Annotated in this window: 108 protein-coding genes, 1 tRNA gene, 4 pseudogenes and 1 riboswitch (2 of these 114 running past the window's edge); of the genes and pseudogenes, 54 read left to right on the top strand and 59 right to left on the bottom strand. The window is 71.5% G+C overall.

Annotated elements, in window-relative coordinates; translation table 11 throughout:
* The 4 genes from disA to AB0M54_RS04340 form a co-directional block, all read right to left on the bottom strand.
* Window positions 1-200, bottom strand: partial view of a DNA integrity scanning diadenylate cyclase DisA gene (gene disA, locus AB0M54_RS04355; RefSeq protein WP_364316994.1) — the 5' end (the start) only. The gene continues 883 nt to the left of window position 1, outside the view; only the first 200 of its 1,083 coding nucleotides appear in the window; its start codon is at window positions 198-200; its stop codon lies off the left edge, out of view.
* Window positions 201-370: 170 nt separating this feature from the next.
* Window positions 371-1,771 carry a DNA repair protein RadA gene (gene radA, locus AB0M54_RS04350; protein ID WP_364313223.1) on the bottom strand — a complete coding sequence of 467 codons (1,401 nt, stop codon included), beginning with the start codon at window positions 1,769-1,771 and terminating at the stop codon, window positions 371-373.
* Window positions 1,772-1,802: 31 nt separating this feature from the next.
* Complete coding sequence (locus tag AB0M54_RS04345; RefSeq protein WP_364469024.1) at window positions 1,803-2,546, bottom strand: hypothetical protein; 744 nt, start codon at window positions 2,544-2,546, stop codon at window positions 1,803-1,805.
* A gap of 122 nt (window positions 2,547-2,668) precedes the next feature.
* A complete protein-coding gene (locus tag AB0M54_RS04340; RefSeq protein ID WP_364469022.1) occupies window positions 2,669-3,496 on the bottom strand; it encodes a UbiA family prenyltransferase in 828 nt (275 codons plus the stop codon).
* A gap of 46 nt (window positions 3,497-3,542) precedes the next feature.
* Between AB0M54_RS04340 and AB0M54_RS04335 the strand changes: the two genes are divergently transcribed.
* From AB0M54_RS04335 to AB0M54_RS04320, 4 genes are read left to right on the top strand one after another with little or no spacing between them, the layout of a single operon-like run.
* Complete coding sequence (locus AB0M54_RS04335) at window positions 3,543-4,250, top strand: methyltransferase domain-containing protein (RefSeq protein ID WP_364469019.1); 708 nt, start codon at window positions 3,543-3,545, stop codon at window positions 4,248-4,250.
* Window positions 4,247-5,401 carry an acyl-CoA dehydrogenase family protein gene (locus AB0M54_RS04330; protein WP_364469017.1) on the top strand — a complete coding sequence of 385 codons (1,155 nt, stop codon included), beginning with the start codon at window positions 4,247-4,249 and terminating at the stop codon, window positions 5,399-5,401. Before AB0M54_RS04335 ends, AB0M54_RS04330 begins: the two co-directional genes overlap by 4 nt.
* A gap of 9 nt (window positions 5,402-5,410) precedes the next feature.
* Window positions 5,411-6,448, top strand: a complete 1,038-nt coding sequence (locus tag AB0M54_RS04325) for a type III polyketide synthase (RefSeq protein ID WP_364469015.1) — start codon at window positions 5,411-5,413, stop codon at window positions 6,446-6,448.
* A complete protein-coding gene (locus AB0M54_RS04320; RefSeq protein WP_364313238.1) occupies window positions 6,445-6,900 on the top strand; it encodes a DUF6023 family protein in 456 nt (151 codons plus the stop codon). The genes AB0M54_RS04325 and AB0M54_RS04320 overlap by 4 nt, the downstream gene beginning before the upstream one ends.
* A gap of 59 nt (window positions 6,901-6,959) precedes the next feature.
* On the opposite strand, the gene AB0M54_RS04315 is transcribed toward AB0M54_RS04320, so the two are convergent.
* Entirely contained in the window at window positions 6,960-7,727 is a 768-nt protein-coding gene (locus tag AB0M54_RS04315; protein ID WP_364313241.1) for a hypothetical protein, read from the bottom strand.
* 331 nt (window positions 7,728-8,058) lie between these two features.
* Between AB0M54_RS04315 and AB0M54_RS04310 the strand changes: the two genes are divergently transcribed.
* The 4 genes from AB0M54_RS04310 to AB0M54_RS04295 are packed head-to-tail and all read left to right on the top strand — an operon-like array spanning window position 8,059 to window position 10,985.
* Complete coding sequence (locus AB0M54_RS04310) at window positions 8,059-8,544, top strand: CarD family transcriptional regulator (protein WP_184988251.1); 486 nt, start codon at window positions 8,059-8,061, stop codon at window positions 8,542-8,544.
* 42 nt (window positions 8,545-8,586) lie between these two features.
* Complete coding sequence (ispD, locus tag AB0M54_RS04305) at window positions 8,587-9,288, top strand: 2-C-methyl-D-erythritol 4-phosphate cytidylyltransferase (protein WP_364313245.1); 702 nt, start codon at window positions 8,587-8,589, stop codon at window positions 9,286-9,288.
* On the top strand, window positions 9,285-9,764 hold the full coding sequence (gene ispF, locus AB0M54_RS04300) for a 2-C-methyl-D-erythritol 2,4-cyclodiphosphate synthase (protein WP_364313248.1): 480 nt from the start codon (window positions 9,285-9,287) through the stop codon (window positions 9,762-9,764). Before ispD ends, ispF begins: the two co-directional genes overlap by 4 nt.
* A 48-nt stretch (window positions 9,765-9,812) precedes the next feature.
* Window positions 9,813-10,985, top strand: coding sequence for a hypothetical protein (locus tag AB0M54_RS04295; RefSeq protein WP_364313250.1), 1,173 nt, complete (start codon window positions 9,813-9,815; stop codon window positions 10,983-10,985).
* A 393-nt stretch (window positions 10,986-11,378) separates the two neighbouring features.
* Here the strand turns inward: AB0M54_RS04295 and AB0M54_RS04290 are convergent, their stop codons facing one another.
* The 4 genes from AB0M54_RS04290 to AB0M54_RS04275 all read right to left on the bottom strand — a co-directional run bounded on the left by AB0M54_RS04290 (window position 11,379) and on the right by AB0M54_RS04275 (window position 14,952).
* A complete protein-coding gene (locus AB0M54_RS04290; protein ID WP_364313253.1) occupies window positions 11,379-12,341 on the bottom strand; it encodes a PQQ-binding-like beta-propeller repeat protein in 963 nt (320 codons plus the stop codon).
* Window positions 12,338-12,796 (bottom strand): SRPBCC family protein, encoded by a 459-nt coding sequence (locus AB0M54_RS04285; protein WP_364313256.1) that lies wholly within the window; start codon window positions 12,794-12,796, stop codon window positions 12,338-12,340. The genes AB0M54_RS04290 and AB0M54_RS04285 overlap by 4 nt, the downstream gene beginning before the upstream one ends.
* 53 nt (window positions 12,797-12,849) lie before the next feature.
* The gene (locus AB0M54_RS04280; RefSeq protein WP_364469013.1) at window positions 12,850-13,695 is read right to left on the bottom strand and encodes a hypothetical protein; all 846 of its coding nucleotides are present in this window, start codon (window positions 13,693-13,695) and stop codon (window positions 12,850-12,852) included.
* A 69-nt stretch (window positions 13,696-13,764) separates the two neighbouring features.
* Window positions 13,765-14,952, bottom strand: a complete 1,188-nt coding sequence (locus AB0M54_RS04275; protein WP_364469012.1) for a chitosanase — start codon at window positions 14,950-14,952, stop codon at window positions 13,765-13,767.
* Between the two features lie 211 nt (window positions 14,953-15,163).
* Here AB0M54_RS04275 and AB0M54_RS04270 point away from each other — a divergent pair, with 211 nt between their 5' ends.
* Together AB0M54_RS04270 and AB0M54_RS04265 are read left to right on the top strand one after the other, a co-directional pair.
* Window positions 15,164-16,306: an ROK family transcriptional regulator gene (locus AB0M54_RS04270; protein ID WP_364469010.1), complete on the top strand. Its 1,143-nt coding sequence runs from the start codon at window positions 15,164-15,166 to the stop codon at window positions 16,304-16,306.
* Between the two features lie 179 nt (window positions 16,307-16,485).
* Window positions 16,486-17,301 (top strand): SMP-30/gluconolactonase/LRE family protein, encoded by an 816-nt coding sequence (locus AB0M54_RS04265; protein ID WP_364469008.1) that lies wholly within the window; start codon window positions 16,486-16,488, stop codon window positions 17,299-17,301.
* Window positions 17,302-17,323: 22 nt separating this feature from the next.
* On the opposite strand, the gene hisC is transcribed toward AB0M54_RS04265, so the two are convergent.
* Genes hisC through hppD form a run of 4 tightly spaced genes read right to left on the bottom strand, consistent with a single transcriptional unit; the run spans window position 17,324 to window position 21,081 of the window.
* Window positions 17,324-18,406 (bottom strand): histidinol-phosphate transaminase, encoded by a 1,083-nt coding sequence (gene hisC, locus AB0M54_RS04260; RefSeq protein ID WP_364469006.1) that lies wholly within the window; start codon window positions 18,404-18,406, stop codon window positions 17,324-17,326.
* A complete protein-coding gene (locus tag AB0M54_RS04255) occupies window positions 18,403-19,344 on the bottom strand; it encodes an RDD family protein (RefSeq protein ID WP_364313269.1) in 942 nt (313 codons plus the stop codon). The genes hisC and AB0M54_RS04255 overlap by 4 nt, the downstream gene beginning before the upstream one ends.
* Entirely contained in the window at window positions 19,341-19,916 is a 576-nt protein-coding gene (locus AB0M54_RS04250; protein WP_364313272.1) for an RDD family protein, read from the bottom strand. The genes AB0M54_RS04255 and AB0M54_RS04250 overlap by 4 nt, the downstream gene beginning before the upstream one ends.
* A 10-nt stretch (window positions 19,917-19,926) precedes the next feature.
* Window positions 19,927-21,081: a 4-hydroxyphenylpyruvate dioxygenase gene (hppD, locus tag AB0M54_RS04245; RefSeq protein WP_364469004.1), complete on the bottom strand. Its 1,155-nt coding sequence runs from the start codon at window positions 21,079-21,081 to the stop codon at window positions 19,927-19,929.
* A gap of 86 nt (window positions 21,082-21,167) precedes the next feature.
* On the opposite strand from hppD, the pseudogene AB0M54_RS04240 reads away from it, so the two are divergent.
* The 4 genes and pseudogenes from AB0M54_RS04240 to AB0M54_RS04225 form a co-directional block, all read left to right on the top strand.
* Window positions 21,168-21,635 (top strand): annotated as a pseudogene (locus AB0M54_RS04240) (Lrp/AsnC family transcriptional regulator); the annotation flags it as partial.
* A gap of 176 nt (window positions 21,636-21,811) precedes the next feature.
* Window positions 21,812-23,113, top strand: coding sequence for a hypothetical protein (locus tag AB0M54_RS04235; RefSeq protein ID WP_364313276.1), 1,302 nt, complete (start codon window positions 21,812-21,814; stop codon window positions 23,111-23,113).
* Window positions 23,114-23,173: 60 nt separating this feature from the next.
* A complete protein-coding gene (locus AB0M54_RS04230) occupies window positions 23,174-24,841 on the top strand; it encodes a fumarate hydratase (RefSeq protein WP_364469002.1) in 1,668 nt (555 codons plus the stop codon).
* A gap of 137 nt (window positions 24,842-24,978) precedes the next feature.
* A complete protein-coding gene (locus AB0M54_RS04225; protein ID WP_364469000.1) occupies window positions 24,979-26,154 on the top strand; it encodes a Fic/DOC family N-terminal domain-containing protein in 1,176 nt (391 codons plus the stop codon).
* Between the two features lie 128 nt (window positions 26,155-26,282).
* Here the strand turns inward: AB0M54_RS04225 and AB0M54_RS04220 are convergent, their stop codons facing one another.
* Window positions 26,283-26,759 (bottom strand): hypothetical protein, encoded by a 477-nt coding sequence (locus tag AB0M54_RS04220; protein ID WP_364468998.1) that lies wholly within the window; start codon window positions 26,757-26,759, stop codon window positions 26,283-26,285.
* Window positions 26,760-26,890: 131 nt separating this feature from the next.
* Between AB0M54_RS04220 and AB0M54_RS04215 the strand changes: the two genes are divergently transcribed.
* The 3 genes from AB0M54_RS04215 (at window position 26,891) to rlmB (ending at window position 30,889) form a co-directional block, all read left to right on the top strand.
* Entirely contained in the window at window positions 26,891-28,288 is a 1,398-nt protein-coding gene (locus AB0M54_RS04215; protein ID WP_364468996.1) for a class II fumarate hydratase, read from the top strand.
* A gap of 61 nt (window positions 28,289-28,349) precedes the next feature.
* Window positions 28,350-29,765, top strand: coding sequence for a cysteine--tRNA ligase (gene cysS, locus AB0M54_RS04210; RefSeq protein ID WP_364313286.1), 1,416 nt, complete (start codon window positions 28,350-28,352; stop codon window positions 29,763-29,765).
* Window positions 29,765-30,889, top strand: coding sequence for a 23S rRNA (guanosine(2251)-2'-O)-methyltransferase RlmB (gene rlmB / locus AB0M54_RS04205; protein ID WP_364313289.1), 1,125 nt, complete (start codon window positions 29,765-29,767; stop codon window positions 30,887-30,889). The genes cysS and rlmB overlap by 1 nt, the downstream gene beginning before the upstream one ends.
* Window positions 30,890-30,908: 19 nt before the next feature.
* On the opposite strand, the gene AB0M54_RS04200 is transcribed toward rlmB, so the two are convergent.
* Window positions 30,909-31,535, bottom strand: coding sequence for a helix-turn-helix domain-containing protein (locus AB0M54_RS04200; protein ID WP_364313291.1), 627 nt, complete (start codon window positions 31,533-31,535; stop codon window positions 30,909-30,911).
* A 49-nt stretch (window positions 31,536-31,584) separates the two neighbouring features.
* Here AB0M54_RS04200 and AB0M54_RS04195 point away from each other — a divergent pair, with 49 nt between their 5' ends.
* Both AB0M54_RS04195 and AB0M54_RS04190 read left to right on the top strand, forming a co-directional pair.
* Complete coding sequence (locus AB0M54_RS04195) at window positions 31,585-32,529, top strand: NADP-dependent oxidoreductase (protein WP_364313293.1); 945 nt, start codon at window positions 31,585-31,587, stop codon at window positions 32,527-32,529.
* 125 nt (window positions 32,530-32,654) lie between these two features.
* Window positions 32,655-35,711, top strand: coding sequence for an Hsp70 family protein (locus AB0M54_RS04190; protein ID WP_364468994.1), 3,057 nt, complete (start codon window positions 32,655-32,657; stop codon window positions 35,709-35,711).
* Window positions 35,712-35,763: 52 nt separating this feature from the next.
* Here AB0M54_RS04190 and ugpC read toward each other — a convergent pair whose 3' ends face one another.
* Window positions 35,764-36,849 carry a sn-glycerol-3-phosphate ABC transporter ATP-binding protein UgpC gene (ugpC, locus tag AB0M54_RS04185; RefSeq protein ID WP_364313298.1) on the bottom strand — a complete coding sequence of 362 codons (1,086 nt, stop codon included), beginning with the start codon at window positions 36,847-36,849 and terminating at the stop codon, window positions 35,764-35,766.
* A gap of 158 nt (window positions 36,850-37,007) precedes the next feature.
* On the opposite strand from ugpC, the gene AB0M54_RS04180 reads away from it, so the two are divergent.
* From AB0M54_RS04180 to AB0M54_RS04170, 3 genes are all read left to right on the top strand, one after another.
* Window positions 37,008-37,081 (top strand) — tRNA-Thr (locus tag AB0M54_RS04180).
* Between the two features lie 2 nt (window positions 37,082-37,083).
* Window positions 37,084-38,085, top strand: coding sequence for a helix-turn-helix domain-containing protein (locus AB0M54_RS04175; protein WP_364468992.1), 1,002 nt, complete (start codon window positions 37,084-37,086; stop codon window positions 38,083-38,085).
* 25 nt (window positions 38,086-38,110) lie between these two features.
* Entirely contained in the window at window positions 38,111-38,650 is a 540-nt protein-coding gene (locus AB0M54_RS04170) for a hypothetical protein (RefSeq protein ID WP_364468990.1), read from the top strand.
* A 77-nt stretch (window positions 38,651-38,727) separates the two neighbouring features.
* On the opposite strand, the gene AB0M54_RS04165 is transcribed toward AB0M54_RS04170, so the two are convergent.
* The 6 genes from AB0M54_RS04165 to AB0M54_RS04140 form a co-directional block, all read right to left on the bottom strand.
* Entirely contained in the window at window positions 38,728-38,940 is a 213-nt protein-coding gene (locus AB0M54_RS04165) for a hypothetical protein (RefSeq protein ID WP_364313307.1), read from the bottom strand.
* Window positions 38,933-39,277 carry a metalloregulator ArsR/SmtB family transcription factor gene (locus AB0M54_RS04160; RefSeq protein ID WP_364468988.1) on the bottom strand — a complete coding sequence of 115 codons (345 nt, stop codon included), beginning with the start codon at window positions 39,275-39,277 and terminating at the stop codon, window positions 38,933-38,935. Before AB0M54_RS04160 ends, AB0M54_RS04165 begins: the two co-directional genes overlap by 8 nt.
* Window positions 39,264-39,698 (bottom strand): SRPBCC domain-containing protein, encoded by a 435-nt coding sequence (locus AB0M54_RS04155; protein ID WP_364468986.1) that lies wholly within the window; start codon window positions 39,696-39,698, stop codon window positions 39,264-39,266. The genes AB0M54_RS04160 and AB0M54_RS04155 overlap by 14 nt, the downstream gene beginning before the upstream one ends.
* A gap of 61 nt (window positions 39,699-39,759) precedes the next feature.
* Window positions 39,760-40,326 (bottom strand): dihydrofolate reductase family protein, encoded by a 567-nt coding sequence (locus tag AB0M54_RS04150; protein ID WP_364313314.1) that lies wholly within the window; start codon window positions 40,324-40,326, stop codon window positions 39,760-39,762.
* A gap of 11 nt (window positions 40,327-40,337) precedes the next feature.
* On the bottom strand, window positions 40,338-41,129 hold the full coding sequence (locus tag AB0M54_RS04145; protein ID WP_364468984.1) for a DUF488 domain-containing protein: 792 nt from the start codon (window positions 41,127-41,129) through the stop codon (window positions 40,338-40,340).
* Window positions 41,130-41,160: 31 nt separating this feature from the next.
* Window positions 41,161-42,951, bottom strand: a complete 1,791-nt coding sequence (locus AB0M54_RS04140; RefSeq protein ID WP_364468982.1) for an NAD-binding protein — start codon at window positions 42,949-42,951, stop codon at window positions 41,161-41,163.
* Between the two features lie 102 nt (window positions 42,952-43,053).
* Between AB0M54_RS04140 and AB0M54_RS04135 the strand changes: the two genes are divergently transcribed.
* Window positions 43,054-43,863 carry a hypothetical protein gene (locus AB0M54_RS04135; RefSeq protein ID WP_364468980.1) on the top strand — a complete coding sequence of 270 codons (810 nt, stop codon included), beginning with the start codon at window positions 43,054-43,056 and terminating at the stop codon, window positions 43,861-43,863.
* 70 nt (window positions 43,864-43,933) lie between these two features.
* Here AB0M54_RS04135 and AB0M54_RS04130 read toward each other — a convergent pair whose 3' ends face one another.
* The 3 genes from AB0M54_RS04130 to AB0M54_RS04120 form a co-directional block, all read right to left on the bottom strand.
* Entirely contained in the window at window positions 43,934-47,182 is a 3,249-nt protein-coding gene (locus tag AB0M54_RS04130; protein WP_364468978.1) for a S8 family serine peptidase, read from the bottom strand.
* Window positions 47,183-47,378: 196 nt separating this feature from the next.
* Complete coding sequence (locus AB0M54_RS04125) at window positions 47,379-47,792, bottom strand: GNAT family N-acetyltransferase (RefSeq protein ID WP_364313326.1); 414 nt, start codon at window positions 47,790-47,792, stop codon at window positions 47,379-47,381.
* Window positions 47,793-47,823: 31 nt separating this feature from the next.
* A complete protein-coding gene (locus AB0M54_RS04120) occupies window positions 47,824-49,050 on the bottom strand; it encodes a DUF4032 domain-containing protein (protein WP_364313329.1) in 1,227 nt (408 codons plus the stop codon).
* A gap of 113 nt (window positions 49,051-49,163) precedes the next feature.
* On the opposite strand from AB0M54_RS04120, the gene AB0M54_RS04115 reads away from it, so the two are divergent.
* Window positions 49,164-50,555, top strand: a complete 1,392-nt coding sequence (locus tag AB0M54_RS04115) for a serine protease (RefSeq protein WP_364468976.1) — start codon at window positions 49,164-49,166, stop codon at window positions 50,553-50,555.
* Between the two features lie 13 nt (window positions 50,556-50,568).
* The gene (locus AB0M54_RS04110) at window positions 50,569-51,270 is read left to right on the top strand and encodes a phosphatase PAP2 family protein (RefSeq protein WP_364468974.1); all 702 of its coding nucleotides are present in this window, start codon (window positions 50,569-50,571) and stop codon (window positions 51,268-51,270) included.
* Here the strand turns inward: AB0M54_RS04110 and AB0M54_RS04105 are convergent.
* The 5 genes from AB0M54_RS04105 to AB0M54_RS04085 are packed head-to-tail and all read right to left on the bottom strand — an operon-like array spanning window position 51,251 to window position 54,519.
* Window positions 51,251-51,379 (bottom strand): hypothetical protein, encoded by a 129-nt coding sequence (locus AB0M54_RS04105; RefSeq protein ID WP_364468972.1) that lies wholly within the window; start codon window positions 51,377-51,379, stop codon window positions 51,251-51,253. The genes AB0M54_RS04110 and AB0M54_RS04105 overlap by 20 nt on opposite strands.
* On the bottom strand, window positions 51,361-51,618 hold the full coding sequence (locus AB0M54_RS04100) for a hypothetical protein (protein WP_364468970.1): 258 nt from the start codon (window positions 51,616-51,618) through the stop codon (window positions 51,361-51,363). Before AB0M54_RS04100 ends, AB0M54_RS04105 begins: the two co-directional genes overlap by 19 nt.
* Entirely contained in the window at window positions 51,609-52,694 is a 1,086-nt protein-coding gene (gene nagA, locus AB0M54_RS04095) for an N-acetylglucosamine-6-phosphate deacetylase (RefSeq protein WP_364468968.1), read from the bottom strand. Before nagA ends, AB0M54_RS04100 begins: the two co-directional genes overlap by 10 nt.
* Window positions 52,691-53,605: an ROK family protein gene (locus tag AB0M54_RS04090; RefSeq protein WP_364313340.1), complete on the bottom strand. Its 915-nt coding sequence runs from the start codon at window positions 53,603-53,605 to the stop codon at window positions 52,691-52,693. The genes nagA and AB0M54_RS04090 overlap by 4 nt, the downstream gene beginning before the upstream one ends.
* Window positions 53,602-54,519 (bottom strand): sugar isomerase, encoded by a 918-nt coding sequence (locus tag AB0M54_RS04085; protein WP_364468966.1) that lies wholly within the window; start codon window positions 54,517-54,519, stop codon window positions 53,602-53,604. The genes AB0M54_RS04090 and AB0M54_RS04085 overlap by 4 nt, the downstream gene beginning before the upstream one ends.
* A gap of 189 nt (window positions 54,520-54,708) precedes the next feature.
* Here AB0M54_RS04085 and AB0M54_RS04080 point away from each other — a divergent pair, with 189 nt between their 5' ends.
* The 4 genes and pseudogenes from AB0M54_RS04080 to AB0M54_RS04065 form a co-directional block, all read left to right on the top strand.
* Window positions 54,709-55,494, top strand: coding sequence for a DeoR/GlpR family DNA-binding transcription regulator (locus AB0M54_RS04080; protein ID WP_364313345.1), 786 nt, complete (start codon window positions 54,709-54,711; stop codon window positions 55,492-55,494).
* 74 nt (window positions 55,495-55,568) lie between these two features.
* The gene (locus AB0M54_RS04075; protein ID WP_364468964.1) at window positions 55,569-56,561 is read left to right on the top strand and encodes an ATP-binding cassette domain-containing protein; all 993 of its coding nucleotides are present in this window, start codon (window positions 55,569-55,571) and stop codon (window positions 56,559-56,561) included.
* Complete coding sequence (locus AB0M54_RS04070) at window positions 56,558-57,559, top strand: ABC transporter permease subunit (protein WP_364469188.1); 1,002 nt, start codon at window positions 56,558-56,560, stop codon at window positions 57,557-57,559. Before AB0M54_RS04075 ends, AB0M54_RS04070 begins: the two co-directional genes overlap by 4 nt.
* 158 nt (window positions 57,560-57,717) lie before the next feature.
* Window positions 57,718-57,942: pseudogene (locus AB0M54_RS04065) on the top strand (DUF3263 domain-containing protein); the annotation flags it as partial.
* Here AB0M54_RS04065 and AB0M54_RS04060 read toward each other — a convergent pair.
* Window positions 57,939-60,143: an AAA family ATPase gene (locus AB0M54_RS04060; RefSeq protein WP_364313349.1), complete on the bottom strand. Its 2,205-nt coding sequence runs from the start codon at window positions 60,141-60,143 to the stop codon at window positions 57,939-57,941. The pseudogene AB0M54_RS04065 and the gene AB0M54_RS04060 sit on opposite strands and share 4 nt — an antisense overlap.
* A gap of 86 nt (window positions 60,144-60,229) precedes the next feature.
* Between AB0M54_RS04060 and AB0M54_RS04055 the strand changes: the two genes are divergently transcribed.
* The 4 genes from AB0M54_RS04055 (at window position 60,230) to AB0M54_RS04040 (ending at window position 66,641) form a co-directional block, all read left to right on the top strand.
* Window positions 60,230-62,992 (top strand): alpha/beta fold hydrolase, encoded by a 2,763-nt coding sequence (locus tag AB0M54_RS04055; RefSeq protein WP_364468962.1) that lies wholly within the window; start codon window positions 60,230-60,232, stop codon window positions 62,990-62,992.
* Between the two features lie 104 nt (window positions 62,993-63,096).
* Window positions 63,097-63,912, top strand: coding sequence for an ABC transporter permease subunit (locus tag AB0M54_RS04050; RefSeq protein ID WP_364468960.1), 816 nt, complete (start codon window positions 63,097-63,099; stop codon window positions 63,910-63,912).
* A gap of 55 nt (window positions 63,913-63,967) precedes the next feature.
* Window positions 63,968-64,097, top strand: a riboswitch (SAM riboswitch).
* Between the two features lie 8 nt (window positions 64,098-64,105).
* Window positions 64,106-65,389 (top strand): threonine synthase, encoded by a 1,284-nt coding sequence (gene thrC / locus AB0M54_RS04045; RefSeq protein WP_364313357.1) that lies wholly within the window; start codon window positions 64,106-64,108, stop codon window positions 65,387-65,389.
* A 253-nt stretch (window positions 65,390-65,642) separates the two neighbouring features.
* Window positions 65,643-66,641, top strand: coding sequence for a GNAT family N-acetyltransferase (locus tag AB0M54_RS04040; RefSeq protein ID WP_364313360.1), 999 nt, complete (start codon window positions 65,643-65,645; stop codon window positions 66,639-66,641).
* On the opposite strand, the gene AB0M54_RS04035 is transcribed toward AB0M54_RS04040, so the two are convergent.
* On the bottom strand, window positions 66,638-67,084 hold the full coding sequence (locus tag AB0M54_RS04035) for a hypothetical protein (protein WP_364468958.1): 447 nt from the start codon (window positions 67,082-67,084) through the stop codon (window positions 66,638-66,640). The genes AB0M54_RS04040 and AB0M54_RS04035 overlap by 4 nt on opposite strands.
* A gap of 1 nt (window position 67,085) precedes the next feature.
* Window positions 67,086-67,613, bottom strand: coding sequence for a GNAT family N-acetyltransferase (locus AB0M54_RS04030; protein WP_364313363.1), 528 nt, complete (start codon window positions 67,611-67,613; stop codon window positions 67,086-67,088).
* 329 nt (window positions 67,614-67,942) lie between these two features.
* Between AB0M54_RS04030 and groL the strand changes: the two genes are divergently transcribed.
* Window positions 67,943-69,565: a chaperonin GroEL gene (gene groL, locus AB0M54_RS04025; RefSeq protein ID WP_364313366.1), complete on the top strand. Its 1,623-nt coding sequence runs from the start codon at window positions 67,943-67,945 to the stop codon at window positions 69,563-69,565.
* Here groL and AB0M54_RS04020 read toward each other — a convergent pair.
* Both AB0M54_RS04020 and AB0M54_RS04015 read right to left on the bottom strand, forming a co-directional pair.
* Window positions 69,480-69,749, bottom strand: coding sequence for an Ig-like domain-containing protein (locus tag AB0M54_RS04020; protein ID WP_364468956.1), 270 nt, complete (start codon window positions 69,747-69,749; stop codon window positions 69,480-69,482). The two genes, groL and AB0M54_RS04020, sit on opposite strands and share 86 nt — an antisense overlap.
* 16 nt (window positions 69,750-69,765) lie before the next feature.
* On the bottom strand, window positions 69,766-70,716 hold the full coding sequence (locus AB0M54_RS04015) for a GNAT family N-acetyltransferase (protein WP_364468954.1): 951 nt from the start codon (window positions 70,714-70,716) through the stop codon (window positions 69,766-69,768).
* 67 nt (window positions 70,717-70,783) lie between these two features.
* Here AB0M54_RS04015 and AB0M54_RS04010 point away from each other — a divergent pair, with 67 nt between their 5' ends.
* Window positions 70,784-72,559 carry a glycerol-3-phosphate dehydrogenase/oxidase gene (locus AB0M54_RS04010; protein WP_364468952.1) on the top strand — a complete coding sequence of 592 codons (1,776 nt, stop codon included), beginning with the start codon at window positions 70,784-70,786 and terminating at the stop codon, window positions 72,557-72,559.
* On the top strand, window positions 72,556-72,837 hold the full coding sequence (locus AB0M54_RS04005) for a DUF4031 domain-containing protein (protein WP_364313374.1): 282 nt from the start codon (window positions 72,556-72,558) through the stop codon (window positions 72,835-72,837). The genes AB0M54_RS04010 and AB0M54_RS04005 overlap by 4 nt, the downstream gene beginning before the upstream one ends.
* A gap of 164 nt (window positions 72,838-73,001) precedes the next feature.
* Here AB0M54_RS04005 and AB0M54_RS04000 read toward each other — a convergent pair whose 3' ends face one another.
* The gene (locus AB0M54_RS04000; RefSeq protein ID WP_364468950.1) at window positions 73,002-73,634 is read right to left on the bottom strand and encodes a metal-dependent phosphohydrolase; all 633 of its coding nucleotides are present in this window, start codon (window positions 73,632-73,634) and stop codon (window positions 73,002-73,004) included.
* 16 nt (window positions 73,635-73,650) lie between these two features.
* On the opposite strand from AB0M54_RS04000, the gene AB0M54_RS03995 reads away from it, so the two are divergent.
* On the top strand, window positions 73,651-74,865 hold the full coding sequence (locus AB0M54_RS03995; protein WP_364313380.1) for an FUSC family protein: 1,215 nt from the start codon (window positions 73,651-73,653) through the stop codon (window positions 74,863-74,865).
* A gap of 316 nt (window positions 74,866-75,181) precedes the next feature.
* Window positions 75,182-76,636, top strand: a pseudogene (locus AB0M54_RS03990) (PrsW family intramembrane metalloprotease); the annotation flags it as partial.
* A 1,609-nt stretch (window positions 76,637-78,245) separates the two neighbouring features.
* Here AB0M54_RS03990 and AB0M54_RS03985 read toward each other — a convergent pair.
* Window positions 78,246-78,542, bottom strand: coding sequence for a co-chaperone GroES (locus tag AB0M54_RS03985; protein WP_364317002.1), 297 nt, complete (start codon window positions 78,540-78,542; stop codon window positions 78,246-78,248).
* Window positions 78,543-78,703: 161 nt separating this feature from the next.
* On the opposite strand from AB0M54_RS03985, the gene AB0M54_RS03980 reads away from it, so the two are divergent.
* Window positions 78,704-79,969, top strand: a complete 1,266-nt coding sequence (locus tag AB0M54_RS03980) for an AI-2E family transporter (RefSeq protein ID WP_364313382.1) — start codon at window positions 78,704-78,706, stop codon at window positions 79,967-79,969.
* Window positions 79,970-79,998: 29 nt separating this feature from the next.
* On the opposite strand, the gene AB0M54_RS03975 is transcribed toward AB0M54_RS03980, so the two are convergent.
* Window positions 79,999-82,017: an ATP-dependent DNA helicase gene (locus AB0M54_RS03975; RefSeq protein WP_364313384.1), complete on the bottom strand. Its 2,019-nt coding sequence runs from the start codon at window positions 82,015-82,017 to the stop codon at window positions 79,999-80,001.
* A 146-nt stretch (window positions 82,018-82,163) separates the two neighbouring features.
* On the opposite strand from AB0M54_RS03975, the gene AB0M54_RS03970 reads away from it, so the two are divergent.
* Entirely contained in the window at window positions 82,164-82,670 is a 507-nt protein-coding gene (locus tag AB0M54_RS03970) for a DUF402 domain-containing protein (protein ID WP_364313386.1), read from the top strand.
* Here the strand turns inward: AB0M54_RS03970 and sigJ are convergent.
* A complete protein-coding gene (sigJ, locus tag AB0M54_RS03965; RefSeq protein ID WP_364313388.1) occupies window positions 82,653-83,558 on the bottom strand; it encodes an RNA polymerase sigma factor SigJ in 906 nt (301 codons plus the stop codon). The two genes, AB0M54_RS03970 and sigJ, sit on opposite strands and share 18 nt — an antisense overlap.
* A 94-nt stretch (window positions 83,559-83,652) precedes the next feature.
* On the opposite strand from sigJ, the gene AB0M54_RS03960 reads away from it, so the two are divergent.
* The 4 genes from AB0M54_RS03960 to AB0M54_RS03945 all read left to right on the top strand — a co-directional run bounded on the left by AB0M54_RS03960 (window position 83,653) and on the right by AB0M54_RS03945 (window position 86,876).
* Entirely contained in the window at window positions 83,653-84,633 is a 981-nt protein-coding gene (locus tag AB0M54_RS03960; protein ID WP_364313391.1) for a hypothetical protein, read from the top strand.
* A 108-nt stretch (window positions 84,634-84,741) separates the two neighbouring features.
* A complete protein-coding gene (locus AB0M54_RS03955; protein WP_364313393.1) occupies window positions 84,742-85,368 on the top strand; it encodes a DUF47 family protein in 627 nt (208 codons plus the stop codon).
* Complete coding sequence (locus tag AB0M54_RS03950; RefSeq protein WP_364313396.1) at window positions 85,369-86,376, top strand: inorganic phosphate transporter; 1,008 nt, start codon at window positions 85,369-85,371, stop codon at window positions 86,374-86,376.
* A 182-nt stretch (window positions 86,377-86,558) separates the two neighbouring features.
* Window positions 86,559-86,876: an NIPSNAP family protein gene (locus AB0M54_RS03945; protein ID WP_364313398.1), complete on the top strand. Its 318-nt coding sequence runs from the start codon at window positions 86,559-86,561 to the stop codon at window positions 86,874-86,876.
* Here the strand turns inward: AB0M54_RS03945 and AB0M54_RS03940 are convergent.
* Window positions 86,870-87,835 (bottom strand): Gfo/Idh/MocA family oxidoreductase, encoded by a 966-nt coding sequence (locus AB0M54_RS03940; protein ID WP_364313401.1) that lies wholly within the window; start codon window positions 87,833-87,835, stop codon window positions 86,870-86,872. The genes AB0M54_RS03945 and AB0M54_RS03940 overlap by 7 nt on opposite strands.
* A gap of 47 nt (window positions 87,836-87,882) precedes the next feature.
* On the opposite strand from AB0M54_RS03940, the gene AB0M54_RS03935 reads away from it, so the two are divergent.
* Window positions 87,883-88,695, top strand: coding sequence for an NUDIX hydrolase (locus AB0M54_RS03935; protein WP_364313403.1), 813 nt, complete (start codon window positions 87,883-87,885; stop codon window positions 88,693-88,695).
* 78 nt (window positions 88,696-88,773) lie between these two features.
* Here the strand turns inward: AB0M54_RS03935 and pstB are convergent, their stop codons facing one another.
* The 6 genes from pstB to AB0M54_RS03905 all read right to left on the bottom strand — a co-directional run bounded on the left by pstB (window position 88,774) and on the right by AB0M54_RS03905 (window position 94,634).
* Window positions 88,774-89,550: a phosphate ABC transporter ATP-binding protein PstB gene (pstB, locus tag AB0M54_RS03930; protein ID WP_364313405.1), complete on the bottom strand. Its 777-nt coding sequence runs from the start codon at window positions 89,548-89,550 to the stop codon at window positions 88,774-88,776.
* 14 nt (window positions 89,551-89,564) lie between these two features.
* The gene (gene pstA / locus AB0M54_RS03925) at window positions 89,565-90,632 is read right to left on the bottom strand and encodes a phosphate ABC transporter permease PstA (RefSeq protein ID WP_364313408.1); all 1,068 of its coding nucleotides are present in this window, start codon (window positions 90,630-90,632) and stop codon (window positions 89,565-89,567) included.
* The gene (gene pstC, locus AB0M54_RS03920; RefSeq protein WP_364468948.1) at window positions 90,629-91,699 is read right to left on the bottom strand and encodes a phosphate ABC transporter permease subunit PstC; all 1,071 of its coding nucleotides are present in this window, start codon (window positions 91,697-91,699) and stop codon (window positions 90,629-90,631) included. Before pstC ends, pstA begins: the two co-directional genes overlap by 4 nt.
* 43 nt (window positions 91,700-91,742) lie before the next feature.
* Entirely contained in the window at window positions 91,743-92,837 is a 1,095-nt protein-coding gene (gene pstS, locus AB0M54_RS03915; protein ID WP_364468946.1) for a phosphate ABC transporter substrate-binding protein PstS, read from the bottom strand.
* Window positions 92,838-93,020: 183 nt separating this feature from the next.
* On the bottom strand, window positions 93,021-93,902 hold the full coding sequence (gene mshD, locus AB0M54_RS03910) for a mycothiol synthase (RefSeq protein ID WP_364468944.1): 882 nt from the start codon (window positions 93,900-93,902) through the stop codon (window positions 93,021-93,023).
* Between the two features lie 9 nt (window positions 93,903-93,911).
* A complete protein-coding gene (locus AB0M54_RS03905) occupies window positions 93,912-94,634 on the bottom strand; it encodes a response regulator transcription factor (RefSeq protein WP_364313419.1) in 723 nt (240 codons plus the stop codon).
* Between the two features lie 267 nt (window positions 94,635-94,901).
* Between AB0M54_RS03905 and AB0M54_RS03900 the strand changes: the two genes are divergently transcribed.
* The 7 genes from AB0M54_RS03900 to AB0M54_RS03870 all read left to right on the top strand — a co-directional run bounded on the left by AB0M54_RS03900 (window position 94,902) and on the right by AB0M54_RS03870 (window position 102,011).
* Window positions 94,902-95,900 carry a hypothetical protein gene (locus tag AB0M54_RS03900; protein ID WP_364313422.1) on the top strand — a complete coding sequence of 333 codons (999 nt, stop codon included), beginning with the start codon at window positions 94,902-94,904 and terminating at the stop codon, window positions 95,898-95,900.
* Window positions 95,901-95,986: 86 nt separating this feature from the next.
* Window positions 95,987-96,775, top strand: a complete 789-nt coding sequence (locus tag AB0M54_RS03895) for a DUF2993 domain-containing protein (protein WP_364313425.1) — start codon at window positions 95,987-95,989, stop codon at window positions 96,773-96,775.
* A 20-nt stretch (window positions 96,776-96,795) separates the two neighbouring features.
* Window positions 96,796-96,924 carry an Ms5788A family Cys-rich leader peptide gene (locus tag AB0M54_RS03890; protein ID WP_364468942.1) on the top strand — a complete coding sequence of 43 codons (129 nt, stop codon included), beginning with the start codon at window positions 96,796-96,798 and terminating at the stop codon, window positions 96,922-96,924.
* A gap of 128 nt (window positions 96,925-97,052) precedes the next feature.
* The gene (locus AB0M54_RS03885) at window positions 97,053-97,901 is read left to right on the top strand and encodes a sulfurtransferase (protein ID WP_364313428.1); all 849 of its coding nucleotides are present in this window, start codon (window positions 97,053-97,055) and stop codon (window positions 97,899-97,901) included.
* A 3-nt stretch (window positions 97,902-97,904) separates the two neighbouring features.
* The gene (locus AB0M54_RS03880) at window positions 97,905-98,228 is read left to right on the top strand and encodes a DUF1416 domain-containing protein (protein ID WP_364313434.1); all 324 of its coding nucleotides are present in this window, start codon (window positions 97,905-97,907) and stop codon (window positions 98,226-98,228) included.
* A 75-nt stretch (window positions 98,229-98,303) separates the two neighbouring features.
* On the top strand, window positions 98,304-99,140 hold the full coding sequence (locus AB0M54_RS03875; protein WP_364468940.1) for a hypothetical protein: 837 nt from the start codon (window positions 98,304-98,306) through the stop codon (window positions 99,138-99,140).
* A gap of 75 nt (window positions 99,141-99,215) precedes the next feature.
* Window positions 99,216-102,011, top strand: coding sequence for an RICIN domain-containing protein (locus AB0M54_RS03870; protein ID WP_364468938.1), 2,796 nt, complete (start codon window positions 99,216-99,218; stop codon window positions 102,009-102,011).
* 153 nt (window positions 102,012-102,164) lie between these two features.
* Here AB0M54_RS03870 and AB0M54_RS03865 read toward each other — a convergent pair whose 3' ends face one another.
* The 11 genes and pseudogenes from AB0M54_RS03865 to AB0M54_RS03815 form a co-directional block, all read right to left on the bottom strand.
* Window positions 102,165-103,619: a tetratricopeptide repeat protein gene (locus tag AB0M54_RS03865; protein WP_364468936.1), complete on the bottom strand. Its 1,455-nt coding sequence runs from the start codon at window positions 103,617-103,619 to the stop codon at window positions 102,165-102,167.
* The gene (locus AB0M54_RS03860) at window positions 103,616-104,383 is read right to left on the bottom strand and encodes an EI24 domain-containing protein (RefSeq protein WP_364317005.1); all 768 of its coding nucleotides are present in this window, start codon (window positions 104,381-104,383) and stop codon (window positions 103,616-103,618) included. The genes AB0M54_RS03865 and AB0M54_RS03860 overlap by 4 nt, the downstream gene beginning before the upstream one ends.
* 26 nt (window positions 104,384-104,409) lie before the next feature.
* The gene (locus AB0M54_RS03855) at window positions 104,410-104,889 is read right to left on the bottom strand and encodes a hypothetical protein (protein WP_364313444.1); all 480 of its coding nucleotides are present in this window, start codon (window positions 104,887-104,889) and stop codon (window positions 104,410-104,412) included.
* Between the two features lie 31 nt (window positions 104,890-104,920).
* Window positions 104,921-105,817, bottom strand: coding sequence for an alpha/beta hydrolase (locus tag AB0M54_RS03850; RefSeq protein ID WP_364468934.1), 897 nt, complete (start codon window positions 105,815-105,817; stop codon window positions 104,921-104,923).
* Window positions 105,814-106,137 (bottom strand): DUF2516 family protein, encoded by a 324-nt coding sequence (locus AB0M54_RS03845; RefSeq protein ID WP_364313450.1) that lies wholly within the window; start codon window positions 106,135-106,137, stop codon window positions 105,814-105,816. The genes AB0M54_RS03850 and AB0M54_RS03845 overlap by 4 nt, the downstream gene beginning before the upstream one ends.
* 51 nt (window positions 106,138-106,188) lie before the next feature.
* Window positions 106,189-106,641, bottom strand: coding sequence for a hypothetical protein (locus AB0M54_RS03840; RefSeq protein WP_364313453.1), 453 nt, complete (start codon window positions 106,639-106,641; stop codon window positions 106,189-106,191).
* A gap of 122 nt (window positions 106,642-106,763) precedes the next feature.
* Window positions 106,764-107,108, bottom strand: a pseudogene (locus AB0M54_RS03835) (helix-turn-helix domain-containing protein); the annotation flags it as partial.
* Between the two features lie 182 nt (window positions 107,109-107,290).
* Window positions 107,291-108,202, bottom strand: coding sequence for an asparaginase (locus AB0M54_RS03830; protein WP_364313456.1), 912 nt, complete (start codon window positions 108,200-108,202; stop codon window positions 107,291-107,293).
* Window positions 108,199-109,029, bottom strand: a complete 831-nt coding sequence (locus AB0M54_RS03825; protein WP_364468932.1) for a 3-keto-5-aminohexanoate cleavage protein — start codon at window positions 109,027-109,029, stop codon at window positions 108,199-108,201. The genes AB0M54_RS03830 and AB0M54_RS03825 overlap by 4 nt, the downstream gene beginning before the upstream one ends.
* A 12-nt stretch (window positions 109,030-109,041) precedes the next feature.
* Entirely contained in the window at window positions 109,042-110,070 is a 1,029-nt protein-coding gene (locus AB0M54_RS03820) for a folate-binding protein (RefSeq protein WP_364468930.1), read from the bottom strand.
* A complete protein-coding gene (locus tag AB0M54_RS03815) occupies window positions 110,067-110,465 on the bottom strand; it encodes a transcriptional repressor (protein WP_364317007.1) in 399 nt (132 codons plus the stop codon). The genes AB0M54_RS03820 and AB0M54_RS03815 overlap by 4 nt, the downstream gene beginning before the upstream one ends.
* Before the next feature lie 99 nt (window positions 110,466-110,564).
* Between AB0M54_RS03815 and AB0M54_RS03810 the strand changes: the two genes are divergently transcribed.
* Entirely contained in the window at window positions 110,565-111,305 is a 741-nt protein-coding gene (locus tag AB0M54_RS03810) for an aminotransferase class IV (protein ID WP_364469186.1), read from the top strand.
* Here the strand turns inward: AB0M54_RS03810 and AB0M54_RS03805 are convergent.
* The gene (locus AB0M54_RS03805; RefSeq protein WP_364317012.1) at window positions 111,286-111,843 is read right to left on the bottom strand and encodes an FABP family protein; all 558 of its coding nucleotides are present in this window, start codon (window positions 111,841-111,843) and stop codon (window positions 111,286-111,288) included. The genes AB0M54_RS03810 and AB0M54_RS03805 overlap by 20 nt on opposite strands.
* 38 nt (window positions 111,844-111,881) lie before the next feature.
* On the bottom strand, window positions 111,882-111,986 hold the full coding sequence (gene mtfM, locus AB0M54_RS03800; RefSeq protein ID WP_364313465.1) for a small membrane protein MtfM: 105 nt from the start codon (window positions 111,984-111,986) through the stop codon (window positions 111,882-111,884).
* Window positions 111,987-111,999: 13 nt separating this feature from the next.
* Between mtfM and AB0M54_RS03795 the strand changes: the two genes are divergently transcribed.
* A protein-coding gene (locus tag AB0M54_RS03795; RefSeq protein WP_364313468.1) for a DsrE family protein crosses the window boundary here: on the top strand, window positions 112,000-112,232 show its 5' portion. The gene runs 142 nt beyond the window's last position; the window shows 233 of its 375 coding nt (coding positions 1-233); its start codon is at window positions 112,000-112,002; its stop codon lies beyond the right edge, outside the window.

The following is a 112,232-nucleotide window of genomic DNA, read 5'->3' as shown; positions in this document are numbered from 1 at the left end:
AGGCGGGTCGCGGAGAACTCGACGTCGAGCGGGAAACCGCCGGTGCAGATGCTTTCGACGACGGCGTCATGTCCGAGAACGATCAGGGCGCCGGTACGCCCGCGGAGGATCCGTTCGAGCCCGTCGCGGAGGGCGGTGCCGGGCGCCATCAACGCGAGATTCGCTCGCAACGGGTCGGCGGTGACGCCGCCGCCGGTCAGACCGGGCGCCGACGTGGGAACGACCCCACGGGAAGTCGACCCGTTGACAGACACGGGCTTCGAAGGATCGCGGTCGAGCGGCACCGGTACATTCTACGGACTGTCAACCAGGTCAACGAGGCGCGGTGCGAGGAATGCTCCGTAGCGTGATGATCGGTGACCTTGCGTGATCACTTGGCCGAGAGGCTGGCCGCCGAACGCAACGCCGAGCGCAGGTCACCGACCTCGATGACCTCCATGCCGCGGGGCGACTCGCCGCCACAACCGGGCGGGACCAGCGCCGACTTGAAGCCGAGCCGCGCCGCCTCGGCCAGCCGCCGGCCGACCGCGCCCACGCGCCGGATCTCGCCGGTCAGCCCGACCTCACCGATCGCCAGCAGGTGAGGGGCCATGGCCAGGTCAAGGCCGCCGGAGGCGACCGCGAGCGCGATGGCCAGGTCGGCCGAGGGCTCGACCAGGCGGATGCCGCCGACGGTGGCCGCGAACACCTCGCGGTTGTAGAGCTTCAACTGCTTGGTGCGGCGTTCCAGGACGGCCAGCACCATGGCCAGCCGGGCGCTGTCCAGCCCGGACACGGTCCGGCGGGGCGAACCCTGCACCTCGGCGCCGATCAGTGCCTGCACCTCGGTGACCAGCGCGCGCCGGCCTTCCATGGCGACCGTCACACAGGTGCCGGGGACGGGTTCCTGATAGCGGGTCAGGAACAGCCCGGACGGGTCGGGCAGGCTGCTTATACCGCCCTCGTGCATCTCGAAGCAGCCGACCTCGTCGGCGGCGCCGTACCGGTTCTTCACCCCGCGCACCAGCCGTAGCGAGGAATGCTTGTCGCCCTCGAAGTGGAGCACCACGTCGACCAGGTGTTCCAGCACTCGGGGACCGGCCACCTGTCCGTCTTTGGTCACGTGGCCGACGAGCACGGTGGCGATGCCGCGTTCCTTGGCCACGGCCACGACGGCCGCGGTGACCGCTCGGACCTGGGTGACGCCGCCGGCCACGCCCTCGGTGCCGGGGGTGGAGATGGTCTGCACCGAGTCGAGCACCAGCAGGCCGGGCTTGACCGCGTCGAGGTGGCCGAGCACCGCGTCGAGTGCGCTCTCGGACGCCAGGTAGAGCCGCTCGTGCAGCGCGCCCATCCGCTCGGCGCGCAGCCGCACCTGGCTCACCGACTCTTCACCGCTGACCACGAGGGACGGTGTGCCCGCGCCGGCCGCCCACTGCTTGGCCACGTCGAGCAGAAGGGTGGACTTGCCGACCCCGGGCTCACCGGCCAGCAGCACCACCGCGCCGGGCACCAGGCCGCCGCCGAGCACCCGGTCGAGCTCGCTGACCCCGGACGGCACCGCCTTGGCCGGGGCGGCGCTGATCTCGGAGATCGGGCGGGCCGGCTCGGACGGCAACCGGGAGCTGACCACCCGCCCGGAGACCAGTGGACCGGTCACGGTGGACTCGATCACCGAGCCCCACTCGTTGCACTCGGGGCAGCGGCCGAGCCACTTGGGCGGCTGGTGCCCGCAGGCGTCACAGACGTAGGCCGGTCTGGGCGCCTTGGTGGCAGCGCGGGAAGTCGTCACCGGATCACGCTATCCGGCGGGTACGACAGAACTATTCGCCCTCGTGGTTCTCGCCGGGCGCGGCCGAGCCGCGCGGGGCCGGCGACTGCGGCACACCGACCGAGGCCTGGAGCTCCAGCGGCTCGGCGCCGTTGCTGAAATCGAAGACCAGGTTGATCGACTGACCGGGCAGCAGCCTGCCCGGGATGCCGGTCGCCACCAGCTGTTGCTGGTCACCCGGCAGGAAGGAGGCCGAGCCCATCGGCTCGATGGTGATCCGCGCCGGCTGCAACTGCGCCCCGTTGTCAGGTGGCGGAGGCGGGAGGGCAGGGGCGGAGGGGTCGCCCGAGGGCACGTTCTCGGGCGTCTCGGTGTCGGGGGTGGCCGGCGGCCGGCTGCCCGAGGGCTCCATCGCGGGGCTGGGCGGCGTGGCGGAAGCGGACCCGCCGCCGAGGAGGCCGATCTGCCCGGCCGCGACGACACCCTGGTTCGCCGGCGCGCCGGTCAGCGGCCGGCTGCCGATCGTCACCACGACCGGTTCGGTGGTCTGGTTGAACAGACCGACCTCGATCGGCACCCGGGCGCTCGCGTCGTACCCCTCGACGCCGTTGTACAGCACCTGGAGGTTGCGCACGACGACGCTGTTGTTCGAGTTGTTGGCGTTCACGCCCGAGTTGGACGGCTTCTTCAGCGCGGTCTCGGCGACCTGACCGGCACTGCACCCGGTCAGCGCGAGAGCGGTGACCGCGGCGGTACCCGCGACGAGCGCGGCGGCACGGTGACCAGTGAAGCGCATCGTTCAGCCTCCAACGAAAAGGACAGTGGCTCAGGTCAGCCTAGAGGCACGTGATCCGGGCCGTGCGGCGACCCAAGCAAACACGCCTTCAGACGGGTCATAGGGCGGCGGTGGGGCAGGCCTTAGGCCACCGGCCCGCTGAAGATCAGCAGGAGCACGTCGATCAGGGCCACCAGGATCACCGCCCGGAACATCGCGACCGCACGGCCATGAGCGCGCCTGGCCGCGTACCAACCAAGGGGCAGGACCACGACGGCGGCCGCGCCGGCGACCCAGCCGGACCACGACGGCGGCCCCGGTGGCCCGAGGACCAGCGCGAGCGTCGCACCCAGCAGAAGCACCGCGGCGGCGATCTGCGAACCGGTGGCGCCGAGCCGGTGGGGCAGCCCGCGCACCCCGGTCGCCGCGTCGTCGGCCAGGTCGGGCAGCACGTTGGCGAAGTGCGCGCCCCCGCCGAGCAGGGCGCCCGCCGCGACCAGCCACACCGGCGGCGTGGGATGGCCGGGCAGCGCCACCACCACGAACGCCGGCAGCAGCCCGAAGGCCACCAGGTACGGCACGATCGAGAACGCGGTCGACTTCAGCGGCCAGTCGTAGAGCAGCGCGAACACCCCGACCAGCGCGATGCACAGCGTCGCCGCCCACCCGAACGGCAGCCCCAGCAGCGGGATCACCAGCGAGGAGAGCAGACCCGCGATCCCGACGGTACGGCGGGAGACCGCGCCCCGGGCCACCGGCTTGTCGGTCCGGCCGGCCGCGCGATCACGGTCGGCGTCCAGCCAGTCGTTGACCCAGCCCACCGAGAGCTGGGTCGCGCCGACCGCGGCGGCCACCCCGAGGATGGCCCAGCCCCGATGTCCCGCTCCGACGCCGAGCAGGGTCATGGCCAGCGTCACCGCCCCGCCCGGTTCGGGATGGGCGGATCGGAGCAGAGCGAGAGCGCGCGACATGAGAGCAGTGTGGTGGTTGTCCCGGTCCCGTGCCACGCTCGATCACATGCGGCCACGAAACGACCCCGGGCAGTACGACGAGCTGGCCGGCGAGTGGTGGCGGCCGGGCGGCACCTTCGAGTTGCTCCACTGGCTGGCGGCGTCGCGGGCCGCGCTCGTACCCCCGGCTCGAAGAAAGCAGGCCGTGCTGGTCGACGCCGGTTGCGGCGGTGGGCTGCTCGCGCCGCACGTCGCCCATCTCGGCTACCGGCACGTCGGCGTGGACGTGCGCCGGGCCGGCCTCGAGCAGTCGGTGACGCGCGGCCTGTCCCCGGTCGGCGGCGACGTCACGGCCCTGCCCCTGGCCACGTCCTGTGCCGACGTGGTGGTGGCCGGCGAGATCCTGGAACACGTCACCGACCTGCCCGGCACCGTCGCCGAGCTGTGCCGGGTGCTGCGCCCGGGCGGCCTGGTCGTGCTCGACACCGTGAACGACACCGCGGTCGGCCGGTTCATCACGGTCACCGCGGGCGAGGGGCTGGGCTTCGCCCCACGCGGCCTGCACGACCCGGCGCTGTTCGTCCGGCCCCGGCGGTTGATCGATGAGTTCCGTCACCATGGGGTTGATCTGCGCGTGCGGGGTATCCGTCCGACCATGACCGGGCTGATGCGCTGGCTGACGCGGCGGCCGCCGCCGGGTGGCGGGCCATTGGGCCGCATCGTGCCCACCGTCACGACGGCGGTGCTCTATCAGGGGCGGGGACACAAATCATGATCGACGAGGCCCGGCGGCTGGCGCCCCGGTTCGCCGCCCGCGCCGCCGACCACGACCGGGACGGCAGCTTCCCGGCCGACGACTTCGCCGACCTGGGCCGGGCCGGCCTGTTCGGGCTGATGGTCCCGGCCCGGCTGGGCGGCGCCGGCGCCGGGTTCGCCGAGTACGCCGCGATCGCGTACGAGCTGGCCCGGGGCAACGGCGCCACCGCGTTGATCTTCAACATGCACGCCTCGGTCACCGGCGCCCTGGCCGGCGTCACCGACGAACTGGCCGACGCGCTCGGCCTCCCGCCGGACGCCCTGGCCGCCCGGGACAGCTACCTGCGGGCGGCCGCCGAGGGCCGGTGGTACGCGGTCGCGATGAGCGAGCGCGGCGCCGGCTCCCGGCTGTCCCAGCTCACCACCAGCTATGAGAAGGCCGGCGACGGCTACCGCATCACCGGCAGCAAGACCTTCTGCTCCGGCGCCGGGCACGCCGGCGGCTACCTGGTTGCCGCCCGCAGCGCCGACGACCCGACGCAGGTCAGCCAGTTCGTCGTGCCGCCCGGCGACGGCGTACGGGTGGAGGAGACCTGGGACGCGCTGGGCATGCGCGCCACCGGATCGCACGACCTGCACCTGGACGTGACCGTGCCGGCCGGCGCGCTGCTCGGCGGCGTGGAGGGTCTGGCGCTGGTGGTGGCCCAGCTCGCCCCGCACTGGATGGTGGCCAGCTACGCGGCCGTCTACACCGGGGTGGCCCGGGCCGCCGTGGACGCCGCGGTCGACCACGTGAACCAGCGCAAGCTGGGGCATCTGCCGGCCGTACGCGCGCGGTTGGGCCGGGCCGACGCCCAGGTCGCCGCCGCCCACCTGGCCGTCATGGAGGCCGCCCGCCGGGTCGACGCCGAACCCGGCGACGCCGAGACCAACCGCTGGGTCTGGCGGGCCAAGCTGCTGGCCGGCACCACCGCGGCCGAGGTGGCGGCATCGATGCTCGAGGCGGCCGGCACCTCGGCGATGCGCCGCGGGCACCCGCTCGAACGGCTCTATCGCGACGCCCGGGCCGGCTCCCTGCAGCCGGCCACCTCGGACGTGTGCGCGGACTGGCTGGGCGTGGACGCGCTCGGCGGCGATCCTGACTCGGAGGGGTCGGCGCCACGCTGGTAGGAGGCCTTCTTGTCCACGATCGCCGGAATCGGCATCTCGCTCCCCCCGTCCGTCGACCAGGACGACCTGTGGTCCGGTTTCTTCGCCCGCCACTACGACTCCCGCCGCCGCGCGCTGGCCCAGCGGATCTTCCAGAATTCCGGGGTACGCAGCCGGCAGACCGCGGTCAGCCCGCTGGTCGAGGATGTCTCCGAGTGGTCCACCGGGCGCCGGATGGACCGCTACCGCGTCGAGGCGATGCCGATGGGCAAGGAGGCGATCGACCGCGCGCTGGCCGACGCCGGGGTCCGCGCCGACGAGATCGGCCTGTTCGCGGTCTGCTCCTGCACCGGCTACGCCACCCCCGGCCTGGACATCCTGCTCGCCCGCGACCTCGGCATGGCGCCGACCGTGCAGCGCCTCTTCATCGGCCACATGGGCTGTTACGCCGCGCTGCCCGCGATGGGCGCCGTCGCCGACTTCGTGGCCACCCACAATCGCCCCGCGCTGCTGCTCTGCATCGAGCTGACCAGCCTCCACCTGCAGCCCGCGGCCGCTCGCGTGGACATCCAGCAGATCGTGTCGCACGCGCTCTTCGCGGATGCGGCGGCCGCCGTCGTGCTCACTCCCGGCGACGACTCCGACGCGTACGCCTTCCGTCAGCTGTCCGCCCTGACCGACGTCACCGCGGTCGACCACATGACCTGGGACATCACCGACACCGGTTTCCGCATGGGCCTGTCTCCGCAGGTCCCGGCCGTGCTGGCCAAGCATGTTCAGGGCTTCGCGTCGACGCTCGGCGCCACGCCGGCCGACGGCTGGGCGGTGCACCCCGGCGGCCCCAAGATCCTGGATGTCATCGAGGAGCGGCTGGAGCTGCCGCCGGACGCGCTCGAGGCGTCGCGCAGCGTGCTGGCGGCGTACGGAAACTGCTCCTCGCCGACCGTGCTCATGGTCCTCGACGCGCTCCGCCGCCGTGACCAGCGACCCGATCGCGTGGTCCTGATGGCCTTCGGGCCCGGACTCACTCTGTACGGCGCGGTTCTGGGACCTAATCTTGCGGGGTGACCGAGGAACGCACCCGAGGCGTGCTGCTGTACGCGTTGACCGCCGTGGTGCTTCTCGGCGGCGGGCTGTGGTTCGTGCGGGCGGCGCCGCGAACCGGCGAGGACCCACGCATGCGCGTGTGGCAGGACAAGGTCGAGGAGGTCGTGCCCGACCGGCCGCTGGCGATCGCCGAGACGGTCCGCCTCGAGGGCAACAACGCCACCGAACGCACCAGCTCGGTCGACGGCGGCTCCTACAGCCTGACCATGGCGTGCGCGGGGACCGGGCAGGTGCGAGTGCGGGTGAGCACCAACCGGCGCGATTCGGGCCGGGCGGTGCCGTGCTCGGACATCCCGCGGATCGGCCGCCTCGACGTGGCGCTGGCCGACGAGTTCTACATCCAGGTCTCGGGCGAGGACGAGCAGGGCGGCGCCGTCTTCCGCTGGCGCCTGGAGCGCAACCTGGGCTATTAGCCTCTTCGCCGGCGTCTGGGGCGCAACCTGGGCGCAGCCTCTCGCCGGCGGCTGTCAGCTCAGAGCCGGGCCAGGTCGGCTTTCAACACCTCGACCGATTTGGTACGCGCCTCGGTGCGGATGATCTCGCCGCCCCGGTTGACCAGCACCGCGGCCGCGGTGCCGTCGGGCGCCGTCAGCCGGAGGTGCCGGCGCAGCCCGTCGGTCGGGTCGCGCAGCTCACGCACCGTCTTGCCCTGCGCCTGCGGCGTCGCCCCGGTCGGCGGCGTGGTGCCCTGGCTGGGGCGGATGGCGCTCACCGTGACCACCGCGATCTCGGGACGCACCGCGGCGATGGTGTCGGTGACCAGGTCTGTGCAGTCGCAACCATCGGTCAGCAGGATCACCGCCGGTAGCTGACCACGGAGCGCGACCGTCTTGCCGTCGGGGCCGAGCAGCTCGAGGGCGGGCAGCGTGTCGCCGCGATCGTCGGTGCTGTTGGCCGTGCGCTGGGTGGCCGGCGACCGGCCGGGCCCGGGCCACGCCGACGCGAACAGGCTCGCCACCGTGACGAGCATGGCCATCGAGATGATCAGCACGGGCGCGCGAAGGCCGGCGTTGGCTATTCGGCGCAGCCGCCGCACCCCCGGCCGGACCTTGAACCGTTCCCAGCGGGAATAGGGCGCGGAGATCGCCAGCTCGGCCCGCACCGCCCTGACCTCGTCGGCAAGCTCGGAGAGATCGTCGGGGATGACGATGACGCCCCACTCTTCGGGGAGCTCGGGAAGGTCGTCCGGGGAGCCGCCGTCGCGCGCGAAATCGCCGCCGCTGTCATTGAAGCTGCCCATGGTTCACCCTCCCCCCAGATCGACCACATGCGCCGTTCGAGGACTTGTTGCAAGCCTCTCTCAAGCGGAGCCGGGACGCCAGTAGTGTGCGGTTCCGGACCCCAGCGATAAGCTTGACCTCGCAAAGCCACCGGTTCCGACATTTACGACTCCATCTATGGAGTCGTAACCCTCCCCTCACGCTGAGTGACGCAGGCAGCTCAACGCCCGCATGTCAAGCGGTAGAAAGGCCCGTCACAGGGCCTCTGAGCTGCACTAACAGTCACGGGCAGGGTGAGACATCGCCGCCTGGGCGTGTTACCCTAGACACAGCGAAAGGGGTTTCGAACCTATGGTTTTCAGTGTCGGCGAGACCGTTGTTTACCCCCACCACGGGGCCGCACTCATCGAGGCAATCGAGACTAGAACTATCAAGGGCGTGGAAAAGCTGTACCTCGTCCTTCGGGTTGCCCAGGGCGACCTGACGGTCCGCGTGCCCGCTGAGAATGCCGAGATCGTCGGCGTGCGTGAGGTGGTTGGCGAGGAAGGCCTGGGCAAGGTCTTCGACGTCCTCCGCGCACCGCACACCGAGGAGCCGACCAACTGGTCGCGGCGTTACAAGGCCAATCTCGAGAAGCTCGCCTCCGGCAACCCGCTCAAGGTGGCCGAAGTCGTTCGTGACCTCTGGCGTCGTGAGCGCGAGCGTGGCCTGTCGGCTGGGGAGAAGCGCATGCTCGCCAAGGCCCGCGACATCCTCGTCGGCGAGGTGGCCCTCGCCGAGAAGAGCACCAAGGACGAGGCGGAAGTTCTCCTCGACAAGGTCCTCACCGAGGCCTGATCCGCACACCGCCCACAAGCTCCACCTGAGAAGGACCGCGACGTGACCGCGCAGCTCAATGCTCGGGGTGACGTCGCGGTCCTCGTTCCCGCGGCGGGCGCCGGCGTTCGCCTTGGTCCGGGCGGGCCCAAGGCGCTGCGGTTGCTCGCCGGGGAACCTCTGCTGGTCCATGCGGTGCGCCGGGTCGCGGCCGCGCCGAGCGTACGCATGATCGTGGTCGCCGCCCCCGCGGCCGACGTCGACGCGGTGACGGAGTTGCTCGCTCCGATCGCGCCGGTGACGGTCGTGGCCGGCGGCGCCGAGCGCCAGGAATCGGTCGGGCGCGCGCTGGCCGCCGTGCCGGCGAGCGTCCCGATCGTCCTGGTCCACGACGCGGCGCGCGCCCTCACCCCGCCCGACCTGGTCGAGTCGGTGGCCGCCGCGGTGCGTTCCGGCCACCCCGCGGTCATCCCGGTGCTCGCGGTCGTCGACACCATCAAAGAAGTGTCGCCCGACGCCGTCGTCCTCGGCACGGTCGACCGCTCGGTGCTGCGCAGCGTGCAGACGCCACAGGGGTTCGCCCACGAGGTGCTGGCGGCGGCGCATGCGGCCGCCCGCGACCCGCTGACCGACGACGCCGGGCTGGCCGAGAAGGCCGGCATCCCGGTCGCCTGCATCCCGGGCTCGGAGCTGGCCCTCAAGGTCACCCGGCCGATCGACCTGATCATCGCCGAGGCGCTGCTGGCCCATAGGGTGTCGGGGTGATCTATCCCCGGGTGGGACTCGGCACCGACGTGCACGCCTTCCAGGCCGGCGAGGAGTGCTGGGTGGCCGGGCTGCACTGGCCCGGCGAGGTCGGCCTGGCCGGCCACTCCGACGGCGACGTGGCGGCGCACGCGGCCTGCGACGCGTTGTTCAGCGCGGCCGGGCTGGGCGACCTGGGCAGCAACTTCGGCATCTCCCGCCCCGAGTGGGCCGGCGCCGCGGGCGTCACGCTGCTCACCGAGGCGGCCCGGCGGCTGGTGGCGGCCGGCTTCACCGTGCTGAACATCTCGATCCAGGTGATCGGCAACCACCCCAAGATCGGCCCGCGCCGCGACGAGGCCCAACGGGTGCTCTCCGATGCGGCGGGCGCCCCGGTCACCGTGTCGGGCACGACCACCGACGGGCTCGGCCTGACCGGCCGCGGTGAAGGGCTCGCGGCGACCGCGGCGGCCCTGGTCCTCCCACCCGCCTCCTGACTCCCGGGCGGGTCGGTGGCATTCAGGTTGGTCGCATACCCTCGGGGCGTGACCGCCAGTCCGTCGGAGCCCGAGACCACGCCCGAGGAATATCGGCAGCGGGCGCTGCTCTTCGCTGATCTGGGGCGATACGACGATGCGGCGGCCGAGGTCGCGGCCGGGCTGATCGACGCGCCGGACGACGCCGACCTGCTGGCCACCCTGGCCCGGGTGCACCTGGTGGCCGACCAGCCGGCCGAGGCGCTGGTCGCGGCCGACCGGGCCGTGGCGGCGACCACCGAGACGTTGCCCGGCCTGGTGGTGCGGGCCATGGCGCTCACCGACAACCGGCGGTACGGCGAGGCCGCCCGCGTCGCGTCCGAGATCCTCACCCGCTGGCCGACCGACGCCTACGCCCAGCGCACCGGGGCGGCGCTGCTCAGCGAGTCACGCAACGGGCAGGACGCGCTCAACGCCGCCTGGAACGGGGTGCGGGCCGCCCCCACCGAGGCCGAGGCACATCTGGTGCTCGCGGTGGTGGCCGCCCGGCTCCGGCTCTTCGATCTGGCCCAGCGGGCGTACGCGGAAGCCCTCGATCTTGATGACGCGATCGGGGACGCCCAGCGCGACGTCGGGATCGTGCGGCTGGAACGCCGCCGGTGGGCGCAGGCACTGGAAGGGCTGGCCGACGAGGTCGCGATCGACCCGCCGGCGCCGTCGTCGTCACCGCCGGCCCCGACCGAGTTGCCGCGGCCCTACCCGGCGCCCGACCGCCCCGAGCCCGAGCCGACCGCATACGACCCCACGGCCGGCCTGAAGGGCGAGGCCTTCCAAGAGCCGGTGAGCCGGCCGAGCCGTCCGGTGCTCGACCCGTCCGCCGACTCACGCGACGCGGTGCGCCAGACCATCCTGTACGGCAGCAACGGCGTCCTGGTGTCGGCTCTGCTGACCGCGCTGATGGCCCAGGCCAGCCCCGGCGCGTCCCGGGTGTGGGCCGGCCTGATCAGCGTGATCCTGTTCGTCGCCCTGCTGGTCTGGCTGACCCGCCGCCTCACCGAGCCGGCCGCCGCCGCCCTGACCCGCCTGCGCCGCAACGAGCCGCCCCTGGCCGTCGCCGCCTACGCCGCCCTCGTGGCACCGTTGATCATCCTGGGGTACGCGCTGGTCGGCGGCCTGATTCCGCTGGTGGCCGCGATGGTCGTGGCGGCGGTCGCCGAAGCGATCACGCTGATCCGGCGCTGACGCTCGCCCGGTTCTCGACCTGCCTCTGACCGAGCCGGCCACGGTTGTGCTCGCCGTATGCGCCGCAACGAGGCCCTGCCGGCCGGCGCCCAGACATCACGCTGCCCGGCGCGCTGACGCTCGCATCGCTCGCTGACATCCCCCGGACCCGGGCCCACCTGGGTGGTGGGTGGGTTGCGCTGCGCGACGAGCCGCCGCCTCCCCCACCCCGGCACTGGGTGGGCCGCAAATGTACCGCCCGCGACGGTCAATTCGGGTGGTTGTCCACAGGCACTGGAGAGCCTTCCGGGTCGAGGTCTGCACCGACGCTCGTCCAGCCGGCATCGCTCGCGCTGGTCACGGGTGGAGGACCAGGCGACCAGGCGGGTGCCGGCGCCGATGGCCTGAAGGTGTCTAGGGGAGCTTGGCGATCAGGATCTGGTCTCGGGTGAAGGTGGGGCCTCGGTCGATGGCCAGGTAGCCGGCCGCGAGCTGCCAGCCGCGCGGGGTCCAGGTGGTCGGGTCGTTCGGGAAGGCGAGAGCGAAATCACCACGGAGAGCGCCCGTGGTCAGGTCGCGGGCGAGCAGGTGGCGAGCAGGGGTGAGTTCGTAGGAGACGCCCGCGGCGGTGCCCAGCAGGATGTTGCCGGGTGGGGGCGGCGGATAGGAGATGGGGCGGCCGGCCCGCCAGACGTGGCCCGTGGCGTCGCGTGCGGCCAGGCAACCCACGTGGCACTCGACGCCGGTGAACGGGCCCGTCGCCACGGGAGTGCCGGTTGAGGCGGCGAGCAGGGTGGGGCCGCAGGCGATCTCGAAGGGGGTCGCGAACGCGGGGGCGGGGCACGATGCGGTCCAGGCGAGCGCGCCGGTGGTGAGGGACAAGGCCCGGACCTGGCCGTCGGCGCGGAACATGGCCACGTCGGTGGCGGCGAACATGTCCGGTGGCGACCACAGGACCGTCCGGGCGTCGGAGAAGGCGGGGGCCGACGGGACCGAGGCGCGCCACAGGTGCCGGCCGGTCCGCCCGTCGACCGCGATCACCACGCCGTCGGACCAGCGGCTCACCACGGTCGGGCCGGAGGTGACCACGCCGCTGACCGACGCCGGCCAGCGGCGGAGGGACCAGAACGGGGTGCGTGCGGTCTTGGCCGAGACCGGTCCGTCCGCGCGGACCTGCCGTCGCGACACGAAGACCCGGAACTGGCCGTCGAGCAGCAGCGGGACCACCGACATGCGCCCGGTCAGGCCGGGCTGGGCGGGGACGGCGGCCGGGACGGCGCCGGCGGAGGAGAGTTCGGCGGGACGCAGCACCCGCCACCCGATCAGTCCCGTGACCCCCACCAGCACCACGGCCACCAGCGACCGCGCCAGCGTCAAGCGGCGGCCGCCAGGTCGTCCAGGTCGCGGCGCAGCGCGCCCTCGAGCGTGCGGGCGGCCAGGCCGCCGAAGACCAGCGCCAGCAAGCGGCCGGCCGGCGCCGTCGGATTGCCGTCCTGCACCACGGTGACCATCGTGCCACCGCGGTGTTTGCCCTCCAGCACGGGGACGAACGTGTACGTCATGCGGTAGTCGGCGCCGATGCCGGGCGACTCGACCACGAACTCGCGTTGCGCGGCACACGAGCGTACGAAGAAATCTTCGGTGATCTCGCCACCGTCGGGCATTGTGCGGGTCTCACGCCAGACCGTGCCCTGCCCGAACGGCGCCGGGGTCTGCACCTCGACCGCGGTGACCGTGGACAGCCAGGCCGCGCGGCCGGGCAGATCCGTGAAGACGCGCCAGACCTCTGCTATTGGCGCCTCGATGAGGCGCGTCACCGCGACTGTCGACATTGCGTGACCTCCCGAGTACAAAATACGGGCAACCGCAAGGTATCGAACAGGGGTTACTGGTAGCCGCCGTTGATGAGGCCCAGCCGGACCAGTTCGGTCAGGGGCTCGACGATGGTGGCGACGCCGAAGCCGGCCCACAGCGGCCGGGTCTCGTCGCGGCGGGCGCGGGCCGGCTCGACCAGCGGCACGGGATGGGTCGCGCCCAGCGCCTCGGCCACCTCGGCGACCTCTTGACCGTCGCCGGCCAGCAGCACCGCCACCAGCACGTTGAGGAAGCCGTGGTGGGTGAAGCCGGTCTCCGGGTCGGTGTGCCGGAGGGCGTGGCGGATGCCGGTGGCCAGCTTGAACGGCAGGTCACGGTCGCGGCAGGCGCAGATCACCGCGGCCAGCTCGACCGGGGTGGGGAACAGCTCGGCGGCCAGCCCGCCGACCCGGAACTTCGGCGCGATCCGCAGGCCGTCGGCGCGCATCGCGGCCACCGCGTCCAGCGCCCCGAGCAGGCCCCAGCTCAGCGGGATCTCGGCGTACACCTCGAGGTCTTTGTCTCCGGCGGCCAAGGTGCGCAGCTCAGCCAGGCCGGGTTGGGGATCTTCGCCGCGCCGCGCGACCGCCGACTCGATCGAGCGAACCGCCGCGCCGCCGGCCCGCAGCTTGGCCACCGCGGTCGGCAGGGCGGTGACGGCGGCGTCGTTGATCACGCCGACCGGCAGGCCGGGTGGGTCAACGTCAAGATCCAGAAGCGATGAGGGTACGAGCAGAGAGCCGACCAGTTCGCCGTACCAGGCGGCGTGGTGTTCGCGGAACCCGGCGGTGGTGTCGGCGACGGTGGCCGGCCCGGGCTGGAGCAGTGCGGAGTCATCGACCAGCCCGGCCAAGAGCGGAGGCACCATCGACGACACGAACCGAACCTAACGGACGCTGTGAGCCCTGTTCAACAGCGTCCGTCAGGACGGTTGACTGGTGCGAGATCAGTCGATCCGGAACTGCTCGCCGTAGACCGCGAACACCAGTGGCGTGTTCAGGTCGAAGTTGCCGTTGTTGAGGAAGACGCGCTGCGCGGTGTCCACCCGGGACGTGTCCGAGTGCGCCTCCTCCTTCTTCATCTCGGCCACCCGCGCGTCGAGGAACGCGTTCAGCCAGGTGGTCTCGTTGCCGCCCTGGGACGGCGGGGTGGCCCGGCGCAGCGCGTCCTGCCGGATCGACCGCATGCCCTCGTAACCGTGCATGACCGCGGCGTCGTAGTAGGCGAACTGGCCGAGGGCGCGGACGCCGTCGTTCTTGGCGTCGCGTACCGACGGGTTGAAGTAGACCCGGTCGCGTTCGGCTTCCTGCGCGGCCTGGAAGACGGAGTCGTTGGCGGCGCTGCGCCAGTCGGCCGGGTAGTTCGGGTCGAGCCCGGCGTGCGAGTCGGTGCCGTCCACCTGGCGCAGGGCCGGCAGGTACTTGGCCAGCACGTTGTTCGGCTTGGTGGACGTGTAGCGCTCGACCAGTTCGAGCATGTCGCCGGTGCCGGAGCAGAAGCCGATGATCCCGGCGGTGTAGCCGCGCCCGTCGCCGATGTCCTCGATGTACTTGAACTGGGCCCGCCAGTCGAGCGACGAGTTCTCGGCCGCGCTGACGAGCTTCATCGCGACCTCCTTCTTGGCCGGGTCGTCGAGCGGGCTGCCGGCCGGTGGCGGGTTCTGGCCGCCACCGGGCAGTGTCCACTGCTGGTTGGCGCTGGTGCCGCAGGTCCAGATCTGCAGGCGGGTGCCGTCGGCCGAGTTGCCGCCGGTGACGTCCAGGCACTTGCCGGAGCCGGTGTTGCGCAGCCGGCCGCTCTCGGCGGTCCACGCCTGCGCGGCGGTGCCGTTGCAGTCGTACAGCTGGATCTTGCTGCCGTTGGTCGTGCCCGCGGCCGTCACGTCGAGGCATTTGCCCAGCGCCCGGATGTCGCTGCCGACGGTCCAGGTCTGCGCGGTGGTGCCGTTGCACGTGTAGAGGTTGATCGCGGTGCCGTTGGCGCTGGAGGCGCCGGCCACGTCGACGCACTTGCCGGCGAGCCCGGTGATCGGCCCGGCGCCGGCCGCGCTGGCCGGGAGGACGCCGATGACGACGCCACCGGCACTGATGAGCACACCTGCTGCGGCCGCGAACGCGGCCCTGGGGATGGACATGAGCGCTCCTCATGTTGATGGGGAGGGTAACGCTATGTCAGTTAATCTGTTTTATCAATTCCCAGTTGTCAATGTCTTGGAAGAACCGACATCGCTTGACACTGATGCGTCCCGCGCCTACGTTCCGTGACAACTGTTCAGGTGTCTTCGCAGTGCACAGGGGAGCATTCGGTTGTCGCGACCAGCGGGTTCGTCGAAACTCCTGCGTGCCATGAATGAGAGCGCGGCCTTCGCGTATCTGCTGGACCCGGGCATGTTGACCCGGGCCGACCTGCGCAAGTTGACCGCGCTGTCCACCCCCACGATCTCCGAGGTGCTGCGCCGGCTGGTCGGCTCCGGACTGGTCTCGGTGGTCGGGCACAACAGCGGACGGCCGGGCCCGAACGCCGAGGTCTACTCGGCCAACCCGGACGCCGCGTGGACGGTCGCCATCTCTGTGCGTGACATCGGCGCCAGTGGCGCCCCGTCGCTGGCCGCCGCGGTGTGCGACCTGACCGGCGTGGTCCGGGGCCGGGTCGAGTCGCGGGTCGACTTCCTCGAGACCGACCCGGTCGACGCGCTGGCCGCCGTGGTGTCCCGGCTGCGGGCCGAGACCGGGGCGCCGGCCTCCTGGATCCGGCAGATCCAGCTCGGTGTGGCCGGCTCCTACGATCCGCGCACCGAGACCATCCACCACGTGGAGGTGCCCGGCTTCGGGCGCAGCGGGCTGGTGCCCGAGATCGCCGCCCGGTTCGGCACCCGGGTCGACGTGGACAACGACGTGAACCTGGCCGCGGTGGCCGAGCGCCGGCGCGGGGTCGGGCAGGGCGCGGACGGTTTCGCGCTGCTCTGGCTCGGCCAGGACGGCCTCGGTCTCGCGATCGACATCGGGGGCGCGCTCATGCGGGGCGCGCGCGGCGGCGCCGGTGAGATCGGCTACATGCCGCTGTACGCGCCGGACTCGGCGCACAGCAAGATCGCCCTGCAGGACCTGGTCGGCGGCGCCGCGGTGCTCGACCTGGCCCGCGAGCACGGCATCCCCGGCGCGACCCCGCCCGAGGTGGTGTCCTACGCCGCCGCGCGGCGGGCCGACCACACCCAGTTCTTCAGCCAGCTCGCCGACCGGGTGTCGGTCGGGCTCGCCGCGGTGATCGCGGTGCTGGACCCGCCGCTGGTGGTGCTGGCCGGCGAGGTGGCGCAGGCCGGCGGCGAGGCGCTGTGCGACGCGGTCGCCGGCGCGATGCAGCGCAACGAGCCGCTGCAGGCGCAGATCGCGGTGACCACCATCGACGACGACGCCGTCCTGCTCGGCGCCCTCGACGCGGGCCTCCACTCGATCCGTGAGGCGCTGCTGTCCGCCATATCCGACGCTTGAGCCGCCCTTCTCAGCGTGTCACGGTTTCTGCGCCCAAACCAAGATCGATTTGGGTACGCCCACACCAGAGCTCTGTCCCCGCTCCGCGGGCTGAGCGATCCGTCCCGGCCGTGCCGCGAGCGCCGGTCGTGACCGATCCGTCCAGGTCGAAGCCGCAGCCGCCGCATAGGCTTCTGAGCATGTCGGTTGACGTGGTTCTGGACGGGATCGTGCTCGGGGAGTCGGTTCGGTGGCACGGCGGCAGAGTGTGGTTCGCCGACTGGGTAGCCGGTGAGGTTGTTGAGGTTGTCGACGGGAAACCGCGGGTCGCCGCCCGGGTCGAGGGCCTGCCGTTCTGCTTCGACTGGCTGCCGGACGGGCGCATGGTCAGCACCAACGGCCCGCACCAGCGCCTGCTCGCGATCGCGCCGGACGGCGAGCAGACCACCCACGCCGACCTGACCGGGGCGGTCGCGCCGCACGCCTGGAACGACATCGCGGTCGACCCGCGCGGCCATGTCTTCGCCAACAACATCGGGTACGACTTTCCCGGCGGCGAGCCGGCGCCCGGCCTGATCGCGGTGATCACGCCGGCCGGTGAGGTCCGCCGGGTGGCCGGTGACCTGCTCTTCCCCAACGGCATGGCGGTCAGCCCGGACGGCGGCACGCTGGTCGTCGCCGAGTCGCACGGCGAGCGCCTGACCGCCTTCGACATCACCACCGAGGGCAACCTGACCGACCGCCGGGTCTGGGCCGAGCTGCCCGGCGACGCCCCGGACGGCCTCTGCTTCGACGCCGAGGGCGCCATCTGGTACGCCTCGGTGCCCGGCCGGCACTGCCGCCGCGTCCTCGAGGGCGGCGAGATCGCCCAGACGGTCACCTTCGACCGTGGCGCCTTCGACTGCGTGCTCAGCCCGGACGGCGTTCTCCACACCGTGACCGCCGACTTCTCCGACCCCGAGGCCATGTTCCGCGGCGCCCGGACCGGCCGGCTCACGGCCACGAAGGCCGGGTAGCGAGGCGCAGCCGCCGGCGCAATCAGCTGGCCAGGGCGGCCTCGGCGGCCGTGAGGAAGGCGTCGTTCTCCTCGGGGGTGCCGATGGTGACCCGGACGCCGTCGCCCTGGAAGGCCCGCACGATCACGCCGCGGCTCTCGCAGGCGGCGGCGAACGCGGCCGCACCCGAGCCCAGCGGCAGCCAGATGAAGTTCGACTGTGACGACGGCACGTCCACGCCGAGCTTGCGGGTCGCCTCGGTGACCCGGTCGCGCTCGGCGATCACCAGCGCACAGCGGCGGCGTACCTCGTCCTCCTGGTCCAGCGCGGCCATCGCCGCGGCCTGCGCCACCAGGCTGGTCGAGAACGGCGTCACCACCTTGCGGACGGCCGCGGCGACCTCGGGCTGGGCCACCAGGAAGCCGATCCGCAGCCCGGCCAGACCCCAGGCCTTCGAGAGGGTACGCAGCACGACCACGTTCGGCCGATCGGCGTAGGTGGTCAGCGCGTCCGGCACCTGCTCGTCGGTGACGAACTCGCGGTACGCCTCGTCGAGCACCACGACCACGTCCGACGGCACGTCGTCGAGGAAGCGGTCGAGGTCGGGCTTGCGTACCGAGGTGCCGGTCGGGTTGTTCGGGTTGCACACGATCACCACCCGGGTGCGGTCGGTGATCGCCGCGCTCAACCCGGCCAGGTCGTGGCCGTGGTCGGCGGTGTTCGGCACCCGGATCGAGGTGGCGCCCGCGGTGGCCGTGATGATCGGGTACGCCTCGAACGAGCGCCAGGCGTACACCACCTCGTCGCCGGGCAGGCTGGTCGCCTTGATCAGGTGTTCGGCCAGCGCCACCGAGCCGCAGCCGGTGACCACCCGGTCGGCGGCCACGGCGTACCGCTGGGCCAGCCGGTCGCGCAGGTCGACCACGCCCATGTCGGGGTAGCGGTGCGAGCCGAGCATGCTCTCGGCCACCGCCTCGACCACGCCGGGCAGCGGCCCGAACGGCACCTCGTTGCTGGCCAGCTTGATCGCCTCGGCAATGCCCAGCTCGCGCGCCAGGTCGGCGACGCTGCGGCCGGGCACGTAGCTGGGCAGCGCGTCGAGGTCGGCACGGGTGAGCCGGGTCATCGCGGTTGTCCTTCCGAGGAACCGCCGCCCTGACCGGACGACGAGGTGGTGGCCGAGGCGGTCGGCCGGTGGTCGGGCGGGAGCGCGACGACGACCGTACGCGCGGTCTTGTCGTGCAGGGCCTGCCGGAGCTGCAGGTCGAACAGCGGCGACAGCGAGTCGACCAGCTGGACCAGCAGCCCGAGGCCGGCGCAGCCCCAGAACGGCGTGAACAGCCCGAGCCGGGCCCAGCGCCGGAACGCCCGCCCGAAGCCGAGCGGCTCGGTGTTCTCGACCGCCATCACCTTGATGCCGACCAGACGTTTGCCGAGCGTCTGGCCGCGGGAGCCGATGGCCGGCGCCTCGTAGAGCAGCCAGAGCAGCGTGGCGATGATCAGCATGGCCCAGAGCAGGGCCTCGGACCGGGCGGTGGGATCGGGTTGCTCGCCGAACGGGTCGGCCATCGCGGCCCGGTACATCGGCACGAACTCGAGGAAGAACTGGTAGGCGAACCAGCCGTTGACCAGGACGTTCAGCAGGAAGACGGCGAACACGTCGACGAGCCGGGCGACCAGCCGCCGGCCCATCCCGGCGAGCGCGAACCCGTGTGGCCGGGCCTGGACGACCCAGCCCGAGCCGGGCGGCGGCGCCCACCCGGGGGGCGGCGCCCAGCCGGGCGGCGGGGGCGGGTAGCCCGGCGGCGGCGTCCAGGTCTGCGGGAAGTCGGGCATCTTGTTCGGGTCGGGGGCGGCCGGCGCGCCCGCCGGGGCCTTCGCGCCTGGCGCGCCGGGAGCGAGCGCCGTGACCGGTGGGGCCGGTTCCGGCTCGGGCGGCGGCGGGCCCTCCGGCGGCGTGGCGTCGGCCGGGATGGCCTTGCCGACCCAGCCCTCACCGTCCCAGTAGCGCTGGGTCTCGGGGTCGGCCGGATCCTTGTACCAGCCGGCGGGCAGCGAACTCATGGGCCAACCTTTACCACGACGGTCTGCGCGAACTTGTCGTGCAGGGTCTGCAGGTACGGCTTGTCCCACAGCTGCCACAGTCCGTCGAGATAGCTGAAGAACGGGATGATGACCCCGCCGAGGATCTCGACCACGTAGCGCTTGGCGGCCATCCCGCGGGTCAGCCGCGCGTTCGGGTCGATCGGCACCACGCGCAGCTTCATCAGCTTCTTGCCGACGGTCTGGCCGGATCGGTGCATGTATTCGACGTGGTAGAACCAGTACGCCACCAGCACGAACAGGATCAGGCCGAGTTCCAGCAGGAGCAGCGGGCCGACGAGGTCGCCGACGAAGTCGGGTTCGTCGGCGTATGTCGACTGGATGGTGTCCATCCAGCTCATCATGATCCAGATCCAGAACGGCGCCGAGACCACGAGGATGACCGCGTAGGCCAGCGCGCCGTCGATGAGGTAGGCGAGCAGTCGCGTGCCGAAGTCGGCCAGCGGCTGCCCGCCCGGGCTCATCGGTTGCGGCAGCGGGCGGTAGGCCGGCTGCTGCGGGCCCTGGTAGGGCGGGTAGGGCTGGTAAGTCACCGGCACAGTGTTACAGGTTTCCGCGCAGCTCTTGTTCCCGCTCGATGGCCTCGAACAGCGCCTTGAAGTTGCCCTTGCCGAAACCGAGCGAGCCGTGCCGCTCGATCAGCTCGAAGAACACCGTCGGACGGTCCTGCACCGGCTTGGTGAAGATCTGCAACAGGTAGCCGTCCTCGTCCCGGTCGACCAGGATCGAGCGCTTCTTCAGCTCCTCGATCGGCACCCGGACCTCGCCGATCCGGGCGCGCAGCTCGGGGTCGTCGTAGTACGAGTCGGGCGTGTCCAGGAACTCCAGCCCGGCCGCGCGCATCGCGTCGACGCTGCGCAGGATGTCGTTGGTGGCCACCGCCACGTGCTGGGCGCCGGGGCCGCCGTAGAACTCGAGGTACTCGTCGATCTGTGACTTGCGCTGCGAGACGGCCGGCTCGTTCAGCGGGAACTTGACTTTGCGGGTGCCGTCCGCGACCACCTTGCTCATCAGGGCGGAGTAGTCGGTGGCGATGTCGTCGCCGATGAACTCGGCCATGTTGGTGAAGCCCATGACGCGGCGGTAGAACTCGACCCACTCGTCCATCCGGCCCAGCTCGACGTTGCCGACCACGTGGTCGACGGCCTGGAAGTAGCGCTTGGGCTGGAGGCCGGCCTCGATCGCGGCGCTGCGGTCGACGATCGGGCCGCGGGTCACGAAGCCGGGCAGGAACGGGCCGTCGTACCCGGACCGGTCGATCAGGGTGTGCACGGTGTCGCCGTAGGTGGCGATCGCGGCGATCCGGACCGTGCCGTGCTCGTCCTTGACGTCGTAGGGCTCGGTGACGCCACGGGCGCCGGCCGCGGTCGCGTGGGCGTACGCCTTGTCGACGTCGGGCACGGCGAGCGCGATGTCCTTGATGCCGTCGCTGTGCGCGGCGACGTGATCGGCGCCGGGCGCGCCCGCGTGCACCGCGCCGGTGATCAGGAACCGGGCCGAGCCGCTGGTCAACACGTACTCGGCGTGGTCGCGGTAGCCGTTCTCGGGGCCGCGGTAGGCCACGCAGGTCATGCCGAACGCGGTCGAGTAGTAGTGGGCCGCCTGCTTGGCGTTGCCCACGAGGAACTGGAGGTGGTCGACGCCCTGGACGGGGAAGACGTCGGCGGTCGGGGTCGCGCTTTCCATCATCTGCGTCATGTCGTGATGGTCGTCTCACCGCCCGCAGTTGAGCAATAGTTGTAGTTTCTGCTGGTCAACCTGCGCAATTCGTAGAGTGGGTGAGGATCGTGACTGGTCAGGATGTGCAGCTCGACGACGTTGATGCCCGGCTCCTGACGCTGCTGCGGGACGAGCCGCGGATCGGCGTCCTCGAGCTGTCGCGGCGGCTCTCGGTCGCTCGCGGCACGGTCCAGGCCCGGTTGGACAAGCTGATCGCGCGGGGCGCGATCCGCGGCTTCGGTCCGGACGTCGCGCCCGCGTCGATCGGTTTCGGGGTGACCAGTTTCGTCACCCTCGAGATCAGTCAGCGGTACGGGCACAGCGCGGTCGCCGGCCACCTGTCCGACATCCCGGAGGTGCTCGAGGTGCACACCATCACCGGCAGCGGGGACATGCTGTGTCGCGTGGTGGCCCGGTCCAACACCGACCTCCAGCGGGTGATCGACCGGATCCTGAACTACGAGGGCATCCTGCGCGCGGCCACCATCATCGCTTTGGCGGAGCTCATCCCGTACCGGATCATGCCTCTGGTTTTGGAGGCCGCGCAGCGCCCTCAACCAGAAGAGCGGCCGCGCAGCGCCCTCAACCAGAAAGAGCGGCCGCGCAGCGCCCTCAACCAGAAAGAGCGGCCGCGAAGCGGTAGCTATCGGGACGACACGGGCCTTTCCGGCCTCACGGACGAGACTCGTCGATCTCGTTAGCGTGTGCTGTGGCTTCCGGCGGCACCCCGAGGGGGTACATCGCGATCTTCATCGTCGTCGGCCTCGTCGTGCTCGCCCTCACCCGGGTCTTCAACCCCTGGCCACAGGTCTGGGACTGGGTGACCGCGGCCGGCCCGGTCGCCGAAGGCTCCTCGTCGTGGCAGGTCAAGCTCAGCGGCTCGCCGGCCGGCGTGACCATCGCCGGCGACGCCGCCATCGTCGAATACCGCACCCGGGTCGAGGCGTACGGGCTCGGCGCCGGCGTGAAGCTGTGGCAGTCCGACGCGGACTGGGCGTCGGTGGCGGGCAACGGCTCGGACGCCGTGGTCGTCACCGGCAAGCTGCTCACCAAGGGCTACCAGGTGCTCGACCCGCGCAGCGGAGCCGTCCGGCGCAGCGACAACGCGGCCACCGCGGTGTGGGCCTACCGGGACGCGATCATCGACCTGCGCTGCGTCAAGGGCGGCGAGTGCGAGCTGTCGGCCTGGGACCCGCGCGGATCTCGTCCGCTGTGGACGGTCGGCACCGGCGGCATCGGCTTCGTGCTGGACGCGGCCAACCCCGACCTGCCGGACACCCACCCGCTGACCGCGTCGCAAGTGGACGACCAGGCGGCCGGCCGGCCCTACCTGCCCGGGCTGATGGGCCTGGCCGACGGCGGCCGGGTGCGCATCGTGGACACCGCCACCGGCAAGGTCGTGCAGACCGTGACACCCAAGCCCACCGAACGGGTCACCGTCGTCGGCGGGCGGGTGCTCACCGTCACCGGCGAGGCCGGCGACGGCACCTGCTACTACAGCGTGATCGCCACCGATCCGCCGTCCGGCGTGGTGTGGCGCCGGGACGGGCTCAACCTGCGGACCGCGGGCAACGGCGGGTCCTGCAAGCAGGACCGCGACCCGGCCGGCGGCGACGACGTGGTCCTCGGCGTCGACCCGGTCGGCCGCGAGGAGCTGATCGCGGCGCACGACGGGCGGCGGCTCTGGTACGGCGCCAAGGACCAGGACGTGCTGGCGGTCGACGACGCGCACGCGATCGTCCGGAGCGCCGACCGGAAGACGCTCAGCGGGCGGTCGTTCAGCACCGGCGACGTCACCTGGCGGCGCGGCGTCAACAACGGGGCGTCGGCGGCGCTCACCCCGTACGCGGCGATCGTGGTGAACACCTCGCCGCGACGTATCACCGCGCTGTCGCCGACCGGCGGGCGGGTGCTGGTCGACGCCCGTACCGAAGCCTCGGTCTTCGCCACCGGCGCGGAGGGTCTGATCGTGGTCGACGGGCGTGACATGGCCTACCTTCCGTATCGGTGATCGATTCGATATCCCGGGTCGTGCGCAGCTTCCGTACACACTGATTTAGGCTTGCCGCTCATGAACAGCTCCGGCTCCTTCACCTACGCGCCCTTGCTGCCGGTCGGTGCCGACACCACCGACTACCGACTGGTCAGCGACGAGGGTGTGGACGTTGTCGAGGGGCCCGGAAAGCGACGTTTCCTGACCGTCGAGCCCGAGGTGTTGTCCCTGCTCACGGCCGAGGCGATGCATGACATCGCGCACTTCCTGCGGCCTGCCCACCTGGCCCAGCTCGCCTCGATCATCGACGACCCGAAAGCGTCGCCCAACGACCGCTTCGTGGCCCTCGACCTGCTGCGCAACGCCAACATCGCGGCCGGCGGGGTGCTGCCGATGTGCCAGGACACCGGCACCGCGATCGTGATGGGCAAGCGCGGGCGGCACGTCCTCACCGACGGTCGTGACGAGGAGGCCATCGCGGCCGGGGTGTACGAGGCGTACACCCGGTTGAACCTTCGTTACTCGCAGCTCGCGCCACTGACCATGTGGGACGAGCGGAACACCGGCTCCAACCTGCCGGCCCAGATCGAGCTGTACGCCGAGGACCCGGGCGGGCAGCCCGACGCGTACAAGTTCCTGTTCATGGCCAAGGGCGGCGGCTCGGCCAACAAGTCGTACCTCTACCAGGAGACCAAGGCGCTGCTGAACCCGGCGCGGATGATGGCCTTCCTGGACGAGAAGCTGCGGCTGATCGGCACCGCCGCCTGCCCGCCGTACCACCTGGCCGTCGTGATCGGCGGCACCAGCGGCGAGTACGCGCTGAAGACGGCCAAGCTGGCCAGCGCGAAGTACCTGGACAACCTGCCCCGGCACGGCACCATGGCGGCGCACGGATTCCGCGACGTCGAGCTCGAGGCGGCGGTGCTCGAACTGACCCGCGACTTCGGCATCGGGGCCCAGTTCGGCGGCCGGTACTTCTGCCACGACGTACGCGTGATCCGCCTCCCCCGGCACGGCGCGTCCTGCCCGGTCGCGATCGCCGTCTCCTGCTCGGCCGACCGGCAGGCCCTCGCCAAGATCACCCCGTCCGGCGTCTGGCTGGAGCGGCTCGAAACCGACCCGGCGCGCTTCCTGCCCGACATCGTCCCCGACAGCGAAGAGGTCGTCCGCGTCGACCTCAACCAGCCGATGGACGAGATCCGGGCGCTGCTGTCCAAGTACCCGGTGAAGACCCGGCTGTCGCTGTCCGGCCCGCTGGTGGTGGCCCGCGACATCGCCCACGCCAAGATCGCCGAGCGGCTCGACGCGGGCGAACCGATGCCGCAGTACCTGCGCGACCACGCGGTCTACTACGCCGGCCCGGCCAAGACCCCCGAGGGGTACGCCTCCGGCTCGTTCGGGCCGACCACGGCCGGGCGGATGGACTCCTACGTGGAGAAGTTCCAGGCGGCCGGCGGCTCGATGGTGATGCTGGCCAAGGGCAACCGGTCCACCCAGGTGACCCGGTCCTGCCAGACCCACGGCGGCTTCTACCTGGGCTCGATCGGCGGGCCGGCCGCGCGCCTGGCCCAGGACTGCATCCGGCACGTCGAGGTGCTGGAATATCCCGAGCTGGGCATGGAAGCGGTCTGGAAGATCGAGGTGGAAGACTTCCCCGCCTTCATCGTCGTCGACGACAAGGGCCACGACTTCTTCGCCGACGTCACTCGCCCGAAGACCGTCCTCCAGGTCGGCACCCGCCCCTGACGCTCACGGAGCGTGGTTGAAAACCACCTGTGTAATTTAAAGTTTCCGAGGAAAAACTTTCATTCGGCCGCGTGTCATGTACGCGGACTTGAAAAGCGGCCCTAGGTTTTCAAGTTTTACGTGATTTACTTTAATTCATGGATGCCGCTATGTTCCGATCGTCACCCGTCGGGTCTCTTGTCCGAATCACCGGATGGGACTCGCGGTTCCGTGAGGACTACGAGTGCTCGGCGTTCATCCCCGACCCGCTGCCGACCAAACTCGACCTGGCCCAGGAGACCTACCTGGCGGTCACCGACGCGGCGGTCGCTGTCGCTCGTCTCGACCAGGCGGCGTTCCGGTTACCCAACCCTGGGCTCCTGGCGCGTCCGGCGATCCGGCAGGAAGCGGTCAGCACGTCGGCGCTCGAAGGCACGTACGCGGCGCTCGATGACGTGCTCGAAGCCGACTTTCTCCAACGGAATCAGCTCACCGCGTCGGTCGCCGAGGTTCACAACTACGTCGAGGCCGCGGAGCTCGCGTTCGAGTGGATCAAGGACAAGCCGATCACGGTCGGGATGTTGGAGCAGCTGCAGAAGATCCTGGTACGAGGTACCCGGGGGGATTCGCAAGACGCCGGTCGCATCCGAACCACCCAGGTGTTCATCGGCGGCGGCGGCGGACGGGTCGACGAGGCCCGCTTTGTCCCTTCGCCTCCGGGCGACCAGCTGCGCGCCGGAATCGACGCCTGGGCGGCCTGGCTCAGCGCCGAGGACACCCTCCACCTGGTCATCAAGATGGCTCTGGGCCACTACCAGTTCGAGACCCTGCACCCGTTCAACGATGGCAATGGCCGTCTTGGCCGGCTTGTCTGCGTGTTGCAGCTCGCTCATCGAGGCGAGCTTCGCGTGCCGGTGCTGAATCTCTCGCCTTGGCTCGAGAGCAGAAGGCGCCAGTACCAGGATCATTTGCTGGCGGTCAGCGCCACCGGCGACTTCGAACCGTGGATCCGCTTCTTCGCCGAGGCGGTACGGGCGCAGGCTGTTCGGGGGGTGGAGAAGATCGACGCCTTGCATGACTGGCGGGACGGGGCGCTCACACGGTTGATCGAGGCCGACGTCCGAGGTGTGGCCGTGCGGATCGTCGAGGATCTGTTCGGGTACCCCATGATCACGGCGACGCCGACCGCCGAAAGGTACGGGGTCTCGTACCAGGCCGCGAACACGGCGATCAGACGTCTTGTCCAACTGGGAATTCTCGAGGAGCGGACGGGCCGACGGCACGGGCGCGTGTTCGCGGCGCGTGAGGTGCTCAACGTCATCAACGACGCTTGACGCGGGTCTTGGTTTGAGCCGGACGGATCCGTCACGACCGGCGGACGCGGCACGGCCTGGGCGGATCGGTCAGGCCGCGGTGTGGGGACAGGGCCTGACGTGGGCGTACCCAAGAATTGATCTTGGTATTAGGCGCAATACCCGGTGACCGGGTTCATCCAGTCGAGCATCTTGGTCTCGATCTTGGCGTTCAGGTCTTTGGTGGTCTTGATCGAGTCGAAGAAGGCCTTGTCGGTCGCGCTGCCGGTGACCTTGGTCGCGCTCTGCTCGCCGGCGGCCTTGAGGTTGGGGTCCTGTGCCGCGGCGACCTCCTTCTTGATCTGCGCGCCGACCTTCTTGAGCTCCTCGCCGGCCGCCTTCTGGGCCGCCGTCGCCCCGGGGGCCTGCTTGGCCTCCTTGTTGGCGATCATCTTGCCCAGCTGGGTGGAGAAGCCGGCGAAACCGTCCGAGTAGATGGCCGCGACCTTGTCGCAGACCTGCTTGGTGTTCGCCGACCAGTCGGGCGCCTGGTAGGTCGACTCGGCCGTCGGGGGCGGCGCCGGGATGTTCTGAGCAGCGGTCGAGGCGTTGTTCTCCGCGTCGCTGCCACAGGCGGTCAGCGCCACCAGAGCACCTCCCGTAACGATGGCCAACAGAGCGCGTCGCATCACGAAGATCCTGTTCAGTAGGCGGTCCAAACGCTCGCCCACGGTACGTTCCGTCGTCCCGCGCGTCCACTGCGGTGTACGAATGACGGGTGACGACTGACGAGAGCGGATACCGCATCGAAAAGGACACGATGGGCGAGGTCCGGGTCCCGGCCGACGCCCTCTGGCGGGCACAGACCCAGCGCGCGGTGGAGAACTTCCCGATCTCCGGGCGTGGCCTGGAGCCGGCCCACATCAAGGCGCTGGCCCAGATCAAGGGGGCCGCGGCCCAGGTCAACGCCACCCTCGGGGTGCTCGACGACGAGCTGGCCAAGGCGATCACGACGGCCGCGGCGCAGGTGTCGGCGGGCGGCTACGACGACCAGTTTCCGATCGACGTCTTCCAGACCGGCTCGGGCACGTCGTCGAACATGAACGCCAACGAGGTGATCGCCTCGCTGGCCGCGCGTGAGCTGGGCCACCCGGTTCACCCGAACGACCACGTCAACGCCTCCCAGTCGAGCAACGACGTCTTCCCCTCGTCGATCCACCTGGCCGCCACCGAGGCGATCACGGCCACCCTGATCCCGGCCCTCGACCACCTGGCCGCCGCGCTCAAGGCCAGGTCCGACGCCTGGGTCGAGGTGGTCAAGAGCGGGCGTACGCACCTGATGGACGCCACCCCGGTCACCCTGGGCCAGGAGTTCTCCGGCTACACCGCCCAGGTGCAGTACGGCATCGACCGGCTCACCGACACCCTGCCCCGGCTGGCCGAGCTGCCGCTGGGCGGAACGGCCGTGGGCACCGGCGTGAACACGCCGCCCGGGTTCGCGCCCGCGGTGATCGCCACGCTCAAGGAGATGACCGGCCTGCCGCTGACCGAGGCCCGCAACCACTTCGAGGCCCAGGGTGCCCGGGACGCGCTGGTCGAGGCGTCCGGCCAGCTCCGGGTGGTCGCGGTCGGCCTCTACAAGATCGTCAACGACATCCGCTGGATGGGCTCGGGGCCGCGGGCGGGGCTGCGCGAGCTGCGGCTGCCCGACCTGCAGCCGGGCTCGTCGATCATGCCGGGCAAGGTGAACCCGGTGGTGCCCGAGTCGGTCCGCCAGGTGTGCGCCCAGGTCATCGGCAACGACGCGGCGGTGGCGTTCGCCGGCACGCAGGGTGACTTCGAGCTCAACGTGATGCTGCCGGTGATGGCCCGCAACCTGCTGGAGTCGATCCGGCTGCTGGCCTCGGCGGCCCGCATGCTCGCCGACCGCTGCATCGACGGCCTGGAGGTCAACGAGGAGATCACCCGGGGGTACGCCGAGGGCTCGCCGTCGATCGTCACACCCCTCAACCGCTACCTCGGGTACGACGAGGCCGCCGCGATCGCGAAGGAGGCCCTGGCTTCCGGTTCCTCCATCCGCGAGGTGGTCGTCGCTCGTGGCCATGTCTCATCCGGCGCCCTGACCGAAGATCAACTGGACTCGCTGCTTGACGTGCTCCGCATGACCCGTCCTTGATCGTCGGCCGTTGTCCACAGGCGGAGCGTTTCCGATTGGACCACCTCGGTACCCTTGACAGGTGACGCTCCGCCTCCATGACACCGCGACCCGATCCGTCCGGGAGTTCGTCCCGAAGACAGCCGGTCAGGTCGGGATCTACCTGTGCGGTCTCACGGTCCAGTCGGTGCCTCACATCGGCCACCTGCGGTCCGCGGTCAACTACGACGTGTTACGGCGCTGGCTGCTGCACACCGGCAACGAGGTCACCTTCGTCCGCAACATCACCGACGTCGACGACAAGATCCTCGACAAGGCGGCCGCCCAGAAGCGTCCGTTCTGGTCGATCGCGTACGAGAACAAGCTGGTCCTCGACCACGACTACGCCGCGCTCAACGTGCTGCCGCCGACCTACGAGCCGCTGGCCACCGGGCATGTGCCCGAGATGCACGAGCTGATCACCGACCTGATCGAGCGCAAGCACGCCTATCCGTCCGACAACGGCTGCGGCGACGTCTACTTCGACGTGCCGTCCTTCGCGGGCTACGGCGCCCTGTCCGGTCAGAAGCCGGACGACATGCGTCCCCCGGCCGACGGCGGCGAGAAGGACAAGCACGACTACCGCGACTTCGCGCTGTGGAAGGCGGCGAAGCCCGGTGAGCCGGCCGACGCCACCTGGGCGTCGCCGTGGGGGCGCGGCCGCCCCGGCTGGCACATCGAGTGCTCGGCGATGGCCCGGCGCTACCTCGGCGACGAGTTCGACATCCACGGCGGCGGGCTCGACCTGACGTTCCCCCACCACGAGAACGAGATCGCCCAGTCGCACGCGGCCGGGCTGCCGTTCGCCCGTTACTGGGTGCACCACGCGCTGCTCAACCTCGGCGAGGCCAAGATGAGCAAGTCGCTGGGCAACGTGATCGACTTCCAGTCGGTCGTCGCGCAGGGCATCCGGCCGGTGGAGTTGCGCTACTACCTCGGCACGCCCCACTACCGCTCGCGCATCGACTACTCCGACGAGGCGCTGCACGAGGGGGCCACGGCCTACCGCCGGATCGAGGGCTTCGTGCAGCGCGCCGTCGAGATCGTCGGGCCGGGCCGGCCGAAGGACGTGCCGCCCGACTTCGCCGCGGCGATGAACGACGACCTCAACACGTCGGCCGCGCTGGCCGTCGTGCACGACACCATCCGAGAGGGCAACACCGCCCTGGCCGCCGGCGACGAGACCGGCGTCCGCGCCGCGCTCACCGCCGTGCGGGCCATGCTCGGGGTGCTCGGCCTCGACCCGCTCGACCCGGCGTGGGGCGGTGGCGACCGCGGCAACGACCTCAAGCCGGTGGTCGACGCCCTCGTGCACCTCGCCCTCGAACAACGTGCCCAGGCTCGGGCGCGCAAGGACTGGGCCGCCGCCGACGCGGTCCGTGACCAGTTGAAGCATGCGGGCATCCAGGTGGAAGACACCCCGGCCGGGCCCCGCTGGACCGTGGGAGAGCAACACTGATGCCGGGAAACTCCACCAACCGCAGCCGTCGCGTCACCTCGAAGAAGGGGGCGCAGGCCGGCTCGGGCGGCAAGAACCGCAGCGGCCTCAAGGGCCGCGGCCGCACCCTGCCGGCCGACGAGCGGCCCTGGCACAAGGGCTACTCCGGCACCGAGGACCTGCCCGCGAAGACCGCGCGCAAGCAGGACAAGGAACGCCGCGCGGCGACCGCCGAAGGACGCGCGCCCAAGATCGGCGTCCCCGGCAGCAAGGACACCACCTGGGGCAAGGGCGGCGGCCGGGGTTCCAGCGCCGGCCGTCCGGCTCCCCAGCGCGGCAAGGCCAACCCGCGTGGCGGCCCCCGGGTCGCGCCGGGCCGCCGGTCCAACCCCACCAAGGAGGGGCCCGAGCTGCTGCTCGGCCGCAACCCGGTGGTCGAGGCGCTGCGCGCGGCGATCCCCGCGACCGCCCTCTACGTGGCCCAGGGCATCGACATCGACGACCGGGTCAACGAGATCGTCCGAACCTCGGGCGACCGGGGCATCCCGATCCTCGAGGTCAGCCGCAACGAGCTCGACCGGATGACCGGTGGCGTGCTCCACCAGGGCATCGGGCTTCAGGTGCCGCCGTTCGCGTACGAGCAGCTCGACGACCTGATCGCCGCGGCGCTGGAACAGACGGCGCCGCTGCTGGTCGCCCTCGACGGCGTGACCGACCCGCGCAACCTGGGCGCGGTCATCCGTTCGGTGGCGGCGTTCGGCGGGCACGGCGTGTTCATGACCGAGCGCCGCGCCGCGGGCATCACTCCGACCGCGTGGCGGACCAGCGCCGGGGCGGCCGCCCGGGTGCCGGTCTCCCAGGTGGTCAACCTGACCCGGGCGGTCAAGGCGTGCCAGCAGGCCGGCTTCACCGCGATCGGGCTCGACGCCGACGGCGAGACCGACCTCTACCAGCTCGAGGTCGCGGTCGGGCCGCTGCTCGTGGTGGTCGGCTCCGAGGGCCGCGGCCTGTCCCGCCTGGTCGGCGAGACCTGTGACCTGCGGGTGAGCATCCCGATGGCGTCCACGGTGGAGTCGTTGAACGCGTCGGTGGCCGCCGCGGTCACGCTGGCCGAGGTGAATCGGCGGCGTACGTACGGCGCTTAGTCCCGGGGACGGACGGCGCCTAGTTCCGGGTGAGGAGCGGCAGGCGGACGGCCGGCGGGAGCGGCGCCGCGGTGGGCTTCGCGGCGAACGACTGGATCATCAGCGCCGCGAAGCGCCGGGAGGCGGCGATCCGCAGCCCGGGCGACTCGGCGTGGATGCCGTCGTTCGCCATCATCGCGAGCACCACGTCCTCGAGGACGACGTCCGTGCGCAGGCCGCCCGCCTCCTTCGCGCGCCGGATCAGCTGGAGCAGCGTCCGCATCGACCGGTCGCGGGCCTCGGCGAAGTCGAACAGCCGCGGGAACTGCGAGATCATCGCGCGGGCGAAACCCCGGTCGAGGGCGTGCACGGCGAGCAGGTTCTCGATCACCTGGCAGAAGCCCAGCCACGGGTCGGGGTGGGCGAGACCCTCGTCGATGATGTTGACGCAGACGGCCATCTGGTCGGTGAACGCGGCCGACAGCAGGGCCTCCTTGGTCGGGAAGCGCCGGTAGACGGTCGCCACCCCGACCTCGGCGCGCCGGGCGATCTCTCGCACCGGCACGTCCAGCCCGTCCACGGCGAACGCCTCGCGGGCGACCGCGAGAATGCGGTCGCGGTTGTCACGTGCGTCCGAGCGCAGCTTCTGAACCAGTTCCTCCGTCACCGTTCTCACTTTAGCTAAGCGGATCGGGTGTTCCGTTACGGTCCGGCGCATGAGAGCTGTTCAATTCGCCGCATATGGCCCGCCCGACGTCCTTTCCGTGGCCGAGGTGCCCGCCCCGCAGGCCGGCCCCGGCACCGTCCGCATCGCCGTACGCGCCTCCGGGGTCACGCCCGGCGAGACCTACATCCGCTCCGGCCGTCTCCGCGACACCGTGCCGGCGACCTTCCCGGTCCGCACCGGCGTCGACGCGGCCGGTGTGGTCGACGAGATCGGCGACGGTGTCACCGGCGTCGGCATCGGGGACGAGGTGTTCGGGCTGGCGTCGTTCTTCGACGGGGCCAACGCCGACCATGCCGTCCTCTACGCCTGGGCGCCCAAGCCGGATGCGTGGAGCTGGGAGGAGGCCGGCGGGGCGGCCGGCAACGTGGAGACCTCGACCCGGGTGCTCGACCTGCTCGGGGTCACGGCCGGTCAGACCCTGCTGATCCAGGGGGCGGCCGGCGGGGTCGGCACGGTCGCGGTTCAGCTGGCGGCGGCGCGGGGAGCTCGGGTGATCGGCACGGCCGGCCCGCACAACCACGATCTGCTGCGGTCGCTCGGTGGGGTGCCGACGACGTACGGGCCGGGGCTGGCCGACCGGGTCCGGGCGCTGGCGCCGGACGGGGTGGACGCGGTGTTCGACTGCGCCGGCGGGGATCTGCCGACGCTGATCGCGCTGGCCGGGGCGCCGTCCCGGGTGGTGACCATCGCCGACTTCGACGCGGCCGCGCACGGGGTGCATCTGTCGCACGGTGCGCCGGCCGACGAGACCGGCACCGCGTTGGGGGCCGCCGACCGGCCGGCGTTGCACGGCTTGGCGCTGGCGGTGGCGTTGGCCGGGGAGGGGCGGCTCCGGGTGCCGGTGGCGGCGGCGTTCCCGCTGGAGGCGGCCGCGGCGGCCCACGCCTTGCTCGAGACGCGCCACGCGCGGGGCAAGGTCGTGCTGCTCAACTAGGCAGGCGACCAGGACTTGAGCGTGCCTCACGTTTTCGCTGGTGGTGGGCCGGGCGGCCGAGTGTGCCTGTAGTGCGGGGGCCGTAACATGGCGGTCCGGGTGTCCGATGGCGGAGGGGCAGCACGATGACCGGTCCCGGGGGCGGCTTTGTGCTGGCCGTCGACCTTGGCACGTCGCACACCGTCGCCATGCTGCGCTGGCCCGACGGGCGGACCCGGCCGCTGCTCTTCGACGGCCAGCCGCTGCTGCCCTCGGCGGTGCACCTCGACGGCGAGCGCCGGCTGCATGTCGGGCGAGACGCTTTGCGACTGGGGTACGCCGACCCGGCGCGAATCGAGCCCAACCCCAAGCGGCGCATCGACGACGACGGGGTGCTGCTCGGCGACGTGACCGTGCCGGTGGCCGACCTGCTGGCGGCGTTGCTGGGCGCGGTGGCCCGGGAGGCCGTCGCCACGGCCGGCTTCCTGCCACCGGCCGTGCTCACCTACCCCGCCGCCTGGGGACGTTTGCGTCGCGCCGTGCTGCAGGAGGCGCTCGGGCGGGCCGGGTGGCCGGCCGCGACCGAGCTGGTGCCCGAGCCGGTGGCGGCGGCACGCTACTTCGCCGACGTGCTGCGCCGGCCGGTGCCGGTGGGCGCGGCGCTGGCGGTGTTCGACTTCGGCGGTGGCACGCTCGATGTGGCCGTCGTACGCAACGAAGGCCTCGGCCCGGACGGCCGGCCCCGCTTCGAGGTGGCGGCGTCCGGGGGCGCCGACGATCTCGGCGGGCTCGACCTGGACGCGGCGCTGGTCGACCACCTGGGCAAGTCGCTCGCGGGCGGTGAGCCCGAGGCGTGGGGCGCGCTGACCGATCCACGCACGCTCGCGCAGTGGCGGGCTCGGCGGCAGTTCTGGGAAGACGTACGCGGGGCCAAAGAGATGTTGTCGCGCTCCGCCCTGGCGCCGGTGCCCGTGCCCGGGGTGGAGCAGGCCGTGCACCTCACGCGGGATGAGCTGGAGGCCGCGGCCGGGCCGCTGATCCGGCGTGGGGTGACCGAGGCCGGGGCGGTGATCCGGGCGGCGGGGCTCACGCCCGGGGAGCTGGCCGGGCTGTTCCTGGTCGGCGGGTCGTCGCGGGTGCCGTTGGTGGCGCGGCTGCTGCACGCCGACCTGGGGGTGGCGCCGACCGTTCTCGAACAGCCGGAACTGCCGGTCGCCGAGGGGGCGATCGCGGCGGCGGCCGCCGCCCGGGCCGGCGCGGCGGCGGCGGAGAGCGCGTCGGGCACGCAGCCCTGGACGCCGGACGATCTCACCGGAGATCGGTCAGGAACGGACGAATCCGGCGGGACCCGGATGGACCAGGGCGGTGAGTGGGGGGCGGCGGCTCCGGTTCCGGATGATGCTTTGCGGTATCAGCGTGGGGTGGCCGAGGCGGCTACGCCAACGCCTACGCCTGCGACCATTCCTACCCAGCCCACGGGTCCGGCCGGTGGCGAGCCGCCGCAGGAGTATGCGGAACCCGTCGACCCCTGGGCGACCGGGGAGGCCGCGGCTTTCGGGCCGGGTGGAGCGCCGGCCTACGGCGGCGACTTCGGCGGCGGCGCCGGCGGAAACGGTGGGCGCGGCCACGGCGGGCCCGGTGGCACGGGTGGCGGGCCCGGCGGCGGAGGCGGTCATGGACCCGGCGGCGGGCGCGATGGAGCAAGCGGCGGTGGAGGCGGGCACGGTGGGCCCGGAGGCGGGGGCGCGGCGGGTGGACCGCGCACCATGGCCGGGGCGCCGAACGAGCCGTGGCTGGCGTCGGCCGAGCAGGCCGGTGGAACGGAGCGCTCACCTGCGTACCGGAGGAAGTGGGTCTTGATCGGCGCTTCCGCCCTGGTTGTGGTGGTGGGGGTGGGGGCGGCGCTCGCGTGGGCGTTCTGGCCGGGGTATCGGGCGATCGACTTCCAGCCGCTGGGTAGGACGCCGGCCGTGACGCTGGACGCGGCGACGGTGTTCAGCAGCAATCTGACCGACTCGGTGATCGTGGGGAACCGGGTCTACTACGCGACCGAGAACGACGACGGGACGCTCGGCGTCGTGGCGGCCGAGGCGGACACCGGCAAGCAGCTGTGGGCCGGCACCGAGGCGGGGGTGGCCACCGGCTGGGAGCAGATCGTCGGGCTGCCGGACGGCGTCGCGGCGATCACCGAGGTGGACTCCGGCTCGGATCAGCGGCGGCTGGTGGTGCTGGACGGCGGCTCCGGGAAGGTGCGCTGGCAGCACACGATGGCCCGCGCGGACAGTGTGCGGTTCAGCGGGCCGAACGCCGTCTTCACCGACAGCGCCGGCAAGCGGCTGGTCGCCATGCGCCGCAGCGACGGCGGCAAATCCTGGGAGCTGCCCGACCCGGCCAGTGACTCGTCGACCGTGCCGGTCCTCTACAGCAGCCTCACCCCGGACGACCTGTCCGGACCGGCGCGTCCGTCCGGGTCGGCGTTCGCGGCCGACCTCGACGACGACACCCGGCTGCTCCAGGTGTTCGCCGACCGGTCGGCCCGGGTGGTCGACGCCGAGGACGGCGGGGTGGTGGTCGCGCCGAAGGCCGGCATCGCCGACACCGACGGCCTGATCTCGGTGACCAACAACCGGGTGGTGGCCGTCGAGACGACCGGCACCACCCAGCGGGTGCTGGCCTTCGACCTGTCCACGCTGGACAGTCCCAAGGTGCTTGGCCAGGCCGCGGCCGGCGCCAAGATCACCGCGCTGGCGTCGTGCGGCGCCGAGCAGGTCTGCTGGATCGAGTCGCTCGCCTACGACGGCAAGGAGAACAAGGTCGCGGGGGTACGGGTGGCCGACGGCGCCAAGACCTGGCGGGTGACCCTGCCCGGCGCCGAGTCGATCGTCCCGGTCGGCGACAACGCGCTGGTCACGCAGAAGGATTCGTCGGCCACCAAGGTGACGTTCATCGACGCCGCGGCCGGGAAGGTGCGGTGGAGCGCGGACGGTGCGGCCGGCCGGCTGGACGGCGGCAACGTGCTGCTGTTCTCCCGCACGCTGTCCACCACGCCCGAGGACCCGTCGCTCGCGGGGCGGCACCTCGGCGACGATCCCGTGCAACTGGGACCGATGAGCGGCGTACGCACCGCCTCGTGCTCCTGGAACACCGAGGTCATCGCCTGCGTCGCCGACAAGAACCTGACCTGGCAGCGCTTCGCCGGATAGCGAACGGCCCCGGCGCGAAGGCGCCGGGGCCGTCGTGAAGCAGAAGCGGAAACTAGATGCGCTCGCCGCTCGTCGCGTTGAACGCGTGCACCTGGTTGATCTGCGGCTTGATGTACACCGTCTCGCCCATGCTCGGCATGGTTCGCCGGTCGGTGCGGACCACGAAGCGCTCCGAGCCCTCGTCCATGGCCGCGTGGCCGTAGACGTTGGCGTCCGAGCCGAGGTCTTCGACCAGGTCGACGACGATCGGCAGACCGCCACCGGACTCGGCGACGATGTCGGTCGCCTCCGGCCGGAAGCCGAGGGTCACCTTGCCGCCGCCGCTCTGCGCCGCCGCGACCTGCTCACGGGTGAGCGGGAGGGCCAGCGGGCCGAACGAGGCGCCCGCCTCGGTCAGCGCCACGGTCTTGATGTTCATCGCCGGCGAGCCGATGAAGCCGGCCACGAAGACGTTGCCGGGGGTGTCGTACAGGGCGCGCGGGGTGTCGCACTGCTGCAGGACGCCGTCCAGCATGACCGCCACCCGGTGGCCCATCGTCATGGCCTCGACCTGGTCGTGGGTCACGTAGACGGTGGTGATGCCGAGCTTGGCCTGCAGCGTGGCGATCTGCGAGCGGGTCTGGACGCGGAGCTTGGCGTCGAGGTTCGACAGCGGCTCGTCCATGAGGAACACCTGCGGCTCACGCACGATCGCGCGGCCCATGGCGACCCGCTGACGCTGACCACCGGAGAGCGCCTTCGGCTTGCGGGCCAGGTACTCGTCCAGCTGCAGCAGCGCCGCGGCCTCTTTCACCCGGCGGTCGATCTCGGGCTTGGGGGTCTTGCGCAGCTTCAGGGCGAACGCCATGTTCTCGTACACCGACATGTGCGGGTAGAGGGCGTAGTTCTGGAAGACCATCGCGATGTCGCGGGACTTCGGGGGCAGGTTGGTGACGTCCTTGCCCTGGATGAGGATGCGGCCGCGGTCCACATCTTCGAGGCCGGCGAGCATGCGCAGGCTGGTCGACTTGCCACAACCGGAGGGGCCGACCAGGACGAGGAACTCGCCGTCACCGATCTCCAGGCTGAGCTCGTTGACCGCGGGGCGCTCGGAGCCCGGGTAGATCCGGGAGGCTTTCTCGTACGTGACAGTAGCCATGAAGTAACGACTTCCTTTCCACCGGCAGGAACGTGCCGGACGATCCGAGTGGATGGAACACCGTCACGTTAAATGTTTTTAACCTTCTTGCCAAGGTCCGGACGGGCTGACCTGCGGTTTCGAGGCCGTCACGCAGAGCCGCTATGCTGTTCGCGCGCGCCCCTGTAGCTCAGTTGGCCAGAGCAACCGCCTTGTAAGCGGTAGGTCGCCGGTTCGAATCCGGCCGGGGGCTCTATGCGGGCGCGACTGGTGCTGGTGGTCGGCTACGACGGAGCCGAGTTGCTGGACATCGCCTGCGTCACGTCCAGCCTGGCGATGGCCAATCTGATCGGGGCGCAACCGGCTTATCGGGTCATTCTGGCCACCCCCGGTGGTCGTGCCATTCGCTGTGATTCGGGGTTGAGCCTCGCGGCACAGGCCACCCTGGAGCGTCACACCGAGCCGGTGGACACGCTGATCGTCTCGGGCGGGCTCGGTCATCTGGCCGCGGCGGCCGGTCCGGTGCTGGTCGGGCACGTACGCCGGATCGCCCGTACCGCCCGCCGGGTGGCCTCGGTCTGCACCGGGGCGACCGTTCTGGCCGAGGCCGGCCTCCTCGACGGTCGCCGCGCCACCACCCACTGGCGGTTCGCCGAGGAGTTCGCCCGCAGCTACCCGGCCGTCGAGGTGGATCCCGAGCCGATCTACATCCGTTCGGGCGACGTGGCCACCTCGGGCGGCGTGACCAGCGCGCTCGACCTCACGCTGTCGTTCATCGAGGAAGATCACGGGATGACGCTGGCCCGCGGCGTCGCCCTGGGCACGGTCACCTATCTGCAGCGGCCCGGCGAGCAGGCCCAGCAGAGCATGTTCCTCAGCCGTTGCTCGACCGACGACCTGGTCGTCCGCCGGGTCCGCAACCATGTGGCCGGCCACCTCGCCGACGACCTCAGCGCACCGGCGCTGGCCGCCCTGGCCGGGGTCAGTGAACGGCACCTGTCCCGGCTCTTTGGCGCGCACCTCGGCCGGACGCCCGCGCAGTTCGTCCGGCGCGCGCGGACCGAGGCGGCCGCACACCTGCTCACCTCGACCGATCTTCCGGTGGCGGCGGTGGCGCGGCGGTGCGGGTTCCACACCGGCGAGTCGCTGCGGCAGGCATTCCTCCTGGAGCACGGGATGCCGCCGTCGAGGTACCGCAACGTTTCGGCCCAGGAGAACAGGAATCCGGACGGGTCCGTCTCGTCCTCCCCGGCCTGAGCCACGGCGTACCGACCATGGGTCCATGACTCTGTTGCGCCGCTGGCCCACGGCTCTGGGCCTGGTCACGATCGTCGCCGGGCTGCTGGTGCTGCCGCGCGACGCGGAGAGCTTCGGCCCGGCGGTCGCCGCGATGGGCGGCGTCTACCTCCTGGCGTACGCGGTGGGCATCCCGTGGTTCGCGTGGCCCGGCTTCGTCATCATCACGGCGGTCACCGTGGTCGCCCAGATCTTCCGGGACACCGTCGACCCGGCGGTCACGCTCGCCGTCGTGATGCTGTTGCTGTGGCTGGCGGCGGTGATCCGGCGGCGCTGGACCGACCGCCGCACGTTCGTCGTGCAGACCGGCGGGCTCGTGGTGTTCGCCGTGATCGCGATGATGTGCTCGGCCGTGCGGCCCGGCTTGGGCCTGGCGTTGGCCGGCGTGGGCTGGCTCGCCCACGGCGCCTGGGACGCCTACCACTTCGCCCGGAACAGCGTGGTCGACCGGCCCTGGTCCGAGTTCTGCGCCGTGGTCGACCTGGGCGTCGGCGGCGCCCTGCTGATCGCCGCCCTTGCGCCGTAGGTGGAGGAGGCGCCCGGCCACCGCGTCCGTCGCCCCGGACGACGCGGTGGCCGCGATCGAGGAGCACGGCGGCACGGTCACGTTCCTGGTGCGTACGGACGTCGCGCCGGCGCGGCGTCCGGGCTGATCCGGTCGGCGAGCCGGCGCAGGGCGGTCACGGTCGCCCGGCGCAGGGCCACCCCGTGTTGGCGCGGCGGGCGCTCGGGCACGATCGGCGCGTCGGGCCGGGCCGACAGCACGTGTCGCCGGGTCGCGTCGTCGGCCAGTTTCACATGCAGCAGGTCAAGCATCGTCTTCTCCTTCGAGGGTCTGTCGGAGGGCGGCCAGCGGGCCGTCCCAGTCGCGGGCGAGCGCGCCGAGGAACTGCTGGGCCACCCGCATCGGCGCGGAATCGAGCCGGTAGCGGACCCGCCGCCGCTCGCCCGGCTCGGCCACCACCAGGCCCGCGTCGGTCAGCAGGGCGAGGTGTTTGGCGATGGCCTGGCGGGTGATCGGCAGCCGCGCCGCGAGGTCGGTCGCGGTGGCCGGGCCACCGGCCGCGAGCGACGCCAGGATCGCCCGCCGGCTCGGGTCGGCCAGCGCGGTGAAGACCTCGGCCGCCACCGCCTCGGGGTCAGGCCTGGCCATCGAGGTACGCGCCCAGCTCGCCCAGCTCGTTCGTCCAGCCGGTGTTGTTGCCGGGCCAGGCCACCTGGTGTTCGGCCTCGGAGGTCTGGCCGAACCCGGTCTCGACCATGGTGAGGGTGGTGCCGGCGCCGACCGGCTCGAGCGTGAACTCGACGTAGGTGCGTCGCGGGTCGCTTTCGGGCAGCCCGTAGATCGGCCAGGTGTAGGCGAACACGCGCGGCGGCTCGAGCCGCTCGATGGTGAGGGTGGCGGTGTCGCCGCTGTCCCAGGCGAGCTTGGCCTGACCGCCGACGCGCAGGTCGACCTGGGCCTTGTTGCCGAACCAGGTGCCCAGACCCTCGGCGGTGGTCAGGGCCGCCCAGACCCGCTCGGGTGGCTGGGTCAGGTCGAGCCGGCGTTCGATCCGATCGGGGAATGCCATGACGCCTCCTCAGTAGCAACCATTTGGTTGCTACTGAAGTTATCGCAACCAGTGGGTTGCGTCAAGGGCGCCCGTATCGAAGGATGACCACGCCGGTGGTGGAAACCTCGCTGTGCTCCCAGGCGAGCGTCGCCGGTGCCACGCCCTCCGCGAACATCCGCTTCCCGGTGCCCAGCACCAGCGGGAACATCAGCAGCGTGCAGTGGTCGATCAGGTCCTTGGCGAGCAGCGTCGGCATCAGCCCGCTGCTCCCGAAGACGACCAGGTCCTCCCTCGTGCCGAGCGGGCCGATCTCGTCGTCCCGGATGACGTGGCTGTTCGTCCAGCCGGCGCTGTCGAGGGTCCGGGAGACGACGTACTTGGGCTTCTGGTTCAGCGCGGCCACGGCCGGCTCGCTCTGATCGGCCCCCGACCAGCTCGCGGCGAAATTGTCATAGGTCCGGCGGCCGAGGAGGAACCCGCCGGCGCCGGTGGTCGCGTCGCTCATCACCCGCCCGACGACCGGGTCCATGTAGGGCTCGGTCCAGCCGCCGTGCTCGAACCCGCCGTCCCGGTCCTCGTCGGCCGACAACACCGACTGCACGACCCCGTCCAGCGTCACGAAGTTGACCACCGAGATCCCGGGCATGTGTTCCCCTGTCAGCTAGAGCGCGTCTCGTGGATCAGCCACGCCGGTATCGGGGCGCCACGGTCCACCGCGGACAGCTGGTCGAGCATCTCGACCAGGCGATCGGGGGTGGTGCCCTGGTCGCCGCCGAGGTAGAGCTCGAGGCCGATCGCGATGGTGAAGTCGACCACCGGGCCGTACCGGAGGACGACGTCGGCCTCCAGGGTGACGCCGGTGATCCGGAGCAGCCAGGTCGCGTCCATGCCGGGGGCGTCGAACGGGCCGCGCAGCTCCAGGGCCAGGGTGCCGGCGTTGGCGTCCCGCCAGGCGGCCAGCGCCGCCCCCAGCGCCAGGTCACGGCTCTCCAAAGGCTCGTCGGCCGGCTCGGCCCGCCGGGGCAGACCGGACTCGACGGCCGAGAGGACGAGCCGGCGGTGGCACCGGTTCTGGTCGGCCTCGAAGCACAGCAGGGCTACGCGCGACCTGCGGGCCAGCCGGGCGAGGTCGTCGAGGGCCCGGGCCGGACCCGGGGCGCGGAGCAGCATGACGTAGGCGGCCTGCCGGGCCGGCGAATCGGCGAAGCCCTCCCGGTTGTCCCGCGGGTTGCCCAGTTCCGGCCGGTGCTCGTAGGCGATGTCGTGCTCGGCCAGCGCCTGGGACAGGGCGGCCCGGCCGAACCCGGGCTTGCGGGAGACCGGGTTGAGGCGCACGTCGACCACGCGGGTGATGCCGCTCGCGACCAGACCGGCGACAAAGGACTCGATGGCCTGGTCCTCGTAGCCGACGCCGACGAGGCCGGGCTCAGCGGAAGGTGCCGGCGACATGGGCCGCGTCGCGGAGGAAGAGGGTGTCTCGTCAGGCCGCATCGTGGTCCTCCGCCACCGGTGGCGTGGCCTGTTCCAGCAGGGCCCGCAGGCCGGCCCGCCGGGCCACCACGACCACGCGATCGCCGGCCGCCAGCACCCGGCGCCGGTCGGGGGACCAGTCGACCCACTCCGAGTCGGCCGCCGACATGCCGATCACCCGGACCATCAGCGGGCGGTCGGCCTGGTGCAGCACCGCGCCGTCCAGGGGCGACCCGGGCAGCACCCGGACGGCCGCCACCAGCAGCGCGTGCCGGTCGACCGGGATGGTCACGATCACGTCGCGGTCGAGCAGGGACGCGGCGAAGGCCGGGGCCACGAGACGGGACACGCTGCGCGAGATGTTGATGTTGAAGGCCTTCTGGACCCGGCCCGCGAAGTCGTCGTCGAACAGGCGCAGCACCACGCGCATGTCGGCCCGGGCGGCCCTGGCGTTCAGCGCCGCCTGCAGGTTGGTGACGTCGTCGGTGGAGACGACGACCAGCGCCTTCGCGGTGTCGATGTGGGCCTGGCGGAGCGTGTCGTCGGAGGCCGCGTCGCCGACGATGAACGGGACACCGAGCTGACGGGCGACCTTGGCGCCGCGGGCGTTCGGGTCGCGGTCGATGGCGACCACGTCCAGGCCGAGGTCGTTCAGGTGGCGGAGGGTACGCGTACCGACCGTGCCCAGGCCGACCAGCACGATGTGGTCGGTGTGCCCGCTGCGGACCTGCCCGTTGGCCAGTTCCAGCCGGGCGTTCACCATGCCCTCGACGACCGCCGCCGTGATCAGCGGGATCAGCGCGACACCGGCCAGCGTCAGGATCAGCTGGGCGGCCTGCGCGATCCCGTTGCGCTCGACCTCCACATCGGACGATCCGACCGCGGTCAGCAGCGTGACGTACATCGACGTCCAGAAGCCGCCCGGCACGTTGTCGGTGCGCGCCAGCACCGCGCCGGCCAGCACGGTGATCACCAGCGTGATGAGCACGGCCACGCCGAGCTTGCGGTTCATCGCGGCGCGGACGGCCCGGACGGTGGACCGGAACGGCCGCGGGCGGCGGGCCGAGCGGGCCAGCTTGCGGGCGGCCACCGCCTGGCCGACCGGCCGCCCGGAGGCTTCGGCGAGCACCAGGTCGGTGGGCCGGTCCTCGCCGGGGGCGGGGTCGGCGGGCAGCACGGCCACCTGACCCGATCCGTCCGACGAGGTCAGTGAGCAGACCACGTGATCTTCCGGTACGTCGGCCCGGCGGGCCACGTACATCGTCCGGCCGGCATGGCGGAAGTGGGTGGGCGCCGGCTCGCCCAGCGCGGCGGCGACGAACGCGGGCGCGGCCATGGTGGCGTCGCTGAGCACGGCGCAGTCGTCGAACAGCTTGCGGACGCCGTACCCGAGACCGGTGTTGAACATCCGCAGCACCAGCCGCAGGTCGGGCTCGACGGCCTGGGCGCACAGGGCGGCATGAAGGTTGATCACGTCGTCGGGCATGACCAGGGCCAGCGCCGCCGCGCCGGCCAGACCCGCGGCGCGGAACGTGCTCTCGTCGAGGCGGTCGGCGCGCACCACGCGTACCCCTCGAAGCCCACCCAGGTCGGGGACGTTGGCCCGCAGCCGGTGGGGCACGACCAGGGTGATCCGGATCCGGTGGCCGGCGTTGGAGAGCTCCTCGGCGAGCGTGTAGACCAGCGAGTCGCTGCCGCAGATGACGAAGTGTGGACGCCCGTCGGCGCCGTTCGTGAGGCGTTGCTGGAGGCGGGACATGAGCCCGCGCCGTGACGCTCCGGACGGCTGATCGGCACTCACGGACTGATCGTAATCATGCCGATCACCGGAACCAGGTGCGCCGGACGCTCGTTGCCCCTTCCGAGCCATTTTGTCCGTGAGGCTGACATACGGAGGACCCGAATGCGTAAGTACCTGATCGCCGCCGCGGTGACCGGAGGGCTCGTCCTGTTCGGCGCCGGCCCGGCGCAGGCGGATGAGCGGCCGCTGCCCGTCGTCGACCAGGTCGGCGGGATGCTCGACCCGGCCACGGGTGGCGCGAAGCCGTCGGTCGGGGGCCTCAACCCGCTGGGCGACGGCATGACTTTGGACAATCCGCTCGGTGAGGCGCCGATCGTCGACTTCAAGCCGGGCACCAACTCGGTGACGCCGCCGAAGCTGCCGGGCGGGGCGGCCCCGGCCAAGTCCACGGCCAAGGCCACCGAGGACAAAGCCGACGGCCCGAACAACGGGATCTCCACGGGCGGCGGCGGTCTGCCGGTCGTCGGTGGCCTGCCGGTCGTCGGCGACCTGATGAACGGCGGCGGCCTCCCGCTGCTCGGCGGAGGCGGCGTTGGCGGCGGCGCGACCGGCGGTGAGCGCCCGGTCGCCACCCAGGAGTCCCGGCTGCTCGGCAGCGATCTGCCGCTGCTCGGCGGCCTGCTGCCGGAGAAGCCGGCGCGCACCCTGCCCGCGGCCGTCGGCGACGACCCGGCCGACGTGAGCGGCCTGCCCCAGGGCGGCACCGACGTCCCGGCGGCGACCAAGCCGGCCACCAAGCCGGACGACAACACCCCGCCGGCCACCAAGCCGGGCAGCGACACCCCGGCCCCGGCCGCCCAGGGCCCGGGCGACGACCAGCAGCGCCTCGCCGAGGAGCCGATCGACAACGAGTCGGAGCGCCCGTTCTCGGACGGACGCCCGGTCACCGGCGAGGACCCGGACTTCAAGTAGAAGAAGAGCCGGACACGAACGGGCCCGTCCTCACCGTTGAGGACGGGCCCGCTCGCCTACCGAGAATTGCCTAGCTGACCGACCCGATCTGAACGGTGCCGCGGCCGACGACCGCGCCCTGGCTGGTCACGAAGACCGCCTCACCGAAGAGGTTCCGGCCCTCGGCCGGCGCCGCCGAGGCGACCACCGACCCGGTCACGGTCGTCGACTCGCCGTTGGCCAGCGGCGTCGCCGTCGCCGGCACGGTCAGGGCGCCGAGCGCCGGGCTGTAGAACACGTCCAGGTAGTCGTACTGCGTGGTCCCGGCCGGAACCGCGTAGCCGTCGACCACCACGGTGTACGTGCCCGCCGCGGGCGACGGGATCGACACCGCTTCCTCGGAGTCGCCGTCGGCCCGCAGCGCCACCCGGACGCCGCCGAAGTAGACCTCGAGGTCGAGGTCGGCCGCCGGGTCGGACGGGTTGCCGATGGACACGTCGAGCCGCGACGCGCCCGCCGGGACGGCCACCTCGAACTCCTGCCCGTCACCGTCGGCGATGGTCGGCCGCTCCGACTTGGCGCTGCCCAGCGGACCGCCCCGCGCGGAGAGCGTGAACGGCCCGAAGGTGTTGGTGACCTTCCAGGTCACCGGGGCCGGGGTGCCGGCCGTGACGCTGGGCAGGGTGACCGTCTCGGGCTCGACCGTGGTGCCCTGCACCTTGGCGGTCAACCGGTACGGGTTCTGCAGGAACGGCGACGTCCGCCGGGACTCCACCTCGATCTCCCAGACGCCCGGGATCGGGTCGTCGTAGGAGCGCTCGTCCGGCTTGCAGGTGGCCGGGTCGGAGAAGTTCGGGTAGCACTCCAGGCTGGACGTCGAGTCCATCGGCACGCCGTTCGGGTTGATCGCGATGAACCGCGTCTGCGAGTCGCCCTTCAGCCCGGCCAGGTCGACCTGGAGCGAGGTGGCGGCCTCGGGCACGACCACGAAGTACGAGACGGACGAGTTGCGGTCCACCTTGCCCTCGCCGTTCAGCGCGTAGGCCGGCTTCGTCGTGGTGACCGAGGTGACGACCGTGTTCAGGATCTCGTAGTCGACCACCGACGTCGCCGGGTCGTCGACCTTGAGGATGGCCGCGTTCAGGCCGTCCTTCGGGTTGACGATGACCGAGACGGTGACCGCCTGGTTCAGCGGCAGCAGCACGTTGCCGGCCGACTTGAACGCGCCCTTGTCGCCGACCCAGGTCAGCTTGTGCCGGACCGGCTTGGCCGAGCCGCTGGTGCGCTTGATCTCCACGTTGTAGACGCGGGTCTGGCCGGCCGCCTGGCCGCCGTCACCGGCGACGCACCGGTTGTGGATGCCGGCGCCGCGGTTCGGGGTCGGGGTGAGGAACCCGGACAGCGGCGTGCAGACCGGCGCCGAGGACTCGTACCCGATGGTGTCGATGGGCTTGGACAGCAGCTTCCACGCGCCGTTGACCTCCATCAGGCCGTCGCCCTGCGCCGCCACCGAGACACCCTTGATCGGCTGGGCCGAGGTGTATATCGCCTTGCGCAGCTGGGCCGAGGTGACCTGCTTGTTCGAGGCCTTGGCCGCGGAGAGCAGCAGGGCCGCGGCGCCGGTGGCCTGCGGCGAGGCCATCGAGGTGCCGTTCTGGTGGTTGAGGCCGATCGGCAGCGTGTAGCCGGCCTCGGCGATGCTCGGCTCGTCCAGCCACATGTTGATGGTGGAGACCGCCGAGCCGGGTGCGGCGATGTTCGGCTTGAAACCGCCGTCCTCACGCGGGCCGCGCGAGGAGAAGTTGAACATCGCCATGTCCTTGCGGACCACCGAGCCGTAGTTGGACAGCCAGGTGTCCTTGCTGATGCTGGCGGCCACGCTGACCACGTCGGTGGCCACGGACGGGTCGCCGATGGTGTTCACGCCCGGGCCGGAGTTGCCGGCCGAGATGAACAGCTGGACGTTGTAGTCCCGGATCAGCCGGTTGTAGAGCCCGGCCCGGGCGTCGGAGCCGTCGTTCAGCGCGGGCAGGCCGCCGATCGACATGTTGATCACGTCGACGCCACGGTTCACGACCAGGTCGATCATGCCGGTGGTCAGCGCGGCCGCGGTGCAGCCGCCGCCCCACGAGCAGGCCCGCGCCGACACGATCTTGGCGCCGGGCGCCTGACCGTCCAGGTTGTCGTTGCCGAGCATGTTGTTCGCGGCCAGGATGCCGGCGACGTGCGAACCGTGCAGGCTCTCCGGGATGCCGATGTTGACGAAGTCGACCAGCCGGCCCGGCTGGCCGAGCGGGGCCAGGTCGACGTCCTCACGGAACTCGACGACGAACGGGATGCGCTCGGCGACCGCGGTGGCCGGGTTGTCCGTGCCGAACCACCCGATGTCGTACTTCTCCTTGTACGGCCGCATGACGGCGTCGTCGGTGAAGTCGTTGTTCTGGTTGGTGTCGACCCGGATGTCGTGCGACGCCGGGTCGTAGAGGATGCCGAAGACATCGGTGGTGTCGCCGTCGCGGTTGACGTCACCGGCCGGGTCGCTGGCCGCGGTGATCGCCTCGCGGAACGTGTTGTAGAGGTAGGAGCCGGCCGGCACCTTCACGGTGGCCGGCGCCGGGTTGACCATGCCCCGCCAGGTGGCGTCGTTCTCGACCAGCGGGTCGGTGGCGGTCACCCAGTCGACGATCTTGCGTTCGCCGGTCGAGGTGGTCTGCAGCGCCGGGTTGTCCAGGGCCACACCGGAATCCATGACACCGATGGTCACGCCGCGGCCGTCCCACTCCGGGTGCTGCCGCTTGAACTTGACCGAGCCGGTCTCGTTGGTCGGCATGTACGGGTTCGACGCCGGCGTGCGGCGCCCGGGGCCGGGCAGCGTGGTCGTCTGCTTGGCGCCGCGCTTCCCCTTGTGCTCGAGCGGCTCGGGCAGCTTGATCTGTTCGTCGAGGTCGATCGCGGTGACGCCGGGCAGCTTGGCCACCTTGACCACGTTGCCGGTCGGCACCTGGGCCAGCACGTAGCCGACCTGGTCGAAGCGCCGGGCGACCTTGCCGCCGAGGCTCTTCACCTGGGCCGCCACCTCGGCCGTCTTGCCCTCGTCGGCGGCGATGATCACGGTGACGGCGGCGGCGCCCTTGGTCTCGGCCTGGTTCAGCAGGTCGGTGTCGTGCGCGCCGAGGGTCGCGGCGGGCGATTCCTTGGGCGTGTCGCCCGGTGTCTCCTGGGCCGGTGGCACGGTCGGTGCGGGCGCGGCCTGGGCGGGAAGGGCGTTGCCGAGTACGGCGACCCCCACCGCGAGCACGGCGACACTGGTGCGCCGGCTCCAGGCGGATCGATGTCTCACGTACGGTCCTCCGGAAGCATGGTCGCCCGCCAGGGGTTTAGCGGGCGTACCCGAGCGATCCTCGGACTCTTTCGTTCAGCTAGTCACTATGGTCGATGGAGTCGTGACAAGCTTGAGACATTTACATCTACGCATGTTCACTATGCTGGTGACTTTTTAAAGGGCGGCGTCCGTTAGGTCGGTTTCTTCCTGCCGGTCATGTCAGGTCCCAGTTGAGCAGCAGGAACGGCTGCTCCTCGGCCGCGCCGGCCTTCCGGTAGGTGGCCTGGGCGGCGGCGTTGTCACTCTCGGTGCCGACCCACATGCCGTAACACCCGCGTTCCCGGGCCAGGTTCGCCAGCGCCGTGACCAGCGCCGTGCCGACCCCTTGCAGCCGGGCGGCCGGCGCGACGCCGAGCTCGTACACGAACATCTCGGTTCCCTTGTCCGGGTGGGTGGTCTCCACCCCCGAGATCATCCCCACCGGCCGCCCCGCCTCGTCGTAGGCGAACAGCAGATGGTGTCCGGGCTGTTCCAGAAATCGCCGGGTGGCGTCGGGCCACGGCGGCCCGTCGAAGAGGTCTCCACCTCGCAGAACCTCGTCGACATCCACGACCCGCTCGATCCGCATGGCGCCACCCTATGACCGCCGCCGGTGATCGCTACGGAAGTGAGGGGGCGTCCTCGAGCGAGCCGACCTCGACACCGAGCACGGCCTGCTCGTCGGGCTTGTTGACCAGCACCTCGGTGAGGTAGCTCTGCACCGTGGGGGCCATCCCGACGTCGCGGCCGGCCTGTTCGGAGAGCAGCCACTTGTGCTGGATGATCTGGGAGAAGATCTCCTGCGGCTCGAGCTTGCGGCGCAGGTTGGCCGGCACGGCGCGGACCACCGGCTCGAAGACCTCGGTCAGCCAGCGGTGGGCGGCCTGCTGCTCGTCGATCAGGTCGCTCTCGGCGCGGTAGGTGTCGAGGTTGTTGAGCAGCTGGCGGGCCTGGTTCTCTTCGGCGTCGAGGCCGGTCAGGCGGATCAGGCGCCGGGTGTGGTAGCCGGCGTCGACCACCTTGGGCCGGATCCGGTAGCCGCCGTCCACCGTGGACATGGCCACCTCGGCGACGTCGAAGCCCAGCTCGTTGAGCCGGCGGATGCGGCCCTCGATGTCGTGCCGGGCGTCGCGGGGGATCTCCTGCTCGTAGGTGACCTCGTGCCACAGGCGCTCGTAGCGGGACACGATGTCGTCGACCACCGTCTCGGGGTCGATCGACTCGTGCAGCAGCTCGGCCGCCTGCAGGTCGAGGCATTCGCCGAAGATGTTCAGGCGGAGGATCTCGATGTCCTCGCTGCGCTGGCCCTCGGACAGCTTCGGGTAGAGGTTGCCGGTCTCGGCGTCGACCAGGTAGGCCGCGAAGGCGCCCGCGTCGCGGCGGAACAGGGTGTTGCTCAGGCTGCAGTCGCCCCAGCTGAAGCCGGTCAGGTGCATCCGGACGATCAGCGCGGCCAGCGCGTCGAGCAGGCGGTTCATCGTCTCGGGGCGCAACACGTGTGAGAACAGCGCGCGGTACGGCAACGAGAACTGCAGGTGCCGGGTGATCAGCACGCTTTCCAGCGGCTCGCCCGACTCGTCGTGGCGATCGGTGACGATGGCCACCGCCTCGACCGCCGGGAAGTCGATCCGTTCCAGGGCGCGGAGCAGGTCGTACTCCTTCTCGGCGATCCGCTCGCGGGTCTCCTTGAGGGCGTACACGGTCTCGTTCAGCTTGACGAAGCGGACGATGTGGCGGGAGATGCCCTGCGGCAGCGCGACCAGGTGGTCGGCGGGCCAATCCTCGAGCGGCACCGACCACGGCAGGTCGAGCAGTGCCGGGTCGACGAGGGCGGACGTGATGCGCACCGACCCAGTGTGCACGCTGTCCCGCGCGCGTCGCTCCCGCACGTGGCTCGTTACACAAACTGCCAGATCGCCGTATTGGCCTTTTTGTGCCTTCTATGAGCTTCGGGAGCAGCATGCGCCGCAAGGTAGGCATCGTCGTCGGGGCCTGTGCCGCCCTCGTACTCACCGGATCGGCGGGTGCGGTGGCCTGGAACGCGCCGACCGGCGCCGACCGCCGGCCGGTCGGGGGCTGGCAGGAGGCGCCGGCGGTGGAGCCTACCCCCGTGTCGTTGGCCGAACGCGCGGCCAAAGCGGCGCCGGTGACGACCACCGGGCAGCCCGAGACCGAAGACCCGCGCACGCACGCCGAGCCGGTCCGGACCAAGCCCGCGGCCCCGCGCCGGGTCGTCGAGGAGAGCGCGGCCGCGGCCGCCGCCAAGGGCCGGCAGAAGGTGGGTGAGCTGCTGCGGGTCGGAAAGATCCTGGGGTACGAGCAGAGCCCGCGCAAGGAGACCTTCCGCTACCCCGGCGCCTCGTACGTGAAGCTGCACTTCGACCGCATGATGATGGTGCCCGGCGACTACCTGACGGTCTCCGACGCCAAGGGCGAGGAGTCCTACCGGTACGACGCGCCGCCGCTGCTCGAGGGCGCGTCGGTGGACAAGTGGGCGATGTCGGTGACCGGTGACACCGCGGTGGTGGAGATGCACCGGGGCATCGACCCGCTCGGCACGCGTTCGCTGGCCGGGGACCTCGGGGTCAGCGTCGACCGGGTGGCGCGCGGCTTCTCGCGTACCGAACAGCGGGGTGTGCCCGAGGAAAGTCTGACCGCGCCGGGCCGCACCGGCCGGGAGGAATCGGTCTGCGGCTCGGACGAGTCCAAGGACGCGGTCTGCTACCGGTCGAACGACCCGGTCGCCTACACCCGGTCGAAGGCGGCCGCGCGGCTGCTGATCGACGGCACCGAGCTGTGCACCGGCTGGCGGATCGGCGCCAACAACCGCCTGCTGACCAACAACCACTGCTTCGACAACTCGGACGCGGCCTACGAGACCGAGGTGTGGTTCAACTACCAGTGCGCGGCCTGCGGCGGCTTCGACACGTTCAAGCCGACCAAGGTCTGGGGCGACCAGGTGCTGGCCACCAACCACACGCTCGACTACACGCTGTTCACGGTGGAGAACTTCAACGCGATCAAGAAGTACGGCTACCTGGAGCTGGACACCGCCCGCCCGGCGAAGGGCCAGCCGCTGTACGTGCCGCAGCACCCGGCCGGCGACCCGACGCGCATCGCCGGCGTGCTCGGTGACAAGGCGGGCAACTGCGCGGTCTCGGACAACGGCTACACCGGGTACGCGGCCGGCTCGGACGTCTCCTACTACTGCGACACCGAGGGCGGCTCGTCCGGCTCGCCGGTGCTGTCCCGCAAGACCAACAAGGTGGTCGCGCTGCACCACTTCGGCGGCTGCCCCAACTCGGGCGTGCGGGCCGACCTGCTCCACAACCAGTTGCAGAGCAAGCTGTAGGTACCGTGGTCGCGTGACCCGACCCCGCAGCTGGTGGCCCGACCTGGTCTTCGTGGGCGCGTTCGCGCTGCTCACGGTGCTGCTGGCGCAGGGGCACCTGCTCGGGGCCGATGCCGTGGTGGCCGACTGGTCGGACGCGCACCGGCCGCCGGTCGCCTACTGGATCGCCCGGGTCCTGAACAGCCTGGGCCAGGGCGGCTGGCTGCTGATGCCGCTGGCCGTGCTGCTCGCCGTGCTGCTGGCCTGGCGGACCCGGTCGGTGCGGCCGCTGCTGGTGTTCCTGGCCACCGGCGTGCTCACGTACCTGACGATCGGCCCGGCCAAGATCTTCTTCCAGCGAGCGGCGCCGGCCTTCACCGGCCCGGACCGGACGATCCTGTTCAACGACGCCGCGGTCGGCCCGCTCGGGATGAGCTATCCGTCCGGCCACGTGGCGAACGCGGTGGTCTGGTACGCGGTGATCGCGTTCCTGCTGGCCGGGCTGATCGGCGGGCTGGGCCGCCGGGCCAGGCTGGCCCTGCGGATCCTGCCGCCGGTGATCGTCTTCGGCACGACCACCTACCTGAGCTGGCACTGGATCACCGACTCGATCGCCGGCCTGTTCCTGGGGCTGGTGCTGGCCCGGCTGCTGGCCCGCGTCCCGTGGGAGACGCTGCCGCTCCCGCGATGGCTGGAGCGCCGGGCCCCGGTCGGAGCTAGCCGGCCCGGGAGCTGATCTCCATGCCGTCCTCGACCGGGAAGCCGACGCTCACGTAGCCGTCGGCCGGGTCGCGGACGAAGTCGACCGCCGCGATCTTGGCCGCGCTCATCTCGGTGGTGACCACGCGGCCCACGCCGTTGTCGCGGACGGCGGCGGCGAGATGGAGGGTGGAGATTCCGTACGAGGTGCCGAACTCGACCCGGGCGGGCGGGCGGCGCGGGTCAGCGCGTAGAGCAGCCGGCCGCCCTCGGGGGAGACCGGCAGGTAGGCCTCGGCCAGCGCGTCGGCCCGCTCCTGGGCGGTCGCGCTGGTCACCGGGCAGGAGATCACCGACGAGTACGTCGACGACCTGGTCAGATCCATTCTCCGGCCCGCATCACGCGCTTGACCCGCAGGTCGTCGGAGAGCACGACCAGGTCGGCGCGCAGGCCGGCTTCCAGGGCGCCGACCTCGTCCGACCGGCCCAGCACCCGGGCCGGGGTGGTCGACGCCATCAGGCAGGCGTCGGTCAGCGGGATGCCCGCGCCGACCGCCCGGCGCAGGGCCGCGTCCATGGTCAGCGTGCTGCCGGCGATCGAGCCGGTGGCGATCCGGGCGACCCGGCCGGCCACGGTCACGGTCTGGCCGCCGAGGTCGTAGGCGCCGTCCGGCATCCCGGCCGCGTCGATCGCGTCGGTGACCAGGGCGGTGCGGTCCGGGCCGGCGGCGCGGGCCAGGTAGCCGAGCATCCCGTCGTGCAGGTGGACGCCGTCGGCGATCAGCTCGCAGACGACCTGCCTGGCCGCGAGCAGGCCGATGACCGGGCCGGGCTCGCGGTGATGGATCGGGCGCATGCCGTTGAAGAGGTGCGTCCCGAGGGTGGCGCCGGCCTCCACACCCTTCAGGGTCTGTTCGTACGACGCGTCGGTGTGCCCGATGGCCGCGACGACGCCGTTCCGGTGGAGAAAGGAGATCGCCTCCCGGGCGCCGGGCAGCTCGGGGGCGATCGTGACGGCGCGGACGATGCCGCTCGCGACCAGCGCCCGCAGTTCGGTCAGGTCGGGATCACGGAGGAAGTCGGTGTTCTGGGCGCCGCAGCGGACCGCGGACAGGTAGGGGCCTTCGAAGTGGACCCCGTGGATCAGCCCGTCCTCGACGAGCGGCTGGAACGCCGTCACCGCGTCCCGCATCAGGTCGAAGGGCGAGCTGACCAGGCTCGCGAGCACCGTCGTGGTCCCGTGGGCCAGGTGGAAGGCCGCGGCCGCGGCGGCCGAGACCGGATCCCCGGTGGTGAAGGTGTGCCCGCCCCCGCCGTGGCAGTGCAGGTCGACGAAGCCCGGCACCACGTAGTCGGTGGTGTCGGCCGCCGACTCCTCGACGGCGAGGATCGCCGGACCGTCGACCGTGACGTGGCCGGGGACGATCGAGCCGGGCCGGACGATGCGGCCAGCGATGTTCACGACAGCGCGTCCAGTCCTAGGAGGGCGGCGCCGAGGCAGCCTGCATTGTCCCCGAGCGCCGCTCGCTCCACGCGCGGCAGCCGGAGGAACCTCTTCCGCGCGTCCAGCGCGCCCCGGAGCGGGGCCAGCAGCGCCTCGCCGGCCTCGGCCAGGCCGCCGCCGATCACGATCATCCCGGCGTCGTAGAGGGCCTGGGCGGTCAGCAGCCCGTCGGCCAGGGCGTCCACGGCCTCGTCCCAGACCGTACGGGCGAGCGCCTCGCCCGCCGCGGCCCGGGTGGCGACGTCGAAGGCGGTGGAATCGGCCACGCCGGACACCCCGGCGTACCGCCGGCCGATCGCGGACGCCGACGCGATCGACTCCAGGCAGCCGTTCCCGCCGCACGGACAGGGCGGGCCGCCGGGCCGCACGATCACGTGCCCGACCTCGCCCGCGGCGCCGTGCGCCCCGGCGAACGCGACCCCGTCGACCACGTGGGCCGCGGCGATGCCGGTGCCGATCGCGATGAACAGCACGTGCGGTTCACCCCGGCCCGCGCCCAGCCGCGCCTCGGCCAGGCCACCGGCGCGGACGTCGTGCCCCAGCGCGGCCGGTAACCCCAGCCGGGCCACGACCAGGTCGCGCATCGGCACGTCCCGGAAGCCCACGTTGGACGACCAGACCGCGATGCCGTTCGGCTCGTCGACGACACCGGGGACGGCCAGGCCCACCGCGGCCGGCTCGAGTCCCTCGGCGCGCGCCCGCTCGGCCAGGCCGACGATGACCGACAGGATCGTCTCGGTCACCGCCTCGGGCCCGCGCTCGGCCCGGGTCAGGTGTCGCTCGGTGTGCAGGACCCGGCCCTCCGGGTGGACCAGCGCGCACTTCATGCCGGTGCCGCCCACGTCGAGGGCGATGACGACGGGCGTCACTGGAGGACGACAGACCGGGTCAGGTTGCGGGGGTGGTCGGGGTCGAGACCGTGGGCCTCGGCCAGGGCGATGGCCACCCGCTGGGCCAGGATCAGGTCGGCCATCGGGTCGAGCGGGGTACGCCCGCCGCACCAGCGCCCGATCGCGCCGTACCCGCCGTGGTGCCGGGCGTGCACGAACGACGCGCCGGTGGCCTCCACGTCGTCGGCCAGGTGGGCCGGCACGTCACCGATGGCCCAGACCACCCGGCCCGGCGCCGCGATCGAGATCGGCCCGTGCCGGTAGTCCATCGCCGGGTACGCCTCGGTCCACATCATCGCGGCCTCACGGCACTTGAGCGCCGCCTCGTGGGCCAGGCCGACGGTCCAGCCGCGACCCAGATAGGTGATCTGGGTGGTGGTCTCGACCCGGATCGGCAGGGGCAGCCGGACGGCCACCTCGGCGTCGCAGGCGATCGGGGCGATGTCCTGGCCGAGCCCGGCCCGCAGCAGGGCCAGCGCGCTGGTGGCGAACCGGGTCTGCACCACGGCCTGCTCGTCGGCGAAGTCGAGCACGACCATCTCGTCGGCCACCGCCGCGGCCGGTTGCAGCGGATCGGCGGTCACCACCGTGGTCGGGGTACGCAGGGCGCCGAGCAGGTCGACCACCTCGGTCGTGGTGCCGGAGCGGGTGATCGCGACGACCCGGTCGTACCGCCGCCCGGCCGGGAACTCGGACGCCTGGAACGCGTCGGTCTCGCCCTGCCCGAGCTGCTCGCGCAGCGCCGCGTAGGCCTGGCCCATGAACCACGACGTGCCGCACCCGACCACCGCGACCCGCTCGCCGGCGACCGGCAGCCCCGGCGAGGAGGCCAGCTTGGCCGCCTGCTCCCAGCAGTCGGGCTGGCTGGCGATCTCGGTCTGCACGTAGGTCATCTGGGTTCCTTCGGCGGCGGGGATGCGCATATGCGTTCGGTACGGTGCCCTTTCGAGCTGCATTCTGCGTGGATCTCCGCTGGGATCGCAACAGTCGGGTTACGTTCGCGCAGGCGCGATCTTTGCTCCGCCGCTTTTCGAGCACTAATGTGCACACTCTTATCACGGAACGTGCATGAGGAGGGGTGGGTGGATCGGTACGCGCGGTGGAATGCCCTGCTCGAGCTACTGGCGGAGAGCGGGCGGGTGACCGTCGAGGACGCGGCCGCGCGACTGGACGTGTCCCAGGCCACCATCCGGCGCGACTTCGACCAGCTCGCCCAGCAGCAGATGATCACCCGGACCCGGGGTGGCGCGGTCGCCAACGGCGTCTCCTACGACCTGCCGCTGCGCTACAAGAGCGCCAAGCACTCGGCCGAGAAGCAGCGCATCGGCGAGGCCGCGGCCCGGCTGGTCGACCCCGGCATGGTCGTCGGGCTGAACGGCGGCACCACGATGACCGAGGTGGCCCGGGCCCTGGCGGTCCGCGCCGACCTCAACACCAGCGGCGAGGGCGCCCAGCTCACCGTGGTCACCAACGCCCTGAACATCGCCAACGAGCTGCTGGTCCGCTCGCGGATGAAGATCGTGGTGGCCGGCGGCGTGGTCCGCCCGCAGTCCTTCGAGCTGGTCGGCCCGCTCGGCGGCGCGCTGCTCAAGGAGGTCACCCTCGACGTCGTGCTGCTCGGCGTGGACGCGCTCGACGTGGAACTCGGCGCGGCCGCCCATCACGAGGGCGAGGCCGCGATGAACAGCCTGATGGTGGCCCGGGCCAAGCGGGTCGTGGTGATCGCCGACTCGTCGAAGCTGGGCGGGCACGCCTTCGCCCGGATCTGCCCGATCAGCAAGGTCGAGGTGCTGGTCACCGACTCGACCGCCCCGGAGAGCGCGCTGGCCGGGTTCCGTGATGTCGGCGTCGAGGTCATCGTGGCTTGATGCCCTGTCGCACATTCGCCTCCGGGGCGCCCAAACCGCGCCTGAATGTGGAACCGGGCACATAAGGTGCTCGCGTGACCGCCGTACTCGAGATCGAGGGTCTGCAGAAGACCTATCGGAGCCGCAAGGGGGTGCGCCGCGCGCTCGACGGCTTCGACATGGTCGTCGAGTCGGGTCAGGTGCACGGCTTCCTCGGGCCCAACGGCTCGGGCAAGACCACCACGCTGCGTACGCTGCTCGGCCTGATCAAGCCGAACGGCGGGCGCATGACCATCCTCGGCCGCGAGGTCCCCGAGCACCTGCCGGCGGTGGCCGGACAGGTCGGCGCGATCGTCGAGAGCCCCCAGTTCTTCCTGCCGTTCACCGCCTGGGACACGCTCAGCCTGCTGGCCGACGCGGGCGGGGTGCCGCGGCCGCGGGTGCCCGAGGTGCTCGAACTGGTCGGCCTGCGCGACCGTGCCAAGGACCGGGTCAAGACCTTCTCGCTCGGCATGAAGCAGCGGCTCGCCGTGGCGTCGGCGCTGCTCAAGAACCCGAAGCTGCTCATTCTGGACGAGCCGGCCAACGGGCTCGACCCGGGCGGGATCCGGGAGATGCGCTCGTTGATGCGCACCCTCAGCGAGGCCGGCATGACGGTCGTCGTGTCCAGCCACATCCTCGGCGAGATCCAGCTGATCTGCGACTCGGTCACGATCATCTCGGCCGGACGCCGGGTCGCGGCCGGCTCGGTCGCCAGCGTGCTGTCCCACAACCGGTCGGCCGGGGTCCGCGTACGCGTCGAACCCGGAGTCGACCTGGTCGCGGTGGCCGAGGTGTTGCGCTCGGCGGGCGCGCCGCAGGTGACCGCGGCCGACGACCACCTGATGGTCGGCGGGGTGGACCGACCGGCCTGGATCACCTGGGTGCTCGCGCAGCACGAGGTGTGGGTGAGCGAGCTGGCGCCGGTGGCGGTCGACCTGGAGAGCGTCTTCCTGGAGCTGACCGGCACGGCGCCCGTCGACGGGGTGAACCGGCAGGTGGACGAGTCGGCGGCGGCGACCGGCGGAGCGGGCGGGTGGGGACAGTGAGCCTGGCCACGGCGGAACTGCGCCGGCTGACCAAGCGCCGTTTCGTGCGCTGGCTGGTCGCCGGGACGCTGGCGGTGATGGTCGCGATCGCGGCGGGCATCTCCCTCAGCAACGAGAAGGTCGGCCCCGAGCAGGTCGCCCAGGCCAAGGCGGCGGCCGAGCGTGAGTACCAGGACGCGGTGCGCCAGGCCGAGCAGGACCGGCTCACCTGCGAGCGAGCGCCGGGCACCAACGGCCTGCCGGCCGACTGCACGCAGCTCTACCAGCCGCAGCCGCAGGACTTCTCGCCCGACTGGCACATGCCGTCGACGTTCACCTTCAAGTCCGACTTCGGCGCCGTCCTGACCACGTTCGCCGCGATCTTCGTGCTGCTCGGGTTCGTGGTCGGCGCCTCCTATGTGGGCGCCGAGTGGAGCAGCGGCGGCATGATGAACCTGCTGCTCTGGCGGCCGCGCCGGCTCCAGGTGCTGGGGACCAAGCTGGGCATCCTGCTGGGCGCGGCGGCGGCGCTGAGCGTGGTCGTCGCGGTGCTCTGGACGCTCGCCTTCATCGGGATCGCGTCGACGCGCGGCACCCTCGACGGCATGACGGCCGGCGCCTGGCGGTCGACCGCGCTGACCGAGCTGCGGGCGGTCGTGCTGATCCTGCTCGGCACCGCGATCGGGTTCGGGCTGGCCTCGCTGGGCCGGCACACCGCGGTGGCGCTCGGCGTGGCCGCCGGGGTCGTGGTGGTCCTGCAGTTCGGGCTGTTCCTGGTGCTGAACATGGCGTCGGTGCCGTTCGGCGAGATCTTCCTGCTGCCGATCTGGGCGGTCGCCTGGATGAACAAGGAGATCAAACTCGAGAATTACCAGTCCTGCGCCTATTCCGCGGTCAACGGCTGCCAGCCGGACACGCTGACCCTGACCTGGCCGATGGCCGGCGGCCTGTGGGTGGCGATCTTCGTCGTCATTGTGGGTGCCGCCCTGTGGACCATGCAACGCCGCGACATCACATGAGGTAGCTTCGGGGTTGCTCGTACGATGCTCTTCGATCCGTGCTCAGGAGCACCATGCACCCCGAAACCTCACCATCCGATGTGGAGCGTCTTCCGGCCCCGAGGCCGCCCGCTCCCTGCACGACCGCCCACGCCGCCGAGGCGCCGCCGGTCGCGGCGCTGTCCGAGCGCGAGCTGAAGATCCTGGCCTTCGAGGCCAAGTGGTGGCGCCACGCGGGCAGCAAGGAACAGGCCATCCGCGACACCTTCGAGCTCTCCTCGACGCGCTACTACCAACTGCTGAACGCCTTGCTGGACAACGCGGCCGCGCTCGAACACGACCCGGTGCTGGTCGGCCGGCTCCGCCGCCTGCGCTCGACCCGGGCGCGCAGCCGCCGCCGCTAGGCTCGCGCCTGCTGGTCGGCGAACTCGGCCAGCCACTTCACCTGGGCCGGGTTGAGCGACGGGCGGATCCGGCCGCGGGCCGCGGTCACGTTGGCCGCGGTCACCCGGGTCGCCTCCAGCGACTCACGCATCGCGGCCAGCGCCGACTCACGGATCAGCGCCGCGCAGTCGGCCGACGAGAAACCGTCCAGGTCGGCGGCGAGCGCGTCCAGGTCGACCTCGTCGTCCAGCGGCACCGAGCGGGACGACGCCTTGAGGATCGCCAGGCGGGCCTCGGTGTCCGGCGGCGGCACGTAGACCAGTCGTTCCAGCCGGCCCGGCCGCAGCAGCGCCGAGTCGATCAGGTCGGGCCGGTTGGTCGCCCCGATCACCACCACGTTGCGCAGTTCCTCGACACCGTCCAGCTCGGTGAGCAGCGCCGCGACCACGCGGTCGGTGGTGCCGCCGTCGGTGCCCTGCCCCCGCTGCGGCGCCAGCGCGTCCACCTCGTCCAGGAAGACCAGCGTCGGTGCGGCCTCGCGGGCGCGGCGGAACAGCTCCCGCACCGCCTTCTCACTGTCGCCGACCCACTTGCTGAGCAGCTCGGCGCCCTTGACCGACAGCACGTTCGCTTTACCCGTACCCGCGATGGCCTTGACCAGAAAGGTCTTGCCGCACCCGGGCGGGCCGTAGAGCAGCACACCGCGCGGCGGCGAGACGCCCAGCCGCGCGAACGTGTCGGGGTAGGTCAGCGGCCACAGCACCGACTCGGTGAGCACCTGCTTGACCTCGGCCATGTCGCCGACGTCGTCCAGCGTGACCGCCGCGACCTCCAGCGACGACTCGGCCATCGAGGTCGGCCGGACCACGTCGAGGGCCGCCTCGAAGTCGGCCATCGCCACCGTCGGCGAGTCGGCCTCCTTCTGGCGCAGGGCCGCGCGGACCCCGGCCTCGCGGGCCAGGGCGCCGAGATCGGCGGCGACGAATCCGGGAGTACGCCCGGCGACGTCGTCCAGGCGCACGTCCTCGGCCAGCGGCATTCCCCGGGTCAGCACACCCAGCTGCTCGCGGCGCATGGCCTGATCGGGCAGCGCCACCGCGAGCTGCACGGCCAGCAGGTCGGGCGCGCGCAGCTCGGGATCGACCGTCTCGGGCCGGCTGGTCGTGCAGACCACCGCCACGCCCGCCTTGACCGTCTCGGCCAGCACCTGCCGGAACACCGTGGCGATCGGACCGGGCTCGGCACGCGGGGCGAGCGCCTCCACATCGGCGACCAGGATGACGGCCGGGCCGCCCGTGCGAGCCTCCCGGGCGGCGGCGCGCAGCCGGCCGGCCGCGGCGTCGTTGGTGAGCGCGGCCAGCTCGGGACCCCAGATCGCCAGCACCCGCGCGCCCACGCCCGCGGCCACCGCCCGCACCAGCGCGGACTTGCCCGATCCGGCCGGACCGGAGAGCAGCACGCCCAGTGACACCGTGGTGCCCAGCCGGCCCAGCACCTCGCGGTGGTGGAAGCCCAGGTCGAGCAGCTCGGTCAGCTCCTTGGCCTGGGTGCGCAGGCCGGGCAGGTCGTCGATGGAGGGCGGCGGCACCTCGGGGTCGGTGGTCGCGGGCGCCTGGGGCCGTTCCGTCCGGGCGCCGGCCGGCTGGGCGAAGTGCCCGTCCTGCCAGCCGACCACGGTGTCCATGGTGACCAGCGCGGCGTCCGCCTCGGCCACGTCGATCACCTTGAGCAGCGTGCTGGTCCAGGCGTAGCCGACCCGGTTGGAGAGGCTGCGCCGGGCGCCCTCGACGGCCGCCCGGTGATCGGCCGAGAGCAGCACGTCCTGTGGCAGCAGCGACACGTCGTCGCCGGCGCTGACCACCTTGCCCAGCAGCGCGAGCCGGAGCATCTCGGGGGAGACCACGGCGACGATCTCGGCCGGGCCGCTCAGCGTGACCCGGCGGGCCGCGACCACCGGGATCGGGGTCACGGTCACCTGGCCGCCGTCGCGCAGGCCGAGGTTGCCGATGGTCAGGTCGTCGGCGTAGAGCAGCGCGCGGCTGGCGCTCGCCTCGGCCCGGGCCGCGATGCCGGCCGTGGTGCGGGCGCCGTCCAGTCGAAGTGGGTCGCCCGGGTTGATCGCCAGCGCCGCCATCACCTCGGGATGCAGGCGGACGATGCCGCGACGAGCGTCAAGGGCCGCGGGCCGCTGGGTCACGGTCAGCGTGAGATCGTCTGCCACGCGTACAAAGCTAGCGTCTCCCCGCCGGTCGTATCCCCTCGCAGTTCACAGCACTCGCACAGTTGGAGCGGGATAGTTTTGCACGCATGCAATCAGGCCGTCGTAGGGTTCTGTCCGCCGCGGCGGTTCTGGTGATCGTCGCGGGTCTCGTGGTGGCCGCCGTGTTGCCCGACCGCGCCGCCTGGACCACTGCCGACCAGATGGTCACCGTGCCCGAGGCGCCGGCCGGTGCGGCCACGATCGACCTGGACACCCGCTTCTACCTGCCCCGCGACCGCGACGGCAAGGTGCCCGCGGTGCTGCTGGCGCATGGTTTCGGCGGCACCAAGAACTCGGTCCGGACCGACGCCGAAGACCTGGCCGAGCAGGGGTACGCGGTGCTCACCTGGACCGCCCGCGGCTTCGGGCGCAGCGGCGGACAGATCCACCTGGACAGTCCCGACCACGAGGTCCGGGACGCCCAGCGCCTGCTCGACTGGCTGGCCCAGCGGCCCGAGGTTCGCACCGACGCGAACGGCGACCCGCGGGTCGGCGTGGTCGGCGGGTCGTACGGCGGCGCTCTCGCCCTGATGCTGGCCGGCCAGGACCCACGGGTCGACGCGATCGTCCCGCTGATCACCTGGAACGACCTGGGCCGCTCGTTCCTGCCGCAGTCGGCCGGCACCGGCGCGCCCGGCGTCTTCAAGAAGGGCTGGGCCGGCCTGTTCTTCGGCAACGGCGCCGCCTCGCCCGCGGCCTCGGGCGACTCGCCCGACACCGGCGGCGCCGAGCTGCCGCCGCGGCTGCCGGCCCAGCTCCCGCCCGGCACCAACCCCGCCTGTGGACGTTTCGCCGCCGACGTCTGTGCCGCCTACCTCTCGATGGCCACCACCGGCATCCCCGACCAGGCCGCGCTGGACGTGTTGCGCAAGTCGAGCCCGCAGGCCGTGCTCGGCCGGATCAAGGCGCCGACGCTGCTCATCCAGGGCGCGGTGGACACGCTCTTCCCGCTCTCCGAGGCCGACGCCAACGCGCGCGGCATCGCGGCGGCCGGCACGCCGGTGCGGGTCGCCTGGTTCACCGGGGGGCACGACGGCGGGCTCGGGCCGCAGACCGATCAGGACCGGACCAAGTTCCTGACCGTCCAGTGGCTGAACCACTACGTGAAGGGCGAGGGCGCCGCTCCGTCGATGAGCTTCACCTACTCGCGGGTGGCCGGTTTCAGCGCGCTCGACCGCGGCCTGGTCACCAACGGGTACTCGGTCGACGCGTACCCCGGCATCAGCGGGACCGGCCGCACCGACATCTCCGTGCAAGGCCCGGCGCAGCCGATCGCCAACCCGCCCAACGGCAATCCCGGCGGCCTCTCCTCGTTGCCCGGCGTCGGCGGCCGGCTGTCCACGCTGCTCGAAGGCGTGGCCGGCGACATCCCCGGCCAGTACGCCACGTTCGCCTCGGAGCCGGTCGCGCAGTCGGTCGACGTGGTCGGCGCGCCCACCGTCCGGCTGCGGGCCGCGTCACCGACCGGCGAGGCGACGCTGTTCGTCAAGCTCTACGACGTGAACCCGGCCGGGACCGAGACGCTGAGCGCCGGCCTGGTCGCCCCGGTCCGGCTCACCGGCCTGCCGCGCGACCTCGCCCAGGCCCAACCGGTCACCGTCACCCTGCCGGCGATCGTCCGGCGGATCGAGGCGGGCAACGCGCTGCGCGTCGTGGTGGCCACCTCCGACCAGGGCTATCTCACGCCCGCCGCCCCGGCCACCTACACGGTCGCGGTCGAGCCCACGCTCACACTGCCCACGATGGTGGGCACGCCGATCAGCAACCCCCAGGTGATCTGGCGGTACGTGCTGGCCGGCCTGATCGCCGCCATCGTGCTGGGGCTGGCCGTGGTGCTGCTGCTGCGCCGCCGCCGGGCGCGGCGGGCGCCGACTGTGGCCGAGTTCGCCGACACCCCGCTGGTCGTGCGCGACCTGCGCAAGGAATATGCGGACGGCTTCGTCGCGGTCGAGGACATCAGCTTCACCGTCGAGCGCGGTCAGGTCGTCGGGTTGCTCGGTCCGAACGGCGCCGGCAAGACCACCACGCTTCGGGTGCTGATGGGGCTGACCATGCCCACCCGGGGTGAGGCGCTGGTCTTCGGCAACCCGCTGGTGCCGGGGTCGCCGATCCTGTCCCGGGTCGGCTCGCTGGTCGAGGGGCCGGGCTTCCTGCCGCACCTGACCGGCGAGCAGAACCTGCGGGCGTACTGGCAGGCGACCGGGCGGCCGTGGGCCGACGCGCGGTTCGACGAGGCGCTGGAGATCGCCGGTCTGGGCGATTCGATCCACCGCCGGACCAAGAACTACAGCCACGGCATGCGGCAGCGGCTGGCCATCGCCCAGGCCATGCTCGGGCTGCCCGAGCTGCTGGTGCTGGACGAGCCGACCGACGGGCTCGACCCGCCACAGATCGCCGAGATGCGCCGGGTGCTCAAGCGGTACGCCACCGACGGGCGGGCGGTGCTGGTCTCCAGCCACCTGCTGGCCGAGGTGGAGCAGACCTGCACCCACGCGGTGGTGGTCAACAAGGGCCGGATCGTGGCGTCCGGGCTGGTCGACGAGATCGTCGGCGAGTCGCCGTCGGTGCAGATCGACGTGAGCGACGTGGCCGAGGCGTCGCGGGTGCTGGGCGGCCTGGGCGTCGCCTCGGTGCTGCCGGACGGGGCGAACGGGCTGATCGTGGACATGAACGGCACCCCGCGCGCCGAGGTGGTGGCGTCGCTGGTGCGGGCCGGGGTCGGTGTCGATCGGGTGGTGCCGAGACGCCGCCTGGAAGACGCCTTCCTGGCTCTGGTCGGCGAGAACTCGCGGGGGAGTGGAGACCGATGACGGGAAGCGGCAGCGGGGAGGCTACGGTCGCGACCACGACGGCGAATGATCGCCGGACCGCGGAGCGTGGAAACTCAGCCACGGGATATCGGCCGTCGGCCACCATGCCGATCTGGGCCGAGGTCAGGCGGCAGGCCTCACGGAGGCGTACCCAGCTGGCTCTGGGTTTCATGGCTCTTCTGCCGTTGATCGTGCTGGTGGCGTTCGAGTTCGGCGGCGAGAGCGACGACGACAACGGTGGCGGGCAGTTCTCCAGCCTGGTCGACCTGGCCACCTCGGGCGGGCTGAACTTCGCGCTGTTCTGCCTGTTCGTCTCGGCGTCGTTCCTGCTGGTCGTGGTGGTCGCGCTGTTCTGCGGCGACACCGTGGCCAGCGAGGCGTCCTGGGGCAGCCTGCGCTACCTGCTGGCGATCCCGGTGCCGCGCGCGCGGCTGCTCGGCGTCAAGCTCGTGGTGGCGCTGGCCTACTCGCTGCTCGGCCTGCTCACCCTGGCCGGGGTGGCGCTGCTGGTCGGCACGCTGCGGTACGGCTGGCACCCGCTGGGCAGCACGATCGCCGCGGAGATCCCGCCCGGCGAGGGGCTGCTGCGGCTGCTCGGGATCCTCGGCTATCTGGCCGTGATCCTGCTGATCGTGGCCGGGCTGGCCTTCCTGCTGTCGGTGCTGACCGACGCGGCGCTGGGCGCGGTCGGCGGCGCGGTGCTGCTGTGGATCCTGTCCAGCATCCTGGACCAGATCGAGGCGCTCGGGGTGGTCCGCGACTTCCTGCCCACCCACTACAGCGACGCCTGGCTCGGGCTGCTCTCCACCCCGCCGCAGACCGACGACATGGTGCGCGGGGCGATCGCCGCGGTCGCGTACGCCACGATCTTCTGGTCTCTCGCGTTCTGGCGCTTCACCCGCAAGGACATCACGTCATAAGCATCACGTTTTCGCTTAGCGTGATGGGCACGTAAGGTGTGGGAAACAACTGAATACCTCATCCAGAGGGGCAGAGGGAACGGCCCTGCGAAGCCCCGGCAACCACCACGCATGTCTCGATGACGAGGCCCCGCGCGGCAGGTGCTAATTCCGGCCCAGCCATCTCGGTATGGGAAAGATGAGAGGAATCTCCGTGACGTCTACCGTCAGTGCATCCGCTCCCACCACCTCCAGCCCCGCGCGCGCCCTGGTCTGCCGGGCCTGCGGCGCCGAGTTCCCGCTGGCCGCTCAGCACGCCTGTTACGAGTGTTTCGGGCCGCTCGAGGTCGCGTACGACCCGGCGGCGATCGCCCAGGTGACCCGGGCCCAGATCGAGGCGGGTCCGCAGAACATCTGGCGCTATGCGCCGCTCCTCCCGGCCGGCCAGGACCCGGCCACCCGGGTGACCCTCGACCCCGGCCTGACCCCGCTGGTCAGCGCCCCGGCGCTGGCCACCGCGATCGGGCTGGACGCGCCGCTCTGGGTCAAGGACGACTCGGCCAACCCGACCCACTCGTTCAAGGACCGCGTGGTCTCGGTGGCCCTGACCGCCGCCCGCGGCCTCGGCTTCACCCGCTTCGCCTGCGCCTCCACCGGCAACCTGGCCAACTCGGTCGCCGCCCACGCGGCCCGGGCCGGCGTCCCGTCCATCGTCTTCATCCCCGGTGACCTCGAACAGGGCAAGATCGTCACCACCGCGGTGTACGGCGGGGAGCTGGTCGCGATCGACGGCTCGTACGACGACGTGAACCGGCTCTGCGGCGAGCTGGTCGAGACCGACGAGTTCGAGGACACCGCGTTCGTCAACGTGAACGTCCGCCCGTTCTACGCCGAGGGCTCCAAGACGCTCGGTTACGAGGTGGCCGAGCAGCTCGGCTGGCGCATCCCGGCCCAGGTGGTCATCCCGATGGCCAGTGGCGAGCTGCTCACCAAGATCGACAAGGCGTTCACCGAGCTGGTCGAGATCGGCCTGGTCGAGGCCCCGGCCGGCGGCTGGCGGGTGTTCGGCGCCCAGTCGGCCGGCTGCAATCCGATCGCGACGGCCCTGCACAACGGCACCGACCAGATCGTCCCGGTGAAGCCGACCGGCATCGCCAAGTCGCTGAACATCGGCGACCCGGCGGCCGGCGCCTACGCCATCGAGGCGGTCCAGCGCACCGGCGGCTGGATGGACTACGCCGGCGATGACGAGATCCGCGAGGCCATCCAGCTGCTCGCCCGCACCACCGGCGTCTTCGCCGAGACGGCCGGCGGGGTGACCGTGGCCGTCCTGCAGAAGCTGATCGCCTCGGGCAAGCTCGACCCGGCCAAGGAGACGGTGGTCTTCAACACCGGCGAGGGACTCAAGACGCTGGACGCGGTGGCCGACCGGGTCGGGCCCACCCACCGCATCAAGCCGTCGCTGCGGGGTGCTCGCGACGCCGGCCTGCTCGGGTAACAGGGTGTAGTCGGTGATCCGACAGTAAGTTCGTTTTCCATCCTGCGAGGACTTGCGAAGGGATCACAACGTCGGCAGGATGCTCTCTGCGGGAGGACGCGACGCCGTACGAGGCCCCACCTTCGAGCTTGGCGACAATCTCTACCGGGGCCCAACGACCCAGTGCCGGAGGCGCTGTGCGCGTGTCCTCCCGACCAATATCTCTCCCGGTAATTCGGTCGCGGCGGACTGGTAGTGCGTCCAGTCTGTGGGGATGCGCATCGATGTCGCCGCGTTCGACGGCTCCGACGAGTCCGTCCTCCACCAGGCCTACCAGGTGACCAGGGCCGCCCAGCTCCACGAGGTGCCGGACATCCCGTACATCCCGGAGCCCTTCTACGTCGACACGGTGCGCCGGGGCTACCCCGCTCAACGGCACATCCGCGCGCTGGCCACGCTCGACGGTCAGCCGGCCGGCACCGCCGAGCTGGGCCTGCCGCTGCTGGACAACCTCGAGCTGGTCAGCCTCGACCTGAACGTGCACCCCGAGCTGCGCCGGCGCGGGGTCGGCCGGGCCCTGCTCGACTGGGCGATCGAGCGGACCCGGGCCGAGGGCCGGAAGCACATCTCCTCGGAGACGGTCCAGAACCGCCCCGACGGCGACGCCTTCGCCGCGGCGGCGGGGGCCAAGGCCGCGCTGCCCGAGACCCGCAGCCGGCTCGACCTGACCACGGTCGACCCCGCCCGGCACGCGTCGATGCTCGCCGAGGCGTGGGAGCACGCCGCCGGCTACCGGGTGCTGAGCTGGCTGGGCATGCCCGCCGACCAGTACCTCGACGACATCGCCTACCTGGACAGCCGGATGGTCGAGGACGCGCCGATGGGTGATCTCACGATCGAGCCGGAGAAGATCGACGCCGACCGGGTCCGCGAGTCCGAGCAGAACCGGCTCGCCCGGGGCATGGACCGCTTCCACACCGGGATGGTGCACGAGGCGAGCGGGCGGATGGTCGCCTGGTCGACGCTCTCCGGGCCGCCCGCGCTGGAGACGCACATCTGGCAGCACATCACGATCGTCGACCCCGACCACCGCGGCCACCGGCTCGGGACGATCGTCAAGCTGGGGAACCTGCGTCACACGCTCGAGCACAAGCCGACGCTGACCGCGATCGACACGTTCAACGCCACGGCCAACGAGTACATGCTCTCGATCAACCGGGCGATGGGCTTCAAGGCGGCGGACACCTGGATGCAGTGGGAGCTGACGGTCTAGCCGTTCTCGCTCCTCCTTCGTCGGAAGCGCGCCGCCCAGGGGCGGAGCGGGTGGTCCGGGTCGTAGCCGCCGGCGTGCAGGCCCGCGTGCTTCTCCAGGGCGTTGCGGCAGCCGTAGGAGCCGGTCATCGCGTACGAGTAGCCGCAGAACAGGTAGTAGGCCGGCCAGAACAGCGGACCGAGGGCGGCGTACTGGCCGACGTGCCGGCTCTCGTGGCCGAACAGGTCGGTCCGCTCGTCGGCGAGCAGCCATTCCGCCGTCCGCCGGGTGAAGATCACCGACCCGACGGTGAAGCAGGTGTTCTTCGGGATCCGCCGGGTGTAGCCCTCGGCGATCAGCACGCCGTCACGGCCCGGCCGGATCGTCGCGCCGCTGGCCCGGGCGATCGCCAGGCCGGCCAGCGTGGTGCCGTTCGCCCAGGTCAGCAGCGTGCGGGCGCGCATCTCACGCCGTCCGGCGCATCTGCAGCTCGGTGAGGCTCGGGATCACCGGGTGGGGCACGCGGACGCCGGTGTCGGTGAAACCCAGCTTCTCGTACGCCCGGACCGCCCGGTCGTTGCCGGTCACCACCTCGAGCATCAACTCGTTCCGCCCGGCCTGCCGGGACCAGTCGGCGACCGCCTCGACCAGGTCGGCGAGGACGCCGCTGCCGCGCCGGGCCGGGGTGACGTAGACCGCGAAGACGACCGTGGCCGCCGGGTCCTCCGGCAGCACCGTGCCGCCGGCGTGGCCGACCAGCGGGCCGCCCGGGTCGGCCACGAACTGGGCGAGCGTCCGCCCGGCGCTGGCCTGCACGATCCGGCGCCGGTAGTCGTCGTGGCCCCGGGCCGCCGCCGCGGCCAGCGTCTCGAGGAAGGCGAGCGGGCTGTCGGCCAGCATCTCCAGGCGCAACGCGCGCATCCGGCCGGCGTCCTCCGGCGTCACGCGGTGAACCGCGACCGTCGAGCGGGGGGCTGTGCTGAGCGACACCATGATGCCTGCCTACCCGGCACAGCGGGGAGCGGCAAGCAGGTTGCGTCTATCCGACCTCGCTGCCACCGGTTTCGCCACCGGCGTAACTAGTCGGGTGACTACGGCTTCGTCCTTGCACTCGCACCCTCGGAGTGCTAAACATGGCGTTGGCACTCGCGTCATGTGAGTGCCAAGCAGGTCGGGACGGTGGGGTTCCGGCCGGGCGCCGCCATCGGTGCCCCGGCACGGGGCCGGTCGTCGCGGGCTATCCGGCTCGACCTGAGGACGTCGCATCGCCAGGTGGCGACGTCCGCAGAGGTTCCTGTGAATGTCCGGGAGGACACAGCCGTATGGCCAAGATCATCGCATTCGACGAGGAAGCTCGTCGCGGCCTCGAGCGGGGCATGAACCAGCTCGCCGACGCCGTCAAGGTGACGCTCGGCCCCAAGGGCCGCAACGTCGTGCTCGAGAAGAAGTGGGGCGCGCCCACCATCACCAACGATGGTGTGTCGATCGCCAAGGAGATCGAGCTCGAGGACACCTTCGAGAAGATCGGCGCCGAGCTGGTCAAGGAGGTCGCCAAGAAGACCGACGACGTCGCCGGTGACGGCACGACGACGGCGACCGTCCTGGCCCAGGCGCTGGTTCGTGAGGGCCTGCGCAACGTTGCCGCCGGCGCCAACCCGATGGCCCTCAAGCGGGGCATCGAGGCCGGTGTGGCCAGCGTCATCGAGGCCCTGACGCAGCTCAGCAAGGACGTGGAGACCAAGGAGCAGATCGCTTCGACCGCCTCCATCTCCGCCGGTGACTCCACGGTCGGCGAGATCATCGCCGAGGCCATGGACAAGGTCGGCAAGGAAGGTGTCATCACCGTCGAGGAGAGCAACACCTTCGGGCTCGAGCTCGAGCTCACCGAGGGCATGCGCTTCGACAAGGGCTACATCTCGGCGTACTTCATGACCGACGCCGAGCGTATGGAGGCCGTCTTCGACGACCCCTACATCCTGATCGCGAACAGCAAGATCTCCGCGGTCAAGGACCTGCTCCCGATCCTCGAGAAGGTGATGCAGGGCGGCAAGCCGCTGATCATCATCGCCGAGGACGTCGAGGGCGAGGCCCTGGCGACCCTGGTCGTCAACAAGGTCCGCGGCACCTTCAAGTCGGTCGCCGTCAAGGCGCCGGGCTTCGGTGACCGCCGCAAGGCCATGCTGGACGACATCGCCATCCTCACCGGCGGCACCGTCGTCAGCGAGGAGGTCGGCCTCAAGCTCGACGCCGCCGACCTGTCCCTGCTGGGCCAGGCCCGCAAGGTGGTCATCACCAAGGACGAGACGACCATCGTCGACGGCAACGGCAACGCCGAGCAGATCCAGGGCCGGGTCAACCAGATCCGGGCCGAGATCGAGAAGTCGGACTCCGACTACGACCGTGAGAAGCTGCAGGAGCGCCTGGCCAAGCTGGCCGGCGGTGTTGCGGTGATCAAGGTCGGCGCGGCCACCGAGGTCGAGCTCAAGGAGCGCAAGCACCGCATCGAGGACGCCGTTCGCAACGCGAAGGCGGCCGTCGAGGAGGGCATCGTGCCCGGTGGTGGTGTCGCGCTGGTGCAGGCCGGCAAGACCGCGTTCGACAAGCTTGACCTGGTGGGCGACGAGGCCACCGGTGCCAACATCGTCAAGGTCGCGCTGGACGCCCCGCTGCGTCAGATCGCCGTCAACGCCGGCCTCGAGGGCGGCGTCGTGGTCGACAAGGTGCGCAACCTCGAGGCGGGCCACGGCCTGAACGCCGCGAACGGTGAGTACGTCGACCTGCTGGCCGCGGGCATCATCGACCCGGCCAAGGTCACCCGCTCGGCGCTGCAGAACGCCGCGTCGATCGCCGCCCTGTTCCTCACGACCGAGGCGGTCGTGGCGGACAAGCCGGAGAAGAACCCGGCCCCGGCCGGTGCTCCGGGTGGCGGAGACATGGACTTCTGAGTCCAAGCTTTCTCGAACGGGCGGGTCGCTGCTGCGGCCCGCCCGTTCTGTCGTTACTGCACGCGCCCTCGGGGTCGGCGCGAGCACCGGCACCGTCGGTCACCTCGTGGTCGAAGACGTCGGTGCCGGTGAAGCCGGGCGCCGGGATGTGCGTGACCGGTGCGCCGTGCGGGCCGACGGCCACCGTGCCGTGACCGGCGTCAGAGTTGTTTGCGATACAGGAAGAACACCCGCTCGACCCGGGCCCCCACCACCTGGGAGTAGAACGGCATCGGGCCCACCCAGCCGATCTGGACCGACGTCAGACCAGCCTTCTTCTGATCGGCCAGGCAGCGCTTGAGCAGCACCGAGCCGATGCCCAGCCCCTGCGCGGCGGGCGCGGTGCCCATCGGGCCGAACCAGTTCGGCCGGGACCCGTACGCGGCGAAGCCGAGGATCGAGCCGTCCCGCACGGCGACGTGACAGCCGGTGCTGTCGGTGATCTCGGCCGCCCACTGGCGCCCGAAATTCGACTCGGCGAAGTCGGTCAGCGCGGGCCCGTCGGCCGGCGTCGCGCCCCGGACCACCACGCCCCGCCCGGCCAGCCGCGCCTCGTCGGCCTCGGTGTCGCCCAGGGTCTCCAGGTCGGCGGTCATGTTCCAGGCGGGCTGGTCCTCCTCGAAGCCCAGCGCCATCGCGGCGCAGATCGCCGGGGTGTATCGCACGTCGATGCCCGGCCAGGCGTAGACCGGCGGGTTGCCGGCGATCACCACGTCGCTGGCGCCCAGCCCGGCCAGCGCGCCCTCGACCCGGGACACCAGGGCCCGGGCCACGCCGCGGCGGCGCTCCCGCCGATCCACCGCGATCAGGTCGATGTGCCCGATGGACGGGTCGCGGTGGGACACCGAGCCCAGCACCACGCCGATCACCCGGTTGCTCGGCGCCGCCGCTTCTTCCCCGGCGCCTTCACTCCAGGCCTTCTCCTCGGCCGGCGCCAGCGCCAGGAAACCCGCCGTCCGCCGGGTCGCCGGCCCGCCGGTCCCGCGCAGCCGGTGCACGATCTCGGCCGCCTCGGCCGCGTCCTCCGGCAGATCCAGGGCGGCCCGGCACAGGGACACCACGGCCGGGACGTCGTCGTCGGTCAGTTCGGCGATCCAGAACTCGCTGTCCACAGACGTCGAACCTACCGGGCCGGATTCAACCGCCGGAGTGACGCCTCGGAGCGCTAACGTGGGACGGGTGCGTGATCCCTCGGTTTCCCGGTACACGGCCGGCCGGCTCTCACCGATACGCCGCGTCACCGACCTCAAACGCTTGCGCGACGAGCAGTTCGACGTGCTCGTCATCGGTGGTGGCGTGACCGGCGCGGGCGCCGCTCTCGACGCCGCCTCCCGGGGCCTCAAGGTTGCCCTGGTCGAGGCCCGTGACCTGGCCGCCGGCACGTCCAGCCGGTCGAGCAAGCTGATCCACGGCGGCCTTCGCTACCTGGAACAGCTCGAGTTGCACCTGGTGCACGAGGCGCTCACCGAGCGTGGCCTGCTGGCCAGCCGGATCGCGCCCCACCTGGTGCGCCCGGTCCCCATCCTGGTCCCGCTGGAGAAGACGAGCCCGCCCTCCCGGGCCTGGCACCGCGCCTACTACGGGCTGGGCGTGGCGGCGTACGACGTGTTCGCCGGCGTCTTCGGCTCGGGCCGGGGCATGCCGCTGCATCGCCACCTGAGCAGCCACGGCGCCCGGCACATGTTCCCGAGCCTGCGCGCCGACCGGGTGGCCGGGGCGATCCGCTACTTCGACGGGCAGGTCGACGACGCGCGGCTGGTGGTCAACCTGGCCCGCACCGCGGGCAGCCTGGGCGCGGCGGTGGTGACCAGCGCCCGGGTGGTCGGCTTCGTCCGCGAGGCGCGCGAGGTGGTCGGCGTGCGGGTCCGCGACCTGGAGGCGCCCGACGAGCCCGACTTCGAGGTCCGGGCGCGCACGGTGGTCGCGGCGACCGGCGTGTGGAGCGACGACATGTCGCAGATGCTCAGCGACGTCGGCGTACGCCCGGGCCTGCGCGTCCGCGCGTCCAAGGGGGTCCACGTGGTGGTGCCGCGCTCGGCCATCACCGGCGAGGCGGGCCTCATCCTCCGTACGCCCACCTCGGTGCTCTTCGTCATCCCGTGGGGCGGCCACTGGATCATCGGGACCACCGACACCGACTGGCAGCTCGACCGGGCCCACCCGGCGGCCTCCGCGCGCGACATCAGCTACCTGCTCGACCAGGTCAACCAGTGGCTCGACCGGCCGCTGACCACCGACGACATCGAGGGCGTGTACGCCGGCCTGCGCCCCCTGCTGTCCGGCGAGGCCGACTCCACCTCCAAGCTGTCCCGCGAACACGCCGTGGTCGAGCCGATGCTCGGGCTGATGCTGGTGGCGGGCGGCAAGTACACGACGTACCGGGTGATGGCGGCCGACGTGATCGACCGCGCGGTGCGCCGGCTGGGCGGTCCGTGGCGCCCGTCGCAGACCGCCGAGCTGCCCCTGCTCGGCGCGGACGGCTATGCGGCGGCCTGGCGCGACCGTCTCGACACGGCCCGGCGCCACGGCGTCTCGACCGGCGTGGTCGAACATCTGCTCGAACGCTACGGCACCCTCACGGTGCACCTGCTGGCCATGATCAACGCCGACCCGGCGCTCGCCACCCCGCTGACCGGTGCCCCGGAATACCTGGCCGCCGAGGTCGCCTACGCGGCCCAGGCCGAGGGCGCGCTCCACCTCGACGACGTGCTCACCCGCCGCACCCGGATCTCCATCGAGACCTCGCACCGCGGCGCCGAGACCGCCAAGCACACCGCCGCGATCATGGGCGAGGCGCTGGGCTGGGACGAGGCGGTGCGCGAGCGCGAGGTCGAGCACTACCTGGCCCGGGTCGAGTCGGAGCGGCAGTCCCAGAAGATGCCCGACGACGCGACCGCCGACGCCGCCCGGATCGGGGTGCCCGACGTGCGCGGATACGCCGCGGACCGCCCTTGATCCTGGTGGACGAGCCGGTCTGGCCGGCTCGCGGACGGCTGTGGTCGCACCTGATCAGCGACCTCTCCTACGAGGAACTGCACGTGTTCGCCGAGATGCTCGGGGCGCCGCGGCGGGCCTTCGACCGCGACCACTACGACATCCCGGACGTACGCTTCCGGCCGGCGCTGTGGCTCGGCGCGACGCTGCTGCCGTCCCGCGACCTGGCCGCCCGCCTGCGCGCGAACGGCCTGCGCCGGCCCAAACACCTGCACCGTCCTTCGCCGCGCCTGCGCTGAGCCGCTTCTTCGCCTGTTTCTTCCGCCCTGCGCCTCGCGTTCTGCGCTGAGCCCTTCTCCCCGCTTGTGCTGAGCCCTTCTCCGCCTGCGCTGAGCCTTTCTCCCCGCTTGTGCTGAGCCCTTCTCCGCCTGCGCTGAGCCCTCCTCCTGCGCCCGGCTGGCCGTCAGCCGTTGAGCTCGCGTTCCAGGTTGGCGCGGGCCTTCGCGTCCCACTCCTCGCGCAGCGGCGGGTGGCGGTAGATCGACGGCAGTTCGAGCAGCGCCTTCAACACTTGGGCGCGGCCGTCCTTGAAGGCGTCGTCCGGCACGTGCGCGTATTCGCGCCGGATCGCCGCGGTGTACTCGGCGTACCGCTCCTCGTCGGCGGCCAGGATCGCCAGGTCGGCGTCACACAGCAACTCGCCGTCCGGGTCGTCCTCGCCGGTCGCGTGCCCCGCGGTCAGGCCGACCAGGCGCGCGATCTCAGCCGCCACCTCGGCCGGCGCCCCCAGCGTGGTCAGCAGCCCCTCGGCGAACTCGGCGCTGTCCCGCTCGTTCTCATCACCCAGCGCCCGCGGGTCGTAGATCGCATCGTGCAGCCACGCCGCCACGCGCACGCGGTCCGGATGCGGCGCCAGCGCCGCATGACGATCCACCACCGCGAGTACGGCGGACAGATGCGACACGTCGTGATATTGCCGCTGTGGTTCCGCCCAGCGCGACAGCAGGTATTCGCCCGCCGCGCCCAGGTCGTCGTCCCCCGCCGTTGCCCCGACGCCCCGAACCGCCGCCCGCCATTGCTCCACAAGACTCGTCACCGCCTAAGTTTGGGTCATGACCGAGGCGGGTGACGAACCCACCGACCGCAGGGTGGCGAAGATCCTGGCCGGAATCCCCGGGCGCTCCCGGCATGGCGCGGCGGCCGCGTGGACCCGGGTGCGCGGCGGACTCTTCCTGGCCGTCCAGGCCGCCCTGGCCGCCGGGCTGGCCTGGTTCCTGGCCCACGACGTGCTACATCGGCCGACACCGTTCTTCGCGCCGATCGCCGCCGTGATCACCCTGGCCTCGTCGGTGGGCCAGCGCGCCCGCCGCACCGCCGAGCTGGTCCTCGGCGTCGCCATCGGCATCGGGGTCGGCGACGCGCTGATCTACCTGATCGGTCGCGGCCCCTGGCAGATCGGCCTGATCGTGCTCGGCGCCGTCCTGGTGGCGACCGCGGTCGGCGGCGGCACCCCGCTGGTCGTCCAGTCCGCCTCGTCCGCCGTCCTCGTCGCCACCCTGACCACCGGGCCGGGCCTGCCCTACACCCGATTCATCGACGCCCTGGTCGGCGGCGGCGTCGGCCTGATCGTGATGACGCTGCTGCTTCCCCTGAACCCGCTGAGCGTGGTCCGCCGCGCCGCCGATCCCGCCCTCACCGAACTGGCCGAGGGCCTGCACGGCGTCGCCGATGGCCTGGCCGACCACGACGACGACGCGGTCGACAAGGCGCTCACCCGCCTTCGATCGGCCGAGGCCGCCTTCGCCGCGTTCACCGCCGCGGTGGCCGCGGCCCGGGAGAACGTCGCCTTCGCCCCCGCCCGCTGGCGGTCCAAGGGCGCGCTGGCCCAGTACGTCGACGGCGCCCAGCACCTCACCTACGCCCTGCGGAACGTGCGGGTGCTGACCCGCCGGGTGCTCACCGCGATGGGCGACCAGGAGACCATGCCCGAGGTGCTCCCCGAGTCGATCAGAGCGCTCGGCGACGCGGTCGCCCTGCTCCGCCAGGAGTGGGCCAAGGGCGTCGAACCGATCGCCACCCGCGAGCGCGCGCTGCGGGCCGCCGCCGAGGCCGGCCGCGGCTACGAGGAGGGCGTCGGCTTCTCAGGCGGCGTCGTGGTCGCCCAGATCCGCACCACGGCCACCGACCTGCTCCGCGCCACCGGCGTCGACCACGCCGAGGCGCCCCGCCTGGTCCGCAAGGCGGTCGGCTGGCAGGCCAAACGCCGCGCCGGCCGCTACCGCACCGCCCGCCCCCGCCCCGAAGCCACCGGCCACCAGCCCTCCTGACCCTCACCCGCCGCCCTCCCGCCCTGTTCGTCCTGGCTCGGGCCAGCCGGGTCGAGGGCGGATGGCTACGCTGGGCGCTATGGCCGAACCAGCCCCGCCGAGCGGCGCGCCCGACCCGCATTCCCAGTCGGTCGTGCCCGCGGCCGCGCATCAAGACGCGCAGTCGGCGGCGCCCACGACCGCATATCAGTCCGAGCAGCCCGCGGCGTCGTCCGCCGAGCAGCCGGGGGCGTTCTCCGCCGAGCAGCCCGCGGCGTCGTCCGCCCAGCAGCCCGGGACGTTCTCCGCCGAGCAGCCGGCGGCGCCTCTGGGCCAGCCGCCGGCCGTCCCCGCGATGCCCCGCCGGAAGACCGGCTGGCGGCGCTGGCTGCCGCTCACGCTGGTGATCACCGGCATCGCCATCTGCTCGGTGGCGATGCTGCTCGTCCTCGGCTTCAACAACGGCATCCAGGGCCTGGTCGTCGGCCTGATCGCGGCGATGCTGCCGGTGCCCGTACTCGTCGGCTGTTTCCTCTGGCTCGACCGCTACGAGCCGGAGCCGAACCGCTACCTGGTCTTCTGCTTCGCCTGGGGCGCGGCGGTCGCCACCTTCACGGCGTACTGGGTGAACAACGGCGCGGCCTGGCTCTTCGGCGTCCTGGGCCTGCCCGACGCCCTGGTCGCCGTGCTGATCGCGCCGTTCATCGAGGAGTCGATGAAGGCCCTCGGCCCCGCCCTGCTGTTCTGGCGCCGGCGCGGCGAGTGGTCCGGCATCACCGACGGCATCGTCTACTGCGGAATCTCCGCCCTCGGCTTCGCCATGGTGGAGAACGTCCTCTACCTCGGCGGGCACGGCTACGCCGCGGGCAACGAACAGTACGGTCCGGCCACCGGCATCCAGAACGTCTTCCTGATCTTCATCGTGCGCATCCTCTTCACCGGCTTCGCGCACCCGCTCTTCACCTCGATGACCGGCATCGGCCTCGGCCTCGCCTCCCGCTCCAGCGACCGCCGGGTCCGCGTGCTGGCCCCCATCGCCGGCCTGCTGCTCGCGATGATCCTGCACGGCACCTTCAACCTGCTGCCCACGCTGTCCGTGGCCACCGGTCAACCCCTGATCATGCTGTACGGCTACCTGGGCTTCATGGTCCCGTTCTTCTTCGCCACGGTCGGTTTCGCGATCGCACTACGTGGCTACGAGGGCCGCCTCAGCGAACGTGTCCTGCCCCGCTACGTGCAGGCCGGCTGGTTCGCCCCACCCGAGGTCGCCTCCCTGAGCAGCCTGGGCCGTCGCCACTCGGCCCGCCGCTGGGCCCAGCGCGTCGCCGGCGCCGCCGGCAGCAAGGCCATGCGCAGCTTCCAGTTCGCCGCCACCAGACTCGCGATCGTCCGCGACAGCATGGAACGCGGCCTGCTCCGCAAACCCGAGGACCAGGCCCGGGCGCTCGAGGAGGAACAGGAGCTGCTGACCGCCATCGGCGGCTACCGCGCCATCTTCTCCGGCCGCGACCCGCTGATGCCCCGAGCCTTCTGGAACGGCCACGACTACCAGATCTCCTTCCCCGACGGCGTGACCCGCACGGTCAGCGCCCCCATCGAGCCGGTCGTCCCGGTGCCGGTACGCCTGGCCCCGCAGCCGGCAATGGCCTGGTCTGGCGGCAGCGGATACGGGGCGGTGCCGGGGTATGGCGGTGCGCCCGGCTATGGCTCCGCGCCCGGCTATGGCGCGGCCCCGGGTTACGGCGGCTCGACGCCCGGCTACGGCGGCGCACCGGGCTACGGCGGCAGCTCGCCGGGTTACGGCGGCTCGACCCCGGGTTACGGCTCGACTCCCGGCTATGGCCCCGCAACCGGCTATGGCCCCGCAACCGGCTATGGCCCCGCAACCGGTTATGGCTCAACCCCGAGCTACGGCGCGAACCCTGGCTATGGCTCAACCCCGGGCTACGGCGACGCTCAGCCAGCTACGGGTGCTCAGCCTGCGACGGGCACTCAGCCTGCCACTGGCGAACAGCCTGTCTCGGGCGCGTATCCCGGATACGGCGTGGCACCCGGTTACGCGCCGCAGCCTGATCTCTTCGGACAGCCCGGCTACCCGCCCCAGCCAGGCCAAGGGTCCCAACCCGTATCCGGTCCCTCTGCCCAGGCGGGGTATTCCGCTCAGCCCGGCCAGCCCGCTCAGCCGGGCTATCCGTCCCAGCCTGGCCAGCCTTCCCAGTCGGGATATGCACCCCAGCAGGGCTATTCGGGTCAGCCTGGTCAGCCTTCTCAGCAGGGCTATTCGAATCAGCCCGGCCAACCTCCTCAGCCGGGGTATCCGGCCGGGCCGGGCCAACCGTTCCAGCCCGGCTACCCGAACCAGGCCGGCCAGACTTCTCAGCCGGGTATCTCTGCGCCGCGACCGGCGGCGCCGGGCTGGGGTGCCCCGGTAAGTGGAACCAACACCCCGCAGGACCTGGCATCCGGGTCCGTGCCGCAGGTGCGGCCGCAGTCGCCGGAGCCCTCCGCATACCCGTCCTACGGCAATCCCTCCACCTTCGGCGGCCCGGACACGACCCCGAGCCACACCCCTTACGCCCCGCCGTCGTATCCCTACTCCGCGCCTGACCCGACCGCCACGCCGCAGCCTGCGTCCGATCCGCAGTCTGGGTCCGCCTCGCCGCCTTCGGGATCGACGCCGTGGTCCTCGCCGCCGAGTTCGGCTCCGCCGCACTCGACCGGCTGGGGTGACTCGCACTCCTCGGCAGCGGCCGGGATGCCCGGCTATGGCTCACCATGGCCGGACTACAACTCACCGAACGCCGGATCGGGCTCGTCGTCCTCGGGCGACGACTCACGGCCGTCCGACTCGGGTGCAGCGTCGGATTCGGGTTCTTCCTCGTCGTCCACCGATTCCGGCTCGTCCTCGTCGTCCGACGGCTCGTCGTCTTCCTCGGACAGCTCGTCCTCCAGCTGACCTGGTGCCTGCTTCTGAGCGCCTACTGGCCGGCCGGTAGGCGCTCGGCGCTCAGGGACGTCGTCAGCCGGGCGGGAGTGGTGCACGGTCCGGAACGCTGTTGGCCTGGGCGGGAGTGCTGACGCTCAGGAATGCCGTTAGCCCGGGCGGGAGTGCTGAGGGCTCGAGGACGCTGTTGGCCCGGCGAAAATGCTGCGCGCTCAGGGACGCTGCTGGTAGGGCGAAAGCGCAGCGCGCAAGCGAGACTTGCGCCGGGTCAGGGGCACGTGGCTATCGAGGCAGCCGGGTGCCGAGCCCTGGTCGGGGGTGTCACGGGCGTGGGGCGGAGCGGGTGCCTGGGGTGACCACCCTCATTCAGCCCGGATGCGGGCGCAACGGCCTTGAGTGGCAGGTGGTCGCTTCGATGGCGGGGCCTTGTGTTCGGCGTACCTCAGCGGTTTGGTTCTCAGAGGTAGAGGCCGGTGCCGTCGGACTCCACGCGGGTGGCCGCGACGGCGTGGACGTCGCGTTCGCGGAGGAGGGTGTACTCGCGGCCGTGCAGCTCGACCTCGGAGCGGTCGTCAGGGTCGAAGAGCACCCGGTCGTTCACCACGATGGAGCGGACGTTCGGGCCGATGCCGACCGCCGTCGCCCAGGAGAGCCGGCGGCCCATCGACGCGGTCGCCGGGATCACGATGCCGCCGCCGGAGCGGCGTTCGCCTTCGCCGCCGTCCATGCGGACGAGGACACGGTCATGCAACATCCGGATCGGCAGCCCGGTCTCGGTAGTGGTGTCGGCAGTCACGACGGAGACGGTACGCCCGCCACGCCGAGTGGGAAGACTCGGCCACGTGCGGCGCGGAATGTGTCGTGCCGTGCGACTACGGTGATCCCTACGCGATGACGCGAGGAGGGTTTGGCGGGGTGAGTCGCTTTCAGCGTGTGCGGGACAACCTGCAGCGCGCTTACCAGAGCGGGCGTGAGTCCGTGCGGATCGCCCGGGCCGACCGTGACCGTGAGCGCGAGGCAGAACCAGAGGTCGAGTTTGTTCCTCCGCCTCCACCCGACCCGCTCGACAACCAGTCCACCAGCAGCCGTGACGACACCGAGGTGCCCCACGCGCTGCGCATCGCCGCCGCCTGGTCGTGGCGCCTGATAGTGGTCGGGGTGGTCGGCTGGGCGCTGCTGCGCTTTGTCGGGATCATCCGCATCGTCATGATCCCCCTGGCCATCGCGCTGCTGCTGTCCGCTCTGCTGGCGCCAGCCGTCGGCTGGCTGCTCAAGCTCAAGCTGCCGCGGTCACTGGCGACGTTCCTGGTGCTGATCTGCGGGCTGGCCGCCGTCGCGGGCACGCTGACGCTGGTGGTCAACCAGTTCGTCGACGGCCTGCCCAAGCTGACCGACAACGCCAGCGCGGGCATCCGCCAGATCCAGGAGTGGGCCCGCACCGGTCCGCTGCACCTCTCCGACGATCAGGTCGACAACGCCATCGACCAGCTGCAGCGGTGGGTCAACGCGAACACCTCGTCGCTGACCTCGACCGGCATCTCGACGGCCGCGACCCTCGCCGAGATCCTGGCCGGCGCGCTGCTCGTGCTGTTCACGACGTTCTTCTTCCTGCGAGACGGCCGCAAGATCTGGCGCTTCCTGGTACGGCTCTTCCCGGTGAACGCCCGCTGGTCGCTCTCCGACGCCGGCGACGCCTCCTGGTCGACGCTGGGCGCCTACGTGCGGGCCACGGTCCTGGTGGCCTTCATCGACGCCACCGGCATCGGCCTGGCCCTGGTGATCCTCGACGTCCCGTTCCCGTTCCCGCTGGCCGCCCTGGTCTTCCTGGGCGCCTTCATCCCGATCGCCGGCGCCAGCATCTCGGGTGCGGTGGCCGTGCTGGTCGCCCTGGTGGACAAGGGCTGGGTGATCGCCCTGATCCTGCTCGGCGCCGTCATCGCCGTGCAGCAACTCGAGGGCCACGTCCTCCAGCCGCTGATCATGGGGCGTGCCGTCGCGATTCACCCGCTGGTGATCATCATCGGCATCACCTCGGGCGTGGTGGTGGCCGGTGTCATCGGCGCGCTCGTCGCCGTGCCGCTGATCGCCGTGCTCAACACCGGCATCCGCCGCCTGGCCCGCCGCATACCCGAGGTCCCTCCCGACGCCGTTGTCGTCACCGCCGAGCAACCAGCGACCTGACCAAGGCCTGTTGCGCTGACCGGCCAGGGCTACGGCTTGCCGGAGAGGCGCTTCAACGCGCCCATCGCAACCTCTTGGCGGGTCGTGTACCAGAACGGCGGCAGCGACCGGCGGAGGAAGGCGCCGTAGCCACGGGCGGTCTCGAGCCGGGAGTCGAGGACGGCGACCACGCCCTTGTCACCGGTCGAGCGGATCAGCCGGCCGACGCCCTGGGCCAGCCGGATCGCGGCGATCGGGACGCTCACCGCGGAGAAGCCGGAGCCACCCGTCGCGTCCACCGCCGCCGCCCGGGCCGCCGCCAGCGGCTCGTCGGGGCGGGGGAACGGCAGCCGGTCGATGACCACGAGCTGGCAGGACTCGCCGGGAACGTCCACGCCCTGCCAGAGCGACATCACGCCGAAGAGGCAGGTCGCCCGCTCCTCGCGGAACCGGCGGACCAGCAGCGGCAGCGCCTCTTCGCCCTGCAGCAGGACCGGCAGCGTGGTGCGGGAGCGGACCAGCTCGGCCGCCTGTGTCGCGGCCTTGCGGGACGAGAACAGGCCCAGCGTGGCGCCGCCCAGCGCCTGCACCAGCTCGAGCAGTTCCTCACCGGCCTGGTCGGGCAGCCCGGACGCGGCGGGCCGGGGCAGATGGGACGCGACGTAGAGGATGCCCTGTTTCGGGTAGTCGAACGGCGAGCCCACGTCGAGCGAGGTCCAGCCCTCGCCGGACGTCTCCTGCGGGGCCCGCGGCGCGGGCAGGCCGAGCGACCGGGCCACCGTGTCGAAGCGGCCGCCCAGCGTCAGCGTGGCCGAGGTGGCGACCACGGTGCGTTCCTCGTACAGCTTGCTGGCCAGCGTGCCGGCCACGGACAGCGGCGCCACCACGAGCGCTCGGCGGCCGCTTCCGAGGTCGGACTTCTCGACCCACGCCACGTCGAAGTCCGACTCCTCGAGCAGGCGCCGGGACGTCTCGGCGATCTCGTCCAGGGTCGCCTTCGCCTGCTGTTTGCGTACCGGATCGGGGTCGTCGTTCTTGACCTCACCGACCGCGGACAGGGCCTGACGGGTGGCCGAGTCGATCAGGATCACCGCCTCGGCGAGCAACGGCGGGAGGCCGGTGGTGATGCGACCGGCGGGTGCGTCGCCCAGGCCGACGGTGAGGGCGTCGGCGGCCTCGGCCAGCGCCTCGGCGGCGGCCGGTGGGAGCAGCGTGCGGGCGCGCTTGGCGGCCCGCTCGATGGCGTCGGGGGTCAGCTCGGCCTGCGACGCCGACGACACCCGGTCGGCCAGTTCGTGGGCCTCGTCGATGATCAGCAGCTTGTGTGGCGGCACGATGTTGCGCTCGGCCAGCATGTCGACCGCCAGCAGGCTGTGGTTGGTGACCACGATGTCCGCCTCGCGGGCCCGGGTGCGCGAGGCCTCGGCGAAGCATTCCTGACCGTACGGGCAGCGCGCCGCGCCCGGGCAGTCGCGCGCCGGCATCGACACCTGGCGCCAGGCCGTGTCGTCGACGCCCGGGTCGAGCTCGTCGCGGTCGCCGGTCTTCGTCTTCTCGGCCCAGGCCTGAAGCCGCTGGATCTGTTTGCCGAGCCGGCCCGCCTCGCCCAGCCACTGGGTGCCGGCGCGCTGGGCGGGCGCCGTGTCGAACAGCGTGTCGGTCGGCTCCTCCTCGTCGGCGTGTTCCATCTTCGCCACGCAGAGGTAGTGATGGCGGCCCTTGAGAACGGCGAACTTCGGGCGCCGCCGGAGCAGCGGCTCGACCGCGTCGGCCAGCCGGGGCAGGTCGTGCTCGACGAGCTGGTTCTGCAGAGCCAGCGTTGCTGTCGACACGACGACCGGGCCGTCCACTAGAAGCGAGGGCGTGAGGTAGGCCAGCGACTTGCCGGTGCCGGTGCCGGCTTGGACGAGCAGATGTTCCTTCTCTCGGACGGCGCGCTCGATGGCGTTGGCCATCTCTTGCTGGCCGGGCCGGGTGGCGCCACCGGGCACGGCGCCGACCGCCGCCCCGAGCAGATCGGCGGCCTTGGCCTTGCGTCCCTGGGCCTTGTCGCCCACCGCGGCCGTCACGACCGCCCGCCCCGGATGACAGCTGCCCGCACCCCACCGCGACGCCGCGGTTGAGGGCCGGGAGGACAGGAGTGAGATGGCTCGACCACGTCGGAGACCGTACCCGCAGCCACCGACAAAGTCCGCGCACCGTTAGGGTGCCTGTCATGCCGAGCGAGACGGTCCGGGTCGTCTATACGAAGTTTGACGGCTCGGCGCACCGCGACTATCCGGCCCGCAAGCTCAGTGAGGATGACCTGGGCATCTGGGTCGGTGTGCCGCGCGGAACGGCCTCCGTCTACCACGGACGGCCGTCGGTCGAGCAGATTCCGTTCGTGCTCCTGATTCCGCACGCGGCGTGGTGGACCGGCATGTTCAACCCTCCTCCTCGCACCAGCGAGGTTTATTGCGACATCACCACTCCCGCTCGGTGGGAGGGTGACACGGTTCACATCGTGGATCTCGACCTGGATGTGGTCCGCAGGCGCGAGACGCAGGCCGTCGAACTGCGAGACGAAGACGAGTTCGCCGACCACCGGGAGCGGTTCGGCTATCCCGATGAGGTGGTCACCGAGGCGTTCGCGGCGGCGAGCAAGCTGCTGGTCGCCCTGGGCGACGGCACCGAGCCGTTCGCCACGCAGTACCGCAAGTGGCTGTCAGACGTCGTCGACTAGCCCCAGCTTCTCGATGTCGCCCAGCTTCGCCGGGTTGAGCTGGTTGTAGACGGCGGTGATGCGGCCGTCCTCGACGGCGAGCGAGAGCACCGACCGGAACTCCCGGCCGTCCGGGTGCCAGCCGTGCGCGAAGAGGCCCAGATCGCCGTTGACGAGCACCGGGGTCATGGTCATGCCGGTCATCGCGCCCAGCCGGGTGCCGAGCAGGCCGATCCAGAAGCGGGCCACCTTGTCGGCGCCGACGATCGCCCGGGTGCCGGCGTTGACGACGCCGCCACCGTCGCCGATCGAGACCACGTCCGGCGCCAGCACGGCGGCGAGCGCCTGGGTGTCGCCGGAACTGGCCGCCGCCATGAAGGCCTCGAGCACCCGCCGCTGCTCCGGAAGGTCGGCGTTGTGCCGGGCGTGGTCCTCGGCCACCGCGCGGCGCCCGCGTGAGGCGTGCTGGCGGGCCGCGGTCACCGAGGTGTGCAGGACGTCGGCGATCTCCTCGTACGGCACCGCGAACGCGTCGTGCAGCACCAGCGAGACGCGTTGCTCCGGGGTGAGCTTCTCGAGGACGACGAGCAGCGCCAGGCCGACCTCGCTGCGCTGCGTGACGCGCTCGGCGGGGTCGTCCAGCCGGGTCACGACCGGCTCGGGGAGCCACTGCCCGGGGTACGCCTCACGACGCACCCGGGCCGACTTGAGCACATCCAGGCTCAGCCGCCCCACGACGGTCGTCAGCCACCCACGGAGATCGTTGATCGCACCGACCCGCCGTGCCTTGTCGAAACGGAGCCACGCCTCCTGCACCGCGTCTTCCGCCTCGGCCCGGCTGCCCAGCATCCGGTAGGCCACGGAGATGAGGTGCGGCCGCTCGCGCTCGAACTCCTCCTCGGGAGACATGGGGTAATTCTCTGCGACATTGCCCGCTCGCGGGAGCCTTGTGTGTCACAGTGGCAGCACCGAACGTACCATTTGTCCGATCTCGGAGAAAGCCGTGGCGAACGATGTGACCACCATGGTGGGCGGTGCTGTCGGCCTGGCCGGCGCCGCCGGCGCTCTGTCGGCCGGTGTTGCCGCCCTGCGCCGACCCGCGCGGTACCAGCCATCGGGCCATGCCCTGGTTGGCACCAACGACGTGGATCCGCTACCCGCCGTGCTCAGAAGCGGCCTTGCCGGACTGACCGTGCCGGTGCTGCCCGGCCCGCACGGTGAGCTGTTCATCGGCCCCGGCGTGCCGCAGCCGGGCCGAACTCTGCGCCGCCTGGTCCTCGGGCCCCTCCTGGCCCGGGCGAAGGCGCGTGGTGGCCGGTTGTGCCCCGACCAGACGGTGCCGTTCCGGCTGGTCGTCGAGTTCATCGGGCCCAGCCGGGACGCGAAGACGCTGCTTCGCGCCTACCGGATGCTCGACCAGCAGCTTCGCGACCACGCCTCGCTGCTGAGCCGATGTGTGGACGGCCGGCTCGAGCCGGGCGCGGTGACCGTGGCCGTGGCCGGCATCGTGGACGTCCGCGAGCTCCTCATCGCGGAACGTCAGCGCTACGCCTTCGCCGACGGCACCTTCGACGACATCGGCTCGCGTTCCGCACCGCCCTCGCTGGTGCCGATGATCAGCGAACCGTGGTCGCGGCGGTTCGGCTGGGACGGCCGTGAACCGATCTCGGCCGAGGAGAGGCACTTGCTGCACGCCATGGTGCGCGCGGCGCACGAGGACGGCCGCACCGTCCGCATCTCGGGTCTGAGCGTGGGCGCCCGCAACGCGCGCCGCGCCGTCTGGCGTGAACTCGGTCTTGCCGGCGTGGACGTGCTCGCCGACACCGATCACGTCGGGCTGGTCCGCCACCTGCGGCGGCACCCGGTACGCCCGCAGGAGGCCGTGCGGACCTTCGTCGCCAAGCCGGCCCGGAAATCGGCGCCGGCCCCGCGCGCGGTGGTCTCGGACGACGCGACGGCGTTGCGTAAGGTGAACGAAGCCTGACCTGCGGGTGATCGGGAAATGAGCCGGGGTGGGCCGGGTCAAGGCGCCACTCGGGCGTTACCTATTGTTCCCGAAGAATCTCCACTCCCGTCGATCGAGGTCCGCGCCGTGAAGTTCTCCTTCCGCCCCACTGAGGGCGCGTTCTACGAGCTGTTCACCCGTGCTGCCCAGAACCTCGTCCGCGGCACCGAGCTGCTCAACGAACTTGCTCTGCCTGGGGTGGACGTGCAGTCGGTCAGCGACCGGATCACCGACGTGGAGCACGACAGCGACCAGATCACCCACGACCTCTACAAGAAGATCAACTCCACCTTCATCACCCCGTTCGACCGCGAGGACATCTATTCGCTGGGCTCTCAGCTCGACGACGTGATGGACCACCTGGAGGCGGTCGGCAACCTGCTCTATCTCTACGGCCTGACCGAGTTGCCGTCGCTGCCGCGGGAGATGCACGAGATGGTCAACGTGCTCGATCAGCAGGCGAAGATCACCGCGGACGCGATGCCGCGGCTGCGCGCGATGAAGGGCCTCGACGAGTACTGGATCGAGATCAACCGCCTCGAGAACGAAGGCGACCGCACCTATCGGATGCTGCTGGTCCGGCTCTTCAGCGGTGAGTACGACGCTCTGACCGTGCTCAAGATGAAGGAGGTCGCCGACGAACTGGAGGCGGCCTGCGACGCGTTCGAGCACGTGGCCAACACCATCGAGACCATCTCGGTCAAGGAGTCGTAGTTGTCCGCGGAACTCATCGCCGTCATCGCGGTGATCGTCGTCGCGCTCGCCTTCGACTACACGAACGGTTTCCACGACGCCGCCAACGCGATCGCGACGAGCGTCAGCACGCGAGCCCTGACCCCGCGCGTCGCACTGGCCATGGCGGCGGTGGGTAACTTCATCGGCGCGCACATCGGAACCAAGGTCGCCGCGACCGTCGGCAGCGGCCTCGTCGATCTGCCCACGGGCGTGCCCAGCCTGGGTGTGGTCTTCGCGGGCGTTCTCGGCGCCATTTGCTGGAATCTGGTCACCTGGTATTTCGGCCTGCCCAGCAGTTCGTCGCACGCCCTTTTCGGTGGGCTGGTCGGCGCCACCATCTTCGCCGCCGGCGGCGAAGTGCAATGGTCGAACATCACCGAGAAGATCTTGCTACCCATGGTGTTGTCGCCGATTGTGGGATTCGTCCTCGGATTCGCCGCGATGATCGCCGTGCTGTGGATTTTCCGGGGCGGCCACCCGGCTCGTCTCAATCGTGGTTTCAGGCACGCGCAGACCATCAGCGCGGCCGCCATGTCCATCGGGCATGGCATGCAGGACGCTGCCAAGACGATCGGTGTGGTGGTGTTGGCCCTGCACGTGGGTGGGTGGCAGTCGGACGCCCGGACCATTCCGGAATGGTCGATCTGGGCCTCGGCCGCCGTCCTGGCGGCGGGCACCTATTCGGGCGGGTGGCGGATCATCCGCACGCTGGGCCGCAAGATCATCGACCTGCGGCCGCCGGAGGGATTCGCGGCGGAGACGGTCGCCAGCGGCGTGCTCTACTTCAACGCCCTGGTGCTGGGCGCGCCGATCTCGACGACCCACACCATCACCTCGGCCATCATGGGTGTGGGAGCCACCAAGCGTCTCTCCGCGGTGCGCTGGAACGTCGCCGGCAACATCGTGCTCGGCTGGGTCATCACCTTTCCCGCCGCGGCGACCATTGCCTGCCTGCTCTATTTAGTTGTCAAGCCACTGTTCGCCTAGGCGCTTTCGCCTGCGAGGCCACAATCGTCGCAGGGCGGCAGCCGGCGGCGGTAGTGACAAAGTGTCATGGGATTTCGATGACATTTGTCAGTTGCCGTCGGCAGCTGGTGCGGGTCTATGGTCGAACGGCATCGAAGCTTTCAAGGAGGCGGGCTTATGACGTTGCGGCAGAGAGTCGCGAGATGATCACCTGCGTTGTCGACTACGTGATCGACCCGGCCAAGGTCGCCGACTTCGAGGAGTTCGGGCGGCGCTGGATGCGGCTGGTGGATGAGCATGGCGGAACCCACCACGGCTACTTCCTGCCGTCCGAGGGCGCGAGTGACCGGGCGCTGGCGCTGTTCAGCTTCCCGAGCCTGGCGGCCTACGAGAACTACCGGGCGCTGTTCGGCCACGATCCCGAGTTCGTCGAGGCCGACCGGATCCGGGATGAGAGCGGGTGCGTGTTGCGCTACGACCGTACGTTCATGCGCCCTCTGCTACCGGGAGGCGATCAGTAGGAGACACCGATCTGTTCGCGGACCATGTCCAGCAGGGTCATGACCTCGAGCGTCGTGGCGATGGGGACGAGCGGGCTCTCCCTGAGACCGGCGTCCAGGCAGCGCTGCACCTCGGCCGCCTCGAAGCGGTAGCCGAGGCCGTCGTAGTCACGCTGCCGGTGCTCGACCTCGGTGCCACGGGTCACGGTGAAGCCGCGCGGGGCCCAGAAGCCGTCCGGGATGTCGATGCGGCCGGTTTCGCCGGTGATCGACGCGCCGTTGGCCGAGGCGCCGTTGATGCTGCAGGTCAAGGCCGCTACGGCACCGCTGTCATAGCCGAAGAGGAGGCCGGTGGTCTCGTCCACGCCTTCGGGGGTGAGCCGGGCCCAGGACTGGACCGAGGCGGGAGCGCCGAGGAAGAGGTGGGCGAAGTGGATGGGGTAGACACCCAGGTCGAGCAGGGCGCCGCCGCCGAGCGACGGGGCGCGCAGGCGGTGCGTGGGCTCGAACGGGCCTTGCAGGCCGAAGTCGGCGTGGATGGCGGTGACCGGGCCGATGTGGCCCTGTTCGATCAGTTCGGCGATCTCGCGGATGACCGGGTTGCAGCGCATCCACATGGCCTCCATGAGGAAGGCGTTGTGGCCGCGGGCCTCCTGGACCAGCAGGGCGGACGAGGCCAGGTCGAGGGTCATCGGCTTCTCGCAGAGGACCGCCTTGCCGGCGCGCAGGCACTCCAGCGCGGCGGCCTCGTGCTGTGCGTGCGGGGTGGCCACGTAGACCACGTCAACGTCGGGGTCGGCGGCCAGGTCGGCCCACGAGCCGTGCGCGCGGGCGAAGCCGTGGCGCTCGGCGAACGCCGTCGCCGTCTCGAGGGAGCGGGAGCCGACGGCGGCCAGTTCGGCGCCGTCGACCAGTTTGAGGTCCGAGGCGAACGACTCGGCGATGCCACCGGTGCTCAAGACTCCCCAACGCGTCGTCATGATCGCCACCGTATCGTCCGGCGTCGGCCCGGTGGGAGGATCCTCCCGTGACAGAACCTCGTGATGGGTATCCGCTGCCGCCCGCGATGGTGAAGCGGGCGAACGAGTTCACCGGGCCGCCGGCGCCGACCCGCCCGGCCGCCACCGTGGTTCTGCTGCGCCCGGGCGGTGTCGGGCTCGAGGCCTATGTGCTGCGACGGGCGAGGGGGATGGCGTTCGGTGGGGTGTATGCGTTCCCGGGCGGGGGCGTGGACCCGGACGATCAGCCCGCGACGGTGCGCCAGGACTGGGCGGACCTGCTCGGGGTGAGCGACGCCGAGGCCCGGGCCGTGGTGGGCGCGGCCGTGCGGGAGCTGTTCGAGGAGGCCGGCGTGCTGCTGGCCGGAAAGCACGAGGCGGGAAGCGGCGCGGCGGCGAGCGGCGGGGAGATCGTGGGAGATGTCGCGGGGGAGGAGTGGGACGCGGAGAGGGTGGCGGTCTTGCGGCGGGAGTTGCGGATGGCCGACCTGCTCGCGAGGCGGGGGCTGAGGATGCGTGACGATCTTTTGCATCCCTGGGGCCGGTGGGTCACGCCCGAGTTCGAGCCGCGGCGGTTCGACACGTGGTTCTTCGTGGCGGCGCTTCCGGCCGGTCAGGAGGCTCGGGACGTGTCCGGGGAGAGCGACGGCACCGCCTGGATCGATCCGGCGGACACCGGCGGCCTGGCCATGTTGCCGCCTACGCGGGTGACGCTGGCCTCGCTCAGCGGGTTCGGCAGCGTGGACGAGGTCTTCGCCACCAAGCGGAACGCCGCCGTGCCGGTGCAGCCCCGGGTGGAGCTGACCGACGACGGCGGCGCGGTGTTGCGGGTCGATCCCTGAGAAGAGGCCGACCCTAGGAAGAGGCCGACCCTAGGAAGAGGCCGACCCCTGAGAAGGGTCGATGCCCAGGAAGACAGCTCAGCCGAAGCGGCCGGTGATGTAGTCCTCGGTCTTCTTCTCCGTCGGGTTGGAGAAGATCTTCTGGGTGTCGTCGTACTCGATCAGGCGGCCGGGGTCGCCCGTCTTGTCGATCGAGAAGAAGCCGGTCTTGTCGCTGACCCGGGCGGCCTGCTGCATGTTGTGCGTCACGATGATGATCGTGAAGCGGTCCTTGAGCTTGAACATCAGGTCCTCGATCGCCAGCGTGGAGATCGGGTCGAGCGCCGAGCAGGGCTCGTCCATGAGGACGACCTGCGGCTCGACGGCGATCGTGCGGGCGATGCAGAGACGCTGCTGCTGACCACCCGAGAGCCCGGCGCCGGGCCGGCTGAGGCGGTCCTTGACCTCGTCCCAGAGGTTCGCCGAGCGGAGCGAGTTCTCCACCGCGTCGTCGAGCACCGACTTCTTCTTGACGCCGTTCAGCTTGAGGCCGGCCACGACGTTCTCGTAGATCGACATCGTCGGGAACGGGTTCGGGCGCTGGAACACCATGCCGATCATGCGACGGACCGCGGTCACGTCGACGTCGGGGTCGTAGATGTTCTGGTCGTCGATGGTGAGCCGGCCCTCGATGCGGGCGTTCGGCAGCACCTCGTGCATGCGGTTGATCGACCGCAGGAACGTGGACTTGCCGCAGCCCGACGGACCGATCAGGGCGGTGATCGTCTTCGGCTCGACCGTCATCGAGATGCCGTCGATCGCCTTGAAACTTCCGTAGAAGGACGTCACGCCGGACGCCTCGATACGCTTGGCCATGGGGTTACCTCTTGTCAGGAAAGCCGGTTGCGGCGGGCGAGCAGCTTGGCGGCGATCGTCAGGATCAGCACGATGGCGACCAGCGTCAGTGCGGCCGTCCAGGCGCGGTCGGGCGCGAAGCGGGACGCGTCACCGGCCTGCGAGTACGTGTACAACGCGAGCGACGACTGGTTGCCGTTGAACGGGTCGAAGTTGATCGCCGCGGCGCCACCGGCGACGAGCAGCACCGGCGCGGTCTCGCCGGCCGCGCGGGCCACCGACAGCATGACACCGGTCACGATGCCGGGGAGAGCGGTCGGAAGGACGATCTTCATGATCGTCTTCCACTGGGGTACGCCCAGCGCGTACGACCCTTCGCGCAGCGGCCCGGGCACGAGCCGCAGCATCTCCTCCGTGGACCGCACGATCGTCGGCAGCATCAGCACGGTCAGGGCCAGCGATGCCGCGAATCCGGAGAACCGCGGCTGCCCGTCGTTGAACCAGGGGCTGACGATCAGCACCCAGAACGCCAGCACGAACAGGCCGGCGACGATCGACGGGATGCCGGTCATGACGTCCACGAAGAAGCGGACGGTCAGGGCGAACCGGCCCCGGCCGTACTCGACCAGGTAGATCGCGCCGAGCACACCCAGCGGCACCGCGATGAGCGTGGCCAGCCCGACCTGCTCCAGCGTGCCGATGATGGCGTGGTAGGCGCCACCGTTCGGGTCGCGCGCGCCGATGTTGTTCATCGACGACCCGAAGAAGTCGCCGTCGAGCCGGTTGACGCCCTTCGAGACGAGCGTCCAGACCACCGAGGCGAGCGGCAGCACGGCCAGCACACAGGTGGTGTAGATGAGCGTCTGCCAGACCCGGTTGGTGGCCGACCGGCGGCCCTCGACCCGGGTGGCGGCGACGGACAGCCCGATCAGGTAGAGGATGGCGCCCACGACCACGACGAGCACCCAGCCGCCGAAGCCGGTGCCGAGGACGACGGCCGCGGAAACGGCCAGGGCCGCCACGGCGATGAGCAGGTTGACCACCACCGGCAACTGCTTGGTGCGCAGGCCGGACGGTGTCATGGCGTAGTTCGCGTTGCTCATGCGGCACTGTCCCGGAACTCGCGACGGCGATAGATGATCGCCCGCGCCGCCATGTTGACCACCAGGGTGATCGCGAACAGGACCAGACCGGAGGCGATCAGCGCGCCGCGGCCGGTGGCGTTCGCCTCACCGAAGGTGTTGGCGATGTTGGCGGCGATCGAGTTCCCGCCGTTCTCGATGATGTTGTAGGAGATGTTGAAGACGATGCCGAGGGTCAGCGCCAAGGCGATCGTCTCGCCGAGGGCCCGGCCCAGGCCGAGCATGATCGCGGCGATGATGCCGGGCTTTCCGTACGGCATCACCGCGGTGCGGACCATCTCCCACTTGGTCGCGCCCAGGGCGAGCGCGGCCTCCTCGTTCATGGCCGGGGTCTGCATGAAGACCTCGCGGGAGAGCGAGGTGACGATCGGCAGCACCATGATCGCCAGCACCAGGCTGCCGAGCATGATCGAGCGGCCGAACGGCCCGTCCCCACCGAAGATCGGGATCCAGCCGAAGTATTCGTTGAGCCACACCGAGAAGTCGCGCACCGGGTTCAGGAACACGTCCCGGCCCCAGAGTCCGAAGACCACGCTGGGCACGGCGGCGAGCAGGTCGATGATGAAGCCGAGCGGCGTGGCCAGCCGCTTCGGCGCGTAGTGCGACAGGAACAGGGCGATGCCCAGCGCGATCGGCACCGCGACGATGAGCGCGATGACCGAGGACAGGACGGTGCCGAACGCCAGCGCGGCGATGCCGAACTTCGGTTCTGCATCGTTCGGGAACCACGCCTTGTAGGTCAGGAAGCTCTCGGTGTTGGCCGACAGGGCCGGCACCGCCTTGGAGATCAGGAAGATCGCGATGGCCACGATGATGACCAGCACCATCGCGCCGGCCGCGGTGCTCAGCCCTCGGAAGCCGGCTTCCACACCGAAGCGCTTCTTCGGGGGCAGGGCGCCGCCGCCACCAAGGGACGGTCCAGCGGGGGCGTTCGGCGATACGCCGGTGCCGGCGGACCGGGTGTGACGTCCTGTCACACCTGGTTCGCCGGCCGGTGTTGTCGCCGAGCGGGAGGGGATGTCACCCATTCGCTCGCTCGCTTATTTGTGAGAAGGGGCTGTTCGAACGGGGTCAGGCGATCGCGGCGACGGCGGTCTCGACCTTGGCGCGGACGGTCTCCGGCAGCGGCGCGTAGCCCAGCTCGGCGAGGGCCTGCTGGCCACCGGTGCTGGCGGTGTAGCTCAGGAAGCCCTTGATGGCGGCGGCCTTGGCGCTGCCCTTGCTGCAGGCGATCTCGTAGGTGACCAGGACGATCGGGTAGGCCCCGGCCTCCTTGGTCGCGTAGTCGATGGACAGCTTGAGGTCGTTGCCGGTGCCCGCGATCTTGGCGCCCGCGATGGTCTTGCCGGCGCTCTCGCCGGTGAGCTCGGCGTACTCGCCGGCGCCGTTCTTGATCTTGGCCATCTTCAGGTCGCTGTTCTCGGCGAACGAGAGCTCGACGTAGGAGATGGTGCCCGCGGTGCCCTTCACCTGGGTGGCCACGCCGTCCGACTTGGCCGCGCCGGTGCCGCCCGGAGCCTTCCACGCCTTGGCGTTGCCGAAGGTCCACACGGACTCGGCGGTCTTGCTCAGGTACTTGGTGAAGTTGTCGGTCGTGCCCGACTCGTCCGAGCGGTGGACCGACTGGATCGCGGTCGACGGCAGCTTCGCCGACGGGTTGTCCGCCTTGATCTTGGCGTCGTCCCACTTGGTGACCTTGCCGGCGAAGATGCCGGCCAGGGTCTCCGGCGAGAACTGGAGGCCGTCGACGCCGTCCAGGTTGTAGACGACGGCGATCGGGCCGATCACCATCGGGAGGTTGAGGGCCTGGCCACCGGCGCACTTGGCGTCGGCCTGCGGCTGCTCCTCCTCCTTCAGGGCGGAGTCGGAGCCGGCGAAGTCGGCGGTGCCGGCGATGAACGCCTGGATGCCCGCGCCGGAGCCGGTGCCCTCGTAGCCGATCTTGGCGTCGGCACACTGGCCCTGATAGGCCTTGATCCACTCGTCCATCGCGTTCTTCTGAGCGCTGGAACCCTGAGCGGTGATCTGGCCGGCCACGCAGTTGGCGTTGGCCGCGGAGGCGCCGCCGGCGGACGGCGTGGCCTCGTTGTCCGAACCGCACGCGGTGAGCGCGAGGGTCGCAGTCAAAGCAATGCCGGCCACGTAGCCGACCCGCTGGAGCTTCACGGTTGTCCCTTCGAATGGATTGCACGGCCGGTATCTCACCGGTCCACCCGAAAGCTAAAAGGAGCAAGTGACTGGGCCCCGGGCCCGAAATGAACGAGACGTGAACAGGTCTGCGCCTAAGGGTGCACGACGACTGAGGATGTGTTGTCCGTTACGTGAACCAGCGCACGGCGTGCCTGGTCGTCAGGCTTGCCGGTGGTACATCACGTCGGCGGCGTGGACACCGAATTCCAGGCTCTGGTAGAGCCGGACGGCCGCCTCGTTGGACTCGTCGACGTACAGCATCGCAGTGCTCAGACCCTGGGCTTCGAGGTGGGTCAGGCCGGCCACGCTCAAGGCCCGGCCCAGCCCCCGGCGGTGGCCGCCCGGGTCGACGCCGAGCACGTAGATCTCGCCCAGCGCGGGGTCGGCGCCGGTCGCGGGATGCACCTTCGTCCAGTGGAAGCCGAGCAGCGTGTCGGCGATGTCGACGGCGAGCAGGAAGCCGGCCGGATCGAACCACGGCTCTTGCTCGCGGAGCGCGAGGTCGCGCTCGGTCCAGCGGCCCTGCTCGGGGTGGTGCGAGAAGGCGCGGGCGTTGACCGCCAGCCAGGCCGCCTCGTCCTGGCCGGGGCGGAACTCGCGCACGGTGACGCCGTCGGGCAGCCGGTTCGGCGGCAGCGGCGGCGAGCCCAGCGACCGGCGCATCTGCCACAGCACCCGGGCGCGGGTGAAACCCAGCCCCTCGGCGAAGAGGCGGGCGCCCGCGTCGTCGCCGTGGGCCCAGAAGCTCAGAGACCCGGAACCGGCAGCGCGAAGAAGGGCCGTTCCATGGCCGCGACGCCGGAACGAGGGATGAACCACGAGCTCGCCCGAGTCATCCGCGACGTTGGCGAAGCCCACGACGGCACCCTCGGAGTGGGCGAGAAGGGAAGCCCCGCCGCCGCTGCGGACGCGCAGCACCACATCTTCGGACAGCGGGTAGACGCCGTCAGCGGAGGAAGCGGCGTCGGCCAGCGCGAGGACGGCCGACACCTCGGAAGGGGTAAGCCGGTCCGTGCGCCGGACCGGCTCCACCGAAGTCATGCGGAAAGACTAGACCGGCAGCGGGACCGGCTCGTTGTCGGGCAGTTGCCGGCCGCTCGGCGGGGTGACGAACTTGTAACCCACCTGGCGGACGGTTCCGATCATCGACTCGTACTCAGAGCCGAGCTTGGCGCGCAGCCGCCGCACGTGCACGTCGACCGTGCGGGTGCCGCCGAAGTAGTCGTAGCCCCAGACCTCACGCAGCAACTGGTCGCGGGTGAACACCCGGCCCGGGTGCTGCGCCAGGAACTTGAGCAGCTCGAACTCCTTGTAGGTGAGGTCGAGTGGGCGGCCCTTGAGCTTCGCGGCGTAGGTGTCGGGGTCGATGTTGAGCTCGCCGGCCCGGATCGAGCCGCCGGCCCCGGCGGTCGCGTTCGACAGCCGGCCCACGCCCAGCCGCAGCCGGGCCTCGACCTCGGCCGGTCCGGCGCTGGCCAGGATCACGTCGTCGACGCCCCAGTCGGCGTTCAGCGCGATCAGGCCGGCCTCGGTCACCACGGCGACCAGCGGGACGCCGAGCCCGGTCGCGTGCAGCATGCGGCAGGTCGCCCGGGCCTCGGAGAGCTCGGAGCGGGCGTCGACCATGACGGCGTCCGGGCTGGGCCCGGAAACCAGGGTGCGCACGTCGCGGGGCGCCGTGCGCACGGAGTGGGGCAGCAGGTCCAGGGCGGGCAGCACGGCGGAAGGTTCGCCGGCACGCGCCGTCACCAACAGGAGGATTTCCACACTCACCTCGTTCCTCGCGGGCCTGGGGAGGCCGCTCGGGTGACCCGGCTCAACTAGCACGAGCCGGAGGAACTGTCCCGGCGTCACCGACGGGTGGGCTGGGCTTACCTTAACCGACGCATGGCTTTGTTCACCCCGGTCGCACCCGCCTGTGATATTGCGTACGCCCAACAGGCAGCCGAAAGGCTGAGTGGTAACCAACCGTTCATATGACTGCCGCGCCGGACCGCACCGGATCCGGAGTCTGGCACGATCGCAGTCGTGTTCCCCTCGATGCCGACTGACGGCGACCGCGACAACTGGGATGAGGACGTCTCCCGGGAGATCGCGCGCTCTTCGCCGCGTGCGGCGTCCGGTGTCTACGGAGCGGTGCCCGACGACCCCGGGCCGGTCGCCGAACCCGACGACGGTGACGAGGAGGAGCACGAGTCCGAAGTCCTGCTCGTGCCGGTCCGCCGCTCGCTGTCGGTTGCCATCGCCGGCTTCGCCGGGCTGCTCGGCCTCGCGCTGATCCTGGGCGCGCAGACCGCCGGGCCGGATTCCCGCTGGCCGTACGCGATGGTCCTGTTCGGTGTGCAGCTGCTCTTCGTGCTGGCCTGGACGATGGCCATGCGCCCGCCGGTGCCGCTGCTCGTCGCCGGGGCCGCGGTGGTGGCCGGCGCCGTCTCCGACTACCTCTCGGTGACCGCTGACCAGCCCCGGCTGCTGCCGCTGGTGCTGATCGCGCTGCTCGGCGTCGTGGTGATCGTCGGCGGGCAGTTCGCGTTCCAGGTCGACCGGCTGGGCGTCCGGGACGCGCTGGCCTCGACCGTGCTGATCATCGGCGGCGTGGTGACCCCGGCCGCCTACGTGGTGCTGACCCGCGAGCCGGTCGGCACCCAGGCGCAGATGGTCTGCCTGGCCGCGGCCGCCCTGGGCCTGATGGTGGCCCGGCTGGTCGACGCGGTCTTCCCGAAGCCGCGGATCGCCCCGCAGGTGCCGCGGGGCGCGACCGGCATCATCCTCGGCGCGATGGTCGGCACGCTCGGCGCGGCTCAGCTGGGCAGCATCATGGTGCTGCCGTTCACGCCGGCCCGGGGCGCGGTGCTCGGGCTGGTCGCGGCCGGGGCGGCGGTGCTGGTCGACCTGGCCATCAACTTCACCGAGGCGGGTCGCGACCGGCCGGACGAGGCGCCGACGTTCTGGCTGGCCCGGCACATGCAGGGCCCGCTCGGCGCGTTCACCGCGGTCGCCGTGGTGGCGTACGCGCTGAACGCGTTCTTCCTGACCTGAGCGGTCGTGATCTGAGCCTGCTTGAGAAGTGATGGACGGGGGCATATACGGTCGCCGACATCACAGGGCGACGACAGGAGAGACCGGTGGCCGAGGTGTACGGGCAATCGAAGCCCCGCAGGCGGTGGGGACGGCGGCTGCTGGTCACCTTGATCGTGCTGCTGATCATCCTGGGGCTGATCGCGGTGGTGGCCGACCGGCTCGGCGCCTCGTACGCCGAGCGGATGATCGGTGACCGCGTCGCCCAGCAGGTCGCCGACCAGAAGGCGACCTCGGCCGAGCCGCAGGTGACGATCAAGGGCGTGCCCTTCCTCACCCAGGTTCTGCGGGGCGAGTACCAGGAGATCCAGATCCAGCTGGCCGATTTCGCCGGCCCCGCGGGCAACGGCAAGACGATCAAGATGCCGGTGCTCGACGTCCGGGCCCGTGACGTCCGCGCGCCCCTGGACACCGTGCGGTCGGGACAGGGCGACATCGTGGCCGGCACGATCACCGGCACCGGCACCGTCGACTACGTCACCCTGGCCGAGCTGAGCGACCAGCAGGGCATCAAGCTGGCCGAGCAGGGCGGCAAGCTCGCCGTCACCGCGCCGGTGAAGATCCTGAACCAGACCGTCACCGTGAACGGCACGGCCAACCTCGAGGTGGCCAAGGACAACGTGGTCCGGGTGCGTTTCGAGCAGGTCACCGCCGAGGGTCTGCCCGATGTCCCGCTGGTGCGGGGCGCGCTCAACAACTACGCCCGGCAGCTGTCCATCGACGTGCCGGTGCCCGCCCTGCCGCTGCAGCTGAAGGTCGAGAAGGTGCAGCCCACGCCGAACGGGCTGGCGGTCACGGCCAGCGCGAAGGAAGTTCCGCTGAACGGGGCGAGCTGACACTGTGACCGCCGTCCCGGATGATGGTTCGTAGTGTTCCGGTAACTGGAACCGCTGGTAGGGTCGGCCGCATGAGCCTGTTGCTCACCAAACGGCGCGCGGTCGACCTGTGCCGCGTGGCCGCCTGCCTGTGTCGCCCTGTCATCTGACGGGGTCATTCCGGCTGCTCTCTTTTCGCCCGGCAGTGGCGCCGTTCGCATTTCACGCATGAATCCCCCTCGGGGGTCCGCGCGTGTGCGGACCTCCCTCTGAACCGATTCCGAACAGGGAGAAGACAATGAGCCGCGACTCTGCGCTCGTATCTGCCGACTGGGCCGAGAAGAACCTGGACACTCCGGGTGTCGTCTTCGTCGAGGTCGACGAGGACACCACCGCCTACGACGGCGGGCACATCCCGGGCGCGATCAAGCTCGACTGGAAGAAGGACCTGCAGGACCCGGTCCGGCGCGACTTCGTCAACCAGGAGCAGTTCTCGGCGCTGCTGTCCGAGCGGGGCATCGCCAACGACGACAAGGTCGTCCTCTACGGCGGCAACAACAACTGGTTCGCCGCGTACGCCTACTGGTACTTCAAGCTCTACGGTCACGGCGACGTGGTGCTGCTCGACGGTGGCCGCAAGAAGTGGGAGCTGGACGCCCGCACGTACACCACCGACCTGCCGCAGCGCGAGAAGACCTCGTACACGGCGTCGACGCCGGACCGGTCGATCCGCGCGTTCCGCGACGAGGTCGTCGAGGCGATCGGGGCGCAGAACCTGGTCGACGTGCGCAGCCCCGACGAGTTCGCCGGCCGGCTGCTCGCCCCGGCGCACCTGCCGCAGGAGCAGGCGCAGCGGGCCGGGCACATCCCGACCGCGATCAACGTGCCGTGGAGCAAGTCGGCCAACGAGGACGGCACGTTCAAGTCCGACGACGAGCTCGCCAAGATCTACGGCGAGGCCGGGCTGGACGAGAGCAAGGACACCATCGCCTACTGCCGCATCGGCGAGCGGTCGAGCCACACCTGGTTCGTGCTCAAGGAGCTGCTGGGCAAGGAGAACGTGAAGAACTACGACGGCTCCTGGACCGAGTACGGCTCGCTGATCGGCGTGCCCGTGGTGCTCGGCGACGAGCCCGGGAAGGCCTGACCGATGACCGCATCCGATATTTCCGGCTGCGCCGCACCGGATCAGTCGGCGCCGATTCCGGCGAGCGTCGACCTGGAGAAGGAAACTGTGATCACCGGGGTGGTGAACAACGCCGAGGGTGACGCGGTGGGTGGCGCGTACGTCCGCCTGCTCGACTCGACCGGCGAGTTCACGGCCGAGGTGGTCACGTCGCCGCAGGGGGTGTTCCGCTTCTTCGCGGCGCCCGGGTCCTGGACGCTGCGGGCGCTCTCCCGCCACGGCAATGGAGACCTGGTCGTCGACGCCACCCGCGGCGTGAACGAGGTTGGGCTCAGCGTCGCCGCCTGACGCTCGGTCGGTGAAGGCCCGCCCCGGGCAGGGGCGGGCCTTTCGCGCTGACGAGGGCGTGTCACCATGACTGCCGTGACCACGCCGACGACCGAGCGACCGCGCGTGCGCCGTCCCCGGCTGGTCGCCCTCGTGGTGGTGTGGATCCTGATCGTGACCGGGCTCTCGGTGTGGTCGGTGCGGCACGATCCGCCGACCGTGCCCGAGCAGCGCGACATCGCCGAGGCGGTGCCGGTGCTCCAGGCGGCGACCGGCGCGGTCTTCGCGGCCGCGACCGCCGGGCGCGACCGCGCGGTCGAGATCGAAGATGTGCGGGTACGCCGGGGATGCCGCGTGACCCCGGTCCGGTCCGGCGTCGAGGCGACCCGGCTGGTGACCGTGTACGTCCGCGGCGACGGCGCGCTGCCGGTGCTCAAGGCGATCGCCGCCGGGCTGCCGGCCGGCTACCACGCGCGGGCCGACGCGAGCAGCAGCGGCAAGCGGGTGGGCCTGGAGGCGGACGCCGGCGGCTACGTGGCGATCGACGTGCGCGCCGACGCCGCCAGTCAGGTGCTGCCGATCGAGATCTCCACCGGCTGCCGCCCGGACGGCGACCTGAAGCTGGGTTCGCCCGGCCTGGCCGCGCCGCCGCCCCCGCTGACCTCGGCGCTGCAGGCGTTCGGCCAGGAGCAGGCGGGTGCGGCCGGGGTGACCACCGTGACGTGTCCGGGCGGGAGCGAAGGCCGTACGTACACGGTGGACGGTGTGCCGCCGCCCCGTGATCTGGGCAAGGCGTTGCAGCCGCTGACCGACGGCGCGACGGTGGTGCGCGCCGAGCCCTCCGGGTGGGCCTACCTCACCGGCGACGGATCGGTGGCCGTGGTCAAGCAGGGGTCGACGCTGCGCCTGAGCCTGACCCAGCCCTGTCACTGATAGACAAGCTTCGATCTGCTGCGTTACGCTCCGGTTACGCGCCTGATCGAACATTTTCTATCAAAGGTGAACGCCGTGCGTCGTCGAACCTTGCTGACCGGAGCCGCTGCCGCCGTCCCGGTCGTCGCCCTCGCCGCGAGCCCCGCGGCCGCCGCCGCTCCCGGATACGTCGTCAACCGCGCCCCGCTGCGGGCCGACGCGCTGATCCGGCTCGCGCCCGGCTCGACCCGCGCCGCCGGTTGGCTCGCCACCCAGCTGAACTACCAGCTCACCGGCCTGAACGGGCGGTTGCCCGAGGTCTCGCACTTCCTCCGGTACGACAACACCGGCTGGATCGACCCGAGCCTGGCCGGCTGGGAGGAACTGCCGTACTGGCTCAAAGGCTTCGGCAGCCTGGGCTACACCACCGGCGACGCGCGGGTGCTGAGCGAGACCCAGCGCTGGATCAACGGCGTGCTGGCCACGCAGGCGCCGGACGGCTTCTTCGGACCCACCCGGCTTCGCACGAGTTTGAACAACGGCCCGGACTTCTGGCCGCACATGCCGATGTTGCACGCCATCCGCTCGCACGCCGAATACACCGCCGACACCCGGGTGGTGCCGTTCCTGACCAGGTTCTTCCAGTACGTCAACTCGCGCCCGGCCGGCGTCTTCCAGTCCGACTGGGGCAGCTTCCGCTGGGCCGACACGCTCGAGGTGGTGTTCTGGACCTACAACCGCACCGGCGACGCGTTCCTGCTCGACCTGGCGCGCAAGATCCACCAGTACTCGCAGAACTACCTCAACAACCTGCCGACCGCGCACAACGTCAACCTGGCGCAGGGTTTCCGCGAGCCCGCGGTCTACTCGGTCCTCTCCGGCGACAACGCGCACCGGCAGGCCAGCTACACCGACTACAACCTGATCATGTCGCAGTGGGGACAGTTCGCCGGCGGCGGCTTCGCCGGGGACGAGAACGCTCGCCCCGGCTTCGGCGACCCCCGCCAGGGCTTCGAGACCTGCGGCATCGTCGAGTTCATGGCCAGCCACGAGATGCTCACCCGGATCACCGGCGACCCGCTGTGGGGCGACCGCACCGAGGACCTGGCGTTCAACTCGCTGCCCGCGTCGCTCGACCCGCAGCAGCGCGGCATCCACTACATCACCAGCGCGAACAGCATCTCGCTGCGGGACCGGCCGGGCCGTCAGGGCCAGTTCCAGAACGGGTTCGCGATGCAGGCCTACATGCTCGGCATCGACAACTACCGGTGCTGCCCGCACAACTACGGCATGGGCTGGCCCTACTACGTCGAGGAGATGTGGGCGGCCACGCCGGACGGCGGCTTGGCGGCCACGCTGCACGGGCCGTCCCGGGTGACCGCCCGGGTTGCCGACGGCACCTCGGTGACGATCACGGCCGACACGACCTACCCGTTCTCGGACACCATCACCTACACGGTGAGCACGCCTCGGCAACTCGCTTTCCCGTTGCTCCTGAGGGTCCCGGCGTGGTGCGCGACCCCCATCGTCACTGTGAACGGGGCCGCTGCGCCTGTGGCACCCGGCCCGGCGTACCTGCGGATCGAACGGACCTGGACCACCGGTGACCGGGTCGTTCTCCGCCTGCCGACGCAGGCCCGGACCCGGACCTGGTCGAGCAACCACAACGCGGTCTCGGTCGATTTCGGGGCGCTGACCTTCTCGCTGGCCATCACCGAGAACTGGGCGCAGACCGGCGGGACCAGCACCTGGCCGACACGCGAGGTGCGGCCCGGTTCCACCTGGAACTACGGGCTGGCGCTGAACGGCTTCGCGGTGACCACCGGGCTGGGCAACGCGGCCGACCCGTTCACGCCGGCCAACGCGCCGATCCGGATCACCACCGGCGCGCGCCGGATCCCGGCGTGGAAGGCCGACGCCGACGACATCATCACGCCGCTGCAGGACAGCCCCACGCCGTCGAGCGAGCCGCTGGAGACCGTGACGCTGATCCCGATGGGCGCGGCGCGGCTGCGGATCACGTCGTTCCCGCGGATCGGCGACGGGCGGCCGTGGACCGAGCCGGCCGTCCCCTTCCGCATCCAGAACCAGAACTCCGGCAAGGTGCTCGGCGTGGCCGGCATGTCGGCCGACGACTCGGCCCAGGTCGTGCAGTTCGCCGACAACGGGACGGCCGACCACCTGTGGGTGCCGGTGGACAACGGCGACGGCTGGTTCCGGATCCGGAACGTCAACTCGGGCAAGGTGCTGGGCGTGTCCGGCATGTCGACCGCCGACGCGGCCAACGTGGTGCAGTTCAGCGACAACGGCACCGCCGACCACCTGTGGCAGATCGTCGACAACGGCACCGGGTACGCCCGCATCCGCAACCAGAACTCCGGCAAGGTGCTCGGCGTCGACCAGATGTCCACTGCGGACAGCGCCCGGGTCGTGCAGTTCGCCGACAACGGCACCGCCGACCACAACTGGCGGCTGATCCCCGACGGCCGGGTCAAGCTCCAGGCCACGCACTCCGGCAAGGTGCTCGCCATCCAGGACATGTCGGCCGCTGACGGCGCCCAGCTCACCCAGTGGCCGCCGACCGGGACGGCCGACCACCTCTGGCACTTCGAGGACGCGGGCGCGGGCTGGTTCCGGATCGTCAGCGACCACAGCGGCAAGGTCGTCGACGTGCTGGGCGGCGCTACGGCTGATGGCACGCGGGTGGTTCAGTGGGGGTCGGCGGGGGCGCCGAATCAGCAGTGGCGGCTGGCGTGGGCCGGTCCGTCGACGTTCGCGATCGTGGCCCGCCACAGCGGCAAGCTGCTCGAGGTGTCGGGTCAGTCCACTGCGGACGGCGCGATCGTCACTCAGGGGTCGAGCCAGCGCTGGCGATTGATTCCGGGGTCCTAGGAGCAAGATCAAGAGCTTGGGTCGTAGCTTGGTGGTGGTGCCGACCGTCGCTCCCGCCGAGGGTCGCTTCGCTCCACGTGCGTGAGTGACCACCCTCGAAACCGAAAAACCCCGAAACCGAAGACCCCGAAAACCGAACTTCGAAAACCCGGCTTAGTTTCGGGTCGTTATGCGGCCGCGGAACTCGGCCAGGGCGGTTTGGAAGACCTCGTTGAGGCGGGCCAGTTCGGACTCTTCCGGCTCGCGTCGCAGGGACACGTCGATCTTGAAGTCGCCGTCGACGATGGTCACGTCGAGGTGGTCGAGGAGGTCGGCGGGGAGGCGGGTGATGACGAAGTCGCGGAAGGCGGCGGCGATCGTCTCGGGCATGTCGCCGCAGCCGCAGGACCGCCCGTCCAGGACCGCGCCGAGGTGGCTGCGCCCGACGATCGCGTCCGGGTGCAGCGGATCCATCACGGCCAGGCCCTGTTCCAGCACGGTCCGGGCCTCGGCCAGCCGGTCCTCGTGCTGGAGGAACAGGCCGAGGGCGACACCGGCCCGCCCGGCCGTGTCGTGGTCGGCGCCGCGCCCGGCCTCGGCCACGGCCTCGGTCAGCCGCTGCTCGGCCGGTCCGGTCCGGCCGGCCTCCTTCAGGGCCAGCCCCCAGTTCCGCAGCACCTGGCTCCGCAACTCGGGGCGGCCGATGCGGTCCGCCCGCTCGTGCGCCTCGGCGTACGTCCGCAGCCCGGCCTCGGCGTCGCCCGCCTCGCCCTGGGCCATGGCCAGGCCGAGCGTCGCCATCAGCGCGTCCTCCGGCCGGCCCTGCCGGTCGTAGGACGCGAGCACCCGCTCGATCGCCTCCACCCGCCCGGCCTGGTCGCCGAGGTCACGGCCCAGATTGGCCTGCGCCGACAGGGCGTTCAGCGTCGCCTGGTGATCGCGGCCGAGGCGTCCCTCCAAGATGGACACGGTGGCCCGGAGCAGGGCCATGGACGAAGGATCGGTCTCGGCGACCGCGCGCCCGATCTGCTCGACGACCTCGTCCGGCAGCGGGCGCAGGTCGGGGAACAGCGGCTCGCCGGTGCCGGCGTCGTGCACCAGCGCCGCGCGGAGGGCCAGCGCCGTACCCACCCGCTCGTGCCCGTTGCGCCAGAAGTTCGCCACCGTCTCCTCGGTCACGCGGCGGGCCTCGGCCAGGTCGCCGCGCCGCCGGAGCAGGTCGGCCAGGGGCTCGAGGCCGAACGCGTACCCGGCGTGCTCGCGACCGTAGAAGGCGAGCCGCTCCTCGGCGCCCCGGCGCAACTCGGCCTCGGCCTCGTCGAGGCGGCCGGCCATGCGCAGCGCCAGACCCAGGTTGAGCCGGTAGGTCAGCTGGTCCTTGTGCGACTCGTTGTCCCGGGGCGCGGCCGAGGCGGCGCGGCGGTAGCACTCGACCGCGCGCTCGTGCTGACCGGTGTTGAGCAGCACCGTGCCGAGGTCGGACTGGGCCGAGGCCCACGCCGGGCTGCCCTCGCCGTGCTGGTCGGTCACGGCCTGCAGCTCGCGGGTCAGAAGGCTCTCGGCGTCGCCCATGCGGCCCTCGCGCAACAGTGCGAAGGCGACCTCGACCGGGGTGGGGGTGTGGGTCACGAGCCGGAAGTGTACGAGGTCGCCGGCAGTCCGAGAACCGACCGGGACAACAGGGCCGCACCGGCCACCGCGGCCGGCATCAGCAGGACCGCGCCGAGCGGGATCAGGAAGCAGAGGAACACCGCGACACCGAAGCCCAGCGCCATCGGCCGCCGGGTCCGCAGCACCGCCCGCCGGTCGCGCAGCCGCTTGCCCCGGCGCTGGAACGGCACGCCGGTCAGCTCCACCGCCAGCAGCCAGCCGCCGACCGCGCCGCCGAGCACGATGCCGAGGATCTGACCGGCCACCGGGATCAGGCCGATCAGCAGCAGCGGGATGCCGAGCAGGATGGACAGGCCGATCAGGCGCAGGCTGTCGACCAGGTTGCGGCCCAGCGAACGCCACCACACGGTCTCGACCGCGTCGGGCACGCCGCCGTAGCGGTCCTCGACCAGCTCCGAGATCTTCTCGTAGAACGGGTCGCCGATCAGCAGCGTGACCGCGGTGAAGGTGAGCACGGTGAGCAGGCCGCTCACCCCGAGCAGGGCCAGCCCGGCGAAGATCCGCAGCGCGTCACGCCAGCCCGTGGCCCAGTCGTCGGCGAACCAGGTGACCGCGGCGGCCAGGTCGTCGACGTAGGCGATCAGGGCGGCCAGCGCCGCGGCGTACACCAGCGCGGAGATCAGCGCGGGCAGGATGCCGAGGCCGAGCAGCCGGGGCCGGCGCAGCACCTCGCCCAGGCCGCGGCCGAGCAGACCGGCGCCGGTGAAGAAGTCGCGAATCACCACCCGGACAGGGTAGGGCCAGAAGCTCAGCGCCGCCGGAGGAGCCCGGCGCCGAGACCGCTCGGGGTCGCGGACGGTGACGACGACGGGGTGGCCGAGGGCGGCGGCGGTTCGCTGGTGACCATCGTCGGCGTCGGCACCGGCGGATCGGTGAGCGGCGGCAACGTCGGCAACGTGGTCAGCGGGCCGCCGCGGGGGCCGGCCTGGGTCTCGGCGCCCGAGGACGGCGGTGTGACCGGCAGCGCCAGGGCGGCCGGGGCGGACGCGGCGGACGACGGCGCGGGCGCGGCCGGCCGGTTCTCGTAGCGGCCGGGCAGCCACCTCGGCGCGGAGTCATCGGTGGCCCGGGCCGGCGCGGTGCCGAGCAGGCCGGACCCGCCGGGGCCGGCGGTCGCCGGTGGCGTGGACGTGAGGTGGTGGCCGCCCAGCACCCAGCCGACCGTCAGCGCGAACGGCAGGCCGAGCGCGATGACGCCGACGAAGATGGATCTGGGGGAGAGCCGCACGCCCAGAACACCGGTCGGCGGGCCGGAAAGGTTACGGCCTCTCGTCGTTCAGGAACGTGGAGATCCGCCGGCGCAGGTCGGCCCGGTTGGTCCAGAGCACCGACGGCCGGTCGTACACATGCAGGTCAGCGCCGGGGATGGCGGCCGCGAGGCGTTCCGCGACCCGCACCGGGTGTACGTCGTCGCCGGCGCAGCCGAGCACCAGCGCGCGGGCGGTGACCCGGCCCAGCGCGGCCAGGTCGGGCACGGCGGGCGCAGCCCACAGCGTGTCGAGGTCGGGGGAGAGCCCGTCACGCATCAACTGCTCGACCCGGTGGCGCAGGTGACTCCAGCCGGCCGGGGTGTTGCGGACGGCCGGCGGCATCTCGGCCTCGACCGCCTCGGCGACCAGCGCCGCCTCACCACTCTCCAGGGCGGCGAGCAGCCGCTGGAGCCGGGCCGCGGTCACCGGTGACCGGGTGCCGTCGAGCGGCGCGGGCAGGTAGAACACCACCCGCTCGAACCGGTCGGGACGGTCGGCCAGCAGCCGGCACAACGCACCGGCGCCCATGCTGACCCCGAGCGCCCGGGTCGCCGACGCATGATCGGCGACGACGCGCAGGTCGTCGGCCAGGTCGGCGAAGGTCCAGGGCCCGGGTGGCGAGGACGAGCGCCCGTGGCCGCGGAACTGGAAGAAGACTCGCCGGCCGGTCACCGCGCTGCCCAGCGGGCGGGTGCCGGAGATGTCGCCGGCCAGCCCGTGCGCGAACACCGTGACGGGTGTGCTGACGCCGGTGGTGAGCTGTTCCAGGCGTACGCCGGCCGACGCGGTGATCATCTCGGTCGGCGGCGACGGCAGGGTCGGCCGGCCGGTGCGGGGACCGGTCGGTGCCGGGCCCCAGGTCCGCGGCCCGCCGTCCGGAGGCGGCGGCCAGCGGAACCCTCTCACCAGAAGCCTTTACCGTCCGTCAGGTCACGCAGGCCTTGGCGGACGTCGAGCAGATAGATCAGGGCCGCCGCCACGCCGATCAGGCCGAAGATGCCGGTGGCGCCGCCGCCGACACCGAGGAAGGTCAGCACGAAGCAGACGGCGAGGATGGCCAGCCAGGCGCCCTTGGGCAGGGTGCCGATGGCCTGGAACCCGTCGCCACGCTGGGTGACGCAGTGGATGAGGGCGACCGCCTGCACAATCAACGAGGCGATGATGACCGTGATCGAGATCACGCCCTGCACTTGAATGTAGAAGATCGGCGCGCTTGTCGTGGCCATGGCTTCGAGTCTAAGCCGGAGGCCCCGGCGGCTGCCGGGGCCTCCACAGGCTCAGTTGCCGGGGGTGGCCTTCTTGGCCGGGGTGGCCTTCTTGCGCGGCTTCGGGGCCGAGGCCGCGGCGGCGGCCTCGATGGCGGCCGGCTCCTCGGTGGTCTCGATGTCGGCGTTGACCACCTCGGCGGCCCCGACCACGCCGGTGCCGACGACCCGCTCGCCCCGGGCGACCAGGGCGGTGTACGCCGAGACGGCCCGCTCGGAGGCGACCTGCGCGAAGCTGACCGCGCTGGAGGCGGCGTTGTCCCGCAGCTTGTCGAAGTCGGTCTGGTTGGCCTTGTCGTTGGCGGCCCGCAGCGACGCCGTGGCCCGCTCGCTGATCTCGTTCACCCGCACACCCAGCTCGTCGACCAGGGCCGGGAGCTTGCGGAGCTGCTGGTACGCCAGGTCACCGGCGCCGGCGGCGGCGTAGAGCGGGGCGGGCAGTCGGGTCTTGGTCTGCTCAGGCATTACTTCTCCTCCGAGATGGTGGTGGTGGTCTCTGTGGCGAGCCGCGAGCGGATCGCCGCCTCCTCGTCGAGGTCAGGCGCGGTCTCGAGGACGGGCTCGTCGTCGGCGACGGGAGCGTCCCGCCGGGTGTTCTCGTTGCGGAACGTCTCGTAGATCTGCGAGAGCGACTGCTTCTGCGCGATCGTGAGATCGGGGTCGGCGGCGATCGCGGCCAGCACGCCCGGCTGACCATCGCTGTCGAGCAGGCCGGCCCGCAGGTACATCGCCGGGGTGGAGACCCGCAGCGCGCTGGCGATCTGTTGCAGCACTTCGGCGCTGGGCTTGCGCAGGCCCCGCTCGATCTGGCTGAGGTAGGGGTTGCTCACCCCGGCCTTGTCGGCGAGCTGCCGAAGCGAGATCTTGGCGGTCTGCCGCAGGTCACGGATGAACGTCCCGATGTCCTGAGGCAGTTCCTGTTTTCCGGCCATGCGTTCGAACGTAGTCGGCTTTGCTAGCTCCAGCAAGCGTTCTGCTAACTGTAGCTAGCGTGAGTCGAGTCACTTGGTGGTCAAGGCACGTCAATCTGGGTGCACTTGTCCACACCCGCGGAAGTCAAGGCGGCTGGCATCCCGCCGGGTCACCCCAGCGGGCGTCCAGGACTACCCTCGCGTCACCAGGTGGCGCGGACCTCGCCGACCGGTTCGCCGCCGCCCAGGACCAGCTCGGTGTGGTGCGGCGCGGCCACGCCCAGGCGGCGCAAGCCCGAGAGGAGCACGGGGGTACGAGCACGCATGCCGCCGTCCGAGATCTTGAGGGCCACCGCTCCCGCCCCCGGCACCGCGGCCGCCACCACGCCCTCGGCGCCGCCCTTCATGAGCAGCCCCGGCACCGCCCGCATAAGCACGGTGTCGTCGTCGCCGGTGCCGGCCACCAGCTCGGGGTGGGCCCGCATCTCGTCGGCCACCCGCCGCTCATGGCTGCCCGGCGCGGCGTCCACCAGCGCGCTGAACGAGCGGGCCAGCCCGGTCAGCGAGAACCCGAGGACCGGCGCGCCACAGCCGTCCACCCCGGTCACCGCGACCGGCTCGCCGGCCAGGTCGGCCACCGCGTCGGCCAGCGCCACCTGGAGCGGATGCTTCGGATCCAGGTAGGTGTCGGTCGGCCAGCCGTTGGCCACACAGGTGGCGAGCATCCCGGCGTGTTTGCCCGAGCAGTTCATCAGCACCCGCTCGGGCCCGCCGCCGGACCGCAGCCAGGAGTCCCGCGTCGGCTCGTGCCGCGGCAGCGACGCCGGGCAGCGCAACGCGCCCAGCGCCAGCCCCGCGTTCTCGAGGATCTCGTGGACCATGCGGACGTGGACCGGCTCGCCGTAGTGGCTGCCGCTGATCAGGGCCAGCGCCGCGCCGTCGGCGACGGTCAGCCCCGCCCGCAGCATGCCGACCGTCTGCAGGGGCTTGTTCGACGACCGCGGGAACATCGGCCCGGTCACGTCGCCGGCCGAGGCGACGTCCGGGGTGACCACAACCGCGCCGTGGTGCACGCTCTCGACGAAACCGGAGCGGACCACCTCGGCCAGGATCATGCCGGGACGCCGAGCATCCGGCGGGCCTCGGCCGGGGTGATCGGCGGCCGCTGGGCCAGCTGGGCGAAGCCGACCGCGCGGGCCACCAGCTGCATGTTCGACTCGACCGGGCGGCCCTTGGCGTACGTGACGGTGTCTTCCATGCCGACCCGCAGGTGGCCGCCGGCGGACAGCGAGGCCAGCATCACCGGGATCGTCGAGCGCCCGATGCCGGTGGCGCTGAACGTGGTCCCGTCGGGGAGGTCGCGGATCGCCGACGTGCAGGCGACCAGCGCATCGGGCGTGCCTGGCATCCCACCCGGCACGCCCATCACCAGGTCGACGTGCACGTGCCCGCCGACCGGCAGCCCGTGCCTGGCCAGCAGCCGCTGGAGCGTGGCCAGCTGGCCCAGGTCGAAGATCTCGTACTCCGGCACGATGCCGCGGTCCTGCATGCGGGCGTGCAGGTCGACGATGAAGTCCCAGCGGTTCAGGAACACGTCGTCGCCGAAGTTGACCGTGCCCATCGTGCAGGACGCCATCTCGGGGCCGGCGTCGAGCACGGCCAGCCGCGCCTCTTCCGGGTCGGTCACCGCCCCGCCCGAGGAGAGCTGCACGATCAGGTCGGTGGACTGCTTCAACGCGGCCACCGTGGCCCGCAGCCGCCCCTGGTCGAGGGTGGGCCGGGCCTGGTCGTCGCGGATGTGCACGTGGATGATCGCCGCGCCGAGCGCCTCGCACTCCTTGGCGGTCACGACGAGCTCGTCGAGCGTCACCGGCAGCGCGGGCACGGCCGCCTTGCTGCTCTCCGCTCCGGTCGGCGCAACGGTGATCAAAGTGCCGGTCATAGCGGCATCCTGTCAGGCCACGTCGATCGCCGCAGCCGACTCTCCCACCAGCAGGTAGGCGTCGTCGGCGACGTTCTTCTTGATCACGGCCAGGGCGATCATGCCGAGCTCGTGGTGGCGCACGGCGGTGCCGACGAAGCCGACCTGCCGCCCGTCGAGCATGACCGCGGCGCCCTGGGCCGGCGGCTGGTCGGTGGCCACGCCGTCGAGGTGGAGCAGCACCAGCCGGCGCGGCGGGCGGCCCAGGTGGTGCACCCGGGCCACGGTCTCCTGGCCGCGGTAACAACCCTTGTCCAGATGTACGGACTGAGCGAGGAACCCGGCCTCGGCCGGAATCGTGCGGTGATCGGTCTCCCAGCCCAGTCGCGGGATCCGGTGGGCGACGCGGACCGCTTCGTACGCCCACAGCCCCGCCCGCGGCACATCCAGGTCGGGCACCTGACCATGGGGCACGAGCAGGTCGACGCCCATCGGGACCCGGCGCACCAGCATGCCGTTCACCTCGAGCGCCGGATAGAGCGCGGTCGGCTCGGGCGGCACCGAACCGGCGGCGAACTTCGGGCCCGGCACCGGCACGATCCGCGGCTCGGCCAGCGACGGGAAGAGCTCGGCGGCGCCCGGGCCGACCAGCGACCAGACGTCGCGCTCGGCGGAGGCGTCGCGCGGCTCGACCTTGGTGAAGAACCGCATCATCTCGAGGTACTTGAGCAGGCCCGCCCCGGCCCCCGGCTCGGTGTCGAGCCAGGCCGTGGAGCCGTCCTCGGTGACGAACGCGTGTTGTTCGACGTGGCCGTTCGGGGACAGGACCAGCAGCTCGGAGCCCTGGCCGGCGCGCAGGTCGGTCAGGTGTTGGGTGGTGAGCGTGTGGAGCCAGGAGGCGCGCTCCTCGCCCGGCACCGCCAGCACGTCGCGGTTGGAGCGGTCGACCAGGCCGACCGCGGTCTCGAGCAGGCGCTGCTCGCGCATCGGGTCGCCGTAGTGGGCCGCCACGCCGGCGTCGGCCGACTCGGGCGTCAGATCCTCGATCGTCACGGTGGTCACAGTCGATCCTTACAGTCGCCGCACTCACCGAACAATGAGACGTGCCCGACATCGACCCGGAACGCGCGCTCGGCCAGCAGCCGCTCGGTCACCGGCCGCATGACCGACGGGTCGACCTCGGCGATCGAGCCGCAGGCCCGGCAGACCAGGTGAACGTGCTGGTCCTCGCCCGCCGCGTGGTAGGTCGGCGAGCCGTGCGAGAGGTGGGTGTGGTTGACCAGCCCGAGCTCCTCGAGCAGCTCGAGGGTGCGGTAGACGGTGGTGATGTTGACCCCGGCCACCCGCTCACGCACATAGGTGTGCACCTGCTCGGGGGTGGCATGGCCGAGCTCGTGGACGGCTTCCAGGATGAGCTGGCGCTGCGGGGTCAGCCGCAGGCCGCGCTCCCGGAGCATCTCTGCGAGGGTCGAGGCGGGCACCCTCCGAGCATAGTGCGGCTTCCTGGTTACGCTGCGCCGGTGGACGACCGGTTTGTGGTGATCCCGGCGGGGACGATGCTCCGGCCGGACGATCGCGGGGTGCTGTACGGCGAGGGCGTCTTCGAGACGGTGTGGATCCGGGACGGCGTCGCGCGGCTGCGGGATGCCCATCTGGCCCGGATGGCCCGGTCGGCGGCGCTGCTGGAGATCACGCTGCCCGACCCGGCGCCCCTGGTCGACGAGGCCGAGGCGCGGTGGCGGGCCGACGGGGAGGGCGCGCTGCGGCTGGTGTGCACGGCCGGCCCGGCCGGTGGCGAGCCGGTGCTCTACGCGACCGTCACCCCCGTACCCGAGGCCGTGATCGCTCAGCGGGCCGACGGGGTGCGCGTGGTGACCGCCGAGGCCGGAGTGTCCCGCGAACGGCCCGGATGGTCGCTGACCACCGCCAAGACCCTCTCCTACGCCGCGAACCTGGCGGCGCGGCGATCGGCCGGCGACCGCGACATGCTGTGGGTCTCCACCGAGGGGTACGCGCTGGAGTCGCCGACCGCGGGCCTGGTCTGGTTGAGCGACGGCGTCCTGCACGGTGTGGCCGGCGACGGGGTGCTGCCCAGCGTGACCGTGGCCCACCTCCTGTCCGAGGCCGGCGGTGTCCACGGCGAGGCGACGGTGGCCGACCTGGACCGGTCGGACGGGATCTGGCTGGTGTCGGCGTTGCGCGGGCTGGCCGAGGTGATCGAGCTGGACGGCCGCGGGCGCGCCCGGTCGCCGTGGACCGGGCGCTTGTCGCGGATCGTCAGCCGCCGACCCGGATGAGCCGGGCCGACATGTGCGGGTGGGGTCCCTCGCCGTTCGCCACCATCTCGTGGGCGTAGAGCAGGGCGCCCTCGACGATGCCGTACAGCCGCTGGGCTCCCGTCACCTGGGCGCCGGTGGGCGTACGCACGATCGCGTCGGCCTCCATCTCGAGCCGGGTGCCGTTGGCCCGGCCGAGATACAGCTCCATCACCCCGTCGGGCGTGATCATGGTGGCTTCCATGTCGTCGCCGGGCCGGCCGTCGACCAGCACCGGACGCCAGAAGCCGAACTCACGCACCGCCTCGCCCATCGGCTTGGAGTCGCCGTCGAGCAGCCAGGCGCGCGACTCGAACATCAGGAACGGCCGGCCGTCATGGCTGATCGTGATCTCCTGCGCGAAGTCGTAGTCTTCCGGCGCCGGGAATCCACCCTGGCCGCGGCCGCGCCACTGCCCGACGAACGGCAGCAGGCCCAGCAGAGCCGGGTTGAGGTCAGGACCCTTGCGCAGGTCGAAGGTGTCCTCGTACGGGTAGGGCTCGACGGCCGGCGCGTTCATCCACGGCGGCGGGCCGAGCGGGTTCTCGTCACTGTCGCTCACCAACGCCCCCTAGCGATACGCATGGCCAGGTAGCTGACGCCGCCCGCGACGGCGCCCAGGCCCGCCACGAGCAGGCTCACGAATCCGATCTCGGTAACCACGGGGACCCATCCTATGCTGAGCCGCATGGCACGCATGCTGGTCGTCAAGGCGACCGCCGGTTCGGACGCCCCGGAACGCTGCTCCCAGGCCTTCACGGTGGCCAGCACCGCCGCGGCGGCCGGTGTGGACGTCTCGTTCTGGCTGACCGGCGAGTCCACCTGGTTCGCCCTGCCGTCCCGGGCCGAGGAGTTCGAGCTGCCCCACGCGGCCCCCTTGCCCGAGCTGCTCGGCATCCTGCTCGAGGC

Source organism: Actinoplanes sp. NPDC051470 (assembly GCF_040682035.1).
Classification (GTDB): domain Bacteria; phylum Actinomycetota; class Actinomycetes; order Mycobacteriales; family Micromonosporaceae; genus Actinoplanes.
Note: the sequence above shows the minus strand (reverse complement) of the source record. Positions and strands in the feature narration are given on the sequence as shown.

Excerpts from the sequence above, each read along its gene's own strand:
- AB0M54_RS03995 (WP_364313380.1), top strand. The coding sequence starts at position 73,651 with ATGACCGAGGCGGGTGACGAACCCACCGACCGCAGGGTGGCGAAGATC.
- AB0M54_RS04190 (WP_364468994.1), top strand. The coding sequence starts at position 32,655 with ATGACCGGTCCCGGGGGCGGCTTTGTGCTGGCCGTCGACCTTGGCACG.
- pstB (WP_364313405.1), bottom strand. The coding sequence starts at position 89,550 with ATGGCCAAGCGTATCGAGGCGTCCGGCGTGACGTCCTTCTACGGAAGT.
- ugpC (WP_364313298.1), bottom strand. The coding sequence starts at position 36,849 with ATGGCTACTGTCACGTACGAGAAAGCCTCCCGGATCTACCCGGGCTCC.
- AB0M54_RS03940 (WP_364313401.1), bottom strand. The coding sequence starts at position 87,835 with ATGACGACGCGTTGGGGAGTCTTGAGCACCGGTGGCATCGCCGAGTCG.
- AB0M54_RS04030 (WP_364313363.1), bottom strand. The coding sequence starts at position 67,613 with ATGGTGTCGCTCAGCACAGCCCCCCGCTCGACGGTCGCGGTTCACCGC.
- AB0M54_RS03880 (WP_364313434.1), top strand. The coding sequence starts at position 97,905 with ATGACCGCATCCGATATTTCCGGCTGCGCCGCACCGGATCAGTCGGCG.
- AB0M54_RS03970 (WP_364313386.1), top strand. The coding sequence starts at position 82,164 with ATGCCGAGCGAGACGGTCCGGGTCGTCTATACGAAGTTTGACGGCTCG.
- AB0M54_RS04100 (WP_364468970.1), bottom strand. The coding sequence starts at position 51,618 with ATGGATCTGACCAGGTCGTCGACGTACTCGTCGGTGATCTCCTGCCCG.
- AB0M54_RS04335 (WP_364469019.1), top strand. The coding sequence starts at position 3,543 with ATGCGGCCACGAAACGACCCCGGGCAGTACGACGAGCTGGCCGGCGAG.
- AB0M54_RS04330 (WP_364469017.1), top strand. The coding sequence starts at position 4,247 with ATGATCGACGAGGCCCGGCGGCTGGCGCCCCGGTTCGCCGCCCGCGCC.
- AB0M54_RS04345 (WP_364469024.1), bottom strand. The coding sequence starts at position 2,546 with ATGCGCTTCACTGGTCACCGTGCCGCCGCGCTCGTCGCGGGTACCGCC.
- AB0M54_RS03825 (WP_364468932.1), bottom strand. The coding sequence starts at position 109,029 with ATGACCGGCACTTTGATCACCGTTGCGCCGACCGGAGCGGAGAGCAGC.
- AB0M54_RS04255 (WP_364313269.1), bottom strand. The coding sequence starts at position 19,344 with ATGAGTTCGCTGCCCGCCGGCTGGTACAAGGATCCGGCCGACCCCGAG.
- AB0M54_RS04170 (WP_364468990.1), top strand. The coding sequence starts at position 38,111 with ATGACTCTGTTGCGCCGCTGGCCCACGGCTCTGGGCCTGGTCACGATC.
- groL (WP_364313366.1), top strand. The coding sequence starts at position 67,943 with ATGGCCAAGATCATCGCATTCGACGAGGAAGCTCGTCGCGGCCTCGAG.
- AB0M54_RS04195 (WP_364313293.1), top strand. The coding sequence starts at position 31,585 with ATGAGAGCTGTTCAATTCGCCGCATATGGCCCGCCCGACGTCCTTTCC.
- AB0M54_RS04310 (WP_184988251.1), top strand. The coding sequence starts at position 8,059 with ATGGTTTTCAGTGTCGGCGAGACCGTTGTTTACCCCCACCACGGGGCC.
- AB0M54_RS04265 (WP_364469008.1), top strand. The coding sequence starts at position 16,486 with ATGTCGGTTGACGTGGTTCTGGACGGGATCGTGCTCGGGGAGTCGGTT.
- AB0M54_RS04040 (WP_364313360.1), top strand. The coding sequence starts at position 65,643 with ATGCGCATCGATGTCGCCGCGTTCGACGGCTCCGACGAGTCCGTCCTC.
- AB0M54_RS03945 (WP_364313398.1), top strand. The coding sequence starts at position 86,559 with ATGATCACCTGCGTTGTCGACTACGTGATCGACCCGGCCAAGGTCGCC.
- AB0M54_RS04135 (WP_364468980.1), top strand. The coding sequence starts at position 43,054 with ATGCGTAAGTACCTGATCGCCGCCGCGGTGACCGGAGGGCTCGTCCTG.
- AB0M54_RS03890 (WP_364468942.1), top strand. The coding sequence starts at position 96,796 with ATGATGGTTCGTAGTGTTCCGGTAACTGGAACCGCTGGTAGGGTCGGC.
- AB0M54_RS03985 (WP_364317002.1), bottom strand. The coding sequence starts at position 78,542 with ATGTTGCATGACCGTGTCCTCGTCCGCATGGACGGCGGCGAAGGCGAA.
- AB0M54_RS03845 (WP_364313450.1), bottom strand. The coding sequence starts at position 106,137 with ATGGCCACGACAAGCGCGCCGATCTTCTACATTCAAGTGCAGGGCGTG.
- sigJ (WP_364313388.1), bottom strand. The coding sequence starts at position 83,558 with ATGTCTCCCGAGGAGGAGTTCGAGCGCGAGCGGCCGCACCTCATCTCC.
- AB0M54_RS04315 (WP_364313241.1), bottom strand. The coding sequence starts at position 7,727 with ATGGGCAGCTTCAATGACAGCGGCGGCGATTTCGCGCGCGACGGCGGC.
- AB0M54_RS04055 (WP_364468962.1), top strand. The coding sequence starts at position 60,230 with ATGCAATCAGGCCGTCGTAGGGTTCTGTCCGCCGCGGCGGTTCTGGTG.
- AB0M54_RS03840 (WP_364313453.1), bottom strand. The coding sequence starts at position 106,641 with ATGCCTGAGCAGACCAAGACCCGACTGCCCGCCCCGCTCTACGCCGCC.
- AB0M54_RS03830 (WP_364313456.1), bottom strand. The coding sequence starts at position 108,202 with ATGATCCTGGCCGAGGTGGTCCGCTCCGGTTTCGTCGAGAGCGTGCAC.
- mshD (WP_364468944.1), bottom strand. The coding sequence starts at position 93,902 with ATGACTTCGGTGGAGCCGGTCCGGCGCACGGACCGGCTTACCCCTTCC.
- AB0M54_RS04275 (WP_364469012.1), bottom strand. The coding sequence starts at position 14,952 with ATGTCCATCCCCAGGGCCGCGTTCGCGGCCGCAGCAGGTGTGCTCATC.
- AB0M54_RS04155 (WP_364468986.1), bottom strand. The coding sequence starts at position 39,698 with ATGGCATTCCCCGATCGGATCGAACGCCGGCTCGACCTGACCCAGCCA.
- hppD (WP_364469004.1), bottom strand. The coding sequence starts at position 21,081 with ATGACGCAGATGATGGAAAGCGCGACCCCGACCGCCGACGTCTTCCCC.
- AB0M54_RS04050 (WP_364468960.1), top strand. The coding sequence starts at position 63,097 with ATGCCGATCTGGGCCGAGGTCAGGCGGCAGGCCTCACGGAGGCGTACC.
- hisC (WP_364469006.1), bottom strand. The coding sequence starts at position 18,406 with ATGACCCGGCTCACCCGTGCCGACCTCGACGCGCTGCCCAGCTACGTG.
- pstA (WP_364313408.1), bottom strand. The coding sequence starts at position 90,632 with ATGAGCAACGCGAACTACGCCATGACACCGTCCGGCCTGCGCACCAAG.
- AB0M54_RS04150 (WP_364313314.1), bottom strand. The coding sequence starts at position 40,326 with ATGCCCGGGATCTCGGTGGTCAACTTCGTGACGCTGGACGGGGTCGTG.
- AB0M54_RS03900 (WP_364313422.1), top strand. The coding sequence starts at position 94,902 with ATGCCGACTGACGGCGACCGCGACAACTGGGATGAGGACGTCTCCCGG.
- AB0M54_RS04175 (WP_364468992.1), top strand. The coding sequence starts at position 37,084 with ATGCGGGCGCGACTGGTGCTGGTGGTCGGCTACGACGGAGCCGAGTTG.
- AB0M54_RS03805 (WP_364317012.1), bottom strand. The coding sequence starts at position 111,843 with ATGAACGCGCCGGCCGTCGAGCCCTACCCGTACGAGGACACCTTCGAC.
- AB0M54_RS04230 (WP_364469002.1), top strand. The coding sequence starts at position 23,174 with ATGAACAGCTCCGGCTCCTTCACCTACGCGCCCTTGCTGCCGGTCGGT.
- AB0M54_RS04145 (WP_364468984.1), bottom strand. The coding sequence starts at position 41,129 with ATGTCGCCGGCACCTTCCGCTGAGCCCGGCCTCGTCGGCGTCGGCTAC.
- AB0M54_RS04340 (WP_364469022.1), bottom strand. The coding sequence starts at position 3,496 with ATGTCGCGCGCTCTCGCTCTGCTCCGATCCGCCCATCCCGAACCGGGC.
- AB0M54_RS03815 (WP_364317007.1), bottom strand. The coding sequence starts at position 110,465 with ATGCTCCGGGAGCGCGGCCTGCGGCTGACCCCGCAGCGCCAGCTCATC.
- AB0M54_RS03810 (WP_364469186.1), top strand. The coding sequence starts at position 110,565 with ATGCTCCGGCCGGACGATCGCGGGGTGCTGTACGGCGAGGGCGTCTTC.
- rlmB (WP_364313289.1), top strand. The coding sequence starts at position 29,765 with ATGCCGGGAAACTCCACCAACCGCAGCCGTCGCGTCACCTCGAAGAAG.
- AB0M54_RS04285 (WP_364313256.1), bottom strand. The coding sequence starts at position 12,796 with ATGTCGACAGTCGCGGTGACGCGCCTCATCGAGGCGCCAATAGCAGAG.
- AB0M54_RS04165 (WP_364313307.1), bottom strand. The coding sequence starts at position 38,940 with ATGCTTGACCTGCTGCATGTGAAACTGGCCGACGACGCGACCCGGCGA.
- AB0M54_RS04125 (WP_364313326.1), bottom strand. The coding sequence starts at position 47,792 with ATGCGGATCGAGCGGGTCGTGGATGTCGACGAGGTTCTGCGAGGTGGA.
- AB0M54_RS04225 (WP_364469000.1), top strand. The coding sequence starts at position 24,979 with ATGGATGCCGCTATGTTCCGATCGTCACCCGTCGGGTCTCTTGTCCGA.
- AB0M54_RS04270 (WP_364469010.1), top strand. The coding sequence starts at position 15,164 with ATGAATGAGAGCGCGGCCTTCGCGTATCTGCTGGACCCGGGCATGTTG.
- AB0M54_RS04115 (WP_364468976.1), top strand. The coding sequence starts at position 49,164 with ATGCGCCGCAAGGTAGGCATCGTCGTCGGGGCCTGTGCCGCCCTCGTA.
- pstC (WP_364468948.1), bottom strand. The coding sequence starts at position 91,699 with ATGGGTGACATCCCCTCCCGCTCGGCGACAACACCGGCCGGCGAACCA.
- AB0M54_RS03885 (WP_364313428.1), top strand. The coding sequence starts at position 97,053 with ATGAGCCGCGACTCTGCGCTCGTATCTGCCGACTGGGCCGAGAAGAAC.
- AB0M54_RS04085 (WP_364468966.1), bottom strand. The coding sequence starts at position 54,519 with ATGACCTACGTGCAGACCGAGATCGCCAGCCAGCCCGACTGCTGGGAG.
- AB0M54_RS04035 (WP_364468958.1), bottom strand. The coding sequence starts at position 67,084 with ATGCGCGCCCGCACGCTGCTGACCTGGGCGAACGGCACCACGCTGGCC.
- AB0M54_RS04160 (WP_364468988.1), bottom strand. The coding sequence starts at position 39,277 with ATGGCCAGGCCTGACCCCGAGGCGGTGGCGGCCGAGGTCTTCACCGCG.